Consider the following 113,405-nt stretch of genomic DNA (forward strand, 5'->3'; position numbering starts at 1 on the left):
GAGGATCGGGTGGCTGACCCCGCGGCGTGGTCGACGCGCCGCGGGTTTCGCGTGAGTCGGGGAGCGGTGAGTGGAATTCAAAGACTATTACGAGATCCTGGGTGTGAAGCCCGATGCCAGCGAGGCCGAGATCAAGTCGGCGTATCGCAAGCTCGCGCGCAAGTACCACCCGGACAAGAACAAGGAGGCCGGCGCCGAGGAGAAATTCAAGGCGGTCAACGAGGCCAACGAGGTGCTCAAGGATGCCGAAAAGCGGCGTTCCTACGATCAGTTGCGCGCCGGTGGTTACCGGCAGGGCGAGCAGTTCAGGCCACCGCCCGGCTGGCAGGGCCAACACGGCTTTGGTGGCGGCGACGACAGTGACTTCAGCGACTTCTTCGAGAGCCTGTTCGGGCGCGGCGGTGCCGCAGGTGGTGGCCATCGCGGCCAGCCGCGCCCGCGTCGCGGCCAGGACGTACAGGCCTCGGTGCAGATCGACCTGCAGACGGCGTTCGACGGTGGCCGCACGCGGCTGGCGATGCACGATCCGGCCGGCGGCGAGCGCGTGCTGGAAGTGAAGATCCCGGCGGGCATCCAGCCCGGCCAGGTGATCCGCCTGTCCGGCCAGGGCCAGCCCGGCATGGCCGGTGGACCGAACGGCGACCTGTTGCTGGAGGTGGGCATCCGTGACGACGCCCGTTTCCGTCTGGACGGCCGCAACGTGGTGCATGTGCTGCCGATCACGCCGTGGGAGGCCGCATTGGGCGCTGCCGTGCCGGTGCCGACCCTGGCCGGAACGGTCGACCTGCGCATCCCGGCGGGTTCGCAATCGGGGCGCAAGCTGCGGCTGAAGGGCCGCGGCATGCCCGGCTCCCATCCCGGCGACCAGCTGGTGGAGCTGTCCATCCGCACGCCCCCAGCGGACACCGAGGAGCAGCGTGCCGCCTACGATGCGCTGCAGGCAGCCTTCGGCGACTTCAATCCGCGGTAGCGGCTACCGGGTTGGCAGACAAGGAAACGGCGCCCTGAGGCGCCGTTTCCTGTTGTTGCTTTCGGTGATTGCTCAGCCCGGCAGGAATTCTTCCAGGGCCTTGATCAGCTCTTCCTCGCGGATCGGCTTGGTCACGTAGGCCTTGGCACCCTGGCGCATGCCCCAGACCTTGTCGGTTTCCTGATCCTTTGTGGTGACCAGGATGATCGGAATATGGGCCGTGTCGGCGTTCTTGCTGATCGTGCGGGTCGCCTGGAAACCGTTGAGGTTGGGCATGACCACGTCCATCAGGATCAGGTCGGGCTTCTCGGCCTTGGCCACTTCCACGCCGGCGGCACCGTCTTCGGCGGAAAGGGTTTCATGCCCGAGTTTTTCGACGATGCGCTTGATGCCAAGCAGCTGTGAAGGGGAGTCGTCGACGATCAGGATGCGTGCCATAGAAAAATAATCCCCTGCGAGTTTCGTTGATTCTAAGCCGTGGTGATGGTACTTCCAAGCGCAGTTTCTTCAAACCGTGCTGTCGATGCGCACCAGGGTACGTCCGAAGGATTCGCCTGCGAGCATACGCGCAAACACGCCCGGCAGCTCATCCAATCCTGCTTCGAGGGTGACGATGCGTTCCAGGTGCCGCGGTTTCCAGTCGCTGGCCAGATGCTGCCAGACGCTGTCGCGCAGGTCGCGGGCGGTACCCGCCGAGGCGATTCCGAGCAGGCTGGCGCCGCGGATGATGAACGGCATGACGGTGCTGTCGAAGGCGATGCCGCCGGCATTGCCGCAGATCGCCACGTTGCCGTACGGGCTGATCAGGGGCAGCAGGCCGCCCAGCATCGCGCCGCCGACGTTGTCCAGTGCGCCGCCGAAGCGGGCGGAGTCCATCGGCTTGCCGCTGAAGGCGAGCTGGTGGCGATCGACGCATTCGCGGGCACCGAGCGCGCGCAGCGCATCGAAGTGTTCCGCCTTGCCGCTGATCGCGTGCACTTCATAGCCGGCACGGCTGAAGATATCGATCGCCAGCTGGCCCACGCCGCCGCTGGCGCCGGTCACCGCGATCGGGCCCAGAGCCGGCGTCTGCCGGTTGTCCTGCATGCGCAACAGCGCGAGCGCCGCGGTGAAGCCGGCGGTGCCGATGATCATGCTTTCGCGCAGGCTCAGCGCGGCAGGCAGCGGAATCGTCCAGCGCGCGTCGAGCCGGGCATATTCGCCGTAACCGCCGTCGCGTGTCTCGGACAGGCCGCTGCCGGTGCACAACACGGCGTCGCCCTCCCTGAACGCCGGGTCGGTGGAGGCTACCACCCGACCGGCCACGTCGATCCCGCCGTTCAGCGGATAACTGCGCAGGATGCGTCCCTTGCCGGTGCCGGCCAGGGCGTCCTTGTAGTTCACCGACGAGTAGGCGACCTTGATCAGGACTTCACCCGGCGACAGCGCGTCGGGTGTCATGTTCTCGATGCCGGCGCGATGGCCGGCGTCGTCGTGGTGGATGCGGAAAGCGCGGAAGCTGTTCATGGCGGGGTCCCCGGTCAGGCGTCGACGCTGCGCGTATCGATCCATTTCGGCACGTAGCTGCCCTGGTAAGCGGCCATCCAGTCGAACAGCTCCGCCATGCTGTCGCCGAACCAGATGCCGTCACGCTGTTCGGCCCGCACGAAGTTTTCCTCGACCATGTGCTGCATCATCTGGCGCAGGTCGCGATAGTAGCCGCGCACGTCGAGGAAGGCGCACGGGTAGCGGTGCAGGCCGAGCTGGGCCCAGGTCAGCATCTCGAACATCTCGTCCATGGTGCCGAAGCCGCCGGGCAGGGCGACGAAGGCATCGGACAACTCGTACATGCGCGTCTTGCGCTGGTGCATGGTCTCGACGACCACCAGCTCGCTCAGGCCCGGGTGCGCCACTTCCAGCTCCACCAGCTGGCGCGGAATCACCCCGATCACCTTGCCGCCGCCGGCGAGCACGGCGTCGGCCACCACGCCCATCAGGCCGACGTTGCCGCCACCGTAGACCAGGGCGATGCCGCGCCGCGCCATTTCGGTGCCGAAGGCATGGGCCTGTTCGGCGTATTCGGGATGTCTGCCGGAGCTGGAGCCGCAGTAGACGCAGAGGGCGGTGGGTTGGGACATGTAGAGGGACTCGTCTTCTTTCTCGTCATTCCGGCGCTGAAGGTTCCGGAAGTTCAAAAGACGCGGCCCGCCCATGTCGCCACGAGCGGGCCGCGTTATCGTCGTGCCGGGCGATCAATTGCCCTTGTGGATGGCGCGCTTGTCGACCGACAGGGCGGCCTCGTGCACGGCTTCGGACAGGGTCGGATGCGCGTGGACGATGCGCGCCAGGTCCTCGGAGGAGCCCTTGAACTCCATCGCCACCACGCACTCGGCGATCAGCTCGGAGACGCCCGGGCCGACCATGTGCACGCCCAGGATGCGGTCGGTCTCGGCGTGGGCAATCATCTTCACCTGGCCCACCGCCTCGTTCATCGCGACGGCGCGGCCGATGGCGGCGAACGGGAAACTGCCGACCTTGTACGGCACGCCCTCGTCCTTCAGCTGCTTCTCGGTCTTGCCGGCCCAGGCGATTTCCGGCTCGGTGTAGATCACCCACGGGATCGTGTCGTAACTGACGTGCCCGGCCTTGCCGGCGATCCACTCGGCGACCGCCATGCCTTCCTCGAAACCCTTGTGCGCGAGCATCGGGCCGCGTACCGCGTCACCCACGGCCCACACGCCGTCGACGCCGGTGTGGCAATGCTCGTCGACAATGATGCGGCCGCGCTCGTCCAGCTTCACGCCGGTGTCGTCGGCCAGCAGCCCGGCGGTATAGGCGCGGCGGCCCACGGCGACCAGCAGCTTGTCGACGACGAGCTGCTGCTCACCGTCCTTGTCGGTGTAGACCAGGTGCACGCCGTCCTTCTTCACCTCGGCCTTGCCGAGCTTGGCGTTGAGCCTGATGTCCAGGCCCTGCTTGGCGAATTCTTTCGCCGCGACCTTGGCGACGTCCGCGTCGGCGACGGAGAGGAACTCCGGCAGCGCCTCGATCACGGTGACTTCGGCACCGAGCCGGCGCCATACGCTGCCCAGCTCCAGGCCGATCACGCCGGCGCCGATCACGCCAAGGCGCTTCGGCACGGCGTCGAGCTCCAGCGCACCGGCGTTGTCGATGATGTTCTTGCCGTCGAATTTCGCGAACGGCAACTCGATCGGCACCGAACCGGAAGCCAGGATCACGTTGGTGGCGGCGATGGTCTGCTTGCTGCCGTCGTTGCCGGTGATCTCGACCTGGTTGCCCTTCAGCAGCTTGCCGGTGCCGAAGTAGCTGGTGATCTTGTTGGCCTTGAACAACTGGGCCACGCCGCCGGTGAACTGCTTGACGATCTTTTCCTTGCGTCCGATGAAGGTCTTGAGGTCGACCTTGGCATTCTCGACGGTGATGCCGTGCACGGGAAGATTGTGCGCGAGGTTGTAGAACTGCTTGGAGGAATCGAGCAGTGCCTTCGACGGGATGCAGCCCACGTTGAGGCAGGTGCCGCCCAGCGCCTGCTTGCCATCCTTGCCGACAAAGGCATCGATGCAGGCCGTCTTCAGGCCCAGCTGCGCGGCGCGGATTGCGGCGTGGTAACCGGCCGGGCCGGCGCCGATGACGATGACATCGAATTTTTCGCTCATTTTATTCACTCAGGGGAATAGGGAATCGGGAATCGGGAATCGTTGGAGCAGGGCGGGCTTCGCTTTGACGATTCCCGATTCTCCATTCCCGGCCTTTGATCGCATCGCGATCAAAGGCCCAGCAACATCCTTTGCGGATTCTCCAGCTGGTTCTTGATGTCGACCAGGAACAGCACCGCGTCCTTGCCGTCGATGATGCGGTGGTCGTAGCTGAGCGCGATGTACATCATCGGGGCGGCAATGATCTGGCCGTTCTCGACGATGGCGCGTTCCTTGATCGTGTGCATGCCGAGGATCGCGCTCTGCGGCGGATTGACGATCGGGGTGGACAGCAGCGAGCCGAAGGTGCCGCCATTGGTGATGGTGAACGTGCCGCCCTGCAGGTCGTCCAGCGACAGCTTGTTGGCGCGCGCCTTGACTGCGTAGTCGGCGATGCCCTTTTCGACGTCGGCGAAGCTCATGTCCTGCACGTCGCGCAGCACCGGCGTCACCAGGCCCTTGTCGGTGGACACGGCGATCGAGATGTCCTGGTAGCCGTGGTAGATCACGTCGTTGCCGTCGACCGAGGCGTTGACGAACGGGTAGCGCTTCAGCGCTTCGGCGGCCGCCTTGACGAAGAAGCTCATGAAGCCGAGCTTGATGCCGTGTTCCTTCTGGAACGCCTCGCCCAGCGTCTTGCGCATCTTCGACACTTCGCTCAGGTTCACCTCGTTGAACGAGGTCAGCATGGCGATCGAGTTCTTCGACTGCATCAGGCGCTCGGCGATGCGTGCGCGCATGCGGGTCATCGGCACGCGCTCTTCCGGACGCGAGCCCGGGGTCGGCTTCGCCGCCGGCACGGCGGGAGCCGCGGCAGGACGCGAGCCGGCGTTGACCACGTCTTCCTTGATGATGCGGCCGTCGCGGCCGGTGCCCGGAATGGCGGAGGTGTCGACCTTGTTCTCGGTGGCGACGCGCTGCGCGGCGGGCGAAAGCTCGGCGGCGGCCTTCGACGCGGCGGGGGCAGGCGCCGCGGCAGCGGGCGCCGGAGCAGCAGCAGGAGTCGCGGCAGCCGGGGCCGGCGCGGCGGCTGCGGCGCCTTCCTCGATGATCGCAATGACCTGCTCGCTGTTCACCGTGTCGCCGACGTCGTGACGGATTTCCTTCAGCACGCCGTCAACCGGCGAGGGCACTTCCAGCACCACCTTGTCGGTTTCGAGGTCGACCAGGTTCTCGTCGCGCTTCACCGCGTCGCCGGCCTTCTTGTGCCAGGTGGCAATGGTGGCGTCGGAGACGGACTCGGGCAGGACGGGGACTTTGAGTTCGATGGACATGTGAATCCTTGAGTTGGTGCGCTCGTCCAAGATCGCGAAGATCAAGAAGCGGCCATCCTGGCCGCACTGTTCGGGAAGACTGCTTATTCCGCGGAGTGGTCGGTGCCGACCGGCGCGACCAGCGCCTGTTCGACCAGGGCGGACTGTTCGGCGACGTGGGTGTTGTGGTGGCCAGCCGCCGGTGCCGGCGAACGGGCGCGACCGGCGTACGACAGGCTGTGCTTGACGCCGGTGCAGGCCTGCAGGTGATGGCGGATCTGGAACCACGCGCCCTGGTTCATCGGCTCTTCCTGGCACCAGATCACTTCCTTGGCGGAAGGATACTTGTCCAGTTCGGCGGTGACCTCGACACGCGGGAACGGATACAGCTGCTCGACGCGCACGATCGCCACGTCCTTCAGTTCGCGCTTCTCGGCTTCTTCCAGCAGGTCGTAGTAGACCTTGCCCGAGCACAGCACCACGCGCTTGACCTTCTTCGCGGCCAGCTCGCGATGCTCGCCGATCACCAGCTGGAAGCTGCCGTTGGCCAGCTCGTCCAAGGTGGACACCGCCAGCTTGTGGCGCAGCAGCGATTTCGGGGTCATCACGATCAGCGGCTTGCGCACCGGGCGCAGCATCTGCCGGCGGATCATGTGGAAATCCTGCGCCGGCGTGGTCGGCACGCAGACCTGCATGTTGTCGAACGCGCAAAGCTGCAGGAAGCGCTCCAGACGCGCGGAGGAGTGTTCCGGGCCCTGGCCCTCATAGCCGTGCGGCAGGAACAGTGCCAGGCCGCACAGGCGGTTCCACTTCGCTTCGCCGGAGCTGATGAACTGGTCGATCACCACCTGGGCGCCGTTGGCGAAATCGCCGAACTGGCCTTCCCAGATGTTCAGCGTGTCCGGGTCGGTGGTGGAGTGGCCGTACTCGAACGCCATCACCGCTTCTTCGCTGAGCAGCGAGTCGATCACCTCGACGTCGGCGCTGGCGCGCACGTTGGCCAGCGGCATGTAGGTATGGCCGTCCTTCTGGTCATGCAGCACCGCATGGCGGTGGAAGAACGTGCCGCGGCCGGAATCCTGGCCGACCAGGCGCATGTCGTAGCCGGCATCGACCAGGGTGGCGTAGGCGAGATTTTCGGCGAAGCCCCAGTCGGCCGGCTGCTCGCCGGCGGCCATCTTGCGGCGGTCGTCGTAGATCTTCGCCACGCGCGCCTGCAGGGTGAGGTCGGCGGGCAGGGTGAGGATCTTGCTGGAGAGTTCCTGCAGCTTCTGCCGGGGCACGCCGGTGTCGACCGGGGTCGACAGCTTGCCACCGATGAACTTCGCCCAGTCGACGTGGCCGTCGCGGACGGGCGACGGGTCGAGGTCGGTCATCGGCGCGCCCGCTTCCAGTCGTGCGCGATAGGCTTCGAACTGCTTCTGCGCCTCGCCGTCGGCCAGCACGCCCTGCTTGACCAGCTGCTGCTGGTAGAGGTCGCGCGTGGTCGGGCGCTTGCGGATGATCTGGTACATCACCGGCTGCGTCGCGGCCGGTTCGTCGGCCTCGTTGTGGCCGTGGCGACGGTAGCAGACCAGGTCGATCACCACGTCGCGGCGGAACTGCTTGCGGAAATCGTAGGCGAGGCGGGTCACCAGGATCACCGCTTCCGGGTCGTCGCCGTTCACGTGCAGCACCGGTGCGTTGACCATCTTGGCCAGGTCGGTGCAGTACATGGTGGAGCGCGCGTCCTGCGGATTGGAGGTGGTGAAGCCGACCTGGTTGTTGATCACGATGTGCAGGCTGCCGCCGATGCGGAAACCACGGGCCTGCGACATGTTCAGCAGTTCCATGTTCACGCCCTGGCCGGCGAACGCGGCGTCGCCGTGGATCAGCACGGCCATCGACTGGGTGTGCGCGGTGTCGCGACGACGGGTCTGGCGCGCGTGCACCGAACCGGTCACCACCGGGTTGACGATCTCCAGGTGCGACGGGTTGAACGCCAGCGCCACGTGCACGCCGCCCTTGGGCGTCTTGACGTCGGCGGAGAAGCCCATGTGGTACTTCACGTCGCCCGAGTGGGCCGGGTCGTCGGGGTGGTCGAACTTGCCCTCGAACTCGTCGAACAGGGTCTTTGGCGGCTTGCCGAGGATGTTGACCAGCACGTTGAGGCGGCCGCGATGGGCCATGCCGATGACCAGTTCCTTGATGCCGTTGTCGCCGGCTTCGCGTACCACGTCGTCGAGCATCGGGATCAGGCTGTCGCCGCCTTCCAGCGAGAAGCGTTTCTGACCCACGTATTTCGTGTGGAGGTAACGCTCCAGGCCCTCGGCGGCGGTGAGGCCGTCCAGCACGCGCTGCTGGCCGGCCTTGTCCAGGCCGCTCTGGCCGGCAGCCTGCTCCAGCCGGCTGTAGATCCAGTTGCGCTGCTCGTGGTTGCTGATGTGCATGAACTCGGCGCCGATCGTGCTGGCGTAGGTCTTCTGCAGGCGGGCCAGCAGGTCGCGCAGCTTCAGGCGCAGGCCGCCGCCGGCGTAGTTGCCGGTGTCGAATTCGGTGTCGAGGTCGGCATCGGACAGCCCGTGGAAGGCCAGGCCCAGGTCGGGGGCCGTCATCTTCTCGGTCAGGCCGAGCGGATCGAGGTCGGCGGCAAGATGGCCGCGTGAACGGTAGGCGGTGAGCAGGCGCAGCACGCCGGCCTGCTTGCGCGCGTGTTCATCGCTGACCGGCGCGGCCGTGGCGCCGTTGTGGTGCTGCTTCTGCGCCGCTTCGATGCGGGCGATGGCCGCCGTGTGGGAGACGTCGCCGGACTCGCGACCCTTGAACGAGGAGAAATACGTGGCCCATTCGGCGGGGACCGACGAGGCGTCGGCCAGCCAGGCGTCATACAGCGATTCGACGTAATCGGCGTTGCCGCCTGCGAGTTGGGAAGATTCGAAGAACTCGCTGATCAGGTTTGTAGTCACGTCACCACCGGCAGGAAGGGATGCTTGAGCTCATCCGTGTCACGTTGAAGTCGCGGTTACCGGTCGGTTTTCAAGCCCGACAGGCCGCTGATACGGATGACTGGGGAGAATCCCCATGATTATAGCCTTTGGGTGCTGCGACGCGGCAAGCTGCAGGCGGCCTCGAACGGCCCGCGCAGGCGCCTGTCCGACCAAGGTCGTAGCCCGGTCTCGGCGTGGTCAGCTGTTTCATGCGGTTTGCACCGCATTTCGGCTGGTGGCCCAGGGCGCCTCCCCGGCCAGCTGCGGTTCAGTCCGCCCGCGTCAGTTCGCTCAGATATTCAGCGACTGCAGCTCGCTGGCCCGTACCGAGCGCTCCCACACCTCGTCGAAGTGCTGCTGCAGCGGCGCCTGGCTGGCGCGGTCGTGGCGGGCCGCGCGGCCCTGGGGGCGCGCGGCCTCGGGCAGGAACAGGTAGCCGCCGGCATCGTTGAGCAGATAGGCCGCGAGATAGGCCAGGTCGACGTCATCGACCGGCTTGCGGATCTGGATCGCGCTGGGCAGGCGTTGCGCCAGGGCGATCAATCGATGGTCACCGCGCAGCGCGGCGGCCGGGTCGTGCAGCAGGATGCGGATCTGCGCGCCACGGCCGGAGATCGCGATGCGTCGCAACTCGGCCAGTTCGTCCGGGCTGGCGTAGGCATCGCTGTCCAGCAGTGGCAGATGGATGTCCAGCCGATGGCGGGCATCGGCCAGCAACTGCAGGCGCGTCGCCGCCGTGTCGCCCCGCGTGCCGGCTGCGAGCGCGCCGCTGTCAGCCAGTGGCGTGGACACCTGTTCCGCCGCGGGCAGGGCCAGCTGCATCGCCTGATGGGGCAGGCCGGCGTCATCGAACGTCTGGCCGAAAGCAACGAAGCCTTCGCGCTCGTAGAAACCCCGGGCGCTGACCTGGGCGTCGAGCTTCACTTCCGGCCAGCCCTGGCTGCGCGCCCGGGAAATCATCTCGCGCAGCAGCGCCTGGCCGACGCCGCGCCCGCGCCAGTCACGCAGCACGGCCATGCGACCGATCTTGTGCTGCGGGGTGAGTCGGCCGCAGCCGATCGGCTGGCCATGCTCGTCGCGCGCCAGCAGGTGCCAGCAATCCCCATCGAGTCCGTCGCGCTCGCGCTGCTCGGGCACGCCCTGTTCGTGGATGAACACGGTTTCGCGCAGGTCGAGCAGGGCGGCTTGCTGTTCGGGGTTCGACCAGTCGGCGATCTCGATGTGGAAGTCCTGCAGTTTCATCGGTGCGTGCTCAGCGGCGTTGGCGGGATTTGCGCAGGATCAGGTGACCATCGTTGACCAGCGCCAGCAACAGCTGGCGTTCGGCGGCGCCGATCTTCCTGGCGGGGGTGTAGCTGCGCTGCTCGCACAATGCCAGCGCCAGCGCCAGCGTGGCCGGATAGGCGGCGCCGCTGACATACAGCGTGCAGCTCGACTTGTCGCGATGCCAGGCCAGCCGCGACCACGGGTGACGCAGTAGTTGCGCACCGCCGTCGAGCTGTTTGCGGAAGGCCTCGACGCTCAACGGCTTGTCCAATGGCGCCGGCACCTGCGCGTTGCGGTAGCGCGTGATGAAACGGCCGAACCAGTCGTGCAGCAGGTCGTCGCGCAGGGCCGCGGCGAACGGCAGCGTGCTCTTCAGGCGCTCCAGCGCGGCGCGGTCGATCTCGCCGGTGGCCCTGGCCGGTTTCAGGTCCGGGTCGGCATAGCGCAGCTCGTCCGGCAACTGTTCGGCGATGTAGTCGGCCAAGTCGCCGGTCAGCTCCGCCTGCGACGGCGCGCGCATGCCCACCGAGAAAGTCATGCATGGACCGCCGAACGCCACGCCGTCGTGCGGCACGCCCGGCGGCAGATACAGGATGTCGCCGGCATCGAGCAGCCATTCGTGGGTCGGTTCGAACTGCGCCAGCTGTTTCAGTTCCACGTCCGGACGAAAGGCCTTCGGTGCCAGCGGATCATCGCTGATCGCCCAGTGGCGTTGGCCCAGCCCCTGGATCAGGAACACGTCGTACTGGTCGACATGCGCGCCGACGCCGCCGCCCGGCTCGGCGTAGGACACCATCACGTCGTCCATCCGCCAACTGGGCAGGAAGCTGAAGTGCTGCAGCAGGCCGGCCACGTCGGCGTCCCACTTGTCGACATCCTGCACCAGCAACGTCCAGTTGCTGTCGGGAGTGTTCGCGAAATCCGCTTCGCCGAGCGGGCCGGGATGGACGTGCCATTGATCGCGCTTTTCGTCATGCACGATCAACCGGGCCAGGGCGGCAGGCTCGCAGGCCAGGCCGGCCAGATCGTCCGGCTGCAGCGGCGGCTGGAAATCGGGGAACGCCTGGCGGATCAGCAGCGGGCGCTTCTGCCAGTAATCGCGCAGGAAGCGGGCGGGGGACATGCCCAGTGGCTGCCGGGCCGAGCCGCGGACTTCGATGGGGAAAGCATGGAGTTTGGTCATGCCGCCATTGTAGCCGCGGCCGGGGGCGGATCAGCGCAGGGCCTGAGCCACCCCATGCAGTCCCAGTCCCAGCACGGCGGTGGCCGCCAGCAGGGTCGCCGCCCGCGGCGGCAGTCGCCGGGTGAGGGCGGCGCCCAGCGGCGCGGCGACGACGCCGCCCACGATCAGCCCGAGCACGGCGACGCCATGGCTGGCGCCGACATGCAGCAGGAAGCTGACGCTGGCGGCGGCGCTGACCGCGCACTTGGCCAGGTGCACGGTGCCGATCACCATGCGCGGGGTGGCGCCCCGGGCAACCAGCGCGGTCACCGTGATCGCGCTCCAGCCGCCGCCGGCGACGGCGTCGGCAAAGCCCGCGACCAGGCCGAGCGGTCGCGTCGCCGACGGAACGCGGTCATCGTGCTCGCCGGGTGCTCGCCTGCCGCGCAGCAGCAGGCACAGGCCCATGCCGAGCAGGTACGGCGTCAGCGCCATCCGCATCCATGCCGCGGGCACGTGGCTCAGCACCAGCGCGCCGATCACCGCGCCAGCCACGCCCGGCATCGCCAGGGCCCAGAACAGCCTTCGCCGCACGTTGCCAGCGACCAGATGACTGAGGCCGGAGGCGCCGCAGGTGAAGGTCTCCGCGTAATGCACGCTGGCGCTGGCCGCCACGGGTGGCAGGCCGAGGCCCAGCAGCATGCTTGCCGCCGTGATGCCGTAGGCCATGCCCAGGGCGCCGTCGATCAGCTGGGCCAGCGCGCCCACCGCGGCAAAGGTGATGAATTCGGAGAATGCTGGCATGTGTCCGTGGCGCCTGGCGGGTCGGCGAAGTATTGGCGGCGGCCGTCAGACGCGGAAATAAGGCGTCGGCATATGCACATGGCAAGGCATCCTTTCACGGCCATGCGTTGAGTCGATACTTTGGATGTCCAGACGTATGGACGTCCAAACAGGATTGTCGTGAACTCAGTCGCCGCGAGAAATATTGCCAACGCCGAGCCGCCTGCGGACAGGCTTGCCCTGCTGGCCAGGGGCCTGGATGGACTGGGCGCGGCCCAGCTGTACTGGGTGGCCGCCTGGGCCGCTGCGCAGGCAGGGCAGCTCCAGCGCCATGGCGCGGCGGCGCCCGTCCCGGCGGCGCAGGCGGGCGAGCGGCTGACCATCCTCTACGGCAGCCAGACCGGCAACGCCCGCCGCATCGCCACCGCGCTGGCCAGTCGCAGCGAGGCGCTGGGCCTGCCGGTGCGGCTGCTGCGCGCCGACGCCTACCCGCAACGCGAACTGGCGCAGGAGCGTCATTTGCTGGTGGTGGTCAGCACCCAGGGCGACGGCGAGCCGCCGGATGATACGCGTGGCCTGTTCGAGTTCATCACCGGCAAGCGGGCGCCGAAATTGCCGGCGCTGCAGTTCGCGGTGCTGGGGCTGGGCGACTCCAGCTATCCGCAGTTCTGCACGATCGGGCGCCAGCTGGACGAGCGGCTGGCAGCGCTGGGCGCCAGTCGTCTGCATCCCTTCGGCGAAGCCGACCTGGAGTTCGAGCTGGTCGCCGAACCCTGGTCGGAGCTGGTGGTGGAGCGCGCCCGGGACCTGCTCAGGCAGGTCGCCGCGCCCGGGCGGGTGACGCCGCTGCATGTGGTGGCGCCAGCCGGCGCGCATTCCCGCGAACAACCGTTCAGCGCGGTGGTGCTGGCCAACCAGCGCATCGTCAGCCGGGACAGCACCCGCGACATCCGCCACCTGGAGTTGTCGCTGGAAGGTTCCGGCCTGCGCTACCAGCCCGGTGATGCACTGGGCGTGTGGCCGCGCAATCCGCCGGCGCTGGTCGCGCAATGGCTCGACCTCCTGCAGCTCGATGGCGCAGGCGAAGTGAGCTGGAAGCATCGCCGTCAGCCGTTGCGGCAATGGCTGGAGCGCGATTGCGAACTCACCCGCCTGCATCGCGGCTTCATTGCGGCACTGGCCGCTGCCGGCGGGCACGCCGAACTGGCCGGGCTGCTGCAGCCGGAAAACGCGGCCCGGTTGGCCGCGGTGCTGGCCGACCACCAGCCGATCGACCTGCTGCGTCGCCATCCCGCGACCTGGCAACCCGAAGCCCTGCTGGCGGCATTGCGTCCGCTGGCGCCGCGGCTGTACTCGATCGCCTCCAGCCCGGCGGCCGTGGGCGAGGAGGTGCACCTGACCGTGGCGGTGGTGGAATACGAAGCCGATGGTCATGCCCACTGGGGCGCAGCCTCCAGCCTGCTGGCCGCCAGCGGGGAGGATGCCCGGCTGGAGGTCTTCGTCGAACCGAACGAGCGCTTCCGGCTGCCGGCCGACGACGCGCGCGACATCATCATGATCGGCCCCGGTACCGGCGTGGCCCCGTTCCGCGCCTTCTTGCAGGAACGCCGCGAGCGTGCCGGCAGTGGCCGCAACTGGCTGTTCTTCGGCAACCGCCATTTTGCCAGCGATTTCCTCTACCAGGTGGAGTGGCAGCAGGCGCTGAAGGACGGCTCGCTGCACCGGCTCGACCTGGCGTTCTCGCGGGATGGCGCCCTTTCTGAAAGTCCGCACGGGGATGCGCGGGGCGTTGCGAGGAACTCGCGGCAGACAAAAACCTATGTGCAGGATCGTCTGCGCCAACGCGGCGCCGACCTGTACGCCTGGCTCGATGGCGGTGCACACCTCTACGTCTGCGGCGACGCGAAACACATGGCGCGCGACGTGCACGCCGCCCTGATCGACGTGGCCGTGGCCCACGGCGGTCATTCCACCGATTCCGCCGAGGCCTGGCTCGGCGAACTGCTGCAGCAGGGTCGCTACGCCCGCGACGTCTACTAGTTGATGCGCCCGTCCCTGGAAGCTTGAGTCAGGACACGGCCGGCCATGGCCGCACTTCAGATAAAGAACGCTCCGATGCTCTCCCATCTCGAAAAAATCAAGGCTGACAGCCGCCTCTTGCGCGGCGGCATCGCCGAGGGTCTGGCCGATCCGGTCACCGGCGCGATCAGCGATGACGACACCAAGCTGCTGAAATTCCACGGCAGCTACCAGCAGGATGACCGCGATCTGCGCGAGGAGCGTCGGCGGCAGAAGCTGGAGCCGGCCTACGCCTTCATGTTGCGCGCGCGCCTTCCCGGCGGCGTGGTGACGCCGGCGCAGTGGCTGGTGTTCGATCGCATCGCCCGTGACTACGCCAGTGGCTCACTGCGCATCACCACGCGGCAGACCTTCCAGTGGCACGGCATCATCAAGCGCCAGCTGAAGCCGACCATCGCCGCGATTCATGACACGCTGGCCAGCACCATCGCCGCCTGCGGCGACGTGGTGCGCAACGTGGTCAGCACGGCCAACCCGGTCGAGTCCGCCGCACACGCCGAGGCGTACGCCTGGGCTACGCGGCTGTCTGCCGAGCTGGCCCCGAAGACGCGGGCGTATCACGAGATCTGGCTGGACGGCGAGCAGCTGGCCGGCGCGGCGGAGGTCGAGCCGCTGTACGGCGCGACCTATCTGCCGCGCAAGTTCAAGATCGGCCTGGCGATCCCGCCGCTCAACGACATCGACGTGTTTGCCCAGGACCTGGGCCTGATCGCGATCATCGAGCACGGCGTGTTGCGCGGCTTCAACATCGCCATCGGCGGCGGCATGGGCGCCACCCACGGCGACGCCAGCACCTATCCGCGGCTGGCCAGCGTGATCGGCTTCGTCGCGCCGGAGCAGTTGTTCGAGGTGGCCGAGGCGGTGATCGGCGTGCAGCGTGACTGGGGCGACCGCGCCGAGCGCAAGCATGCACGACTGAAATACACGCTGGACCGGCGAGGCCTGGACACGTTCACGGCGGAACTGGCATCGCGGCTGGGTTATGCGCTGGCTCCGCCACGCGAGCATCGCTTCGAGCACAACGGCGACCGCTACGGCTGGGTCGAGGGGCACGATGGCCGCTGGCATCTCACCTTGCACATCGAGTCCGGCCGCCTCGCCGATACCGGCGATCGGCGCTGGCTCAGCGGCCTGCGCGAACTGGCGAAGGTACACGCGGGCGATTTCCGCCTGACCTGCAACCAGAACGTGATCGTCGCCAGCGTGCCGGCCGCCGAGCGCGCGCGCATCGATGCGATCGTGCACGCGCACGGCCTCGGCGAGTACCGTGCGCAGAGCGGCATCCGCCGCCACGCGATCGCCTGCGTGGCCTTGCCCACCTGCGGCCTGGCGATGGCCGAGAGCGAACGCTACCTGCCGGCGCTGCTGCCGAAGCTGGAGTCGCTGCTGGCCCGCCACGGCCTTGCTGACGCGCCGATCCTGCTGCGTCTGTCCGGCTGCCCCAACGGTTGTTCGCGCCCTTACCTGGGCGAGATCGCCCTGGTCGGGCGCGGGCCGGGTCGCTACGACCTGCGGCTGGGTGCCGACTTCAGCGGACAGCGCCTGAACCAGGTGTATCGGGAGAACATCGACGAGGCGACGATCCTCGATGCGCTCGATCCGCTGTTTGCGCGCTACGCGGATGAACGCGGCGAGGGCGAGGGTTTCGGCGATTTCCTGCTGCGCGTCGGTATCGTGGCTACGGCAAAGCCACGGCATATTCCGCTGGCGGTGCTGGCATGAGTGCGGTGCTCGCCGCAGTCGTCTCGCCCGAGCCGCAGGCATTGGCAGAACTGAATGCGCGGTTCGCCACGCTCGACGCCGAGCAGCGCGTGGCCTGGGTGTTCGAAAACATTCCGGGCGAACACGTGCTGTCGTCCAGCTTCGGCGCACAGGCAGCGGTGTCGCTGCATCTGCTGACCCGCCAGCGCGCCCGCCTGCCGGTGGTGCTGATCGATACCGGCTACCTGTTTCCCGAGACCTACCGCTTCGTCGACGAGTTGACCGAACGGCTCGCGCTGAACCTCAAGGTCTATCGCGCGCCGCTCAGTCCGGCCTGGATGGAGGCGCGCCACGGGCGGCTGTGGGAGCAGGGCGTGCCCGGACTGGACCAGTACAACCGCTTGCGCAAGGTCGAGCCGATGCAGCGGGCGCTGGCCGAACTGGGCGCGACCGGCTGGTTTGCCGGCCTGCGCCGGGGGCAGTCGCGCAGCCGCCAGGCGATCGACTTCGTCGAGCATCGCCAGGGCCGCTGGAAGTTCCACCCTTTGGCGGACTGGAGCGACCGCGACATCGGCCAGTACCTGGCGCGCCACCAGCTGCCCTACCACCCGCTGTGGCAACGCGGCTACGTCTCCATCGGCGATACCCACACCAGCCAGCGCTGGGAGCCCGGCATGGACGCCGAGGACACCCGCTTCTTCGGACTCAAGCGCGAGTGCGGACTGCACGGCCTCGGCTAAGCCAGCCGACGTCGCCTTGCACCGGTCCGTCCGGCGCGGGCCGGTCGACCCTCGCCGAGGCGCATGGCGACTTCATCGAGATGCAACTCGCCACCGCGCTGGAGGTTGCTATCCTGCGCGGCGGGCGCTGCCCGCCGGCCAGGCTCAGGCGGCGAGCGCGGCCTGCCGGCGCTCCCGCCAGTGCGGCACCCCGGTCCATTCGCAGGCGGCGGCGTCGCCGGCCAGCACCCGCGCCACGTCGCGGCGGTCGAGATGCGGCGCGAACTGCGTGACGAACTCCAGCACGTACTCGCGCAGCACGCTCTCGCGACGCAGCACGATCCAGGTCGTGCATTGCGGAAACAGGTGATCGGCCGGCAGCACGGCCAGGTCGGTGTCGGCCGGCAGCATCGCCATCTCGGCCAGCACGCCGATGCCTAGCCCGGTGCGCACGTAGGTCTTGATCAGGTCGGCATCGCCGGCGGTCATCGCGACATGCGGCTGCAGTTGGTGCGCCTCGAAGGCTCGGCGCAGCGAGGAGTCGGCCTTGACGGAAGAGTCGTAGCTGACCAGCGGGAGTTTCGCCAGGGCGTCCAGCGAAGGCGGCTGGCCGCTGGTGGCCAGCGGATGCTCCCGCGGTGCAAGGATCACCCGATGCCAGCGATAGGCCGGCAGCGCGATGCCGCTGCCGGGTGGCGCACCGGCCGTACTGATCACCGCCAGATCGACCCGGCCGGCTTCCAGTTGCGCCAGTACCTCGCTGTCGCGGCCCGGCTGCAGGTGCACGCTGACCCGCGGATAGCTCTGGCTGAGCGTGCCGATCGCGGCGGGCAGGGCGAAGCGGGCCTGGGTGTGGGTGGTGGCGATGCGCAGCTCGCCGTGCGACTCGTTGCGCAGGTTGGCGGCGATCGAGCGGATGTTGGCCGCTTCGGCCAGGATCGTGCGCGCCCGCTCCAGCACCTGCCGGCCGGCATGGGTCACCGTGTCCAGGCTCTTGCCCTTGCGCACGAACAGCTGGAAACCCAGCTCGTCCTCAAGCTGCCGCAGCTGCTTGCTCAGGCCGGGCTGGGTGGCGTGCACGCGTTCCGCGGCCAGGGTGATGTTGAGGCCGGAGTCGGCGATGGCTACCAGGTAGCGCAGTTGGGTCAGGGTCATGGCGAAGTTCTCGTGTACGGTCGGGATCGTGGAGGCGAGGCGCGAACGAAACACGGATACATCGCGTGACAGCCGGCTTGGTCAGGGTGGGCACGAGGCCGCGGGCCGCCACCGGGGACGGGGCTACAGTGGATGCGTGGCCGTGACGTGATTTCATGATCAGACGTCTATACGTCCATTTGGTGGATTGGTCAAGTTTTCGGCAACATGCCGTGGCGGCATATGCGCGGTGGCGCAAATCATTTGTGGTCGCCGCGGGCGCCCGGATAGCGTGGTCGCATCGTCATACCTGCACCGGGCGCATCGCATGAAGTTGTATCCCCTGTTCGCCGATCTGTCCCGCCGCGCCGTGCTGGTGGTCGGTGGTGGCCCGGTGGCCGAACGCAAGGTGGCCGCCCTGCTCGGTGCGCAGGCGCAGGTCACGGTGAACGCGCCCACGCTGACGCCGCAGCTGCGGCGGTGGGTGGCCGATGGCCGCGTGGCCCATCGCCATGAATCGTTCCGCGAGAGCTGGCTGGATCGGGTCTGGCTGGTGGTGGCGGCGACCCCGGATGTCGAGCTGAACCGCCTGATCGCGACCTTTGCCGAGCTGCGTCGGATCTTCGTCAACGTGGTGGACGACGCAGCCCTGTCGAGTTTTCACGTGCCGGCCGTGGTCGACCGGTCGCCGCTGACCATCGCCATCTCCAGCGGCGGCGAGGCACCGATGCTGGCCCGACTGGTGCGCGAGCGGCTGGAGGGCTTGCTGGATCACTCGCTGGGCGCGCTGGCCACGCTGGCGGCCGGCTTGCGCAAGCGCATCCGGGCACGGCACCCGGACATGGCTGCGCGCCGACGCTTCTACGAGAACCTGTTCACCGGTCCGGTGGCGGGCCTGCTGCGGCAGGGCCGGCCGGAAGCCGCCCGCCAGGCGGTGGAAGTCACGCTGCTGGCGCCGCCCGAGGCCCCGACCGGTTCGGTGGTGCTGGTGGGCGCCGGTCCCGGTGATCCGGGCCTGTTGACCTTGCGGGCGCTGCGGGCGCTGAACGAGGCGGACGTGATCCTGCACGACCGGCTGGTCAGCGCCGAGGTGCTGGAACTGGCCCGGCGCGACGCCGAGCGGATCGAGGTCGGCAAGCAGGCAGGCCATCATCACACCAGCCAGGACGCCATCCACGACCTGCTGCTGCAGCATGCGCGGGCGGGGCGGCGGGTGGTGCGGCTGAAGGGCGGCGACCCCTTCGTGTTCGGTCGCGGCGGCGAGGAGCTGGAGTTCCTGCGCGCTCACGCCGTTCCCTATGAAGTCGTGCCCGGCATCACCGCCGCCGTGGCCTGCGCGGCCTACGCGGGCGTGCCGCTGACCCACCGCCATCACGCGCAGTCGGTGTGCCTGGTCACCGCGCATGGCCAGTCGCCGGACCAGTCCCCGGACTGGGCGCTGCTGGCCCAGGAACGACAGACCCTGGCGGTGTACATGGGCGTGGCCGAACTGGGCGCGCTGCAGGCGGGCCTGCTCGCCCACGGCCGGGCGTCTGCCACGCCTTTCGCGCTGATCGAGAATGGCTCGCGCCCGGAGCAGCGCGTGGTCACCGGCACCCTGGGCAACCTGGTCGAGCGCGCCGCGTTCCATGCGGTACGTTCGCCGGCCTTGCTGCTCTTGGGCGAGGTGGCGGCGCTGGCGCCTTCGCTGGCCTGGTTCGGCCAGCCGCCGCTGGGAGCCACGGTGCATGCCTTCCGCGCACAGGAGCGCCCGCCGCCGACGCCCGACGTGCTGGCCGCGCTGCATCGCGCCGGATGAACATTTTTGTCGCGACGGGCGCATGATGCCGGTCGACTTTCGTGTCTTCAGGAGTCTTCCCATGATCCACAACAGCATTCTCGACACCATCGGCAATACGCCAATCGTCCGTCTCCATCGGCTGGCGCCAAAACACGTCGAACTCCATGTGAAGGTGGAGGCCTTCAATCCGGCCGGGTCGGTCAAGGATCGACTGGCGCTGGCGATCATCCTGGACGCCGAACAGCGCGGCGTGCTGAAGCCGGGGCAGACGGTGGTCGAGGCCACTTCGGGCAATACCGGCGTGGCGCTAGCCGCGATCTGCGCGGCCCGTGGCTATCCGTTCGTGGCGGTGATGGCCGAGACGTTCTCGATCGAGCGGCGCAAGCTGATCCGCGCCTACGGCGGCAAGGTGGTGCTGACGCCCGCGGCTGCACGGGGCACCGGCATGGTCGAAAAGGCGCTGGAGCTGGCGCAGAAGCACGGCTGGTTCTTCACCAACCAGTTCGAGAACCCCGCCAATCCGGCCTACCACCGGCAGACCACGGCTCCGGAAATCCTGCGTGACTTCGCCGGGCGCCGGCTGGACTACTTCGTCAGCGGCTGGGGAACCGGCGGCACGCTGACCGGTGTGGGCGAAGTGCTGAAGGTGGCGCGCCCGGACGTGCAGGTGGTCGCCACCGAGCCGACCGTGGCTGCCCTGCTGTCGGGCAAGGAATGGCAGCCGCACAAGATCCAGGGCTGGACCCCGGACTTCGTGCCGGGGGTGCTGAATCCGCAGGTGGTGGATCGCATCGTGCTGATCGACGACGTGCTGGCACGCGACACCTCCCGCGAACTGGCCCGGCGCGAAGGCATCTTTGCCGGCATTTCCTCGGGCGCCACGCTGGCCGCTGCGCTGGAAGTGGCGAAGGATGCGCCGGAAGGTTCGGTGCTGCTGGCGATGCTGCCCGATACCGGCGAGCGCTACCTGTCGACCTTCCTGTTCGAGGGTGTCAACGAGGGTTCGGACGAGGTCGAGTGATCGCCCGCCCGGTCATACGGGATCGCAGGTTCCTTGGTGCGGTGCTGCCGCGTGCGGGACAGGCCGGTGGTGACGTCGTATCCAGCAGTGATCATGGCGACTAACATGAAGGTCCGTCGCGCGGTCGCTCCCCGGGCTGCGCGACGCCCTCGTGTCCCCCATGGAGAAACCGGATGAAGCTGTATTACATGCCTGGCGCCTGCTCGCTCTCGCCGCACATCGTGGCACTGGAAGCCGGCCTGCCACTGCAACTGGTCAGGGTCGACGGCAAGACCAAGCGCACCGAGAGCGGCGACGACTTCCTGCAGGTCAACCCGAAAGGCTATGTGCCGACGCTGCAGCTGGACGACGGCGAAGTGCTGACCGAAGGTCCGGCGATCGTGCAGTATCTGGCCGACCGGAACCCGGCCAGCGGACTGGCGCCGGCCAACGGTACGCTGCCCCGCTACCACCTGCAGGAGATGCTCGGTTACATCAACTCCGAGCTGCACAAGACCTACAGCCCGCTGTTCAGCCCGGCCACGCCCGAGCCAGTACGGCAGGAACGCAAGGAGTACCTGCGCAAGCGTTACGCAACGCTCGATGCCGTGCTGGCGAAGCAGGAGTGGCTGCTTGGCGGGCAATTCACCGCCGCCGACGCCTATCTGTTCACCGTGACCAACTGGGCCAGGCATGTGGATCTGGATCTGTCGGAGTTCGAGTCGCTGACCGCGTTCCAGCAACGGGTAGCGGCGCGGCCGATGGTACAGGCGGCGATGGAGGCCGAGGGTCTGCTCAGGAAGTCGGCGTAACCGGGCAACGTCCGCAAGGGCCGGCACCGCGAGGTGCCGGCCTTTTGCATGCGGCATCGTCCGGCCGGACTCCCGCAGCACGCATGCAGGGGCAGCGGTCCATGCGCGGCGAATCCGGCGATCATCGGGCGCTTGCCGACGGGTGGCGCCAATTGCCGGCGATGGCTTGTGCTACCGCACGACGCAACCGTAAAATGGTCCGCTTTCGTATAAGGTAATCATCGACTTAGGCGATCACGCCGGTTGATCTGGGGGCGACGGCGGGCCGCGAAGGCGGCTCGCATTGGCTTTGCATATCAGTTGGTTAGGGTCGTTTGACAAGGGTGGCAAGGCGAGAGTGGCGGAATTGGTAGACGCACCAGATTTAGGTTCTGGCGGTTAACCCCGTGGGGGTTCGAGTCCCCCCTTTCGCACCATGCCCCGTTGATTTCCCTTGATTTCCGGGCGACACAGCCGCCATGGCGCCGGTGCGGGCCCACAACATTCAGGTAGTACCAGGAGACGTCATGCAGGTTTCGGTTGAGAACATCGGCTCGCTCGAGCGCAAGCTCACGGTGAAATTTCCGGCGGAGCGGTTTGAGACGCAGGTCAGCGCACGCATCGCGGAAATGGGTCGCACGGTTCGCCTGAAGGGCTTCCGTCCGGGCAAGGTGCCCACCACGGTGATCAAGCAGCGCTTCGGCGACCAGGTTCGTGGCGAGGTTCTGTCCGACCTGATCGGCAGCACGCTGCGTGAAGCCGTGCAGCAGGAAAAGCTGCAGCCGATCGCGAACCCGTCGATCGACACCACGGGCAAGCCGGAAAACGGCGAGATCGCCTACACCGCCACCTTCGAGATCATGCCGGAGTTCCCCCAGGTCGACGTGGCCGCGCTCGAGATCAAGCGCCCCGTGGCCGAGGTCAGCGACGCGGACATCGACAAGATGCTGGAGACCCTGCGCCAGCAGCGTCGCAGCTTCGATGAAGTCGATCGCGCCTCGGCCGATGGCGACTTCGTGATGTTCGAGTATTCCGCCAGCGTGGACGACTACCGTTTCCCCGCCGAAGGCCAGGAACGCGCCGGCAGCGTGCTCGGCTCGGGCACCCTGTTCAAGGCGCTGGACGAAGCGCTGACCGGCCGCAAGAGCGGTGAAAGCTTCGAGACCGACGTGCTGTTCCCGGAAGACTTCCGCAACGAGCAGCTGGCCGGGAAGAATGCCAAGGTCAGCTTCAGCATCATCAAGGTGCAGGAACCGAAGCTGCCCGAGATCGACGCCGAATTCGCCAAGCTGTTCGGCATTGCCGACGGCGATCTGGAGACCTTCCGCAAGGAAGTGCGGGCGAACCTGGAGCGCGAACTGAAGGCCGCGCTGATGGGCCGTCTGAAGTCGGAAGTGGCCGAGAAGCTGGCGGTGACCCACGCCGATCTGGACGTGCCGAAGCTGATGGTGCAGTCCGAGGCGCGCAACATGGCCGCCGGCAGCGTGCCACAGGGCCAGCAGCCGCCGCCGCAGCTGATCGAGGCCGCCATGCCGGTGGCTCGCCAGCGGGTGATTGCCGGTCTGCTGATGGGCGAAATCGCCCGCAAGCAGGAGATCAGGATCGATCGCAAGCGCGTGGCCGAGCAGCTGGCTGCGATTGCCTCGACCTATGAAGAACCGGAAAAGGTCATTGAACTGTACAACGGCGACCCCCAGTTGATGTCCGGGCTGCAGAATCGCGTGATGGAAGACCAGGTGGCGGAGTGGGTGGCGGAACACGCCACGACCACCCAGCTGGATCTCACGTTCGACGAGGTGATGCGTCCAGTCAGCGCCTGAGCAACCAGGCTGGAAAACCGGCCCGGGCAACCCCCGGGCTCATCAACGGAGAGCTGCAGACATGGCCATGGATACAATCCAGAACCTCAATTTGGTCCCGATGGTCGTCGAGCAGACCGCTCGTGGCGAGCGCTCCTACGACATCTATTCGCGCCTGCTGAAAGAGCGCGTGATCTTCCTGGTGGGCGAGGTCAACGACCAGGTCGCGAACCTGATCGTGGCGCAGATGCTGTTCCTGGAATCGGAAAATCCGGACAAGGACATCAACTTCTACATCAACAGCCCGGGCGGTGCCGTCACCGCCGGTCTGGCGATCTACGACACGATGCAGTTCATCAAGCCGAACGTCAGCACTATGTGCATCGGCCAGGCCTGCAGCATGGGCTCGTTCCTGCTGATGGCCGGCGCCAAGGGCAAGCGTTTCGCGCTGCCGAATTCGCGCATCATGATCCACCAGCCTTCCGGCGGCGCGCAGGGTCAGGCCACCGACATCGAGATCCAGGCCCGCGAGATCCTTTACATCCGCGAGCGTCTGAACAAGCTGTACGTCGAACACACCGGCCAGCCGCTCGAGAAGATCGAGCTGGACATGGAGCGCGACCGCTTCATGAACGCGGTGGATGCGAAGGCGTATGGCCTGATCGACGAGGTGCTCGACAAGCGCGCTGGCGAAACGGTGAAATCGGCCTGAGTTCCGGTTTCCACACCACGGTCACGAGAGGGGCTCCGCGTCTGCAGGCAGACGCGGAGCCCTGTGTTATTCTCGCGGCGCATCCAGATTTACCAGCGGGACCGAGAGTATGAGTGACGACCGTCAGGGGCGATCCAGCGACAGCGGCAAGATTCTCTATTGCTCTTTCTGTGGCAAGAGCCAGCATGAAGTGCGCAAGCTGATCGCGGGCCCGTCCGTGTTCATCTGCGACGAATGCGTCGAGCTCTGCAACGACATCATCCGCGAGGAACTGGAAGAGAAGGCCGCTTCGGGCCGGACCCAGTTGCCGAAGCCGCGCGAGATCCGCGAATCGCTGGATCAGTACGTGGTCGGCCAGAGCCGCGCCAAGAAGGCGCTGGCCGTTGCGGTGTACAACCATTACAAGCGGATCGAATCGCGCCAGAAGAGCGACGACATCGAGCTGGGCAAGTCCAACATCCTGCTGATCGGTCCGACCGGCTCGGGCAAGACGCTGCTTGCCGAAACGCTGGCGCGCCTGCTCAACGTGCCGTTCACGATCGCCGACGCCACCACGCTGACCGAAGCCGGCTACGTGGGCGAGGATGTCGAGAACATCATCCAGAAGCTGCTGCAGAAGTGCGACTACGACGTCGAGAAGGCGCAGTCGGGCATTGTCTACATCGACGAGATCGACAAGATTTCGCGCAAGAGCGAGAACCCGTCGATCACTCGTGACGTGTCGGGCGAAGGCGTGCAGCAGGCGTTGCTGAAGCTGATCGAGGGCACTCTCGCCTCGGTGCCGCCGCAGGGTGGCCGCAAGCATCCGCAGCAGGAATTCCTGCAGGTCGACACCAAGAACATCCTGTTCATCTGCGGTGGCGCGTTCTCCGGCCTGGACAAGGTCATCCAGCAGCGCTCCGAGACCACCGGCATCGGTTTTTCCGCCGAAGTGCGCTCCAAGGAGCGCACCGAGAACCTCGGCAAGGTGCTGGCCGAAGTCGAACCGGCCGATCTGGTGCGCTTCGGCCTGATCCCGGAGTTCGTCGGACGCCTGCCCGTGGTGGCCACGCTGGACGAGCTGGACGAGGCGGCGCTGGTGAAGATCCTCACCGAGCCGAAGAACGCGGTGACCAAGCAGTTCAGGAAGCTGTTCGAGATGGAAGAGGTGGAGCTCGAGTTCCGCCCCGAGGCACTGCAGGCGATTGCCCGCAAGGCGCTCAAGCGCAAGACCGGCGCCCGCGGCTTGCGCACCATCCTGGAACAGGTGTTGCTGGACACGATGTACGAGCTGCCCTCGCTGGAGCACGTCAGCAAGGTGGTGGTGGACGACGCCGTGATCGAGGGGCAGGCCGAGCCCTACCTGATCTACCGCGGCAACCTGCAGCAACGCGTGGCGGGCGAGGGTGGCGACGCCGCCTGACTTTTCGCGCCACTGCATCGACGACGGCTCCGGTGGATCTTCCCGGGGCCGTTTCTTTTTCGGCTGACCGCGAACCTTGACTAGGTTGGCCGTCGCCTCCACTTGACGAGTTGGGATGCCCGGCGCAGTGTCGGGTTGAACGCACAATCGACCGAGGGACCCCTCTTTCATGGCCAAGAACGCCCCCCTTCCTGCTGCGCTGGACGCTCTGCCGGTATTGCCGTTGCGTGATGTCGTGGTTTACCCGCACATGGTGATTCCGCTGTTTGTCGGTCGCGACAAATCCATGCGTGCGCTGGAGCGCGCCATGGAGGGCGAGCGGCAGATCCTGCTGGTTGCGCAAAAGAGTCCGGATATCGACGATCCGGAGATTTCCGACCTGCACCAGATCGGCACGCTGGCCGGGGTGCTGCAACTGTTGAAGCTGCCCGATGGCACGGTGAAGGTGCTGGTCGAGGGCCAGTCGCGCGTGTCAGTCGAGGACTTCAGGGAACGGGACGGCATGCTGACCGCGCGTTCGCGCGTGATCGAGCCGGTCTACAACGCCAAGGAGCGCGAGCTCGACGTGGTTTCGCGCACGCTGATCTCGCTGTTCGAGCAACTGGTCAAGCAAAGCCGCAAGCTGCCGCCGGAAGTGCTGGCCAGCCTGTCCGGTGTCGAAGATCCGTCGCGGGTCGCCGATTCGATCGCCGCGCACCTGTCCGTGCGCATGGCGGACAAGCAGAAGGTGCTGGAGACTGCTGACGTCGGCCAGCGGCTGGAACTGCTGATCGGCCTGGTCGACGGCGAGATGGACCTGCAGCAGGTGGAAAAGCGCATCCGCGGCCGCGTGAAGTCGCAGATGGAGAAGAGCCAGCGTGAGTATTACCTCAACGAGCAGATGAAGGCGATCCAGAAGGAGCTGGGCGACAGCGAGGACGGCCCCAACGAAGTCGAGGAGCTGCAGAAGAAGATCGAGGGCTCGGGCATGCCCAAGCCGGTGCTGGCCAAGGCGCGGCAGGAGTTCAGCAAGCTCAAGCAGATGTCGCCGATGTCGGCCGAGGCCACCGTGGTGCGCAACTACCTCGACTGGCTGGTCGGCGTGCCGTGGAAGAAGCGCAGCAAGGTGCGCAAGGACCTGCAGCTGGCCCAGGAGGTGCTGGATGCCGATCACTTCGGCCTGGAGAAGGTCAAGGAGCGGATCCTCGAATATCTCGCCGTGCAGCAGCGCGTGTCGGTCATGAAGGGGCCGATCCTGTGCCTGGTCGGACCGCCGGGCGTGGGCAAGACGTCGCTGGGCCAGTCGATCGCCAAGGCCACCAACCGGAAGTTCGTCCGCATGAGCCTGGGCGGCGTGCGTGACGAGGCCGAGATCCGCGGGCACCGGCGCACCTATATCGGCTCGATGCCCGGCCGCATCGTGCAAAACATCAACAAGGTCGGCGCGAAGAACCCGCTGTTCGTGCTGGACGAGATCGACAAGATGTCGATGGATTTCCGTGGCGATCCGTCCTCGGCGCTGCTCGAGGTGCTCGACCCGGAACAGAACCACGCGTTCAACGACCACTATCTCGAAGTGGACCTGGACCTGTCCGAGGTGATGTGGATCGCCACCGCCAATTCGCTGAACATTCCCGGCCCATTGCTCGATCGCATGGAGGTCATTCGCATCCCCGGCTATACCGAGGACGAGAAGCTCGGCATCGCGCAGAAGTACCTGCTGGCCAAGCAGTTGAAGGCCAACGGCCTGAAGCCCGAGGAACTCAGCGTCACCGAGGAAGCGCTGCGTGACATCGTGCGCTACTACACCCGCGAGTCGGGTGTGCGCAACCTGGAGCGCGAGGTTTCCAAGATCTGCCGCAAGGTGGTCAAGGAACTGACCCTGGGGCAGGTCAGGAAAGCCAAGGGCAAGCCTGCGGCCAAGACCGCCAAGGGCAAGGCGAAGGCTGCTCCGGACAAGGTCAAAGTGACGTCGGCCAACCTCGACCACTACCTCGGCGTGCGGCGGTTCGATTTCGGTCGCAAGGAACTGCAGAACGAGGTGGGGCTGGTCACCGGCCTGGCCTGGACCCAGGTTGGCGGCGAGTTGCTCAGCATCGAAGCGTCGGTGGTGGCGGGCAAGGGACGGCTGGTGCATACCGGCCAGCTCGGCGACGTCATGAAGGAATCGATCCAGGCGGCCTTGTCGGTGGTGCGCGCCCGTGCCGACCAGCTCGGCATCGACCCGGAGTTCCACCAGAAACTCGACGTGCACATCCACGTGCCGGAGGGCGCCACGCCGAAGGACGGACCCAGCGCGGGCATCGCGATGTGCACGGCACTGGTGTCGGTATTGACCAGGGTGCCGGTGCGGTCCGAGGTCGCGATGACCGGAGAGATCACCTTGCGTGGTCGGGTGCTGCCGATCGGCGGACTGAAGGAGAAGCTGCTCGCGGCGCACCGTGGGGGCATCACCACGGTGATCATCCCCGAGGACAACAAGAAGGACCTTGCCGACATGCCGGCCAACATCACCTCGTCCATGCAGATCCATCCGGTGCGCTGGATCGACGAAGTGCTGGACATCGCCCTGGAGCGCCCGCTGCAGCCAAGCACGGCGAAGGCCGACACTCCCGCCGCCGTTTCCGGCGATTCGACGGAAGCCCATTCGCTGACCCACTAGGTTCAGCGTCAGCCAGGCCCGAGTACTCCAGGAACGCCACGCTCGCGCGTGGCGTTCTTTTGCGTGTTCGTCACCGTTCGGCGAAGTTCGCCCTAGTCGTTCGGTACTTGTTTTGCAAGCGGATCGACAACGTCCAGATCTTGCGAAAACGTTGCTGTGGCTTGTGTTGCGCCTTCCTGCAACGCACTGGTATAAAGGCGCTACCGCAGTCCCGGCGTTGTTCGTCAGCGCAGCGATGCGGGGTTGCGTCATGGCATCCTGCGAGCCAACCATCCATGCCGGCGCTGTCGGGTTCTCCGGAACGACCGCGCCGACGAAATCCGAACGAGGGAGTTTTCTCAATGAATAAAACCGATCTGATCAATGCCATTGCCGAGAAGGCCGAGTTGACCAAGGCCGACGCTGGCCGCGCTCTGGAAGCCTTTTTCGAGACCGTGCAGAAGTCGTTGAAGAAGGGCGAGGACGTTTCGGTTGTCGGCTTTGGCACGTTCACCGTGCGCAAGCGTGCTGCCCGCACCGGTCGCAACCCGCGCACCAACGAAGCGATCAAGATCAAGGCGTCGAAAGTGCCTGCGTTCAAGGCTGGCAAGACGTTGAAGGATGCCCTAAACTAAGCGGCTGACGCTTGGTTTCGGGTGCTTAGCTCAGCGGTAGAGCGTCGCCCTTACAAGGCGGTGGTCGTAGGTTCGATCCCTACAGCACCCACCAGAAAAAATGCGGAGTGGTAGTTCAGTTGGTTAGAATGCTGGCCTGTCACGCCGGAGGTCGCGGGTTCGAGTCCCGTCCACTCCGCCACAGTTCGCAAGGGCGCCCGTGTGGCGCCCTTGTCATTTGAGCGGTTCGTCCGCGTCCTGCGACACCGGACGGCACGGGCCGGTTTGCCGACTTGAGCCACGCGCGTCATGCGCTTTCACCATCTTGCGGGAAGATTTCGATGCTGCAGGCAATGCGTAACAAGATGCATGGATGGCCGTCCATCATCCTTCTGGGGGTTTGCGTCTTTGCGATGTCGCTGTTCGGCATGGAGAGTTACTTCATGTCGCACGACGAAGCCTACGTGGCCAAGGTCGGCAAGCACGAGATCGACCAGCGTGCGTTCCAGGACCGCGTGAACCAGGTGCGTCAGCAGCAGGTCGCCCAGCAGGGCGAGCAGTTCGATTCAAGCTCCTTCGAGAAGCCCGAGACCAAGTTGCGCATTCTCGACGGCATGGTCGACGAGCAACTGCTGCAGCAGGCCAACGAGGACTGGGGGCTGCGCGTGCCCGACCTGGCGGTGCGCGACTACATCGCTGCCATTCCCGCGTTCCAGGTCAACGGCAAGTTCGACGGCACCAGCTACCAGGCGTGGCTGACCAGCCAGTACAAGACGCCGGAAATGTTCGAGCGGGAAATTCGTTCGTCACTGGCGATCCAGTTGCTGCCCTCGGCGATCAACGCCAGCACCATCGTCAGCGACGCCCGTCTCGACCAGTTCCTGAAGCTGCAGAACCAGCGCCGTGACCTGCGCTACTTCGTGTTGCAGCGCCCGACGCTGGAGAACGGCACGGTGAGCGATGCCGAGATCGAGGCGTACTACAAGTCGCACCAGGCCGACTACATGAAGCCCGAGATGGTCTCGGTGAAGTACATCGAAGTGGTCGGTGCAGACCTGCCTCTGGTCGCGCAGCCCAGCGACGAGGATCTGCGCAAGCGCTATGCCAGCGAGAAGCAGCGTTTCGTGCAGCCGGAGCAGCGCCTCGTTTCCCACATCCTGATCAACGTGCCGACGAACGCCACGCCGGAACAGCAGAAGGAGGCGCTGGCCAAGGCCGACAAGATCGCCGCGGAAGCGACCCCCGCCGATTTTGCCAAGCTGGCCCAGCAGGATTCGCAGGACTTGGGTTCGCGCCGTCTGGGCGGTGATCTCGGCTGGCTCGAGAAGGGCGTCACCAACGAAGCGTTCGATTCGGCGTTGTTCGCGCTGCAGAAGGGACAGATCTCCAAGCCGGTGCTGTCGACCGACGGTTACCACATCATCTGGTTGCGCGATGTTCGCAGCGGCCAGTCGAAGCCGTTCGAGGAAGTGCGCGACCAGCTGGTCAAGGAAGCGACGGCGGCCGATCGCGACCGCAACTACAACGACATCGCGGGCAAGATGTCCGACAACACCTATCAGAACCCCACTTCGCTGGAGCCTGCCTCGGTGGCGCTGAAACTGCCGATCAAGACCACGGCGCTGTTTTCGCGCCAGGGTGGCGAAGGCGTGGCGGCGAATCCGAAGGTGATCGCCGCGGCCTTCAGTGACGACGTGCTGGTGCAGGGAAACAATTCGGCCCTGATCGATCTGGGCAACAACCATTCGCTGGTGTTGCATGTCGACCAGCACGTTCCGGCTGCGGCCATGCCGCTGGCCGAAGTGCGTGCCGATGTGCAGCAGAAGATTCTCGATGAGCGCATGGCTGCCGTCGAAAAGAAGCAGGCTGACGAAGCCCTCGCGCGCCTGCACAAGGGCGAAGCGATGGATGCGGTGGCCAAGTCGCTTGGCGTGGCCGTCACGACGGTGAGCGAGGTGGTTCGGCATGCCCAGGTGCCCGCGCCCCTGCTGACCCGGGCCTTCCTGATGCCGCATCCGGCGGACAACAAGCCGCAGTTTGCCGCGGTGGACATGCTGGATGGCAACTATGCCCTGCTGGCGGTGGACAAGGTGCAGGACGGCGATCTGACCAAGCTGCTGCCGGAGCAGCGCGAGTCGTTGCGCCAGCAGATGGCGCAGGCTTACGGTTACGAGGCAGCCCGCGAACTGATCGACCACCTCAAGGCGAAAACCGAGATCAAGATCAACAAGCAGAGGCTGTAGGCACCGGCGCTTCTGCATCGCTTGAAGGAAAAGGATGACCTCGGTCGTCCTTTTCCTGTTCCGGACAACGCGGCCCCGTGCCCGGGAAGGCCGGTCCGCGATGGCGTCAGTTCGGAGCGCTGATCTGCAGCGTCTGACCGGGCTTCAGCGAGTGGTTGCCGAGATGGTTCCAGCGCTTGAGCTGGTCCACGCTGACCGCGTAGGTGTGCGCGATCTGCCACAGGCTGTCGCCGCGCTTGACGGTGTGCTTCCGAAGCAGGCTTGCGTCGCCCGTGGAGCTGGGCGCCGGAGTATCGGCAGGAGGCGCACGCAGCAGGTCGCCGCCGTTGTTGCTGTCGGCAAGCTCGAGCGGAACGTCATTGAAACGGCGCGCATGTGCCGCGGGCATCATGAGATACGAAGCGGCCGCGGTATCGACCATGTTGCTGCCGAACGCCCCGTTAAGCCGCTTCAGTGCGTCCAGCGTCATGCCGGCGCGATCGGCAGCCTGCGCCATCGACATCGCGTGCGGCACATCGGCCTGGACCAGACGCTGCTCGCCGGGCAAGGTCGGCAAGCTGACGTTGAAGCGGGCCGGCTCGCGCACGACGCAGGCGATCGCCAGCAACTTGGTCAGGTGTTCGCGGGTCACCTTGCGCACCGGCAGCCGGGGAATCGCCGGCTGTTCGGGTGGCGTGCCATGCGTCCTGATGGCCTTGCGGATGGCGAACTCCCCCGCGTTGTAGGCATAGTCGACCACCCGCCAGTCGACAAACTGCTTGTGATATTGCTCCAGCAGTTTCATCACGGCATTGGCCGAGGCCGGTACGTCGAGGCGGCCGTCGTAGTGGCGGTCCACGCGCAGTCCCAGCGACCCGGCGGTGACCGGCATCAGCTGCCACATGCCGGCGGGACGATGCTTGCGCGCGGCAATCGGACGAAAGTGGCTTTCCACCCATGGCAGCAACACGAACTCGCCGGCCACGTCGTAGTCTTCGGCCACTTTCTGCACGTAGACCAGGCGTGGCAACACCGCTTGCAGCTGGCTCTCGAATTGTTTCGGATGGCGCGTGTATTGCCTGGCCCATCCCAGCACGGCCGGGTCGGCATCGCAGCCCGGCATCGCGAAGCTTCCACGCAGTCGTGTCCAGACATCGGCGCCTGCTGGCTGTGCTGCGGGTGATTCGATGTCCGGCACCGGTGGCAGCGGTGCAGGTGCGGAAGAGGGGATTTCGACGGGACCGGCAGCCGGCTGCAACGGTGCGTTGGCACATGCCGCCAACAGTGCGCAGAGGGCCGCCGGCAGGATTCGGATGGCCAGCTTCATGCGCGAAAATCGTCCTTGGCATGGCGCAGGGCGGCGAATCGCGCCACGCGATCTCCGCCGCAGCCTTGCCGCTGCGCCCAGTCAACGACACCGTTGGTGTCGACGCGCAGGAAGGGGTTGCAGGCCAGTTCGTTGCCAAGCCGAACCGGCAGGGTGGGACGGGAGCTTTCGCGCAGGCTGGCCACGTCCAGCATTCGTCTTGCCAGTTCGGCGTTGGCCGGTTCGACGGCCAACGCGAATCGTCCGTTCACCTCGGTGTATTCGTGTCCGGCACAGACCAGCGTGTCGGCGGGCAGTTGCGCCAGGCGATCCAGCGAGCGAAGCATCTGCGCCGGCGTGCCTTCGAACAGGCGGCCGCAGCCCATGCTGAACAGGGTGTCGCCGCAGAACAGCAGGCCGGCTCCCACGAAGGCGATATGGCTGAGGGTGTGCCCCGGAACCGCGATGACGTCGAATTGGATGGATGGCGCGCCCAGCTCGATGCGATCGCCATCGATCGCCGGCTGGAAAGGCTGCCCGATATCCGGGTGAACCGGTGCGTGGACAGGGACCCCGTGACGTGCACGCAGGGCGGACATCCCGCCGACGTGGTCGGGGTGATGATGGGTGAGCAAGATCGCGCGCAGCCGCAGCCCTCGCGCCGTCAGCGCCTGTTCCACAACGGCTGCATCGCCCGGGTCGACCACGACGGCGTTTCCGTCGTCGTCATGCAACAGCCAGATGTAGTTGTCGGCCAGGGCCGGTAACGGAAGGAGGTGCACGAGGGATCCGCTGCGTTGGGAAAGTCCCCAGGGCGTGGGAACTTGTTGTGGAACGACAGACGCGGCCATCCCGGGCGCGCTTTAAGCGGTCGACTATAAATTGACGCTACGGCGGACTCGTTAGGCAGTCGTTAAGTACCCGGTCGACCGTTCAGCTGTGTGCGGCAGTTCCGCTCGACGAGCAACCTGCTGAGTCATGGCCGCAACCGTTACACTGTGTAAAGCAACAGATGCCGGACCGGTTTGCATGCAGCATCGCGATGACGAGGTCTACTCCAGCCCACCCATGCTTCGTTTGCTGGAAGAGCAGAGCCAGGCATTGAAGCCGGGGCTGCAGCGTTGTGTCGGCACGCATGGGCTGCTGCTGGATGCATCCCCCCGGTATCCCCGGCCGGCCTTGCCGTTGCTGGGTTGCTGGACCTCGCTGGCGGTGAGCGACGGCGGCTACGATGGCGACCTGCGTGCCAGGGCAGACGAACCGCTGCCTTTCGTCGACGATGCATTCGAACTTGTGCTGGTGCGGCAGGCGCTGGAACTGGCATCGCATCCCGCCGCGTTGCTCGATGAACTCGTTCGGGTGCTGGCGCCCGGTGGCACGCTGGCGTTGACCGGCGTGCATCCGCTGGGTTGCTGGTCGGCGTGGTTGCGCTGGCACGCCCGCGGCAGGTCGCCGGCGTTGCAGATGCCGTGGCGGCTGCGCCACCGCCTTGAGCGCGACGGCCTGCTGGTCGAGCGGGTGCTGCGGATCGGCAGCATCTGGCCGGGCGCTGCCGCGCCGCGGCGCAGCCCTGCCGGAGTGTTCGGTGGAGGTTACCTGCTGGTGGCGCGGAAGCACCGGCGATCCGTGACGCTGCTGCGCTTGCTCCCGCAACAGGTGCGGGTGCCGGCAAACGGCCAGCTTTCTCCGGCGGCGCGCCGTGGCGCGTCGCTCCAGATTTTTTCAGGAATTGCAAAAGACGATGAGTGAAGTGGAAGCCTTTACCGATGGCGCATGTCTGGGCAACCCCGGACCCGGTGGCTGGGCCGCCCTGCTGCGCGCCAGGGGCAGCGAGCGCATGGTTGCCGGCGGCGAGCCGGCCACCACCAACAACCGGATGGAGTTGATGGCGGCGATTGGTGCGCTGGAGACCCTGACCCGGCCCTGCCGGGTCATCCTGACTACCGATTCCCGTTACGTGATGCAGGGCATCGAACAATGGATGCCGAAGTGGCGTGCCAATGGCTGGCGCACCGCAGACAGGAAGCCGGTGAAGAACCAGGACCTGTGGCAACGCCTGTTCGATGCCGTAGGCGCCCATCAGGTGCGCTGGAAATGGGTGAAGGGCCACAACGGCCACGCCGAGAACGAACGGGTCGACCAGGCCGCGCGCGAGCAGGCCGAATCGATGAAGGGCCGGGCATGAGGCAGATCGTCCTCGACACCGAAACGACCGGCCTAGAAGTCCGCCAGGGACACCGGCTGGTGGAAATCGCCTGTGTGGAAATGGTCGAGCGCCGGCTTACCGGCCGGCACTACCAGACCTACCTCAATCCGGACCGGGCCATCGACGAAGGCGCCCGCCTGGTCACCGGCATCGAGGACGAGTTCCTGCTCGACAAGCCGCGTTTCCCCGAGGTGGTGGAGGAGTTCCTGGCCTTCATCGATGGCGCCGAGCTGATCATCCACAACGCCAGTTTCGACATCGGCTTTCTCGATGCCGAGCTTGCGCGGCTGGGCAACGGCGCCGGCAGGATCGGCGACCGCTGCACGGTGCTGGATACGCTGGCGATGGCCCGCGAGCGCTATCCCGGCCAGCGCAACAGCCTCGATGCGTTGTGCAAGCGCCTGGGCGTCGACAACTCCCGCCGCGACCTCCACGGCGGCCTGATCGATGCCCAGTTGCTGGCCGACGTCTATCTGGCGATGACATCCGGGCAGGTGGCGTTCGACCTGGGTTTCGAAGGCGCCGCCGAGCAGCATGACGTGATGGTTGTGGCGCCGGTGGTGCTGCATGCGCGGCCACGGGTCCTGCACGCATCGCCGGAAGAACTGGTCCTGCACGAGCAGAGGCTGGATGCGCTGGACAAGAGTGCGGGTGGGGTGAGTGTTTGGCGGGGAGCTTGATTGGTTGGCGGGGTAAGGGGTGTAGCGGTTAACCCTGGTCGATTTCCCACTGCCGTGTTACTACCGGAAAAGCAAGGCGCGTGCGAAGGACGATGCGGCGCCGCGCGGGTGGGATTGTTCGGCCCATCCTTGGGCCGAACCCCTTCGCGCTGCGCGCTACGGGGCCAGCCTGCGGCTGTCCAACAAGCTCCTGGCAAATTTGTCGACGACGAAGGCAGGATGCCGTAGTCGAACATCGGCATAGCCGATGGCCCGCAGGGCGAGGCGCAGGATGCGCCGAGTAACCCCGGTGGGCTCTCACCTAGCCGTCACCGCCAGAAAAGCAAAACGCCCCACGAGGGGGCGTTTTGCTTTTCTGGCGGAGAGGGTGGGATTCGAACCCACGGTACGCTTACACGTACGCCTGATTTCGAGTCAGGTACATTCGACCACTCTGCCACCTCTCCGGTGCGTTGCATGGTGGCTCATGCGAGCCGGGAATCATACGCGAGCGAACTTGCCGTGACAACAACCTTGTCTTCCGGCATGCTGCTACGGCTCGCCTCCATTGAATACCCATGATCGAATTCGGACACGGAACGCACGTCGGCCTGCGTCGTACGCGCAATGAAGACACTTATTATGCCGATGCTTCACTGGGCCTGTTCCTGGTGGCCGACGGCATGGGTGGCCACCAGCATGGCGAAGTCGCTTCGGCGCTGGTGCGCGATCAGGTCGTGCAGCAGGTCAGGGAGGGGAGCAGCCTGCTGGAGGCCGTGCGTGGCGCGGCCGGGAGCCTGCTCGAGTGCGCCCGCGACAGCTTCGACATCCTGCCCATGGGGACCACCATTGCCGCACTTCGGGTGGAGGGTGACAGCCACGAAGTGGCCTGGGTCGGCGACAGCCGGATCTACCAGTGGAAGCAGGGCCTGCGGCAGGTCAGCCACGATCATTCCCTGGTTCAGGCGCTGGTCGAGGCGGGACAGCTGGACCCGGCGCAGGCGGCGGAACATCCGCAACGCAATGTGCTCACTCAGGCGCTGGGTGTCACCGCCATCGAGCAACTGCACATCGGCATGGCGCGGGGCAAGCTCGAGCCCGGCATGAGCTTCCTGCTGTGCAGCGACGGGCTGACCGAAGGCGTCAGCGACACCACCATCGCGCAGAAGATGGCCCGCGCCGACCTCTCGGCACAGGAGTGCGTCGACCAGCTGCTGCTGTGTGCGCTGGACAGCGGCGGCGACGACAACGTCACGATCCTGATCGTGCGTTCGCGCTGAAGCGCGGACCGGTGATGGCACAAAAAAACGGGGCCGCTTTCGCGGCCCCTTTTTCCTGTTGGGCAACGTGATCAGAAACGATACGTGCCGGTGAGGCTGACGACGTCACCGTGGTCCTTGAACTTGCCGTCCATGGTGCCGTAGCCCAAGGCAGCCTGGTTGGTCTGCTTGACCCGGGCATCGCTGACGAACTGGTGCTGATAGCCGAAGTCCACCGCGAACTTGTCAGAGGCCTGATAACCGAGGCCGAAGCCCAGCAGGCGACGGGAGCCGTCGGGGATGCGCGGGTCGCGGCTGATGATGTTGGACGGGCTTTCGTCGTAGCCGATGCCGGCGCGCAGCGTCCACTGCGAGTTCAACTTGTAGTCGCCACCGATCGAGTAGACCCAGACGTTCTTGTATGCCTGCGGCAGGCTGACCAGAGTCTGTCCGTTGGACGTCAGTGTCAGCTGCTTGAAGTTGGACCAGTCGGTCCACTTCACGCCAGCGGCAACGCTGAAGTTGTCATTGAATGCATGCAGCCAGTCCAGGCTGGCGAATGCCGGCATGTTGAATTCGGCGCTGGCCTTGTCGCCATCGCCGTTGAGCGCGGGCAGGCCGGCGTTGGGGAAAACCACCGGAGCCAGCGCGATCAGATCCTTGGAGGCCTGGCTGCCGTACATGGCGTAGTTGCCGCTCAGGGTCTGCTTGATCTCGGAGTGATAGCTGAAGCCGATGCTGTCACGCGCGGTCGGCTTGAATTCGAAACCCGCGAAGTAGCCGAAGGCGAACTTCTTCTTCACGTCAACGTTGAGCTGCACGTCGCCGCTCTGCGGGGCACCCAGGATGGGCGCGCCCAGCAGGCCGGCAGCCGAACCGTAGGGATCGAGCATGGTGTTGAGCTGCGCCTTGGTGCGCTGACCGACGATGCCCGCACCGATCGAGAACTGGTCGTTGACCTTGAAGCCGGCCGAGAAGCTCAGCGCGATCGACTGCACACTGGTCTTGGTACCGAAGTAGCGGCCCTGCCAGGTCGGGTTGTACTCGCTGACCAGGCCGTAGGGCACGGTGACGCTGGCACCGAGTGCCAGACGGTCATTGACCTTGGTGGCAAATGCCATGTTCGGGAACGGAATGAACTTGCCGAAACCATCCGGGTTGTTGCCGGTGGTCGGGTTGCCCTGCTGGTCCTGGAACGAACCTTCGAACTTGGCGCTGGGGCGAATGCCGGTGCCGGTCAACTGGACCAGGGTGCCGTCGAAGAACGCCATCGCCGCCGGATTGTTGTAGACCGCCGTCGGATCGTTCGCGAACAGCGAGCCGCCCGCATTGGCGCGCGCCCAGCCAGCGGCGTTGTCGGTGGGCAGCTGGAAGGAACCGGCCTGCGCGCCCAGCGGCATGGCGAGTGCGCCGGCAACGGCCAGGGCGAGGCTGGCCTTGGTGCCGAGACGGGAGAGGTTTTGCAAGGTTTGACGGTCCACGTGGGTTCTCCTGTGACAAAAAGGTCCGGGATGGGACGCATCCGCGGCGATGGTTTCTGGTTTTGTGTGGTGATGATGGGGCAGCACGTATCGGGAAGGTGGCACGGTGTCGCTTGGTCAGGACGCAGGCCTCCCGTCCTGGATCCAGAGGGTGGATGGCGGAATGCCCTGGCGCCGTGAATCCGTATCGGCGGCCGGTGGTGTCGTGCGGGTGGCTTCGGCTGTCACCTGATCCTGTTGCAACACCTGCTCGATCACTTTGATCTGCTCCGTGTTTCCAGACGGGGCGGTGAGGATGGGGGACACCAGCGAGATCAGGCGCGCCAGCAGTTCGGTGTCGTTGATGGCCTCGCCCTTGCTGATGCTGGCGATCAGTTGCTGCATGTCTTCCCCGGCCAGCATGCCGGACAGCGCCTTCAGGGCGAAATGCAGGCGCAGTCCGAGTTCGCCCCGGGGAAGCGTGGGCAGGGCGCGCGCGAACGCCTCGAAAAAGCGCCCGGAAATCGATCGGTAATGCTGCTGCAGAAAATCCTGGATGAACGGCGAGGGGTCGCTGTAGACCCGGCCCAGCAAGCGCATGAAGGCCGGTCCCGAGGCGCTGCCATGGCTGAGCCGGAAAGCCGGCACGAACAGCATGGCCAGCACGGCGCGGGCATCCAGACCTTCCGGTCGCTGGCGCTCGCACGCACTCAGCAATTGCAGCCGCTCGCGGTTGAGGCGATCCAGTCGTTGCGACAACAGCTCCTGGACCAGCGCCTCCTTGCTGCCGAAGTGGTAGTTCACCGCGGCCAGGTTCGCGCCAGCCCTGGCGGTGATGTGGCGCAGCGACATCGCTTCGTAGCCACCCTCGATGAACAGCCACTCGGTGGCGTCGAGCAGCCGCTTGCGGGTGTCACTGGGATTGGTTCGCTGCGTCGGACTCAAGAAGCTTGCCCCGTGATGGCCCAGCCAGGTAGCTGACGCCTGCTTCAAATCAAGGATTGAAACACGTGTATGGAAGCTACCGGTGGGCCGCAGGGCGGGCAAGCTGCAGTGCAAGATGCCGAAGAGATGACTGCGGGAAGGGGGCGTTGAAGCCGGCGATCCTTGCGGGCCGTGCACGGGCTTGATCCGGCGTATCAAGTCGGGAGCGCCAAACAGCAAAAGGGCCGGATGAATCCGGCCCTTTTGCTGCACTGCATGGCAAATCGCGTCAGCGGATGGCCGACATTGTCCTCAGTCGGCCTTCTTCTTGGCCAAGCGCAGCCAGGTATCGACGACCGTGTCCGGATTCAGCGACAACGATTCGATGCCCTGTTCCATCAGCCACTCGGCCAGGTCCGGATGGTCGGACGGGCCCTGACCGCAGATGCCGATGTACTTGCCCTTGGCGCGCGCGGTCTTGATCGCCATCGCCAGCAGCTTCTTCACCGCCGGGTCGCGTTCGTCGAACAGGCTGGCGACGATGGACGAATCGCGGTCCAGACCCAGGGTGAGCTGGGTGAGGTCGTTGGAGCCGATCGAGAAGCCATCGAAGATGTCGAGGAACTCGTCGGCGAGCAGGGCGTTGGACGGCACTTCGCACATCATGATCACTTTCAGATCGTGCTCGCCCTGCTTGAGGCCATTCTTCGCCAGCACATCGATGACCTTGCGGCCTTCGCCGAGCGTGCGCACGAACGGGATCATCACCCACACGTTGGAGAGGCCCATCACTTCGCGCACGCGCTTGACCGCCTTGCACTCCAGTCCGAACGCCTCGGAGAAGCTCGGGTCGACGTAGCGGCTGGCGCCACGGAAGCCGATCATCGGATTCTCTTCGTGCGGCTCGTAACGCGAGCCGCCGAGCAGGCCGGCGTACTCGTTCGACTTGAAGTCCGACAGGCGCACGATCACCGGCTTCGGATAGACCGAGGCGGCGATGGTGGCGATGCCTTCGGCCAGGCGATCGACGTAGAACTCGACCGGACCGGCATAGCCGGCGATGCGCTCGTCGATCTTCGCCTTGGTCTCGGCGTCCTGCCTGGCGTATTCCAGCAGCGCCTTCGGATGCACGCCGATGTGGCTGGCGATGATCATTTCCAGGCGGGCCAGGCCGATGCCGGCATTGGGCAACTGGCCGAAGTCGAACGCGCGCTCGGGGTTGGCCACGTTCATCATGATCTTCAGCGGCGCCTCGGGCATGTCGCCCAGATCGGCGGTGATCCGCTCGAACTTCAGGATGCCCTCGTAGATCGTGCCGGTGTCGCCTTCGGCGCACGACACGGTGACGTCAGCGCCATCGGGGACCAGCTCCAGCGCATTGCCGGTGCCGACCACGGCGGGCACGCCCAGTTCGCGGGCGATGATCGCCGCGTGGCAGGTGCGGCCACCGCGATTGGTGACGATGGCCGAGGCGCGCTTCATCACCGGCTCCCAGTCGGGATCGGTCATGTCGGCGATCAGCACGTCTCCGGCCTGCACCTTGTTCATGTCGGACAGCGAACGGATCACCCGTGCCTTGCCCGCGCCGATCTTCTGGCCGATCGAGCGTCCTTCGGCCAGCACCTTGCCCTTCTCGCTGAGATGGAAGCGCTCGAGCTGGGTGGCGTGCGAACGGGACTTCACCGTCTCCGGGCGTGCCTGCACGATGTAGATCTTGCCGGTGTGGCCGTCCTTCGCCCACTCGATGTCCATCGGCCGGTCGTAATGCTTCTCGATGATCAGCGACTGGCGGGCCAGCTCCTGCACGTCCTCGTCGCTGATGCAGAACTTGTTGCGCAGGTCGGTCGGCGTGTCTTCGGTCTTGACCCGTTCGCCCGGGGCGCTGGAGTAGACCATGCGCAACTGCTTCGCACCGAGGTTGCGGCGCAGCACCGCCGGCTTGCCTTCGCGCAGGGTGGGCTTGAACACGTAGAACTCATCGGGATTGACCGCGCCCTGCACGACCATCTCGCCGAGGCCATACGAACCGGTGACGAATACCACGTCGCGGAAACCCGACTCGGTATCCAGCGTGAACAGCACGCCGGAGGCGCCCACGTCCGAGCGCACCATCAGCTGCACGCCGGCGGACAGGAACACGTCCTCGTGCTTGAAGCCCTGGTGCACGCGATAGGCGATCGCGCGATCGTTGTACAGCGACGCGAAGACTTCCTTGACCTTGTGCAGTACGTCGTCGATGCCGACCACGTTGAGGAAAGTTTCCTGCTGTCCGGCGAACGAGGCGTCGGGCAGGTCTTCGGCGGTGGCCGAGGAGCGCACCGCGACCGCGATGTCGTCGGCGCCGGCGTCCTTGCAAAGCTTGATGTAGGCCGCGCGGATCGCCTGTTCGAGTTCGGCGGGCAGGGCGGTGTCGACGATCCAGCCACGGATTTCCTTGCCGGCAGCGACCAGGGTGTCGACGTCGTCGACATCGAGCGACGCGAGCCGTTCCTGGATGCGTTTGGCCAGGCCGCTCTTTTCCAGGTACTGCTGGAACGCGTCGGCGGTGGTGGCGAAACCACCCGGCACGGAGACACCCAGTTTGGCCAGGTTGCCGATCATCTCGCCCAGCGAGGCGTTCTTGCCGCCAACCTTGCCCAGGTCAGTCATGCGCAGTTGGTCGAGCCAAAGCACCAGATCGTTCAAGGGTGTCTCCTTCTGAGGAAGCGTTGCGAAGAGTGGAATGGACGCGACATGCAGGCCCGGAGCGGGTTGCAAAGAACTGGTATTGTCCGCTGCGGATGGTGCGCAGCACAAGAAGACCATTGCAGGCAGATGCCATTCCAACCCGATACCAGTCAGCTGGCGGTAAATTTCTGGCAGCCGGGTTGGCGGTGGCGATCGAGCCGATGTCGTGCCGGTTCACCGGGTTGTGGACGCGTCAGAATGCATGCCGCAACCTGCTAAGGTGCGGCCAGACGCCATCCGCCATCCGCCATCAGGGCCACGCATGCATCGAACCGTATTCTTCATTTCGGACTCCACCGGGATCACGGCGGAGACCATCGGCAACAGCATCCTGGCGCAGTTCGAAGGCGTGCAGTTCGACAAGCACCGCTTGCCCTTCACCGACAACGCGCACAAGGCGGAGGCTGCCGCGCTGCGCATCAAGACCAACTATGCGCAGACCGGCCAGCGTCCGATCGTGGTCAACACCATGGCCGAACGCGCCCTGTGCGAGATCGTCGCCGCCAGCGGCGCGCTGATGCTGGACGTGTTTGCGCCCTTCATCGGCCCGCTCGAGGAGGAGCTGTCCACCAAGCGCTCGGGTGCGGTCAACCGGTCGCATGGCATGGTCGATTTCGACAAGTACGAGGCGCGCATCAACGCGACCAACTACGCGTTGTCGCATGACGACGGCATCGACGTGAACTATGCCGAGGCGGACCTGATCCTGGTCGGCGTGTCGCGCTCGGGCAAGACGCCGACCTGTCTCTACATGGCCTTGCATTACGGAGTCAGCGCCGCCAACTATCCGCTGACCGACGACGACCTCGAGAAGCTCGAATTGCCGGCGCGTCTGCGTCCGTACAAGGATCGGCTGTATGGCCTCACCATCGATCCGGTGCGCCTGGCGCAGATCCGCGAACAGCGCCGCGCCGGCAGCCGCTACGCCACCTTGCAGCAATGCCGCTGGGAGCTGGAGCAGGCCGATCGCCTGATGCGCCAGGCCGGCATTCCCAGCCTCAACACCACCCATGTGTCGATCGAGGAGATCGCCAGCAAGATCTTCGATCGCTTCGGCATCGAACGAACCATGTTCTGAAAACCCTGGCCCGCCCACTGGAGTTCGTGCATCCCCGATGAGTGCCGTACTGGACAACCGCCGCAGCCTGCTACCGGGACGATTCGAGTTCCTGATGGGGCTGTACGCCGAGAATTACCATCGCCTGACCCGACTGTTTCAGCCACAGCAGCTGGCGCCGGGGCGTTATGTGTCGAACGTGGACGACGGTCTCGACGTCCACCTTTCCGTGCAGGAGCGTCATCCGTACACGCTGGAACTGGAACTCACCTACGATTTCGTCGACATCGATACTGGCAGGCGTGCGCCGTCGGCACAGTTGCGCATGTATACCGACGCGCATGTGGCCGAGGCGCTGCATTGCCACCCCGGGCGGCACCTGTGGCAGGTGCTGGGTCCGTTTCCGCCGGCGCATTCGGTGTTTCAGCACCGCTTGCGGATGAACGGATTCCTGTCGCGCTGGCTGGAATACCTCGTCGAGCAGGGCCATTCCGTCGGCACGCTGGTGCCGCAGCCGCAGCCGCAGCCGCAGTCGAGCGAGGGCGCTCGGAAGTAGTGGCCTCGATCATGGGGCCGCCTTCCTGGTTCCTGCGCACACGCAGCAGCGCGCAAAATCACCACGCAGCAAAAAGCCCGCACTAGGCGGGCTTTTTGCTTGAATAGTGGCGGAGTGGACGGGACTCGAACCCGCGACCTCCGGCGTGACAGGCCAGCATTCTAACCAACTGAACTACCACTCCGCATTGTGTTGCTTCTTCCAGCTGTGCGAGCCAACTTGGCGTCCCCACGGGGATTCGAACCCCGGTGTCCACCGTGAAAGGGTGGTGTCCTAGGCCTCTAGACGATGGGGACAATTCAAGTTGGTGGAGCCAGGCGGGATCGAACCGCCGACCTCCTGCATGCCATGCAGGCGCTCTCCCAGCTGAGCTATGGCCCCGCCGCTGGAAGCCGAGAAGAATAGGTGCGCTCCGGAATTCCGTCAAGCTTTTTTTCACACTTTTCGATCACGGGGCGCCGGCTTGTCGACGATGCCCTCCTGCGCGCAGGCGAGTGCCGCCTTTCCTTCGTTTAAGCTGGAACGATACCTCGGGTTCCAGAGAGTTGATGAATGCACGAAATCGGCTTCATTCGTGATCTTGCCATCGTGATGATCGTGGCGGGCGCCACCACGATCGTGTTCCAGCGGATGCGGCAGCCGGTGCTGCTGGGCTACATCCTGGCGGGCGTGCTGATCGGGCCGCATACGCCGGGCGTGCTGGTGGGCGATGCGCGCGCCATCGACGACATTTCCAATCTCGGCGTGGTCCTGCTGATGTTCACCCTGGGCCTGGAATTCAGCGTGCGCAAGTTGCGCCAAGTCGGCATCGGCGTGCTGGCCGTGGCGGTCGCGGAAGTGGGGCTGATGTTGTGGATCGGCTATGGCATCGGCGGTCTGTTCGGCTGGTCCGGCACGGACGCGCTGTTTCTTGGCGCGATCATTTCGTTGTCCTCGACGATGGTGGCCACGCGCACGCTGGCCGAGTCCGGGCAGCGCCAGCAGAAGTTCGCGCAACTGGTGACGGGCCTGCTGGTGGCCGAGGACATGCTCACCATCGTGATGCTGACCCTGCTCACGGCGGTGGCGATCGGTGGCTCGGTGCAGGCCGACACGGCGCTGGCCCTGGTCGGGCACCTGGGCCTGTTCGTGATCGTGGGAATGATCCTGGGCCTGCTGCTGCTGCCCCGCCTGGTCGATTACGTGGCGAGCTTCGATCGCGACGAGACCTTGCTGGTCAGCGTGCTCGGCATCTGCTTCGGCGCCAGCCTGTTCGCGGTGTGGATGGGTTTCAGTGTCGCGCTGGGTGCCTTTCTGGCCGGCGCGGTGGTGGCCGAATCGCGCAGCGTGGGGCGGGTGCTGCATCTGGTGGAGCCGTTGCGTGACATGTTCGCGGCGCTGTTCTTCGTGGCGATCGGGCTGAAGATCGATCCCGCGATGCTGTTGCAGTACGCCTTGCCGGCCCTGCTCATCGCGACCGTGGTGATCGTCGGCAAGACCCTGGCCTGCAGCCTGGGCATCTTCATCGTGGGCCACGATCCGCGCACGGCGCTGCGCTCGGGCCTGGGCATGGCGCAGATCGGCGAATTCTCGTTCGTCATTGCCACGCTTGGACTTTCGCTGGGCGTGGTCAGTGATTTCATCTACCCGATCGCGGTGGCCGTTTCCGTGCTGTGCATGGCCGCGTCGCCGTACCTGAACCGGTCCGCCGAGAGCCTGGCTAATGGCTTGCGCCGGGTGACGCCGCGCTCGCTGATCCTGCTGGCGAACAGTTACAACGGCTGGCTGGAGAACCTCAAGCCGGTCAACGAGAACGCGGCCATCGCGGCCATCTTCCGCCGCCTGCTCTGGCACATCGGCATCAACGTGTTGCTGGTGGTGGCGCTGTTCATCGTCGGTGCCTACGTCAATGCGCACAACTGGAGCTGGTTCTCGAAGCTCGGCATCGATCGGGAGCTGCGCCACACGCTGATATGGGCCTGCGCGCTGTTCCTGTCGCTGCCCATGCTGATCGCCGTGTACCGCAAGGCCGAGGCGCTGGGCATGGTTCTGGCGGAGCTCGGCATCCGCGAGCGGTTTGCGGGCTCCTACACGCAGGCAATCCGCAACGTGCTGGCGCGGGTCATCCCGCTGGCCACGCTGCTGGCGCTGGCGCTGCTGGTCAGCGGACTCAGTTCGGCGATCCTGCCACCGCGCGGGATCGCCCTGTCGCTGGTGGTGCTGGTGGTGGTGGTGGCGGTGGTGCTGTGGCGGGGCCTGGTCAGGATGCATGCGCGGCTGCAGGCCGCCCTGAAGGAGACCCTCGAAAAACCTGATCCGTGAGATCGCGACGGTCCCCTGCGGGGGGGCGGGGAGGGGGCCGGCACGGGGTGCCGGAATGAACCTTTATCGGGAATGACGGTCTGATCGCCCGATCGTTGCCAAGATCTGACAAGCACCGCACAATGCGAGGCCTGCCTCCATCGGGGGGGCCCGGCCGGCAGTGTCGGCACATCCATACATGAGGGAGTTACGAATGAAGCACTTTCTGCGTCCCACGCTGACGGCGGCCGCGATGGCTGTTGCGCTGGGCATGACGGCCTCCGTTGCCGCCCAGACGACTGGCGCTGCGGGCACCGTCGACAAGGCCAAGGCAAGCTACGTTGTGGGTTGGGAAATTGCTTCCCAGGTTCCGCCGATCATGCGCGACGAACTGGATCCGACCGCCGTGGCCAACGCGGTGAAGGCGGCGCTGTCCGGCCAGAAGCCGACCATGAGCGACACCGAAGCCAAGCAGGTGCACGATGCCTTCATGGCCAAGATCCAGGCCAAGTACCAGGCCGAGATGACCAAGCTGGCGGCCAAGAACAAGGCCGAAGGCGATGCGTTCCTGGCCAAGAACAAGAGCGCGCCGGGCGTGAAGACGACCGCGTCGGGCCTGCAGTACCAGGTGATCAGCCAGGGCACGGGCGCCCGCCCGGGTCCGAACGACACGGTCGAGATCAACTACACCGGTACCTTCATCAACGGCCAGGTGTTCGATGCCTCGGCCAAGCACAACCCGCCGGGCGCCGCGAAGATCCCGCTGGCCGGCGTGATCCCGGGCTTCCGTGAAGGTCTGCAGCTGATGCAGGTCGGTGGTCACTACAAGCTGTTCATTCCGTCCGCGCTGGCTTACGGTGCCGAGCCGCAGCCGCCGATGCCGCCGAACGCCACGCTGATTTTCGACGTGACCCTGGTCAAGACGGGTCCGACGCCGGCTGGCGCCGCTGCGGGCGGCAAGTAAGCATTACGTAGCAGTTGCCGGAGGCGACTCCGGCGCGAGTTCCACGAAGGGGCGCGAAGCGATTCGCGCCCCTTCGTGTTTGCGGAAATCGCGATGGCCGGATCGAAGCGGTCGCGGCGGCGGTTAGAATGGACGTCCAACTTTTGCGGGAATCGTCACGACGATGATGAATGTCACTATCTTCGGTACCGGCTATGTCGGCCTGGTCACCGGTGCCTGCCTGGCGGAAATGGGCAACAAGGTGGTTTGCGTGGATATCGATGCGGGCAAGGTCGAGCGCCTGAAGCGCGGCGAGATCCCGATCTTCGAGCCCGGGCTCGAGGCAATCGTGCAACGCAACCACGCCGGCGGTCGGCTCGATTTCACCACCGACGCGGCGCCGGCGATCGCGCATGCCGAATTGATCTTCATCGCCGTCGGCACGCCACCGGACGAGGATGGCAGCGCCGACCTGCAGTACGTGCAGGCGGTGGCCCGCACCATCGGCCGCCACCTGGATCACTACGCCGTGGTGGTGAACAAGTCGACCGTGCCGGTGGGCACCGCCGATCGGGTGCGCGAGGCGGTGGCTGGCGAATTGAAGGCGCGCAACGCGACGGTGGAATTCGACGTGGTCTCCAATCCGGAGTTCCTCAAGGAAGGCGCCGCGGTGGAAGACTGCCTGCGCCCGGACCGCATCGTGGTCGGTTCCTCCAGCGCGCGCGCGGTGGCGGTGCTGCGCAAGCTGTACGCACCGTTCAACCGCAACCACGATCGCATGGTGGTGATGGACGAGCGTTCGGCCGAGCTGACCAAGTACGCGGCCAACGCGATGCTGGCCACCAAGATCAGTTTCATGAACGAGATCGCGAATATCGCCGAGCGGGTGGGGGCCGACGTGGAACTGGTGCGCCAGGGCATCGGTTCGGACCCGCGCATCGGCTACAGCTTCATCTACCCGGGCGCTGGCTACGGCGGTTCGTGTTTTCCCAAGGACGTGCAGGCGCTGGAACGCACCGCGCACGCGTACGGTTATGACGCCCGTCTGCTGGGCGCGGTCGAGGCGGTCAATCGCCAGCAGAAGGGCAAGCTGTTCGAGCTGGTCTCGCGCCACTTCGACGGCCAGCTGGCGGGCCGCACGATCGCGCTGTGGGGGCTGGCGTTCAAGCCCAACACCGACGACATGCGCGAGGCGTCCAGCCGGCGACTGATGGAGTTGCTGTGGGAAGCCGGCGCCAGCGTGCGTGCGTTCGATCCGGAAGCGCGCGCGGAAACGCAGCGCCTGTACGGCGATCGCGCGGACCTGGTGCTGTGCGGCGACGCCATGGAAGCCGTTCGCGGTGCCGACGTGCTGGCCGTGGTCACCGAGTGGAAGGCGTTCCGCAGCCCGGACTTCGCCGCCATCCGCGGGACGCTGGCCGAACCGGCGATCTTCGACGGACGCAACCTGTACGACCCGGCGGTGGTGGAGGAGGCGGGTCTGGCCTATTACGGCATCGGGCGCGGGCGCAGCCTGCAGTCATCGCCGTGAACGACCAGCGCGCCATGTTCGAGCAGCGGCTGGACGAGATGGAGGTCAAGCTGACCTTCATCGACGAGGCTGTCCAGGCGTTGACCACGGCGGACGCCGACCAGTCGCAGCGAATCGCTGCGCTGGAGCGCGCGTTGCGCGATCTGCGCGGCGAAATGGCATCGATGCGGGTCGCCCAGGGCAGTGACGCACACGACGAACCGCCGCCGCCGCATTACTGAAATTTGTATCCAACGATCACGGAATACCCGCATGGCCGATTCCCTGCGCGATCAGCTGCTCAAGAGCGGCATCGTCAAACAGGTTCAACTCGAGCGCCCCCGCGAGCCGAAGCGGCCGCCGTCGCCCGGCAAGCCGGCGCGTCATGGCGGCAAGCCTGGTGCCAATACCGGTGGCAAGTCTGCTGCCAGGCCTGGCAGCAAGCCGCAACCACCTGTGGCCGGCCGCAGCCAGCAGGACATCGACCTGGCCAGGGCTTATGCGTTGCGCGCGCAGACCGAGACGCGGGAGCGCAAGCAGATCGAGCAGGAAGTGGCCGAACAGGCCCGGCTGCGCCGCGAGCGCAAGCAGAAGATCCAGCAATTGCTTGATGGCAAGGCGCTGAACAAGACCGATGCGGACCAGCCGCGCAATTTCGAGTACGGCGGCAAGATCCGCCGGGTGCATGTGGACGCCCCGCAGCTTGCCGCGCTCAATGCCGGCGAGCTGGGCGTGGTCCAGCACGGTGGTCGCTACCTGCTGGTGGCGCGCGAGATTGCCGAACAGGTCCGTGCCATCGATCCGCACCTGCTGGCCTTGCTGGTCGACCCGACGGCATCGGGCGTCGGTGACGATGGCGTGCCGGACGACCTGATGTGGTGATGGCGACATGAGTCCATGAAAAAGAGCCCGGCGTGCCGGGCTCTCTGGTGGGGGTGACGCGTCATCCAGGGCTCAGTGGCTGGGGGAAGTCGGCAGTTCGAAGCCACCCTGCGCCAGCGTCGGATTGTCCCAGCCATTCTTCGGCTTGAATCGCTCGCCATGGCGTTGCGCCAGTTCCTCGAGCCTTGCCTTGAGCTTGTCGGCGCCTTCGCTGCGCGTGTACTGGATCGGGCCACCCCGGAACGGCGCGAAGCCGGTGCCGAAGATCACGCCGGCATCCAGCAGGTCGGCATCATCCACCACGCCATCGGCAAGGCAGGCGATCGCCTCGTTGACCATCGGCAGGATCATCCGGTCGGCCAGATCCGGTGGCGTCACGTACTCCTGGGGTACTTCGGGTTTCTGCGGCCTGCCGTCCTGCCAGACATACAGGCCCTGGCCATCCTTCTTGCCGCGCTTGCCGGCCTCCAGCTTGTCGTCCAGCCCCGGCGGCAACTCCAGTCCCAAGAAGGGCGCCAGTTCGCGGCCGACCGATGCGCACACGTCCAGGCCGACAGTGTCGGCCAGCTCGATCGGCCCCATCGGCATGCCGAACTTCTTCGCCGCGCGGTCCAGCACCGGGCCGGGCACGCCTTCGCTGTACAGGCGCAGCGCTTCCAGCAGGTAGGGCATCAGGATGCGGTTGACTAGGAACCCCGGCGTGCCCTTGACCGCCACCGGCAACTTGCCGATGGCCTTGCAGAATGCCAGTGCGCGCTTCTCGATCAGCGGATCGAGTCGGTCATGCCGCACCACTTCCACCAGCGGCATCTGCGCCACCGGATTGAAGAAGTGCAGGCCCAGGAAGCGCTGCGGCGCGGCCAGGTTCTTGCGCAGCTCGTCCAGCGGGATGCTGGAGGTGTTGCTGGCCAGGATCTCGTCGGCCTGGAACTGGGGCTCGATGGTGGCGTACAACGCCTCCTTGGCCCCGGCGTTCTCGTAGATCGCCTCGATGGCCAGGTCGGCCGCCGCCACGCCGCTGCCGTCGACATCGGCGCGCAGGCGCTGCATCGCCGCCTCGACCTTGTCGGCGGACTTCAGCTTCTTCTCGTACAGGGTGCGGGCACGATCCAGCGCCGGCTGGATGAACTTCATCTCGCGATCCTGCAGGGTCACGTTGAAACCCTTGAACGCGGCCCAGGCGGCGATGTCGCCGCCCATCACGCCGGCACCGACCACGTGCACGTGGCTGATTTGCGCGTCGACGCCGGCGCCCTGGCCCTTCAGGCGTTCCTGCAGGAAGAAGATCCGGATCAGGTTCTGCGCCGTCGGCGTGGTCGCCAGCTTCGCCACCGAGCGTGCCTCGAGCTTCAGTCGCTGGCTGATGCCGGAACCGCCACGCTTCCACACCTCGATCATCGCGAATGGCGCGGGGTAGTGCTCCTTGCGCACCTTGGCCGCGGTCTGCTTCAGCACGATCGGCGCCAGGATCTGCCGGGCCAGCCAGGTATTGGTGGCCCAGGCCCTGGCGCGGCGGGCGAACGGTCGCGTCGCGGGGCGACGCAGCAACAGGCGCGCCTCGCTCAGCAGCTCGTCCGGGCGTGCCAGCCGGTCGACCACGCCCAGGCCCAGGGCGCGCTTTGCCGACAGGGCCTTGCCGGTCAGCATCACCGGCAGCGCCTCGGTGGCGCCGATCAGGCGCGGCAGGCGCGCGGTGCCGCCCCAGCCGGGATGGATGCCCAGCATCACTTCGGGCAGGGCGATCCGCGTTTTCTCGTCGTCGACGGCGATGCGCTGGCGGCAGGCCAGGATCAGCTCGGTGCCGCCGCCCATGCAGGCGCCGTGCACGGCGGCCACGGTGGGGCAGGGCAGGCGAGCCAACGCCTCGTAGACGCGCTGGCCGTGCTCGATGTTCTCCAGCACCGTGTCGTGTTTCGCGTACTCGACGAATTCCTTGATGTCGGCGCCCACGGCGAAGCCCGAGGCCTTGGCCGAGTGGATCACCACGCCGGCCGGCTTCTCGATGGCCAGGCGCTCGACGATCTGCTCCAGTTCGTCCAGCACCGCGCGGGAAATCGCGTTGACGCTGCTGTTGGCGCGATCCAGGGTCAGCGTGACGATGCCATCCTCGCTTTCGCTGGTCTTCCAGTGGTTGAAGCGCAGTCCTTCGAACATGGGTCGATACGGTGTGGTGGAGGAGGCCTGAACCATACCGTCCCGACGCCATGATTGCGAGATGTGACACATCTGCTTGACCCTGCGCCGGTGCCGGTGTGAAATCGGTCATCATCCGTTGGCACCGAGGTTGCAGCGGGCGCGACGTGCAGGGCACGGGACGACGGGCTGACGGGCAGGAACAGGGATGCTCCGGCGCGCATCGGTCAACGTGGCAACCAGCGGGCTCCTTCCCGTCATTTATCCAGGCAGTCGCGGGCTGGCTGACTCCATGGCTTCATCGCCGCCGCACGGGGACGCAATGAATTCGACAATCGCCTCCGTTCCCGTGCAAGCCGGCAACGAGATCTTCGAACGCATCCTGGCCGCACCCAGCGGACTGGTGGTGCTGGACTGCCAGGACGTGCATGCCCTGATCGATCAGTTTCGCGCGATCGCGCGGCATACCGGCCAGGCCGTCTACCTCTGGCAACCCGATACCGGGCTGGGCAGCCTGCGCGACGCCCACGTGCGCGTGCCGGACTGTCAACGGCTGGGCAACGCGCTGCGCTACATGCAGCAGAGCATGCATTTCGGCGTGTACTTCCTGCTCGGACTCGAGCTGCCGCTGTCGGCGATGGACGGCACCCTGCTGCGCCAGCTGGCGCGCGCGCCCAAGGGACATCTGCGCCGGGTGGTCCTGATCGATGCGCCCGCCGCGCTGACCGAGCACCTGGGCGACCTGGCGACGCACATCGGCAGCCATGACAGCCAGCCCCGGCGCCTGCGCCTGCGCGACGGCCGCTGGCTGGTCTGAGGCGAGGACACGATGAACTCCGGCATCCTGGTGGTCGCAGCGCAGCGCGAACTGCGGCGCAACCTGTTCGACGCACTCGACCAGGCGGGTTACCCGCAGATCTACAGCGCGCGCGACGTCCCGCACGCGGCCATCCTGCTCGAAGGGCGGCCGCCGTTGCCGCCCCTGCAGCTGCTGGTGATCGTGCTGGCCGGCGACGCGCAGCAGGCACGCCACGCCTGCGAGCAATTGCGTCACCTTCCGGGGGCTGCCGAAACGCCGCTGATCGTGGTGCTGGCGGACGAGGCGACCTTCGGGCCGGCGGATCTTCCGCCCGGGATCGCTGACTGGCTTTCCGCCTGGAACATCTCCGACGAGCTCATTCCCCGCTGGCGGCGTTCGCTGGCGCCGGAAGGCACGCGTGCCCGTGTGCTGCCGCCCGTGCCCGAAGCGATGGCCGAGCCCGATGGCTACCGCTTCACCTTCGAGGAAGGCGACGGCGAATGGCTGATTGCCGACGCGCAGAGCGGCCGCCTGCTCGAAGTCAGTCCCACCGTGGGCAGGCACAGCCGCATCCACGTCGACCAGTGGCAGGGCCTGCCGCTGGCGCAGGTGCTGCGCTTCGAAGGCATCGCGATCAGCCAGGTGCTGGCCGAGGCCAACCGCAACTGGTACCCGTGCCAGCGCAAGTCGGCGCAAGGCGCGGACACCGGCCAGGCCAGCGTCCGGCGCATCCGGCATGCCGGGCGTGACGCGCTGGCGCTGATGTTCCGCAGCGATCGCGCCGACCTCCGGGCCGAGGCGGCGCTGTCATTGCTGTCGCGCATCTTTGCCTCGACCAGCGGCGTCGACGCCCAGACCGCCGCTGGCCGCCTGCTGTTCGACGAACTGGGGCTGGACTACCTGGCCGTCTGGTCGGCGCGGCACGAAGGGGCGGAAGCGCCCAACCAGATGCTGCAGTTGTGGAGTGGCGAGGACGTGGCCTGGCCGCCCGCGCAATTGCAGAGTTCGCTGCAACTGGTGCTGGCCGGCAAGTCGATCCTGTACCGCACCGATGCCAAGCGCCTGGCGCCGATCGACCCGTTGCTGCAACAGCTCGAACTGGCCGGCTTCGCCGGTCTGCCGCTGTACGACGAAAGACATACCGTGCTGGGCGCGATGCTCGCCGGCACGCGCCGCGGCTTCGGCGAGATGAGCATCATCGAACCGGTGTTGCGCTGCGCGGTCGCGCGCTTCGCCCAGATGCTGGAGCTGGGCCGCACCCGCGAACAGGGCCGCGCCGAGGGCCTGGTCGACGCCCTGACCGGGCTGCCGAACCGCCTGCTGTTCAACGATCGCCTGGAAACGATCATCCGCGAGGCCACCCGCAACGGCGAATGCTTCGCCGTGCTGTTCGTCGACCTCGACCGCTTCAAGGCGATCAACGACACCTACGGCCACGCGGCCGGCGACCAGGTATTGCGCACGGTCACCCAGCGCCTGTGCGGCAGCATCCGCGCCTCCGACACGGTGGCGCGGTACGCCGGTGACGAGTTCACCATCGTGCTGCGGCACATCGTCAAGAACGACGACGTGATGCGCGTGGCCGAGAAGATCGTCCAGGTGATGGAGACGCCGCTGTACCTGGAGGACGGCACCGAGCTGCAGGTGACCGCCTCGATGGGGCTGAGCTTCTTCCCGGACGACGCCGGCGACGCGGCAACCCTGCTCAAGCATGCGGACGAGGCGATGTACGCGGCCAAGCACCAGGGCCGCAACACCTTCCAGATCTACGAGATCAGCCCGGAATATGCCCAGCAGCATGGCATGGCGCTGAAGACCCGCCTGCGCCACGCCGAGGGCAATGGCGAGCTGCGCGTGGTCTACCAGCCGCAGGTCAACACCGAGACCGAGGACATCGTGGGGATGGAGGCGCTGGTGCGCTGGGAACATCCCGAGCTGGGCATGATCAGCCCGGCGGTGTTCATCCCGCTGGCCGAGGAGACCGGCCTGATCGTCTCGATCGGCGAATGGGTGATGCGCACGGCCTGCCGCCAGGCGAAGGAATGGGAGCAGCGTTACGGCCTGCGCCTGCGCCTGGGGGTGAACCTGTCGGCGGTGCAGCTGATGGAGCCGCAGCTGCTGGACACGGTGGCCGCGGTGCTGCGCGATACCGGGCTGGACCCGACCCTGCTGGAAATGGAGGTCACCGAAAGCATCAGCATCAAGGAAGCGCCCAACCTGGTCGAGAACCTCAACGCACTGCACCGGCTGGGCTGCCACATCGCGATCGACGATTTCGGCACCGGCGCCGCGTCGCTGGATTACCTGCGCCGGCTGCCGGCCGACCGCATCAAGATCGACCAGAGCTTCGTGCGCAACATCGGGGTGGACCCGGATGACGAGGCGATCGTGCGTGCCACCATCGAGATGGCTCACCGGCTGAACCGGGCCGTGGTTGCCGAGGGTGTGGAGATCGAGCAGCACCTGCAGTTCCTGCGCACGAACGGCTGCGACGAGTTGCAGGGCTACCTGTTCTGCCGCCCGCTGCCGCCGGTCAGTTTCGACAAGCTGCTGGCCGAACGGCAGCGCCTGCTGGAGGGGCGGGCGGCCGAGCTGGCTTGAGCGGAACGTCGGCGCCCCCATAACTGGCCGATACCCGTCACGGGTCGGGTGGCAGGTCCGGCATGACAACCAGCCAACGGGCTGTGCGTTAAGGTGGGGCCCGCTACTTCATGTTCCAGGTGAACTAGGGCGCCTGGGCGCGGTCTGAGCGCCGCGTTCAGTTCAAAACAAGCTCCCGCAGCGGATGACGGCATTGACGACGGATACGGCCCGGATGGGCGAAAACGAACTGGATCGCGCGCTGGTCGAGCGTGTCCAGCAGGGAGACAGGCGGGCCTTCGACCTGCTGGTGCGCAAGTACCAGCACAAGGTGATCGGGCTGGTCTCGCGCTATGTGCGCAGCCATGCCGAGTGCGAGGACATCGCCCAGGAGTCCTTCATCCGCGCCTGGCGGGCGATCGGCTCGTTCCGGGGCGACAGCGCCTTCTACACCTGGCTGTACAAGATCGCGGTGAACACCGCCAAGAACCACCTGGTGGCGATGGGGCGGCGCCCGCCCTCGGGCGACATCGACGCCGATGACGCCGAGTTCATGGCCGGCGCCGAGCGCATGCACGACAGCGCCACGCCCGAGCGCGAGCTGATGCGCCAGGAAATTGAACAATCGGTGTTTTCCACTGTCCAAGCGTTGCCCGAAGAACTGCGGACCGCCATCACGCTGCGTGAAGTGGATGGTCTCAGCTACGATGAAATCGCCGAAGCGATGGGCTGCCCGATCGGTACGGTGCGTTCGCGCATCTTTCGGGCACGCGAGGCGATCGACGAAAAACTGCGGCCACTTTTGTCGGACCGCGAGGATCAGACATGAATCAGGCAGGCATGAATCAGGACACCCGGGAAAGTCTTTCCGCGGGCATCGATGGCGAATTGTCGAAGGAGCAGCTGCGGTTCCTGCTGCGCCGTCTCGACCACGATGCCTCCCTGCAGGCCGCCTGGTCTCCCTACCACGTGGCGCGCGACAGCCTGCGCCGGGAATTCCCGGCCGTGGCCAGCGTCGACTTTGCCGACCGCGTGATGCGCGCGATCGAGCAGGAAGCGGCTGCGGTCACCGCGCCTCCCTCAAGGCGCCATCACTGGCTGCGCTGGTCCGCGGGTGGCGCGATCGCCGCCAGCGTGGCCGCCGCCGCGTTGATGGTGGGCCAGCCGCGCTCGGGCAGTGAGCTGGAACAGGTCACCGCCTCGGCCAACACCCCGCAGACCAGCACCGTCCCCAGCCTGGCCACGGCCGCCAAGCCGAGCGCGCCGGCGGCCGTGCCACCGTGGCTCAGCGGCAATTCGGCTGGACTGCTCAGCCAGCAGGCCTCGGCCACGCTGGGTTCGCCGTTCGGGCAGAGCCCGTCGAACTATGCGCGGCGACTGTCGGGCTACCCGTCGATGCCGCGTTACCGCACGCTGGAAAACAACGATGGCAGCTACCTGTTGCTGCTCGATCCGGAGCAGCAGCGGATCTCCGCGCCGGACGACGCGTCGCGCAGGGCATCCGCCGTCGCGCAATAGCCCGGGTCCGCGTGTCGTTCCCGCGGCCCGTTTTCGATGCACGCCACCAACCGGGTACCGCAAGGGCCGGCCGCTGCCGTGCGCGGGATGACCTGCGAAATGCGCGGGCCCCGGCACTGCCGGGAACCCCCACATCGGAACCATCCAGTCCATTTCAGGCCGGTGCGGCTTGAGTCAACCTGAGGAGGAGCCATGAATCATTCCATCCTGCGCAGCCTGGCGTGTTGCGCCTTGCTGGGCGTCGCCAGTGTCGGCGTGGTGCAGGCGCAGGCACCGGGCAGCGCGGCGGCCCTGCCGGATTTCACCGGCATCGTGCAGAAGAACGCACCGGCCGTCGTCCACGTGGAAGCGAAGTACACCGGCGAACAACCCGACAGTTATGGCGGGCGCGGTCCGCAGATGATGCCCGGCCAGGGCGGGCCCGATGATCCGCAGGCCGAGATCCTGCGCCGCTTCTTCGGCATGCCGATGATGCCTTCGCCGCAGCAGCAGAAGCACACCTCGCTGGGTTCGGGCTTCATCATTTCCCATGACGGCTACATCCTCACCAACAACCACGTGGTCGATCACGCGGACAAGGTCACCGTGCGCCTGCAGGACCGGCGCACGCTCACCGCGAAAGTGATCGGTACCGACCCGACCTACGACATCGCCCTGCTCAAGGTCGATGCCGGCGGCAACCTGCCGGCAGTGGATCTGGGCGATTCGCGCAGCCTGAAGCCGGGCCAGTGGGTGCTGGCGATCGGTTCGCCGTTCGGCTTCGACTACACCGTGACCCAGGGCATCGTCAGCGCCGTGGGGCGCAACCTGGGCCAGCGCGACCAGCCGTACACCTCGTTCATCCAGACCGACGTGCCGATCAACCGGGGCAATTCCGGTGGTCCGCTGTTCGACCTGCAGGGCCGCGTGGTGGGCGTCAACTCGCAGATCTACTCCAACACCGGCGACTACCTGGGCGTGTCCTTCTCGATTCCCATCGATGTGGCGATGAGCGCCGTGCAGCAGCTCAAGTCCAAGGGCTACGTTTCGCGCGGCATGCTGGGCGTGACCATGCAGCCGGTCAATGACGACATCATCAAGGCGTTCAAGCTCGACAATGGCGCGGGTGCCGCGGTGGTCGACGTCAGCCCGGACAGCGGTGCGGCCAAGGCCGGCATCCAGCCTGGCGACATCATCCTGAGCTACAACGGCCAGCCACTGCAGCAGGCGTCGGACCTGCCGCCGCTGGTCGGCATGACCAAGCCGGGCAGCAAGGTGCCGGTGGAAATCCTGCGCAACGGCAAGAAGCAGACGCTCGACGTGACCATCAGCGAGGCCAAGCGTGATCGCAACGCGGTCAACAACCTGGCTTCGGCGCCGTCGTCCAGCCAGGCCGGTTCGGCCGCGCTGGGTCTGACCGTGCAGTCGATCGACAGCGACACGCGCAGCCAGCTGGGCCTGAAGGCGGGGCAGGGCGTGGTGATCGACGACATCACCGGCCCCGTGGCGGCGCAGGCCGGCCTGCGTGCCGGCGACGTGATCACCATGGTCAACCAGCAGAAGGTCGGCAGCGTGGCCGAGTTCGAGGCGGCCACGAAGAGCGTGAAGGCGGGCAGCACGGTGCTGTTGCTGGTGCGCCGGGGCGAGCAGAGCAACTTCGTGGGGCTCACGGTGCCGGCGGATCGCTGATGTGCCGCTGGCCGGCCCGCGGCGCACGGGCCGGCCAGCATCGAGCGGCGCCATCCCGTGGCGGGATGGCGCCGCTTGCCCGATCGCCTGATGGCGGCGATCCCATGCGATAATGCCGGGTTAGCGTTGCCTCGCGGCAGCGCCGCCACGCCGTCGCGTGGTGCCCAGCCCCAGCTCGACCACAGGCCGCCAGCGCTCCATGGAATTGATCCGCAACTTCTCCATCATTGCCCATATCGATCACGGCAAGTCCACCCTGGCCGATCGCATCATCCAGATCTGTGGCGGCCTGGCCGACCGCGAGATGGAAGCGCAGGTGCTGGACAACAATCCGATCGAGCGCGAGCGCGGCATCACGATCAAGGCGCAGTCGGTGTCGCTGCCGTACAAGGCGCGCGACGGCAAGACCTATCAGCTGAATTTCATCGACACCCCCGGGCACGTGGACTTCTCCTACGAGGTCAGCCGTTCGCTGGCGGCGTGCGAGGGCGCGCTGCTGGTGGTGGACGCCGCCCAGGGTGTCGAGGCGCAGTCGGTGGCCAACTGCTACACCGCGGTGGAAATGGGCCTGGAAGTGGTGCCGGTGCTGAACAAGATCGACCTGCCGACCGCCGACGTCGAAAAAGTGAAACTCGAAATCGAGGCGGTGATCGGCGTGGACGCCACCGACGCGGTGGCGATCAGCGCCAAGACCGGCCTGAACGTGGTCGAGGTGCTGGAGGCGATCGTCGCCCGCATCCCGCCGCCGCAGCCGCGCGACACCGACAGGCTGCAGGCGCTGATCATCGACTCCTGGTTCGACAACTACCTGGGCGTGGTGTCGCTGGTGCGCGTGATGCAGGGCGAGATCAAGTCCGGCGACAAGCTGCTGGTGATGTCCACCGGGCGCACCCACGAAGTGGGCGACGTCGGCGTGTTCACCCCCAAGCGCAAGAAGCTGGACAAGCTCGGCGCGGGCGAGGTGGGCTGGATCAACGCCTCGATCAAGGACGTGCACGGCGCGCCGGTCGGCGACACGCTGACCCATGCCGGCAAGCCGGCCGACAAGGCGCTGCCCGGTTTCCAGCACATGCAGCCGCGGGTGTTCGCCGGCCTGTTCCCGGTGTCGTCGGACGATTACCCGGCCATGCGCGAGGCGCTGGACAAGCTGCGCCTCAACGACGCCGCGCTGTTCTTCGAGCCGGAATCGTCCGAGGCGATGGGCTTCGGCTTCCGCTGCGGTTTCCTCGGCATGCTGCACATGGAAATCGTGCAGGAGCGGCTGGAGCGCGAATACGACCTGGACCTGATCACCACCGCGCCCACCGTGGTCTACGAGATCCTGAAAAGCGACGGCACCACCATGTTGCTGGACAACCCGGCCAAGCTGCCGACCAACACCAGCCTGGTGGCGGAGATCCGCGAGCCGATCATCGTCGCCAACATCCTCACGCCGCCGGACTACATCGGCAACGTGATCACCCTGTGCGAGGAAAAGCGCGGCGTGCAGCGCTCGATCCAGTACCTGGCCAGCCAGGTGCAGATCAGCTACGAAATGCCGCTGGCCGAGGTGGTGATGGACTTCTTTGATCGCCTGAAATCCGTCTCGCGCGGCTACGCCTCGATGGACTACCACTTCGACCGCTTCGAGGCCGGCCCGTTCGTGCGCACCGACGTGCTGATCAACGGCGACCGCGTCGACGCGCTGAGCCTGATCGTGCATCGCAGCCATGCCGACCGCCGCGGCCGCGACCTGGTCGAGCGGATGAAGGACCTGATCCCGCGCCAGCAGTTCGACGTGGCCATCCAGGCCGCGATCGGCGCGCAGATCATCGCCCGTTCCACCGTCAAGGCGTTGCGCAAGAACGTCCTGGCCAAGTGCTACGGTGGCGACGTCAGCCGCAAGAAGAAGTTGCTGGAGAAGCAGAAGGAAGGCAAGAAGCGCATGAAGCAGGTGGGCCGGGTGGAAATTCCCCAGGAAGCCTTCCTCGCCGTACTCAGAGTGGATAAATGATTTCGGCCGGGAATCGGGAATCGGGAATCGGGAATCGGAGCCTCGGGCTCTTGCGATTCCCGATTCCCGATTCTCCACTCCCGGCTCCATAGGAGCCCCACATGGATTTTGATTTTTCGGCGATTCTGCTTGGCCTGACCGTGCTGTTCGGCGTGGTCTGGGGGCTGGACCGCCTGTTCCTGTACAGGAAGCGCAAGGCGCGGCTGGACGCGGCGGGCGAGGAGTACCACGAGCCGGCGGTGGTGGACTGGTCGCGCTCGCTGTTCCCGGTGGTGCTGGTGGTGCTGGTGCTGCGCTCGTTCGTGGCCGAGCCGTTCCGGATTCCGTCCGGCTCGATGATGCCGACCTTGGACGTGGGCGACTTCATCCTGGTCAACAAGTTCGCCTACGGCCTGCGCATGCCGGCGTTCAACGACAAGTTCGTCAGCCTGGGCGAGCCGAAGCGGGGCGACGTGGTGGTATTCCGCTTTCCGGGCTACCTGTGCCGGGATGACGGCAAGCTGGTGCGCAGCGGTGACATGAGCTGCAACGATCCGCATGCCAAGGTGCCGTCGCAGAACTGGATCAAGCGCGTCATCGGCCTGCCCGGCGACAGCATCGAGGTGCATGGCGACGAGCTGCTGGTGAACGGCCAGCGCGTCACGGCGGACGAGATCGGCCCCTACGTGGGCAATCCCCAGCGCAGCGTCGACGAGACCATGCTGAACATGGGCGCCACGGTATGGACCGAACACCTGGGCAAGCTCAACCACATGATCGCGCGCATGCCCGCCTACAACACGCCCAATTCCATCCCCAACGACCGCGTGCCGTCCAAGGTGCCGGCCGGCTGCTACCTGGTGATGGGCGACAACCGCAACGACAGCCTGGACAGCCGCTGGTGGGGCTGCATGCCGGAGCAGAACCTGGCCGGCAAGGCCTTCCTGATCTGGATGAGCTGGAAGGGCTGGGGCACCGGCGGCGTGGATTTCTCGCGGATCGGCACGGTCATCCATTGATGCGAGCGGCCGGCGCAGTCCGGCCGGCCAAAGCGTGACCGGGTCGAAGCCCTGCGCACGCCATCGCCACCGGCGCGCGAATCTGCAGGCATAATCGGCACGCCGGCGCGGGGCGGCCGGACATCCATTCAGCTCATCACCATCCATTGCAAGGCAAGCCGTTCGACGCGGCGTAGCGAGGGGACTATGAAATCGAAGCAGACCGGCGTCACCCTGATCGGATTCCTGTTCATTCTGGCCGTGTTCGGTTTCCTGGCCTACATGGCGATGAAGCTGGTGCCGTCGTATTCCGAGTACGGCGGCGTGGTCAAGGCGATGGAGCAGGTCGCCAGTGAAGGAACCAACGGCAAGTCGCTGGACGAGATCCGTCGCGACCTGCTGCGCAAGATGGATTTCCAGTACGTCGACGATGCCGTGGTGCGCCCGGAAGACATCACCATCAAGAAGGACGCCGGTGGTGCCAGCCAGCTGCAGGTGGCCTACGACAAGGAAATTCCGTTCATGTACAACATCTCCTTCCTGCTGCACTTCGACAAGAGCATTGCGCTGCAGGGCAATGTGGGCGAGTAACTTTTGGACCTGAACTACCGTTTCCGTGATCCCGCGCTGGCCCGGCTGGCGCTGACCCACCGCAGCATCGGCAAACCGAACAACGAGCGGCTGGAATTTCTCGGCGATGCGCTGCTCGGCGCGATCATTGCCGAGATGCTCTACGAGGCGCACCCCAAGGCCAGCGAAGGCGAGTTGTCGCGTCTGCGCGCGCAACTGGTCAACGGCCAGGCACTGGCCGTGGTGGCCCGCGAGCTGGAACTGGGCGAAGGCCTGCAACTGGGCCCGGGCGAGCTGAAGAGTGGTGGCTTCCGCCGCGAATCGATCCTCGCCGATGCCTTCGAGGCCACCATCGCCGCGGTCTACCTCGACGGCGGTTTCGACGCCTGCCGCGACACCGTGCGCGGCCTGTTCGCCGAGCGCATCGCCGCGCTGCGCCGTTCGTCGAAAGACGCCAAGACGCGGCTGCAGGAATGGCTGCAGGCCAAGGGCCTGCCGCTGCCGCAGTACGAGTTGCTCGCCAGCCACGGCGAAGACCACGCCAAGACCTTCGACGTCAGCTGCGCGATCACCGAGCCGATGGCCTTCGTCGCCGAGGCGCATGGCGGCAATCGCCGCGCCGCCGAACAGGACGCGGCCGAACTCGTGCTGAGCCAGTTGCTGGAGCAGCAGCGCTCCTCCTGAATCCGACGCTTCCGCGGTGCCGGGCGCTGCCAGAGCGACCGCCCCGGCCCGCGCCAGTCGCCAGGTGCCGCTGGCGGCGAAGCACTACACTTGCCATCCGACTTGCCGAGTACCTCAGTCATGAAACTCCCACTGGACCCCACCGACGGCAGCCTGCCGCACGACGACTTCCGCTGCGGCACGGTGGCGCTGGCCGGGCGTCCCAACGTGGGCAAGTCGACCCTGCTCAATGCGCTGATCGGGTTTCGCCTGTCGATCATCAGCCCGCGCCCGCAGACCACCCGCCATCGCATCCTGGGCATCAACACCAGCGAGGCCGGGCAGATCATGTATGTCGACACGCCGGGCCTGCACCGCGGCGCCAAGCGGGCGATGAACCGCAGCCTCAACCGCGCGGCGCGCTCGGCGATCAGCGACGTCGACCTGGTGGTCCAGGTGATCGAGGCCGGCCGCTTCACCGACGAGGACGAGGCACTCTACGCCGCCCTGGTCGAGCAGTCCTCGCCGCGCCTGCTGGTGATCAACAAGGTCGACCTCAACAAGGACAAGACGGTGATGCTGCCGTTCGTGTCCGGGCTGGTGGCCACCCACAGCTATGACGAGATCCACTACATCAGTGCGCTGAAGAAGCAGGGGCTGAAGGAGCTGGAGCAGGCGATCCTCAAGCGCCTGCCGGTGCAGCCACCGGTGTTCGGCGAAGACGAGGTCACCGACCGCAGCGAGCGCTTCCTGGCCGCCGAGATGGTTCGCGAGCAGCTGATGCTGCGGCTGGACCAGGAATTGCCGTACGCCACCACGGTGGAGATCGAGCGGTTCGAGGACCGCCCCGACGGCATCGCCGAGATCCACGCCATCATCTGGGTCGAGCGCGATGGCCAGAAGGCGATCGTGATCGGCAACGGCGGCGTCCAGCTCAAGGCGATCGGCAGCGCGGCCCGCCGTCACATGGAGCGCATGTTCGAGCGCAAGGTCTTCCTCAAGCTGTGGGTGAAGGTGCGCGAGGGCTGGGTCGACGACGAGAACATGCTGAAGAAATTCGGGTATACCGACTGACGTGGGAATGGAGTATGGGGAATAGGGAATCGTTGAAGCAGGTTCCCGCTCTTCCCATTCCCCATTCCCCATTCCCGGCTCATGCGCATCGAACAGCAACCGGCTTACGTCCTGCACGCGCGGCCCTATCGCGAGACGTCGCTGCTGCTGGAGTGCCTGAGTCGCGAGCATGGCCGGCTGGGCGTGGTGGCGCGCGGAGTGCGCGGCGAGCGTGCACGGTTGCGCCGGGCCCAACTGGAACCGTTCCAGGCGCTGCGCATGGATCTGCTGCTGCGAGGCGAGATGGCCACGCTGACGGCGGTCGAGACGGTGGGCACGCCGACCCGGCTGGGTGGCGATGCCGGGCTGGCCGGGCTGTATCTCAACGAACTGGTGGTGCGCCTCACCGGGCGGCAGGACCCTTCGCCGCCGTTGTTCGATGCCTATGCGCTCACCTTGCAGCGACTGGCAGTCGAGCCGTCGCTGGCGTGGACATTGCGCCGGTTCGAGCGCGACCTGCTGGAGGCGACCGGCTACGGCCTGCAGCTGGCGCACGATGCGGATTCCGGTGAATGTCTGGAGCCGCAGGCGAGCTATCGCTACGAAGTCGAGCAGGGCGCCGTGCGGTGCGCGGCCAGCAGTCCGCACGCCATCCTGGGCCGCGACCTGCTGGCGCTGGAACAGGATCGCATGCCCGACGCCGCCGGCCTCAAGGCGCTGCGCGACATGATCCGCCGGGTGATCCGCTTCCACCTGGGTGGCGCCGAATTGCGCGCCTGGCGGGTGCTGGCGATGGCGGTGTCGAAAAACCAGGCGGGTGCCGCGCCGCCACCTGCGGAAAGGCTCGACTAGCCGAGCGCCTGCAGGGTCGCCAGCAAGGTGCGGCGGAAGCGGGTCAGCGCGGGGGCGCCGACTCCGCGGCGCGGCAGTTGCTGCTGCAGCAGCATGGTCTGCCGGGACAAGGCACTGGCGCCGCAGAATCCGCACGATGAGCGCAGACGATGCAGGCGATCGCTGAAGCTGTCGCGGTCGAGGCTCAGCGTGTCCAGTTCCCGCGACAGCAGCACCAGTTCGTCGCGCAGCAGCAGGCGCAAGGCGTGCATGGTGGTGGCGTCGCCGGTGGTGTTCAGCGCTGCCTGGTCGTCCAGCACGCTGGCGCTGCGCTCGTCCATCGGCATCAGCGCCAGCATCTGGCGCAGCTGGCTCAGCCCGCAAGGCTTCAGCAGCACCTCGCTGAAACCGGCGTCCAGCAGCGACTGGCGATCACCGGGCGCCAGCTCGGCGCTGGTCGCCACCGCGATGCTGTCGGCCGAGCGGGCCTGCACGTCGTCGCGCAGCGTCTGCAGGATCTGCAGCGCGCCGGCGCCGGGCATGCGGCAATCCAGCAACAGCAGGTCGTACGATTCGGCCGTGGCACGTGCCAGCGCGGCCTGGCCATCCATGCAGGCCTCCGCATCGGCGCCCATCGAGGCCAGTCCATCGCACAGGAAACGGCAACTGCCAGGATCGTCGTCGGCCACCAGCACGCGCGGGCGGGGCAGCGGGCGGGGCGGATTGACGGGTTCGCAGACGGGGTCGGCAAGGCGGCTGGGCATGACGAATTCCATATCGTTCATCTTGATTTGGCAGAATGGCCCGACATGCGTCCGACTTCAAGCCATTTCCTGATCTGTTGCTGCCTGCTGCTGGGACTCGCCTGGGCCTTGCCCGCGCAGGCCGACGTGCTGCTGAGCGCGAAGTCGATCACCGCCCCGGGCATCCATCTGCAGGCGGTGACGCTGCGCATCGGCGAAGACGTCGCCGGCGGCCTGCATCTGCAGCTGGACGCGGCCCAGGCCGATATTCCCGCGATGGGCTGGCGGCGGCTGGGCCTGAGCGTCGACGGCAACCTGCAACGCGACGTCCGCCTGCGCTGGACGCTGGACGGCAAGCTGCGTCTGGCCGGCGCCCCGGGCGGCGCGCTCGGCGACGCGCAGTTCAACGTGCAGCTCAGCGAGGCGGCCAACACCTTGCTGGTCGATATCCAGCAGGGCAAGGCCAATGCCAGCGCATGGCTGCCGCTGGACCAGCCCACGCATGCCCAGATCAGCGTGGACAACCTGCCCACCGGCTGGCTGCAGGGTCTGCTCGGCACGGTGTGGTCGGGGCGGCCCACCGCCGGTCGCCTGAAAGCGGAACTGGCGCTGGACCTGCGCGACCAGGGCCTGCAGTCGTCCGGCGAGTTCACCCTCACCGACACGGGTTTCGACACGCCCGCCGGCACGCTGGCCGGGCAGGGGCTCGGTGGCAGCGGCCGCTTCAGCCTGGACACCACGAACGGCCCGGCCAGCATCGATCTGGATGCCAGCCTGCGTGGCGGCGAGCTGCTGCTGGGGCCGCTCTACGCAAGGCTGCCGGACCATCCGGTGCAACTGGGCCTGCATGCGGACGCCCAGCACGGCGGGTTCGACATGAGCCGCTTGCGGGTGAACGATGCCGATGCGCTGCAGCTCGACGGCGCTCTGTCCTTCGACGCCAGGGGCGAGTTGAAGAGCTTGCGGCTGGATCGCCTGCACGCGAATTTCCCGGCCGCCTACCAGCGTTATGGCCAGGCTTGGCTCAGCACGCTGGGCCTGCGTGACATGCGCGTCAATGGGCAGCTGAATGCCAGTCTCGATCTGCGGGCGGACGGCCCGCACGCCTTTGCCTTCAGCACCGACGGCATCAGCCTCGCCGATGCGGACAGCCACCTGGCGGTCGACGGCCTGCAGGGCGGGCTGGACTGGGCGCGCGACGGCGAGCGCCCCGCCACCACGCTGGCCTGGCGCAGCCTGCAGTTCTACCAGGTGGTCAACGGTGCCGCCCGTTCGCGCTGGCAGAGCAATGGCGGCACGCTCGCCCTGCAGCAACCGCTGCAGATCCCGGTGTTCCACGGGCAGTGGCAGATCAGCCAGCTGGACTGGCGCCCGGCTGCGGCGCAGGGCCAGCGCCTGGCCGCATCGATGACGGTGACCGGCGTCGACATGGCCGCCTTCAGCCAGGCGATGGGCTGGCCGGCGTTCCCCGGCACGCTGGCCGGCGCGATTCCCTCGCTGCGCTGGGTCGACGACCGTTTCGAACTGGAAGGCGGCCTGTCGGCAAACCTGTTTGGCGGCTTCGTCGACATCACCCGGCTGTCATTGCAGCAGCCGTTCGGCACCACGCCGGTGCTGACTGGCGACATCTCGCTGAAACAGCTGGATCTGGCGGCGATCACCAGCGTGTTCGACTTCGGCAGCATCACCGGCCCGCTGGATGGCGCGATCAACGACCTGCGCCTGGTCAACTGGAGTCCGGTGGCGTTCAACGCCAGCCTGCTGGCCGGCGAAGGCGGGCGGATCAGCCAGCGCGCGGTGAACAACCTCACCTCGGTCGGCGGCGGTGGCATCGCGGCCGGCCTGCAGGGTGCCGTGCTGAAACTGTTCAAGACCTTCGGCTACAAGCGCATCGGCCTCAACTGCACGCTGCAGGGCACGGTCTGCCGGATGAGCGGGCTGGAGGCCAACGACGGCGGCTACACTATCGTCGAAGGCAGCGGCCTGCCGCGGCTGCAGGTGATCGGCCACCAGACCCAGGTCGACTGGCCGACCCTGGTGCAGCGGCTGCACGACGCGATCCACGGGGAAACCCCGCAAATCCGCTGAGCGACATGCCCCGCCGCCTCATCCATCCATCTCACTGCTGGAGTTCCTCATGCGCAAGCGCCTCTACGTCATCCTGACCGCCCTGGCCGTGACGCTGGTCGGCTGCGTCACGATCAACGTCTACTTTCCCGAAGCGGCCGCGCAGAAGGCCGCCGACCAGTTCATCGGCAACGTGCTGGACCAGGCGACCCCCGCCGCGCCCGCGCCGAAGACGCCCAAGCCGGCAGCCGATGGTGCCCAGCCGTCGGCGATGCTGCTGGACCTGCTGATCCCGGCCGCGCAGGCCGCCGACGTGCCCGACATCCGCATCCAGACCAGCGCCACCGAGGCGATCCGCGCCCGCATGCATGCGCGCTTCCAGGGCACCCTGGGTTCGCTGCTCGACAGCGGCGCGGTGGGTTTCACCCGCGACGGCATGGTCGCCATGCGCGATGCCGCCAAGGTGCCGCTGAGCGCCCGCGCCCAAGCCAACGCCACGGTGGCCGACGAGAACCGCGACCGCGCCGCGCTGTACCGCGAAATCGCCCACGCCAACAACCACCCGGAGTGGGAGTCGCAGATCCGCGCCACCTTCGCCAAAAGCTGGATCGAGAAGGCGCGCGCCGGCTGGTATTACCAGGACGCTGGCGGCGCCTGGCAGAAAAAATGAGCCGGGCGGGGTGTCGCGGGGCGTGAGGCGGGCCGATCTGGGATAATCGCCGGTCAGCCATCAGCCATGCGATCCCATGTCCCGATCCAACTCCGTTTCGCCCAAACCCTTTGAAGCCATGATCACCGACCTCGGACATGACGGCCGGGGCGTGGCGCGGATCGACGGCAAGACGGTCTTCGTCAGCGGCGGCCTGCTTGGCGAAACGGTGATCGCGAAGCTGCGCGAGCGTCATCGGCATTTCGACGAAGCCGAAGTGGTCGAGGTGATCACCGCCTCGCCGCACCGGGTCGAGCCGCGCTGCCAGCACTTCGCGCTGTGCAGCGGCTGTTCGCTGCAGCACCTCGATGCGTCCTCGCAGATCGCCGCCAAGCAGCGCGTGCTGGCCGAGAATTTCGAGCGCATCGGCAAGGTCACGCCGCAGTCGTGGTTGCCCCCGCTGACCGCCGAGCCCTGGGGCTACCGGCGCAAGGGCCGGTTGTCGGTGCGCAACGTGGCCAAGAAGGGCAGCGTGCTGGTCGGCTTCCGCGAAGAGCAGAACCCGCGCTTCGTCACCCCGATCCAGCGCTGCGAAGTGATGCACCCGTCGCTGGGCCCCAAGGTGGGTCTGCTGGCCGAACTGCTGGGCACGATGGACGCCGTCGACACCATTGCGCAGATCGAGTTCGCCGCCGGCGACGACCTGATGGCGCTGGTGTTCCGTCACCTGCAGCCGCTCAGCGAGCGCGATCTGGCCGCGCTCACCGCCTTCGGCCAGCACCACGGCTTCGCGATCTACCTGCAGCCCGGCGGTGTCAGCAGCGTGCATCCGCTGTGGCCGGAACAGCCGCGGCTGGCCTTCCGCATCGCCAGCGACGATCCGCGTTTCGCCGACGTGGAACTGGAATTCCAGCCGCTGGATTTCGTGCAGGTCAACGCCGGCATGAACCAGTTGATGATGGCCCGCGCGATGGAGCTGCTCGATCCGCAACCGACCGATCGCGTGCTCGACCTGTTCTGCGGCCTGGGCAATTTCACCCTGCCGATCGCGCGCCGGGTGGCCGAGGTGGTTGGCGTGGAAGGCGAGCACGGCCTGGTCGAACGCGCCGCGCAGAACGCCGCGCGCAACGGCATCGACAACGCGAAGTTCCACGTCGCCAACCTGTTCGAGGACCAGCGCCATGCCGACTGGGCGAAGCAGCCGTGGGACAAGCTGCTGCTCGATCCACCCCGCGCCGGCGCCGACAAGGTGCTGGAGTACCTGCCGCGCAAGCAGACACATCGCATCGTCTACGTCTCCTGTCATCCCGCCTCGCTGGCGCGCGACGCCGGCATCCTGGTCAACCAGCACGGTTTCCGGCTGACCTCGGCCGGCGTGATGGACATGTTCCCGCACACCGCGCATGTGGAATCCATCGCGGTATTTGAGCGGTCTTCCTGATCGCGAAAGTCAAACGGGCGGCCATCCATGGCCGCACTCCTCAATAAAAGCCGTTTCGTTGCAGGCGTTGTCGCTGGTTGAAATCCGGATTCCATGGCTATCGAGATCGAACGCAAATTCATGTTGGCCAACGACAGCTGGCGCGAAGGCATCGAGCGCAGCGAGCCGATGGCCCAGGGCTACCTGGTCGGGGCGCAGGCGCTGCGCGAAGGCCATGCCCGCGCCTCGGTGCGTGCGCGCCTCGCCGGCGACACGGCCTGGCTCAACATCAAGGCGGCCACGCCCGGCATCGCGCGGGCCGAATTCGAGTACCCGATACCGGTGGACGATGCGCGCGCGCTGCTGGCCAGCCTGTGCGACGGCGTGCTGGAGAAGGTTCGCCACCATGTCCGCGTCGATGGCGTACTGTTCGAGATCGATGAATTCCATGGCGACAACGAGGGCCTGGTCGTGGCCGAAGTCGAACTGCCCGCGGTCGATGCACCGTTTCCGCGGCCGTCGTGGCTGGGCCGCGAGGTCAGCGCGCTGACGCGCTACTACAACGTCAACCTGATCGCGCACCCGTACCGGCAATGGTCGCCGGCCGAGCGCGCTGCCGAGGATGCTGCATGTTGATGATCGGCGTGGCCGCGCTGGAACTGGCCGAACACGAAAAACCCTGGTTGCGCGCGCCATGCGTCGCCGGCGTGCTGCTGTTTGCGCGCAACTACCAGTCGCGCGAACAGCTGATCGCCTTGTGCGAATCGATCCGCGACGTCGGTGGTGATCACCTGCTGATCGCGGTCGACCAGGAAGGCGGCCCGGTGCAGCGCTTCCGCGACGGCTTCACCCGCCTGCCGCCGCTGGCGGCGATCGGCGCGGTCTACGAGCAGGATGCCGACGAGGCGATCCGGCTGGCCGAGGAGCACGCCTGGGTGATGGCCAGCGAGCTGCGCGCCAGCGGCGTGGACTTCAGCTTCGCCCCGGTGGTCGACCTGGCCCGCGGCAACGCGGCGATCGGCCTGCGCGCGTTCCACGCCGATCCGGCGATTGCCGCCGAACTGGGCCAGGCCTATGTGCGGGGCATGCACCTGGGCGGCATAGCGGCGGTGCTCAAGCATTTCCCGGGGCACGGTTCGGTCACCGGCGACACCCACAAGGTGGCGGCGATCGATCCGCGCAGCCTGGATCAGATCCGCCACGACGACCTGCGCCCGTTCGCCGAATGCATCGAGGCGCGCGTCGAGGCGGTGATGATGGCCCACGTCACCTACCCGAGAGTGGACAGCCAGCCGGCCGGCTATTCGAAAATCTGGATCGAACAGATCCTGCGTGGCGAACTGGGTTTCGCCGGCGCGGTGATCAGCGACGACATCAGCATGGCCGCCGCCGGTGCGGCCGGCAGCGTGGGCAAGCGGGTGAGGGCGCATCTCGATGCCGGCTGCGACCTGGTGCTGGCCTGCTTCCCCGACGTGGTCGACGAAGCGATCGCCGCGATGCCTGCGCGCACCGACGCCATGCCCGCGACACTGGCCGCCCTGCGCGGCGCCATCGGGCCGACCTGGGCCGGCCTCACCGACAACCCGCAGCGCGACCGCTTCGTGGCGCGCATCACGGCACTCCACGCCGATCAAGGAACCGCATGAACACTCCCACTCCCGCCCTGGCCGACGCGCTGGCCAACGCCGACCTCCTGTTCGCCGGTGAGGCACTGGCGCCGGTGATCACCGACATGGGCCGTCGCATCGACGCCGCGCTGGACGGCGAGCGCGCGGTGTTCCTCACCGTGATGAACGGCGCGCTGATCTTCGCCGGCCAGCTGGCGCTGGCGATCCGCACCGACGTGGAATTCGACTACGTGCACGCCACCCGTTACCGCGGCGCCACCTCGGGCAAGGAACTGCACTGGCTGCGCGAGCCGATGGTGTCGCTGCAGGGCCGCGTGGTGCTGCTGGTCGATGACATCCTCGACGAAGGCCACACGCTGAAGGAAGTGCGCGACGACTGCTACCGGCGCGGCGCGAAGAAGGTCTACATCGCCAGTCTCTGCACCAAGCGCCACGACCGCCTGGTCGAAGGCATCAGCTCCGACTTCAACGGCGTCGAACTGCCCGATCGCTACGTGTTCGGCTACGGCATGGACTACTACGAACAAGGCCGCAACCTGCCGGGCATCTACGCGCTGAAAGAAGAAAGCGCGGAGTAGGCTCTTAGCTCCTCCCCCTGCTTGCAGGGGGAGGTTGGGAGGGGGTGCTCTTGATCTGAAACTTTCAAGAGCGACCCCACCCCAGCCCTCCCCTGCGCGCAGGGGAGGGAGCAGAAGCGGCGACGCATCCTGCCCTCACCCCGTTGCAATGGATCTCCCCCATGACGAATTCCGACCAGCCCCCCATCCACCTCGCCGTCATCGGCGGCAGCGGCCTGTACAACTTTGCCGGCCTGGAAAACGCCACGCGCCACAGCGTGGACACGCCCTACGGCCCGGCCTCCGGCGACGTGGTGATCGGCGACTTTGCCGGCCGGCGCATCGCCTTCCTGGCCCGCCACGGCGAGAGCCACACGCTGCCGCCGCACCGGGTGAATTACCGGGCCAACCTGTGGGCGCTGCACAGCCTCGGCGCACGGCGGGTGATCGGGGTGAACGCGGTCGGCGGCATTCGCGGCGACATGGGGCCGCGGGTGATCGTGGTGCCCGACCAGATCATCGACTACACCCACGGCCGCTCCACCAGCTTCTGCGACGTCGAAGGCGCCGAGGTGAAGCACATCGACTTCAGCGAGCCGTACACCGAATCGCTGCGCCTGCAATTGCTGGCGGCGGCGCGCGCGGCCAACGTCGAGGTGATCGGCGGCGGCTGCTACGGCGCCACCCAGGGCCCGCGGCTGGAAACCCGCGCCGAGATCGCCCGCATGAAGCGCGACGGCTGCGACCTGGTCGGCATGACCGGCATGCCCGAGGCGGCGCTGGCGCGCGAGCTGGAGCTGGAATACGCCTGCCTGGCGCTGGTGGCGAACTTCGCCGCCGGCTGCGGCGACGAGGCGGAAATCAGCATCGAGGAAATCTTCGCCCACCTCGCCGCGGCCACCGCCGAGGTGCCGCGCATCCTGGAAAAAATGCTGCAGGCCTGAATTTGCCGGCGGAGTTTGTGCACCGGCAAGACATATTCGTATTGCAATGGGCCTTCACATCTTGCTATTTTCCTCGCGGTCAGGGCGGCGAACCGGGGGGATGAGTCGCGCGCAACCTGGCGTACTCACTCCATGTATCCAGAGGTTCTCGCAATGAGTTTCGGTACGGTCAAATGGTTCAACGATGCCAAGGGGTTCGGGTTCATCGCACCCGAGGATGGCAGTGCGGATGTGTTCGTCCATTTTTCGGCGATCAACACCAAGGGCTTCCGCAGCCTGCAGGAAGGTCAGCGCGTTCAGTTCGAAGTGACCCAGGGCCCCAAGGGTGCCCAGGCGTCGGCGGTTGAAGCTGCCTGATCTGTCCGGTAAACGTTGCATGGCAAGAATGAAACCCCGCATCCTGTGCGGGGTTTTTGCTTTGGTGAGCCGGAGAAAGTCATGACCGATCGCAGGCGTTTCCTCAAGGGCTCCCTGCTGGGAGTTTCCGCGTCGATGCTGGGATGGGGCGGCAAGCTCGCGGCCGGGCCGATGCGGCGCGGTGCCGCCGACGCCAACCATGCAGCGAAGGCGTCCGCCGCACGCGTCGTCTCGACCTGGGACTTCGGCGTCGCCGCGAACCAGGCTGCGTGGGCCATCCTCGGCAAGGGCGGCCATGCACTGGACGCGGTGGAAGCCGGCGCGCAGGTGCCGGAGTCCGACCTCAGGAACCACAGCGTGGGCAAGGGCGGCTATCCCGATCGCGACGGCCACGTCAGCCTCGACGCCAGCATCATGGATGCCGACGGCAGCTGCGGCGCAGTCGCCGCGCTCGAACACATCGAGCATCCCATCTCCGTGGCGCGACGGGTGATGGAACGCACGCCGCACGTGCTGCTGGTGGGCGAGGGCGCGCTGCAGTTCGCGCTGGAGCAGGGTTTCAGGAAACAGGATCTGCTCACGCCGGAGGCCGAGCAGGCCTGGCACGAATGGCTGAAGACGGCGAAGTACCAGCCCTCGATCAACAGCGAAGTGCACGACTACGGCCGCACCGGCCGGCCCGGCGGCGCCCACAACCACGACACCATCGGCATGCTGGCGATCGATGCGCACGGCCGCATGTCCGGCGCCTGCACCACCAGCGGCATGGCCTGGAAAATGCGCGGCCGCGTCGGCGACAGCCCGATCATCGGCGCCGGCCTGTACGTCGACGGCGAAGTCGGCGGCGCCACCTCCACCGGCGTGGGCGAGGAAGTGATCCGCAACGCCGGCAGCTTCCTCGTCGTCGAACTGATGCGCCAGGGCCGCTCGCCCCACGAGGCCTGCAAGGAAGCGGTGATGCGCATCGTCAAGAAGCGCCGCGAGGCATCGAAGACCCTGCAGGTCGGTTTTCTCGCGATGAACCGCAACGGTGAAGTCGGCGCCTACGCGATCCAGCACGGCTTCACCTACGCCGTGTGCGATGCGCAGAAGCAGGACGCGCTGATTCCGTCGCAAAGCGTCTACACCACGAGCTACTCGTGATGCCGGCGACTCATGATGCTTGAAATCGCCGCCAACTCGGTCGCCTCCGCACTCGCCGCGCAGGACGGCGGAGCAGGGCGGGTCGAACTGTGCAGCGCGCTGGAACTGGGCGGACTGACGCCCTCGCACGCGCAGATCGCGCTGGCCCGCGAGCGCCTGCGCATCCCGCTGTACGTGCTGATCCGCCCGCGCGCCGGCGACTTCCTCTACAGCGACCTCGAATGCGAGACCATGCAGCGCGACATCGAAACCTGCGTGGCGCTCGGTTGCGACGGCGTGGTGCTCGGCATGCTCGACGCCGACGGCCAGGTAGACATGCCCCGCTGCCGCGCCCTGATCAACGCCGCCGGCACGCTGGGCACCACCTTCCACCGCGCCTTCGACCTCAGCCGCGACCCTTCGCGCGCGCTGGAAGACATCATCGCGCTCGGCTGCGAACGCGTGCTGACCTCGGGCGCACAACCCAGCGCCGTCGAAGGCGCCACCCTGATCCGCACCCTGGTCACCCAGGCCAACGGCCGCCTCGCCGTGATGCCCGGCGCCGGCATCACCGCCCGCAACATCGCCGCGCTGGCCGCTGCCACTGGCGCCCACGAATTCCACGCCTCCGCCAAACACCGATTGCCCTCGGGCATGCAGCATCGGCCACCACGGCTGGCCGACATGCAAGGCGGCGAACTGCGCAGCGATGCAGAGCAGGTACGAGCAATGGCACGGGCATTGGCTCCTCCCCCTGCTTCGCAGGGGGAGGCTGGGAGGGGGTGAAGCTCTTGATCTGAAGCCTCAAGAGCAACCCCACCCCAACCCTCTCCTGCACGCAGGGGAGGGAGCACGACCGGCAGCACGAAAGCATCCCCCAACCCGTTCCCCCAGAGCGCAGCATCGAAGTCGAAGGGCCACCGCGAAGCCTCGACTCCGCGCCTTCGACGCACGCCCAGCCCGAACATAATCCCGGTAGCGCGAGTGCCAACCACTCCCTACGGCAGCGCACGGCCGCCCCACTTGGTTAAGATGCCGGTTTATGCATTTGCCAGCAGGAGCCGTCGCGTGATCATCAAGCCCAAAGTCCGTGGATTCATCTGTGTCACCGCCCATCCGGTCGGCTGCGAACGCAACGTGCTCGAGCAGATCGCGATCACCGAAGCCGCCGGCCACAGCAAGGGCCTCGGTCCCAAGCGCGTGCTGGTGATCGGCGCCTCCACCGGCTACGGCCTCGCCTCGCGCATCACCGCCGCGTTCGGCTACGGCGCCGCCACGCTGGGCGTGTTCTTCGAGAAGCCCAGCAGCGAAGACAAGACCGGCACCGCGGGCTGGTACAACTCCGCCGCCTTCGACAAGGCCGCCAAGCAGGCCGGTCTGTACAGCAAGTCGATCAACGGCGACGCCTTCGCCCACGAGACCCGCGCCAAGGCCATCGAGATCATCAAGAACGAGATGGGCGGCCCGATCGACCTGGTCGTCTACTCGCTGGCCTCGCCCGTGCGCAAGATGCCGGACACCGGCGAAGTGGTGCGCTCGGCGCTGAAGACCATCGGCGAGCCGTTCCACAACACCTCGGTCGACACCAACAAGGACATGGTGATCGAAGCCACCGTCGAGCCGGCTACCGAGCAGGAGATCAAGGACACCGTCACCGTGATGGGCGGCGAGGACTGGGCGCTGTGGATCGACGCGCTGAGCGCCGCCGGCGTACTCGCCGAGCACGCCAAGACCATCGCCTACAGCTACATCGGCACCGAGATCACCTGGCCGATGTACTGGCACGGCACCCTGGGCCAGGCCAAGCAGCACCTCGACAACACGACGAAGCAACTGCGCGGCCGCCACCCCGGCCTCGAAGCCTACGTGGGTGTGATGAAGTCCGTCGTCACCCAGGCCAGCGCCGCCATCCCGGTGATCCCGCTGTACGTGTCCATCGCCTTCAAGATCATGAAAGAGCAGGGCATCCACGAAAACCCGATCGAACAAGCCAACCGCCTGTTCCACGACCGCCTCTACCGCGCCGACGGCGCCGCCCCCGCCACCGACGACGAAGGCCGCGTGCGCTTGGACGACTGGGAGCTGCGCGACGACGTGCAGGACGCCTGCAAGACCCTCTGGCCCACCGTCACCACCGAAAACCTGCGCGAGATCACCGATTACGCGGGGTACAAGCATGAGTTCTTGAAGTTGTTCGGGTTTGATCGGGGAGATGTGGATTACGACGCCGAGGTGGAGGCGGATCGGCGGTTTGATTGTTTGGAGGGGTGAGGGCGAAGCGACTCTTTTCCCTTTTTAGCTTATTTCGAATTTAGCCCGCAAATTTCACACATCGTGAAGCTTTAGGGGGACCAATGGACGACGCAGAAATCAATGCAATTCGGGGCCAATATCAGGCGGGCCTTTGGCCTCAGTTTCTTCAGATGGTGCAGATTAGTGGACTTCGAGGGTGGGCTGGTCAGGCGGTGGAGTTCAATTTTCCGGTTGTAGCGCTGGTTGGTGAGAACGGAAGTGGTAAAAGTACCCTGATGAAGGCGGCTGCATGCTGCTACGATAACAAGGACAAGGAAAAGAGGTTCTACCCCTCATCCTTTTTTGTGGATACTCACTGGGATTCAATTCAGGGTGTGAGCATCGACTTTCGTGTGAGGCGCGGACCCAACGTTGATAGTTTTCGGATAACGAAGCCAACCAAGCGTTGGCGTGTTCCAGAAAATGCGCCTAAGAGAGATGTATTTCTTCTTGATATAGCGCGGACGCTTCCCCTCGATGCTTCCGCGGGATACGCGAAGATTGCGCGATCAGCTGCTGCAGAGGTTGAGAGTACGGAGATTAGCGATGTTTTCCGTGAGCGCCTTTCACATGTCCTTGGTCGCAAATACAGCAAAGCACGCTTTGCGACATCGGATGTTGATAAGAAGCGAGCAGTCGGCCTGCTTGAGCGTGAGTGGGGCGAGCTGTCTCAATTTCATCAAGGGGCAGGAGAAGACGCGACGCTGGATCTATTTCGCACTCTTCAAGGACTACCCGATAATTCTTTACTGTTAATCGATGAAGTTGAGGCTTCGTTGCATCCCCGTGCACAGAGGCGCCTCGTGCGTTTTCTTCTCTGGCTTGCGAGACAGCGGCGAATCCAGGTAATTCTCTCGACGCACAGTCCGTTTGTCTTGGAGGAACTACCACAAGAGGCGCGGATACTGTTACTTCCAGGGCCGCAAGGGTTGAGCGTTGTTTATGGTATCTCGGCAGAGTTTGCGATGAGCAGGCTGGATGACGAGGTGCATCACGAGGCTTATATTTTTGTCGAGGACAGGGGGGCAGAAATTTTGTTGCGCGAGATATTAGCTTCGTCGACCGAAGGTGGAGGGCTTTTATCCCGAGTTTCGATTAGCCCTGTCGGTCCAGCTAATGTAGTTTCAATGCTTGGTGGGCTTGGTAAGGCTGGAAAGCTCCCTTACAAGTCGGTTGCTGTACTAGATGGCGACCATTCAGACAAAAATTGCTCCAGCCTTCCCGGTGCCGAGGCTCCGGAGAGAGTGGTCTATTGCGAATTGCAAGCCGCTGGATGGCCTAATCTCCCTCAACGCTTTGGGATAGGAGCGGGCACCCTGCTTACTGTTCTTGAAGACGCAATGCTTGAACCGAATCATCACCAATGGAACACGCTGGTGGGCGATCAGGTGCACAAAAGTTCGGTGAGTGTCTGGGAGGTATTGGCAAATGAGTGGTGTAAGTCCTGTCTGTCCGCCGATGCGCGTAAAGACATTGTAGACTCCATTGCGACTGTTGTTGAGGTAGGTTAGGGATAGTCTGAACAAGTTGGAAAATTGGTTTCAGAAAAAAGGTGTCTGGAAAAAAGGTGTCAGGGACCAAAAACGGTGTCAGGGACAATTTCTGTGGATGTCGTCTCTGCCCACGGTATTGAGTTAGACGACGTTTTCGACCGAACAAGACTGTAACTACTTCGCCAAGGCGTCTGGAAAATTGGTGCCAGGGACAATTTTCGCGAGCGTCGTTTCTGACTATTCGTCCAGGCATATGCGCTGGCAGCGAAACAGGGGTCGGAGTGAACTTTAATCGTGCAACGCAGCAGGAAGTCGAACCTGTCCCCAGATTCGCCAGTTTCGGAGCGTCCTTCGACAAACCCAGTTGCGGCGCGGCACACTGGGTCAGTCATGCACCCGGACCGGGTCGACGTACAGGAGCGATCGATGAAAGTCTTCGGATACAAAGACATGGTGCTCGTGGAACCGGCGAGCCTCGGCAATGGTGAGTTTCGCGCAGGCCTGATGCATCGAGTGCTGTTCGTCATGGAACCGCTTACGCATTTGAACTGGAAGTTCTGGAACGATTATGCCGGGGCGATGAAGGCCTGCGCCCGGCTCGTTCCTCATACGTCCGAGGTCGAGACGGCCATCAAGGGCTTCACGAACGGACTGGAACTGATCGACGCTCCCAGCGCCTGTGTCTACGTGGTGTACTCGACTTTCGACCTGGCGACGGTCGAGACAAACGACGTGCGCAAGATGATAAACATCCAGATGTGCATGACGGTCACAACCAGCGCTGCGCATCGCGACTTCCCCGCCGTGACGCACATGGGCATCTTTCGATCGCCTCTGTTGTCCGTCGCCAATCCGTCGGGGCTACCGCCGCTGATCAGGGCTCAGCTCGAAGGGACGCCGAACTTCTACCACGGCAAGCCGGCCAAGGGCATTTCGCTGGTGCTGCATTGCTTCGCGGCGCGCGCACTGGTGACGTTCCTCGGCGGGCGCCAACCCACACTGATGATCACGGCGCCGCTACCCCACATGGGCAATCTGTTAGGCGAGGTGGGCAAGATCGTCGCCATCGACGTGACCTCGAAGCTTGGCAGGGGCGGTCCGCCGATCAGCGGTGGTTCGACGCCACGCCTGTCGAGCGCGTCCCCGACCGGATTTGCAAGTCTTTCGAGTCGAAGCGTGATGCCGATGACGCGCCCGACCAGCGCCTACGGTCGTGGCGGGGTGTCGACATCGTCGCCGAAGATCGGTGCACCGAGTCTGGTCACCAGGCCGGGCTTGTCGTCACGAGAGGCTTCATCGAGTTCGTCATCACCGGTGCCGACGTCGTCGCCGAAGATTGGCGCACCGAGCCTGGTCGCCAAGCCAAGCTTGTCATCTAAAGAAGTTTTGTCGAGCTCGTCGAGTTCGTCGTCACCAGAGAGTGCGCGGGAAACGTCGCCTACAGACGCGCCACGCCAGGTCGGGGCACTGAAATATGCCGTACTGCGCGGACCGATGAACAGCAGTCTGATGATCCAGTACCAGGAATTGGACGTGACCTGGACGCAGGTCGAGTATCCATGGCTCTTTGCGCTGGCATTCAATCTCTCCCACAAGTACGCAGCGACATTCTCGGATCTGCGCGTGCTGCGCGAGCTGCACCAGGATATCGTGATGGGATCGGGCCCGCATACCGCGCAGTTGGTCAAGCCCAAATAGCGTACGTGAGAACCAAAGGGGATGGAGGCAATTAAACAGACTTAATTGCCTCCGTCCCCAATTCTCGCGATCCGCTCAGCGGCTGGCTGTCCGACCGGATCGGTCGCAAGCCGGTGATGGTGGTGCCGTGGGTGGTGTTGCTGCTGGTGATCTTTCCGGCGTTCTGGTTGCTGGGGCGCGAGCGTTCCGGCGTGGCGCTGTTCGGCATTACCGCGCTGCTGGCGATCGCCTCGACGCTGTCCACCGGCACGGTGCTGGTGGCGGTGACCGAATCGCTGCCGGCGCATGTGCGCTCCGGCCGGCTGGGGATGATCTATGCGGTAGCGATCTCGGTGTTCGGCGGTTCCACCCAGTTCGTGGTGGCATGGCTCACGCAGTTGACCGGCAGTCCGCTGGCGCCAGCCTGGTACATGATCGGCGCGGTGGCGGTGGGACTGCTGGCGAGCACCCAGGTACCGGAGACGGCACCGGTAAAGCGCGTGCCGATCGCGCCATCGGTGGAGGTGGCGGCGGTGCGGGCAGCCTAGATGCAGGCTGACGCTTGCCAGGATCGGCGGGTGTCCGGCGGCCACCCCGGCAACGCTTGCACGGCGTGATGTCTCAGGCGGGCAGCGTATCCACCGGTACGGCCAGCCCGCGCTTGAGCGTGTCCAGCGCCACGCGGGTGCGGAAGCGTTTCACGTTGGCATTGGCGGCCATCAGCCGCTGCATCAGCGCGTCGTAATCGTCGACGTCGCGCGCGCTCACCACTAGCACGTAGTCGCCATCGCCGGTCACGTACCAGGCTTGCTGGATCGCCGGCTCCGCCGCGATCCACTGGCGCAGGCTGGCCAGCGGGAGTTCTGCCGCTCCGGTCAGCGGACATCCGGCGCGCTGCCTTGTGTGGCTGCGATCAGTCGCTGCCGATCGGGCGAATGGCCCGCGCCGGGTTGCCCCCGACGAAAGTATTCGCGGGGACATCCCGGGTGACCACCGAGCCTGCCGCCACCACCGAGTTTTCGCCTACCGTGACCCCGCCGACGATGGTCGCGCCGGTGGCGATCCACACGTTTCTCTCGATCACGATGGGTTTCCCGATGGTGGTGCTGCGACGCTTCGACGGGTCCAGGGGATGGCTGGTCGTGATCAGGCTGACGTTCGGCCCGATCATCACCTCATCCGCAATGTCGAGCCCGCCGAGGTCGTGGAACGTGCAGTTCTGATTGATGAAGACATGGCGCCCGACGCGGATTTCATTCCCGCCGGCGGTGTAGAACGGAGGAATCAGCAGGAAGCTCTCGTCCACCTGCTTTCCGATGAGTTCGCTGAACAAGGCGCGGATCTTGTCCGCGTCCTCGAACGTCAGGCGATTGAGCGTGGCGGTAATCGCCATGGCGCGCTTGACGTTGGCCAGCATGGCCGCCGATTCCGGCGTCCCGCCGTGGATTGTCCTGGTGCCGCGCTCATTCGACATGCTTCATTTCCCCCGGGCCATGCTTGAACTTGCGCTTCGTTGCATCCTCAATAGCTCATGCCGCGGGCCGACACCGGCCAGACCACCTCGACCTTGCCGCGGCGCACGCCGACGTACCAGTCGTGCAGGTTGCAGGTCGGGTCGCAATGGCCGGGAACGAGCCTCAGCTTGTCGTTGATGCGCAGGACGTCGTGCACGTCCGCGATCACGCCGTGTTCGTCCGAGGCGCCGAGGTAGCGCACGTCGTCGCGGCCGTGAATGACGGGCAGGCCGCTGTCCAGCGACATCGACTTGAGCCCGGCATCGCACACGGCCTGGCCGGGCTTGGCGCGGCTCATCACCGAGGTCAGCACGAACAGCGCGTTCTCCCATTCGCCCTGGTCTAGGCGCCGGCCGTCGCTGTCGCGGATGCGTCCGTAGTCCGCGTCCATGAAGGCGTAGCTGCCGCATTGGAGTTCGTTGTAGACGCCCGATCCGGACTCGAACGGATACGACCCGGTGCCGCCGCCGGTGACGAGTTGCGGGGGCAAGCCGGCTGCGTTCAGGCCATCGACGATGATCCTCACCATGGCGATGGCCTCGTCGAGCCTGGCCTTGCGGTCTGCGTAGTTTTCCAGATGCTGCATGGCGCCCTGGTAGGCCTGGATGCCGCCGAAAACCAGCGCCGGCGCTGTGTCGATGGCCCTGGCGATCGCGATCGCCTCGCCAGCGCTCGCCACCCCGCAGCGGCCCGCGCCGCAGTCGATTTCGACCAGGCATTCGAGGGTGCTGCCGTGTGTTTGCGCGGCGGCGGAAAGCTCGGCCACGTTGGCTTCGTCGTCAACGCAGACGATGATGCGCGCGCCGTGATGCGGCAGGCGGGCGAGGCGATCGATCTTGGCCGGGTCGCGCACCTGGTTCGACACCAGGATGTCGCGAATGCCGCCACGGGCGAAGGCCTCGGCTTCGGACACCTTCTGGCAGCACACGCCCACCGCGCCACCCAGGCGCTCCTGCAGCTTCTGCACGTCGACCGACTTGTGCATCTTGCCGTGGCTGCGGTGGTGCATGCCGTGCGCTTTCGCGTAGTCGCCCATCTTCACGATGTTGCGCTCCAGCGCATCGAGATCGAGCACCAGGCAAGGCGTCTGGATGTCCGCCGCGTCCATGCCGGGCAGGGCCGGGATGTCATAACCGACATCGCCGTGGCTGGAACTCGTCTTCTCGTGCACGAAGCTCTCCGCAGTTTTCGGATGGCAGGTGGGGATGTCGGGATGTCTGACGATGATGACACCGCTGTGCCTGGTTCACGATCGGTTGCCGGGGATGGCCCTGTTCACGGTTGCCGTCCGGACTCAGTGCTTCCTGTGGGATAGACCCTTGGGCACCGCTGCAGGGCAATGTGGCCACGTCATTGCGCATTCACCAGAAGCTGGTGCGGTTTCAAGAGGCTGCTGCGGTGTTTTGCGCACACTCATCGTGGGCGTCGGCTGACATCATCCAAGGCGCCACCATGTCACATTCGTTCGAGTCGGGCACGGCATTCACTGACTGATCGGCCGCATGTCTTCGGGCTTCACTGCGAAAGGGAGTGATGGTGATGGTGACGATCCTGTTGAAGCCATTGGCAAACGGGGGCTGGAGCATCTGCCGCCTCCACATTACCTTGTTCAGCGATCTGCAGTTGGGCGCTGCGATCAAGCTTGCACGCGAGATGGCACGAGACGAGTTTCAGCGCCTCGGCAGGGAAACTCGTGTGGAAATGCCCGGACCCAGTTCCACCCTCGTCCTGGCCAGCTACACCCATGGCGCCGTCACGCATGCGCAGGGGACCACCGGTCAAGGCCGGGGCGTGCTGGCCGCCTGAGCCGGTTTACGGAGCCGGATACGCCGACTGCAGGGGGCGCGAAGGGGAGCGTGCGTCCAGGACCGGCTGAGCGCAGGATCGCGCCCATGGTTCATGGGCATGCGGCCACTTGCATTGGCGTACCATGCAGCCTAATTTCAAGCAGCCCAACCAAGGAGGGAGTCAAGTGATCAATGTGGTCCTGGTGGACGATCACGAGCTGGTGCGCACCGGCTTTCGAATGATCCTGCAACAGCAGTCGGACATTCACGTTGCGGGCGAGGCAGGCACCGCCGAGGAGGGGCTGCGGCTGATCCGCACCCTGACTCCGGACATCGCCCTGGTCGACGTGCACATGCCGGGCATGAGCGGGATCGAACTGACCGAGCGGGTGTGCCGGTCGAAACTGTCCACGCATATCGTGATCGTGACCGTCGTGGACGATGCGCGTTTTCCCAAGCGCCTGCTTGACGCGGGGGCGCTGGGCTACCTGACCAAGGGATGCAGTGCGGACGAACTGGTTTCGGCGGTGCGTCAGGTTGCCGGCGGAAGGCGCTATCTTGCCCCCGCCGTTGCCCAGCAGCTGGCACTGGCTACCCTCGATGGCAGCGCTTCGCCCTTCGACACGCTGTCCAGCCGCGAGCTGGAAGTGGCGATGATGCTGGTTCGGGGCAAGCCGCTGACGATGATCGGCGAGCAGCTCAATTTGAGCCCCAAGACCGTTTCCACCTACAAACAGCGCCTGATGGAAAAACTCCACGTGGACCACGTGTTGAGCCTCGCCCATCTGATGACGGTGCATGGCCTGATCGATACGCCGAATCACCACGTAGGCAACTGAAGCTCCGGCAACGAGCCCGGTGCGAGAACAAAAAAAACCGGACTTTCGTCCGGTTTTTTCATGGCTGCATCAGCCTTGCGCATCGTTCCTGTCGTGCAGGACTGGGGCGGGCCCTTCCTTGTCTTCGATGGCCTTGTCCGTCACCGGGGCGGGATGTGGAGGCATGCCCAGCAGGTCACCTTGCTTGGGCATCGGCAGGGAAGCAGGGGCAGCCTCGGCGGCAGCCACCGGTGCCACTTGCTGCACCGCCACCGGTGAGGGGGGCGTGCCGATTGCAGCCGGCGTGATGCCGGTCGAATCGGTGTTCGGGAACCCGGAGGCCAACGGCGCAGCCGGTGCCGACTTCTCGACCGGGGCCGACGTCACCGTCGGAGCAGGGGTTGCCATTGTCGCAGCCGCAATCTCCGGGGCGGCCTCCCCGAGGTGTCGGGTCGGCTGCGCGGCGATGGCGTCACTTGCCGCACCTGCGTGCGTGGATGGCTGGCTGAAGGCTGGCTTCACCGCTGGTGTTTCAGAAGCCTCGACGTCAACGTCTCCAGCCGACATCTTTTCCTGGTCGGGCTTGGCTGCCGGCATGCCGGACGGGGCCATTGCGGACCGTGTTTCGGCCACTTCAACCTTGACGGCGTGCTGTTCGGTACCGTCGTCTGCCGAAGCCGATTCGTCTTGGAGCGGAATCGGTGGCAGAGCAGGCAGGTTGAAGGCAGTTGCGCTGATCACGGCTGCGGACGCTTCCGGCCTCGACAGGCTTTCTGTCGCATTGGGTGCAGGGCTCGCATTGGCCGGGCGCTCGCGCACCGACGCTCTGGCCTGATCCGCGGCACCCGTCTTGACGTTGGCGGCATCCGCGGAGACGCGGTCGGCAACTGGCGGCTTGTTGGCTGCCTGAGCCGTGACAGACGTGGGCGCCAGGGTGCTTTCCTCGCGATCCTCGTCGTCCAGCGCCTCGGCCTGCTCGCTGCTGATATCGGTTCCGTTGGCACCGGCTTCGTCATGACGGCGACGACGACGACCACCGCGGCGACCGCGTCGACGCCGTGACTGGGCACCTTCGGTATCCGTCGCGCCTTCTTCGGATGAGGGCGTGGCGGCCTCGGCAACTGGCGTCACCAGCAGTTCGGCTTCCTTGGCTGCTTCGTCGATCGGGGAGGCAGCAGGACGCTGGTTCTCCACGACGCGTGGCTGGCGCTCACCTTTCGGCTGCTGCTGCGGATTGGGCTTGCGCTCGGTACGGGGCGGAGCGTTCTCGGCGGGCGGCTTCGGCTGGCGTTCCGCCCTGGCCGACTGGGCCTGCGCCTGTGGCGCCGGACGCGACTGGGATTCGTTGTTGCGCTGGCGATTGCTGCGTGCCTGCTGCTGGGCTGCCGACTTCGGCGAGCCTTGCGGCGGTGTCGTTTCGCGACGGGGCTGGCGGGACGACGCGACATTGGCGCCGGTGCCATTGCGGGCGCCGCGTTCGTCGCGACGACCGCGGTTGCCGTTCTCGTTGCCGTTGTCGCTGCTCGCCGGAGCAGGGGAGGTCGCCGCCGGTGCTTCCGGGCCGCGGAACCAGCCCAGCAAGCGGGCAATGACGCCGCCGGCGGGTGCGCTGCGTGCCGCAGCGGGTTCTGCCGCGGCGCGGCGTGGTGCGGCCGGCCGACTGCTTGGGGCCGGAGCGGCCGCGACTTCCTCGCGCACCGGGGCCGGGCTTGCCGGAAGCACGCCGCTGACTGCGGGCTGCTCACCGCTGCCAAGGGCCTGACCCATCTTCGGCAATTCGGCGGTTTCCACCGCGGTCAGCATTTCGTAGCTGGGCTTGCTGTGCTCGCCCATGTCCGCTTCGCGGATGCGCTGGATCTCGATGTGCGGAGTCTGCAGCTTTTCGTCGGCGATGATCATCACGTGCACCTTGTGGCGCAGTTCGATCTCCACCACGCTGGCACGCTTCTCGTTGAGCAGGAAGTTGACCACGCTGGAAGGCGCCTGCACCAGCACCTGGCCGGTGTTGTCCTTCATCGCGTGTTCTTCGATCAGGCGCAGGGTCGACAGCGACAGCGATTCCACGCCGCGGATATGGCCGTGGCCTTCGCAACGCGGGCAGGTGATCTGGGTCGCTTCGCCGAGGCTGGGGCGCAGACGCTGGCGTGACATCTCGAGCAGGCCGAAGCGCGAGATGCGGCCGATCTGCACACGGGCGCGATCGAGCTTCAGCGCTTCCTTCAGGCGGTCTTCCACCTCGCGCTGGTGGCGCGGGCTGTCCATGTCGATGAAGTCGATCACGATCAGGCCGCCGGCATCGCGGATGCGCGCCTGGCGGGCGATTTCCACCGCGGCCTCGCAGTTCGTGTTGAAAGCGGTTTCCTCGATGTCGCTGCCCTTGGTCGCCTTCGACGAGTTGACGTCGATCGCGGTCAGCGCCTCGGTCTGGTCGATCACGATCGAGCCGCCCGACGGCAGGCGGACCTGGCGGTCGAACGCGCTCTCGATCTGGGTTTCGATCTGGTAGCGGGTGAACAGCGGGGTGTCGTCGCGGTAGAGCTTGAGCTTGCGCAGGGCGTTCGGCATTACCTGCTGCATGAAGTCGCGGGCGTCGTTGTAGAGCGACTCGTCGTCGATCAGGATCTCGCCGATGTCGCTGCGCAGGTAATCGCGCAGGGCGCGAATGAACAGCTTCGATTCCTGGTAGATCAGGAACGGCGCCCTCTGCTTGCCGGCCGCCTCGGAGATCGATTTCCACAGCTGCAACAGGTAATCGAGATCCCACTGCAGCTCTTCGGCATCGCGACCCAGGCCAGCGGTGCGCACGATCAGGCCGACGTCGTCCGGCACGGTGACGTGATCCAGGGCTTCCTTCAGGGCCTGCCGGTCTTCACCCTCGATCCGGCGGGAGACGCCGCCAGCCTTCGGGTTGTTCGGCATCAGCACCATGTAGCGGCCGGCCAGACTGATGAAGGTGGTCAGGGCGGCGCCCTTGTTGCCACGCTCTTCCTTCTCCACTTGCACGACGACTTCCTGACCTTCTTTGATCAGTTCGCGGATGTTCGCCTTGTGCGGGTCCAGGCCGGCGGTGAAGTATTCGCGCGAGATTTCCTTGAGCGGCAGGAAGCCGTGGCGTTCGGCGCCATATTCAACGAAGCAGGCCTCAAGTGAAGCCTCGACACGGGTGATTCGACCCTTGTAAATATTGGACTTTTTCTGTTCCCGCGAAGGGATTTCGATGTCCAGGTCGTACAGGTTCTGGCCATCGACAATGGCCACGCGCAACTCTTCACGCTGAGTCGCGTTGATCAACATACGTTTCATGGTGGTAATCCTCGGCTTGGCCGCGCGTCGCGTGCCGCGGTGGCGCCACAGTGGCGGCCTGCCGGGGATCGCGCCGCTGCGGTTAAGCGGCAAAAAAAACGGCACCGTTTCCGGCGTCGGGATGATTCGGTCAGCTGCGCCTGCCGCCCCGATGCCGCATGGCATCGGACAAACGACGGCCCAACCGTTACGATGAAAGGGAGTCGCGACCGGCCGCCAGAAGGCAACCGGGGCAATCCTCGCCGACGTTACGGGCGGGCACTCGACCCGATCCAGACTTCGATGGGCAGAATGTAGCGCCCGCCGAGTATCCTATTTCAGCAGGTTTTTTTCAATGCAGACGGCAACTTCCCATGACGCACCTCACGGTGTACGTCAAGTCGAGATCGGTCCCGAACGGGATGGTCAACGTATCGACAACGCGCTGGTGACCCTGCTCAAGGGCGTCCCCAAGAGCATGATCTATCGGCTTTTGCGTACGGGTCAGGTGCGCGTCAACGGCAAGCGTGCCAAGCCCGATACCCGTCTCGCAGAGGGTGATACGCTGCGCATCCCGCCGGTTCGGGTCGCCGAAAGGCCTGAAGGACATGCCCCCGCCGGGGGGCTGGTTGCCGCGGTCGCCGATGCGGTGATCTTCGAGGACAAGCACTTCCTGGTGATCGACAAGCCCTCGGGCGTGGCCAGTCACGGTGGCAGCGGGGTCAGCCACGGCGCCATCGAACTGCTTCGCGCGGCCAGGCCGCAGGAGCATCTGGAACTGGTTCATCGGCTGGATCGCGATACCAGCGGTGTGCTGGTGTTCGCCCGGACTCGCGCCGGGCTGACCGGTCTGCAGGCGGCGATTCGCGCCGGCGAGGTCACCAAGCAGTACCTGTGCCTGATGCTCGGCCACCCGTCCAAGGCAAAGTTCGACGTGAACGCGCCATTGTTGAAATCGGTGTTGCAGGGTGGCGAACGCATGGTGCGGGTGGCCGACAGCGGCAAGCCTTCGCTGACCTTCTTCCGCGAGATGGAGCAATACCCCAGCGCGCGCCTGATGCAGGCCACCCTGGGCACCGGCCGCACGCACCAGATCCGGGTGCATGCGGCGCATGTCGGCCATCCGCTGGCTGGTGATCCGAAGTACGGCGACCGCGAAATGAACAAGCGCTATCGCGAGATGGGGCTGGAACGGCTGTTCCTGCACGCTTCCCACATGAGCTTCGACCTGGATGGACGGGCCTACAGCTTTTCCGCGCCGCTGCCCGATGACCTGAAAAGCTTTCTCGACGTCCTTGCCGTCAAGGGCAAGCGGCTGGTCTATACCCGCGACAAGTCGCGCACCGACTACTGATCAGCGCGCCAGCAGCGCCTCGACCCGCGCGGCACAGATGAAATCGTTGAGGGACAGCCCGCCCACGTCATGGGTCGACCACAGGATTCGGCAATGGCCGTAGCCTGCTTCCAGGTCCGGGTGGTGATCTTCATGGTTGGCCATGTAGCCGACCGCGTTGATGAAACCCAGCGTGTGATGAAAATCCTTGAACGTGAAGTCCTTCACGATGGCCCGGCCGTCATCGTCCAGGCTCCAGCCGGGCAGTTGTTGCAGCAGCTTGGCGATCTCGGGCGCCTGCAGCGCGTGTTCCTTGCCCTTGCGGGGCTGGCAATGTCTGGTCGAGAGCTCGTTGGCGTTCATGCAGGTCTCCATCGGTGTTCGGAATAGCGGACGCGAAGCGTCGAAGTTGTGCGCGCAAAAGTCAAAGCGCGCATGAAGCCTGAAACAGGACTAAAATGGTGCTGTTTCGTCGGCGCGGTCCGGCCGGCATCGACATGGGTGGTTCTGGAGCAGGCATGATTGATATTTCCGAGCGCGCGCAGCAGCACTTTCTGCGCCTTCTCTCACAACAGGGCATCGAAGGACTGGGCATTCGCCTGCGGGTGACTTCGCCGGGTACGCCCGCGGCAAACTGCGAACTGGAGTTCTGCGAGCCGATCGACCTGGCCGGCGGGGAATGGACGATCGAGTGCGCCGGTTTCGACTTTCATGTGGACGGCGAGAGCGCCAGCTGGCTTGACGGTGCCAGCATCGACTTCGAGCCGAACGCGACCGGTGGCCAGCTCAATATCCGGGCACCGAAGATCAAGGGTGACATCCCTGGCGCAGAAGCGGGGCTGATCGAGCGTGTGCGCTACGTACTGGAGGCCGAGATCAACCCGAAGCTCGCTTCGCATGGCGGCCGGGTCAGCTTGCTGGAGATCGACGCCAATGGTGTGGTGCTGCTCCAGTTCGGCGGTGGCTGCCATGGTTGCGGGATGGTCGACGTAACCCTGAAGCAGGGGGTCGAAAAGACCCTGCGCGAGCGGGTGCCGGAAATCACCGCGGTTCGCGACGCCACCGATCACGCCGGCGGCGAGAAGCCCTACTACAGCAAGGCCGAGGGCAAATCCGCGATTGCCTGAACCGGTCGGTGCGCCATGACGAAAAAAGGCCCGCTCAAGCGGGCCTTTTTCGGACTGCAGGGAAGAATCGGCTTACTTGTCGCCGCCGATGTGACCCTGCAGCGTGTCGAGCTTGCTCGGCAGCCCCGAAAAATACGCGGACACGTCTTCGATGTCTTGGTCGGAGAGCGTGGCGACCATGCCCTTCATGATCGGGTTGTCGCGATCGCCATTCTTGTATTCGTGCAGCACGCGCTGGAGATACAGATTGTATTGTCCTGCCAGGCGAGGGTACTGGGGATCTACCGAATTGCCATCGGTGCCATGGCAGGCGAAGCAGGTTGCAGCTTTCTGCTTTCCGTTCTCGGCATTGCCGTTGGCCAGCAACTGGGTGGACGCGAACGCCAGCACGGCGCCGACGGAAAGCAGGGTAAGCACACGGTTCATGCGTGAAATCCTTGGCGACTACTGGGCGAGACTGGAAAGGTAGGCGGCGATGTTCCGGATGTCCGCATCCGACAGGCTCTGGGCCTGCGCGCCCATCGTGGGATGCTTGCGGTCGCCAGCCTTGTAGCCACTCAGCGCGTTGACGATGTACTGCTCGTTCTGGCCGGCGATCTTCGGCACCGGATACTGCGGATAGGCATTGGTGTAACCGGGCACGCCGTGGCAGCCGGCACAGGTATAAACCAGCTTGCGGCCAGCAGCCTTGTCGCCTTCGGCGTGGGCGCTCGCGGTGGCGAACAGGGCAGAGGCCACAACCAGGCCCAGCAAATGCAATCGAGTCATCGAGGTCTTTCCCACGAGTGCGACGGATACGGGATCTTGCAAGCCACCAAGTATAGACGTTGCGTTAACGACCTAACAACACTCCACTTGACGATGATCAAGGATTGCACGGCTCGCATGCGGTACATCGTCCGGGTATTGGTGTTGCGTGCCGCGTCCCCATATACTTCGAGTGTCAGATCGTTTTCCCCGGGGGTGTCCTGGCTTCGACGGGGGTAGTGAGATGACTTGGTGCATGCCGAGGGGGCAGCTTTCCTCGTTAATCCAGCAGCAAACTCATAGTTGCCAACGACGACAACTACGCTCTCGCCGCTTAAGGCGTAAGCCCCGAACCCACTTGTGCTCATGCTCGTCGGTGTAGGGTCATTATCATGAGATCGCCGAACGCTGCCGCCTGGCGGTTCTAGGCTAAATCAATCAGGCTGGTTCCGCGGTGCGTTTTGCCCACCGTACTTGTCGCGGAACGAGATCGAACGGCGAGCTAAGCATGTAGATCCGGGCATTTAACGCCTTCGGACGCGGGTTCGACTCCCGCCACCTCCACCAACAAGAAAACCCCCGAGCGATCGGGGGTTTTTTCTTTGGTGCCTTGCCGAAGTTTCAGGCTGCGCGGTTGTGCGATCGCATGGTGCGCTGCTTTTCGATCTGCCAGTCGCGCTGCTTCTCGGTGTCGCGCTTGTCGTGTTCCTGCTTGCCGCGGGCCAGGCCGATCTCGACCTTCACCTTGTTGCCTTTCCAGTACATCGCGGTCGGCACCAGGGTGTAGCCCTTGCGTTCGACGGCACCGACCAGCTGATCGATCTCCTTCCGGTGAAGGAGCAGCTTGCGCGTGCGCCGGTCCTCGGCGATCACGTGGGTGGAAGCACTGATCAGCGGAGGGATCGAGGTTCCCACCAGGAATATCTCGTTCTTCAGTACCACCGCATAGCTGTCGCCGAAATTGATGCGACCTGCACGCAGCGCCTTCAATTCCCAGCCCTGCAACGCGACTCCAGCTTCGAAGCGCTGGTCGATGTGGTACTCGAAACGGGCGCGCTTGTTCAGCGCGATGGTCCCGCCTCCCTTGTTGTCCTTTTCCTTGCTCTTGGCCATGTCCGCTAAACTTCGGGCCTCTGGGCGGCCGCATTGCCCGTCGCGCCCATCGGGGCGACGCTTTGTTGAGATTGCGTCCAGGCAGGACGCTCACTTGATCTTTCGCATTCACGGATGAATGCACAAGCCGAAGAGGTTGTCGTGATCGAAATCCGTCGCAGCGCGCTGGTGAAATATTCGCCAGCGCAGATGTTCGACCTGGTCAATGAAGTTGAAGCATACCCAAAGCGCTTCTCCTGGTGTGCCGGTGCGGAAATTCTGGAGCGCTCGGAGCATGTGCTGGTGGCGCGACTCGATCTCAAGTTCGCGGGCTTCCGGCAGAGCTTCACGACGCGAAACACGATCGACCCGCCGAGGCGTCTGCAGATGGATCTGGTAGACGGGCCGTTCCGCAGCCTCGAAGGCGTATGGGATTTCACCGCGCTGGGTGAGGCGGGGTGCAAGGTCGCTTTCGCGCTGGACTTCGACTATGCCGGTCGGCTTGGTGGCAGCGCCCTGAAGCTGGGCTTCCAGGGGCTGGCCGGGCGCATGGTGGATGACTTCTGCCGGGAGGCCGGACGCGTTTATGGATGAGGCCACGATCCGGGTGGAAGTCATTTGCGCTGGATCGGAGCATGTCCTGCGACGCCGGGTCGATATGGTCCAGGGTGCCACGGTGGCCCAAGCCATTGCCGCTTCGGGGATGGCCGGGGCACTCCCCGAGGGAACGATCAGTCCCGAACGTCTGGGCCTGTTTTCACGCAAGGTGGCGCCGGATCACGTACTTCGCGACGGCGACAGGGTCGAGATATATCGCCCCTTGTTGCTCGATCCGATGGAGGCACGTCGGCGACGTGCCCGTTGAGCCAGGTGCAGTCAGGCAGTCGTCCGATCAGTGGCCGTCGTTGCTGCCCTGTCCGAAACCGCCGTTGTCCTTCTTGGCATCCGGCGAGGTGTTCTTGTCGCCTTCGGTTTCGTTGGCCGGATAGCCGGCGTTGTACTTCTTGCTGTCCTTGACCAGTTGCTGGGCATCCTGCGCAAAGAAGTCACCTTCGGTACGCACCAGGATGTCGTTGTTGAAGGTCAGCGTGAACGTGCGCACCTTCATCGGGGCGCCACGATGCGAAAAAGTCGAAACGTAGTCCCAGCGGCTCTGATCGAACGGGCTGTTCACCGAGGGCGTTCCCATCAGCACCAGCACCTGATGCTTGGTCATTCCGGGCTTGAGCTGATCCACCGTTTTCTTGTCCAGCAGATTGCCTTGCTGCACGTCGGGCTTGTAGACGATGTGGCAGCCGGCGACAGAGAGCGCCAGCATGGTGAAAACCAGCAGGGTAATCAGCTTTTGCATGCGTGTTGCGTCCGGATCGTGAAGGTGTCGGATGATACACTACCGGCCCGAAAAGGCCGTGTGCGAGGATGAGGCATGGAACAGGAAACCAGAGAGCTGCGCAGGGTTGGCCTCAAGGTGACGCATCCGCGCATGCGCATCCTGCAGATTTTCGACGAGGAGGGCGTGCAGCATCTCAGCGCCGAGGACGTCTACAAGAAGCTGCTTGCCCACCAGGAAGACATCGGACTGGCCACCGTCTACCGGGTGCTGACCCAGTTCGAGGCGGCCGGCATCATCGTCAAGCACAATTTTGAAGGTGGCCAGGCCGTCTACGAACTTGACCGCGGCAAGCACCACGATCACATGATTGATGTGGACAGCGGAAAGGTCATCGAGTTCGTCAGCGAGGAGATCGAGCGTCTCCAGCATGAAATTGCGGCCAAGCACGGCTATGTGATCGAGGATCACAACCTGGTGCTCTATGTAAGGCCCAAGCAGCGTTCCCGCAAAGGCTGAGCAGACCGCCGCGACGTCCATCTCTGCCGTCATTTCTCCGAAAGGGCAAACGACAGGCATAAAAAAGCCGCGAGGAGGACTCCTGTCCGCCCGCGGCTGCTCCTCTACCTGTCGATCGGCAAGCGAATGGCTCGCTGTTGCCTCATGACTCTCGCCAGGTAGCGGCGAAACGGCATCCTGCCGTTTTTTCAGGGCCGCCGTCCCCACGGCTACCCTGATCCGTCATCTTGCGATGACGGCTCCCCCACATCGATGAATTGATCGTAACGAGAGCTTCACGTTTGCGGTATCAGAAAAATTCCTAGGACACTCGCTGATCTTCCACCGCACATGTGCTGCTTCGCAGCAAGATGCGCAGATGGACACCGGTAGCGGCGGGACGCAGCCGGAACTGCCCACCCAGTGACGTGACGCGGTCACGCATGCCTTGCAGCCCACGACCGCCACGCGGCAGCCGGCTGGGCAGGCCTGCACCATCGTCGCGGACGTCCAGCAGGGCCACGGCGATGCCCTGGCGTTCGCCAATGCGCAGGCGCAGCCGGAACTCGCTAGCCCGGGCATGCTTGACGGCGTTGGTGGCACTCTCCTGCACCAGCCGATAAATGGCGGTGCGGGTGTCGTCGTCCAGCAGGCGCGGATCGCCATGCAACTGGGTGTGATACGTCATCCCGGCCGCATTCAGCAGGTCGCGAATCGGCCCCTCATCGAGCGCGCGCAGCAGCCCGAACTCGTCCAGCACGGCCGGGCGCAGGTCGTCGAGCAGTCGATGCAGGGCCCGCCGCATGTGCGCGAGGATGGTGTTGATCGAGGTACTGATGTCCTCCATCCCGGCCTGGTGCAGGCGTGCCTGGGCCAGCTTCACGTGGGTCTGGATCGCGGTGATGTTCTGGCCGAGCTCGTCATGCAGTTCGGCGGCCAGATGGCGGCGCTGGTTTTCGTCGGCCTGCAGGTTGCCGCGCGCGGCGTCCCGCAATTGATGGGCCAGCTGGTCGAGGCGGCGGTTGACGGCGCCGAGGTAGACATTCTGCTCGGCCACCCGCGCGCTGCTGCGGCGCAGGGCGTCCGTGGCCGAGCCGAGCATCAGCGCGCCGGTGCCTGCCACGGCCAGGAACAGGTAGGCCGCGGCCGTCGTGGGGGCGTGGCCGAGGTGCTGATCCACCAGGGTCATGCCCAGGCTGGTGGTCAACATGGCCAGGCTGGCTCCTCGCCAGCCGTGGCGGAAAGCGAAGAACAATACCGGGGCCAGCGAGAGTACCCGGGCGAACTGCGGTTGCGGCGCGGCCTGTTCCGACAGCACCAGCAGGATGGTCATCGACGGCAGCATGACCAGCAGGCCGTCCATGACCAGACTGGCCAGCGCGCGCTGCTCGATTCGCGTGCGCAGGACCATGATCATCAACGGCACGATCAGGAGGATGCCCAGATACTGGCTGAGCAACTCCTCGCCAAGCATGCGAGCCAGCAATTCGGGGGAGCTCGGGGTGCTGACCATCGCCAGCAGGGCGGCGTCGACGGCGGTCGTCGCGGAGACCACCAGAACCACCGACAGCATCAGCCGGGTCACTTCCTGCGGGCTTTGCAGGCTGGCATGCAGGTTGAACCGGCGCAGCAGCCACAGGCCACCGGCCATTACCAGCGGCTCCGGCACCTCGCCAATGGCGAAGCTCAGCCAGCCCAGTGGCATGCCATGGGCGAGCGCGATGCCGGTGGTCGCGGCCAGCTCGGCGCCCAGCAGCCAGCCCCAATAACGCACCGGTGTCAGCAGCAGGGTGCCGAAACGCAGGCCGTAAGGCAGCATCCAGTAGGGCTGGACGGTCGACCACAGCAGCAGCCAGAGCAGCAGATAGCCCGCGGCAATGATGGGCCCGGAGTCAGGCAGGTGCAGGAGTTTCGATCGCATGGATGAATGTTACATGCGCGCCCCGTGCGGGTGTTCAGGGGCGCGAGCGGCCGGAATGTACAGAAGGGCTCCCGCTCTGTGTAAAGTAGGCGGATGTACAGCATTGTTCTGGTTGATGACCATGCCATCGTTCGCGAGGGCTTCAAGCGGCTGATCGAGATGGAGTCCGATCTCGATGTGGTGGCCGAATGCCGCAGCGCCGACGACGCCGTCGAAGCCGTGGGGCACTGGCGCCCCGATCTGGTGGCCCTGGACCTGTCCCTGCCGGATGGCAGCGGCCTGCCGCTGATCGAGCATCTTCGCAGCGTGCATCCGCAGGCCCGCATTGTGGTGCTGAGCATGCATGACGGCGAGCCGTACGTATCCGAAGCGCTTCGTCGCGGCGCCAGTGGTTACGTCACCAAGGGTGTCGCTCCCGAAGAACTGGTGGCGGGCCTGCGCGCGGTGATGCAGGGCGAGTGCTTCCTGAGCTCGGACCTGCGCCAGCGTCGCGCGGAGCGGCCGAATGAGGCGCTGGACCCGGTCAACCGGCTCACCACGCGGGAGCGCGAAGTGTTCCTGCTGCTGGCTGGCGGCCTCACCCCGAAGCAGGTGGCGGCGGAGCTGGGCATCGGCCAGAAGACCGTCTACATCCACCGGGCCAGCCTGATGGGCAAGCTGGGAGCGGGGTCGGAACTGGACCTCTACCGCATGGCCAGCGAACGAGGGTTGCTGTCACCGGCGGGCTGACGGGTCACTCGCGTCGGCATCAGCTCAGTCCGTCTGTGCGCGGTCCAGCATCTGCCTGGCGTGGGCCCTGGTTTCCCGGGTGATCTCCAGACCACCCAGCATGCGCGCCAGCTCGTCGCGGCGGCCGGCGGCATCGAGTTTCTCGATACGGGTGCGGGTGGAGTCGTCATCGCTGTGCTTGCTGACCCGCAGATGGGCGTGCCCCTGCGCGGCAACCTGCGGCAGATGGGTGACACACAGAACCTGTCGCTGCGCGCCCAACGCCCGGAGTTTCTGCCCGACCACCTCGGCGATCGCCCCACCGATGCCGGTATCGACCTCGTCGAAGATCATGCTGCCGACCGTGTCCTTGCCCAGCGTGGCGACTTCGATGGCCAGGCTGATGCGGGCCAGCTCGCCACCGGAGGCGACCTTGCGCAGTGCGCGCGGTGGTTGACCGGGATTGGCACTGACCAGGAACTCGCAGCGTTCGCGGCCCTGCGGGTCGGGCTCGCTGGCGGCAGCGGGTTCCAGTTCGACCTGCAATTGGCCGCCGGCCATGCCCAGTTCGTTCATCAGGGCGCTGACTTCCTCACCGAGCCGACTGGCAGCGAGCGAGCGGGCCTCGCTCAGCCTGGCGGCGGCGTCGGCATGGGCCAGCTCCAGCCGCCGGCTTTGCGTGGCCAGCGCTTCAAGCGCATCGCCGGCGCCTTCCAGTTCGTCGTGTTCGGCACGCAGGGCGGCCAGCTTGTCATGCAATTCCGCAGCCGGCAGCCGGTGCCGCCGTGACAGTTCGTGCAGCCGGGCCAGGTGGTTGTCCACTTCGCTGAAGCGTTCCGGATCGAGATCGACGTCCTGCGCGTATCGTCCCAGACCATCGGCCGCCTCGGCCAACTGGATGCCGGCGTTGTCCAGCAAGTCGAGCAGGGGGGCGAGCTTGTCGTCGAGTGCGGCAAGCTTGGACAGCTCCGCGTGGGTGCGGCCCAGCGCGCGGCGCAGCGCGAATTCGCTGTCGCCATCGAGCAGCTCCAGCACGCTGGTGCTGCCTTCAGCCAGTCGACCGGCATTGGCCAGCCGCTTGTGACTTGATTCCAGCTCGGCGAGTTCGGTCGCCGGCAGGGACCATTTTTCGAGCGATTCGATTTCGTGGCGAAGCAGTTCGAGGCGCTGGTCCCGGTCGTCGCCGCCGCTGAGCTTGCGCATGCGCGCCGCCAGCTCGCGCCACTGCATGGCGCTTTCGCGCACCTGCACCAGCAGGTCGTCATGGCCGGCATAGGCGTCGAGCAGGGCCAGCTGATGGGGACGGGAGAGCAGTGCCTGATGCTCGTGCTGGCCATGGATCTCGACCAGCAGGGCGGCCAGTTCGCCGAGTTGGCGGGCGTTGGCCGGACGGCCGTTGATCCAGGCCCTGGAACTGCCCTCGGCACGGATCACCCGGCGCAACTGGCAGCCACCATCCTCGTCCAGTTCCTCGCGGGCCAGCCACGCCCGCGCCTCGGCCAGATCGGTCAGGTCGAACTCGGCCGCCAGTTCGGCACGGTCGCTGCCGGCGCGGACCATGCCGCTGTCGGCGCGGGCCCCGGCCAGCAGCATCAGGGCGTCGACCAGCAGCGACTTGCCGGCACCGGTTTCGCCGCTGACCACGGTCAGGCCGGGGCCGAAGGATACTTCGGCGGCTTCCACAACGGCAAAATGGCGGACGTAGAGCGAAGTAAGCATGGCTGGCTTGATCGGGGAGTGACGGGATTGTAGCGGGAGCCGTTGGGCTGCTGGGATACGTTTCACTTGCAAGGCGCGGGCGCAGACCTTATTTCTGTGTGGTCTCACGGACTGCAACACTCAGCATGACGAATCGGCACGGCCATGACCTCGATGCACGCGCGCGCAACCTGTTGCGCACGCTGATTGCGCAATACCTGATCGACGGCGAACCGGTCGGCTCGCGCACGCTGTCGCGTTCCTCCGGCCTGGATGTCAGTGCCGCCACCATCCGCAACATCATGGCGGATCTGGAAGAAGCGGGCCTGGTTGCTTCGCCGCACACCTCGGCAGGGCGGGTCCCGACGCCCCGCGGGCTGCGCCTGTTCGTCGACAGCCTGATCGAACTGCAGCCGCTGCCCCAGGCCGAGATGGCCCGCCTGCAGCGCGAATTGCCGCCGGGACCAACCACCACGCGCGACCTGCTGGGCAATGTTTCCACCTTGCTGTCCGCGATGACCCGGTTCGCCGGCGTGGTCACCGTGCCGCGCCAGGCCGATTTCCCGCTGCGACATATTGATTTCGTGTCGTTGCCGGATGCGCGGGTGCTGGTGATCCTGGTCTTCAGCGACAACCAGGTGCAGAACCGCATCGTGCAACTGGCCAAGCCGCTGGATGCCGGCGAGCTCGAGCGCGCCGCCAACTATCTCAACAACCACTTTGCCGGTTTCCGCATCCACGATATCCGCGCCCACCTGCTGGCCGAGGTGCGCAAGGCCGGCAGCGAATTGAACCGGCTGCTGGCCAGTACGGTCGAGCTGGCCACCGCCTCGTTCGGGCCCGACGGTCCGAGCGGGCCGGACATGCTGGTCAGCGGCCAGACCAATCTCATGGGCTATGCCGAGCTGGCCGACATGCAGCGCATGCGCGAGCTGTTCGAGGCATTCCAGCAAAAGAACGAACTGCTGCAGTTGATGGAAGTCTGCGCCCGGGCCCCCGGCATGCGCCTGTTCATCGGCGAGGAGTCGGGCTTTACCGCGCTCGATGGTTGCAGCGTGGTGACCGCCAGCTACGGCGCGCAGGGGCGGGTGCTGGGTGCGGTGGGCGTCATCGGCCCGACCCGGATGGCCTACGAGCGGGTGATCCCGGTAGTGCAGGCCACTGCCGGATTGCTCAGCGACGCCTTGAATCGGGCGGCCACGACCCTATAACCGCTGCGGGAGACGGGGTTTCTCGCAAGAATCATGGGCGGTCGGCACTCGTGCCGGCCATGACAACCGTTTGGAGTGAACATGCAGAACAACGATCCGCATTCGTCGGGCGACGCGCCAGCCGAGGACTATTCCGCTGACGCAGCCAATCCCGAGCTGGAGGCCCTGCAGGCGCGTGTGGCCGAGCTGGAGGCCAGCAATGCCGAGCTGCGCGAGACCGTCTTGCGCGAGCACGCCGAGCTCGACAACCAGCGTCGCCGCCTGCACCGCGACCTGGAGCAGGCCCGCCGTTTCGCCAACGAGAAACTGCTCGGCGAGTTGCTGCCGGTGTACGACGGACTCGAGAGCGGCCTGGCGGTCGAGGCGGCCGACGTCGCTTCGATGCGCGAAGGTCTTGGCCTGACCCTGAAGGCGCTGCTGAAGGTCGCCGAGAACCATGGCATGTCGCAGGTTGATCCGCTGGGTCAGCCGCTCGACCCGGAACGCCACCACGCCGTGAGCATGGTCGACGCTGCGGGCCAGGCGCCGGGCACGGTGGTCAGCGTGCTGCAGAAGGGTTACGTGCTGAATGACCGCCTGCTGCGTCCCGCCCTGGTGGCGGTAGCCAGGGACTGATCGGTCACCACGCTGGCGCCCGCCTGAATGGCGCGCCGGCGAAACACTGGGAACACGTCTTCGGGGCATGGCCGGCATTGAATCGCCAGAGCAGACCCCCATCTGAAAATCATCGCGGCCGCGGGGGCCGCAAAAAAATCTGGAGAGATTGAACATGGGCAAGATCATCGGCATCGACCTGGGCACCACCAACTCCTGCGTGTCCGTGATGGACGGCACGACCACCAAGGTCATCGAGAACTCGGAGGGCGACCGCACCACGCCGTCCATCGTCGCCTTCAACAAGGACGGCGAAGTGCTGGTGGGCGCCTCGGCCAAGCGCCAGGGCGTGACCAACCCGAAGAACACCTTCTACGCGGTGAAGCGCCTGATCGGCCGCAAGTTCACCGACGCCGAAGTGCAAAAGGATCTCCACATCGTGCCCTACGGCATCGTGGCGCACGACAATGGTGACGCCTGGGTGCAGACCTCCGACGGCAAGAAGATGGCGCCGCAGGAGATCGCCGCCAAGGTGTTGATGAAGATGAAGAAGACCGCCGAGGACTATCTCGGCGAGACGATCACCGAGGCGGTGATCACCGTCCCGGCGTACTTCAACGACAGCCAGCGCCAGGCCACCAAGGATGCCGGCAAGATCGCCGGTCTCGACGTCAAGCGCATCATCAACGAGCCGACGGCAGCTGCGCTGGCTTATGGCCTCGACAAGAAGGGTGGCGATCGCAAGATCGCGGTGTACGACCTGGGCGGCGGCACCTTCGACGTGTCGATCATCGAGATTGCCGAGGTCGACGGCGAGAAGCAGTTCGAGGTGCTGGCCACCAACGGCGACACCTTCCTGGGTGGCGAAGACTTCGACATGCGCGTCATCGACTATCTGGTCGAGGAATTCCAGAAGGAGCAGGGCATCGATCTGCGCAAGGACCCGCTGGCGCTGCAGCGCCTGAAGGACGCCGCCGAGCGCGCCAAGATCGAGCTGTCCTCGAACCACCAGACCGACGTGAACCTGCCGTACGTGACGGCCGACGCCTCGGGTCCGAAGCACCTCAACATCAAGCTGACCCGGGCCAAGCTCGAGGCGCTGGTCGAGGATCTGGTCAAGCGCACCATCGATCCGTGCCGCACCGCGTTGAATGACGCCGGCCTGCGCGTGTCCGACATCGACGACGTGATCCTGGTCGGCGGTCAGACCCGCATGCCCAAGGTGCAGGAAGCGGTGAAGGACTTCTTCGGCAAGGAACCGCGCAAGGACGTCAACCCGGACGAGGCCGTCGCCGTGGGCGCGGCGATCCAGGGCGGCGTGCTGGGTGGTTCGGTCAAGGACGTGCTGCTGCTCGACGTCACCCCGCTGTCGCTGGGCATCGAGACGATGGGCGGTGTGATGACCAAGCTGATCGAGAAGAACACCACGGTGCCGACCAAGGCCTCGCAGACCTTCTCCACGGCCGACGACAACCAGACCGCGGTGACCGTGCACGTGCTGCAGGGCGAGCGCGAGCGCGCCAGCGCGAACAAGTCGCTGGGCAAGTTCGACCTGCAGGGCATCGAGCCGGCACCGCGTGGCATGCCGCAGATCGAGGTCACCTTCGACATCGACGCGAACGGCATCCTGCACGTGTCGGCCAAGGACAAGAAGACCGGCAAGGAGCAGAAGATCGAGATCAAGGCCGGCTCTGGCCTGTCCGAGGAAGAGATCGCCCGGATGGTCGCGGACGCTGAGGCGAACAAGGAAGAGGACAAGAAGTTCCACGAGCTGGTGGCTACCCGCAACAAGGCCGACCAGCTTGTCCACGCCACCCGCAGCGCGCTGAAGGAACACGGCGACAAGGTGCCGGCTGACCAGTTGAGCAGCATCGAGGGTGCCTTGTCCGACCTGGAGAAGGTCAAGGACGGCGACGACAAGGCGGCGATCGAATCCAAGGTCGAGAAGCTGGAACAGGTGGCACAGGCGCTGTATGCAGCGGCGCAGGGTGGCGCCCAGGCTGACGCCGGTGCACAGTCCGCACCGGGCGGCGGTTCGGCCCAGCCCGATGACGTGGTGGATGCCGAGTTCACCGAAGTGAAAGACGGCAAGTAATTCGGCATCGTCATCGGCGTTGCCGATGGGCCAGCCCGCGCCGGGAATCTCCCGGCGTGGGCTGTTTGCTGAATGCAGGACAGGGGCGCGACAGGCAGTGTGGATGCATCAATGAGCAAACGTGATTACTACGAAGTGCTGGGCGTGGAGCGCAGCGTCAGCGAAGTCGAGCTGAAGAAATCCTTTCGCCGGCTGGCGATGAAATACCACCCGGATCGCTGCCCGGACGATCCCTCGGCGCAGGACAAGTTCAAGGAGGCCAAGGAGGCCTACGAGGTGCTGTCCGACACCCAGAAACGCGCCATGTACGACCAGCACGGTCATGCCGCGTTCGAGCACGGCATGGGCGGTCGAGGCGGCGCGGGTTTCGGTGACGTGGGCGACATCTTCGGCGACATCTTCGGCGACATCTTCGGTCGTGCCGGCGGCGGACGCGGGCGCCCACGTCGCGGTGCCGACCTGCGCTACATCATGGAACTGGACCTGGAAGAGGCCGTGTTCGGCGTCAGCCGGCAGATCGAGATACCCAGCCAGGTCAACTGCCACCACTGCAACGGCAGCGGCTCGGAGGATGGCAAGGTCAACAAGTGCAAGACCTGCCACGGCCACGGCCAGGTGCGCATGCAGAACGGCATCTTCTCGATCCAGCAGGCCTGCCCGCATTGTGGCGGCAGTGGTCAGACCATCGAGAATCCCTGCAGGAAATGCCACGGCGAAGGCCGCATCGAGGAGACCCGCACGCTGTCCGTGCAGATTCCCGAAGGCGTCGACAATGGTGATCGCATCCGCCTGACCGGGCAGGGCGAGGCGGGTCCTTCCGGGGCCCCGTCCGGTGACCTGTACGTGGAAGTGCAGGTGCGCGAGCACGCGATTTTCCAGCGCGAGGGCAACGATCTCTATTGCGAGCTGCCGATCCGCTTCTCGCAGGCGGCGCTGGGCGCCGAACTACCCGTGCCGACCCTGGATGGCGAGGTGCCGATCAGCATCCCGTCGGAAACCCAGACCGGCACCCAGTTCCGCCTTCGCGGCCGCGGAGTCAAGTCGGTGCGCAGCGGTCGTCATGGCGACCTGATCTGCCGGGTCGTGGTGGAGACGCCGGTGCGCCTGACCAAGCAGCAGCGCGAATTGCTGGAATCACTGGAGGCTACGTTCGACGGCAGCGAGGCCAGCAAGCACACGCCGCGCGCCAACGGCTGGGTCGATGGCGTGAAGAAGTTCTGGTCGAAAGTCACCGCGTGATTTCTGCTGGCCGCAGGCCAGCATCCAATGATCGAGCCACTGGAGTGCGTCGCTGATGACCCGACCCGTCCGTCTTGCCATCAACGGCGCCTCCGGCCGCATGGGTCGTGCCTTGCTGGATCTTGTCGGCAAGGATCCCCGCTTCGCGCTGGTGCATGCGGTGGTGGCCCCCGGTTCGCCGCACGATGGCCAACTGGTGGCGCCACTCACCGACAGCGTCCTGCGCCATGCGCATGACTGGGCGCAGGCGCCGCTGATCGACGTGGTCATCGACTTCAGCAGCCCGGCAGCCCTCTCATCGGCGCTCGATCATTGCCTGGCGCGCGGCATCGGCCTGGTCAGTGGCACCACCGGCCTCGACGCCGCGCTGGAGGCGCGCCTCGCCGACGCCGGCAAGCATGTCGCCCTTCTGCGCGCGGCCAATTTCAGCCTGGGCGTGGCGGTGCTGGCGCGACTGCTGCGCGAAGCCGCTGCCGCGTTGCCGGCGTGGGACCTGGAGATCGTCGAAGCACATCATGGCCGCAAGCAGGATGCTCCCTCGGGCACTGCCCTGGCACTCGGCCATGCCGCCGCCGGCGCGCGGCAAACCACGCTGGAAGCTGCGGCGGTCTGCAGCCGCGAAGGCCGGACCGGCGAGCGCAGCGAGGGCAGCATCGGTTTCGCGGTGGTGCGTGGCGGCGATATCGTCGGTGAGCATTCCGCGATGCTGATCGGGCAGGGCGAACGGCTGGAGCTGATTCATCGTGCCACCGATCGTTCGATCTTTGCGCGGGGTGCCTTGCAGGCGGCGTACTGGCTGGTCGGCCGCGGTGCCGGGCACTGGCAGCTCGAGGATGTCATCGCGACGCAGCGGTGACTTGCGTCGGTGGCTCGATCGGCTGGTGACAGCTCAGTGATAGGAGCTGATCAGGCCGAAGCAGGCGGCGACCAGCAGGAACGCGACGGCAATGATCGACAGCAGGCCGAGCAGCATGCCCTTGCCGGTGCGTGGCTTGTTGCCGTTGAGCAGGACGACGCCCCATACGACGATTGCCAGCGGCGGAAGCAGGAAGCCGCCCAGGACGGCGCCAAGGCTGTTCGTCGTCAGTATCAGCGTCGTCACCAGCACTTCGCCAACGATCATGACCAGCCAGGCCAGGCCGACCCCGGCCGCCAGCGAGCCATCGGAAGCCTCCGGTTCGCGCGGCATGGGCGGCGGAGGTGATGGCGCGGAGGTCGGCGGTTCCAGACGCATCTCACTCATGCGATGTCTCCTCGATGGCACGGCCCTGTTCGATCTCGCGGCGCAGCTTCGTCAACGTGGCAGCCTTGTCGTCGCGGTAGAACAGGTTGAAGGTATCGAACGGAATGATCCGTCCGTCGGGCTGGGCGATGTGCACGCAGGATTTCTTCACCGCACGCAGGTCGAAGCCGTGGGCGTCGATGAACTGCATGATCAGCACGCGGAACACGTTGCGGTAGCCCAGGTCGGACGGCGCCTGCACCTGCGGCAGGCAGCACAGCAGGTCGGCCAGCGAGCAGGCCTGCGATTCGGGAGAGTGGTTGGTGGCGAACAGCTCGAAGACGTGGGCGCGCAGCTCCTCGTCGCGCTCCACCACGATGGTGTTGCGGCCCTTGCTGACCAGGGTTTCCGGTGAGACGAAGCGGGTCAGCGGCACGACCTGGTCGCCCATCTTCAGCGCGTAGGCCATCGCCAGGCAGTCCGGGTTGCATGGCACCGGAATCAGGTCGTCGGGCTGGAACAGCGGACTTTGTTCGAGGATGCGCCGGCGCACCTCGCTCAAGGTCAGCCGGTTGTGTTCCGCATCGTAGCCTTCCAGACGGCCGGCCGCCTGGATCGGCTGAAAGGTTACCCCGCGCACGCACGGCTGGGTCAGCGCGAAGTCGATGATTTCGCCCAGCTCGCCGTCGTTGAGGCCCTTCTTCACGGTGACGACCAGCGTGGTGGAGATGTCGTGCCGGTTGAGATGTTCCAGCGCCTTCAGCCGCACGTCGCGCAGCTTCGCGCCGCGCAAGTCCTTGTGCACCTCGTCGTGCAGGGAATCGAACTGCAGGTACAGCTCGAAGCCGGGCTGGTATCCGGCCAGTCGCGCGGCGAACTCCGGCTCCTTGGCGATGCGCAGGCCGTTGGTGTTGACCATCAGGTGCCGGATCGGACGCGCCTTCGCGGCATCGAGGATCGCGAAGAAATCCGGGTGCAAGGTCGGTTCGCCGCCGGAGATCTGCACCACGTCAGGCTCGCCCTCGTTGGCCACCACCGCGTCGAGCATGCGCTCGACCGTGGGCAGATCGCGAAAGCCGGGACGGTGCGGCCCGCTGTCGGCGTAGCAGATCGGACAGCGCAGGTTGCACTGGTCGGTGATCTCGACCAGGGTCAGGCAGGAGTGCTGCATGTGTTCCGGGCACAGGCCGCAGTCGTACGGACAACCGTAGTGTTGCGGCGTGTTGAAGCGCTGCGGCAGCTCCGGCGGCTTGATGTACAGCTCGCGGCACTGGCGGTAGTACGCGGCGTCGTCGGCGATCAGCACGCGCTCGCGGCCGTGGTGCGGACACCATTTTTCCAGGTAGACGCGTTCATCCTTGATCAGGATCTTCGCCTCGACCCGGCGCAGGCAGGTCGTGCAGATCGACACCGCGCTGTCGTAGAACAGATATGGCCTTACCTTGGCTCCCATGCACCGCTTCCCCTGGCGAACAACGCCCGCAGGATACGTGGAATGTCGCGGGCGTAGTACACCAGCCCGGCCACGCATAGCCATTGCAGCCCGGACAGCCCACCGGGATAGGTGTAGAACACCGGCTTGATGAACTCGACCATCAGGCGGAACAGCAGGTAGCCGATCATGAACGCGCGGAAGCGGTCGCCCGGCCGGGTCAGCGCCTCACGACGCCGGTGCAGCAGCACGTACTGGGCCAGCAGGAAGCCGATCTCGTAGAGCTGGGTGGGATGGCGCGGCAGGCCATCGCCGAAGTCCACGCCCCATGGCAACGTCGTCGGCACGCCGTAGGTATGGTCGCCCAGACCCGCCAGGAAGCAGCCGATCCGTCCGATGCACATGCCCAGGGTCAACGGCAGCACGAAGGCATCGCCGGTGGAGTTGTCGACTCCAGCGACCTTCTTGGCCAGCTCCACGCCGGCAAGGCCGCCGAGCAGGGCGCCGATGATCGATTTGCCTTCCAGCAGGTGGTGCAGGTCGGGGAACTCGGCGAACGCGGTCAGCGGGTCGTCCAGCCAGAACGACAGCTTGGCGCCCAGCGCGGCGCCGACGATCGCACCCACCGCCACCCAGACCAGGTGGTCCTCATGCCGGAATGCCGCCGGCGCCAGTCGACGCCGTGTCCACAGGAAGGTGCGAAAGCCGATCGCGTAGGCCAGTGCCTCGAACGCCGTGTGCAGCGCGACGGGCGACATGGGCAGGGCGAGTTCAGTCGCGATGCGAGGCGTTGCGATCACGGCCCGCCCCGACCTTGCGGTCCAGGCTGCCGAAGATCTTCTTGAAGGCGCGCGAGAACTTGCCGCGCCTGGTCTTGCGCAGTTTCTCCTCTTCGCTGGTCAGCCATGCGACCTGGATCACCCGTCGTTCGCCTTCATAGGGCAAATGCCCGTGGAAGGAGTTGTCACAGCGCTTGAACACGGCGAACTCGCCATAGAGCGGCGTCAGCTCCGGAACGATCACGCTGTCGATGTCATCGATGCGGTGCAGGAAGCGCAGGCAGCCCTCGCTGGTGTCGGGCCACTGGGGGTTGAGGTAGATCAGCGCGGTGGCGATCTTGGACCGGCTGTCGGTATGGATGGTGCCGTGGCGCTTGTTGAGCAGCCGGCACAAGGTGACCAGCGTGGGGTAGCGCCCGAGGTCGTCAATGCCCAGGCGCCGGCCGATGGCGCTGGCGAAGTCCGGTGCGGTCATGTCCCGGATCAGGGCGTTGACGCTCGGTCCGCAGTCGGCCGGGTCGTAAGGGAAGAAGCCGGCGCTGGCGTATGTGGGGAAATCCCGGTCCAGGTCGCTGCGCACTTCGTCAGGCAACTGGCCGTGCGCCACCATGAACGGGAAGGGGGCGTGCTGCACCGTGGTATCCGGGCGATCGAGACGAGCGGGATCGAGCAGGACGGCAGCACTCATGGGGCATCGTTCTCCGGCAAAATGTGGCCTAGTGTAGCGCCGGCCGACTGACTGCAAAGCTCCGGGCATGACTCCAGTTCATGTCCTGCGAGGTGGACAGAAACGGCGTCGCCACTTATCATTTCCAGCCGCCCAGATCCTTTCCCTCACAAGCTCCACAAGCCAGCAATCGTGCGGCTTGCGGACTTTGCTGCATCAAAAAGGCGGTTACCGTATGCCTATTCCTGCCCTGCTGGCCCTCGAAGACGGCAGCGTGTTCCATGGCCACGCTGTCGGAGCCACCGGCGAAACGGTTGGCGAAGTGGTTTTCAACACCGCCATGACCGGTTACCAGGAGATCCTCACCGATCCCTCGTACTCCCGCCAGGTCGTCACGCTGACCTATCCCCACATCGGCAATACCGGCATCAATGCCGAAGACGTGGAATCCACCGCGGTGCACGCCGCCGGCCTGATCGTGCGCGACGTGCCGCGCCGGGCCAGCAGCTGGCGCAGCACCGAGAGCCTGCCCGATTACCTGAAGCGCCATGGCACGGTCGCCATCGCCGGCATCGACACCCGCCGGCTGACCCGCATCCTGCGCGACAAGGGCGCGCTGGCCGGCTGCATCATGGCGGGCGAACAGGTCGACGCCGAAGCGGCGCTGGCCAAGGCGCGCGCATTCCCCGGCCTGAACGGCATGGATCTGGCCAAGGTGGTCAGCACCGCCAAGGCGTATGTCTGGAATCAGGGCGTGTACGACCTCGATCGCGCTGCATTCAACCAGCCCGCGCTGCGCTTCAAGGTGGTGGCCTACGACTTTGGCAGCAAGCTCAACATCCTGCGCCTGCTGGCCGAGCAGGGCTGCGAGGTCACCGTGGTGCCGGCGCAGACGCCTGCCGCCGAGGTGCTGGCGATGCAGCCCGATGGCGTGTTCCTGTCCAACGGCCCCGGCGATCCGGCGGCCTGCGATTACGCCATCGCGGCAACCCGTACTCTCCTCGATGCGAAGATCCCGCTGTTCGGCATCTGCCTCGGCCATCAGCTGATGGGGCTGGCGCTGGGCGGCCGGACGGTCAAGATGAAGTTCGGGCACCACGGTGCCAACCACCCGGTCAAGGATCACGACGACGGCCGCGTGCTGATCACCTCGCAGAACCACGGTTTCGCGGTCGATCCGGCCACGCTGCCGGCCAATGTGCGGGTGACCCACACCTCGCTGTTCGACGGTTCGCTGCAGGGTTTCGCGCTGACCGACCGTCCCGCGTTCTGCTTCCAGGGTCATCCCGAAGCGAGTCCCGGGCCGCTCGATGTCGGCTACCTGTTCCAACGTTTCGCCACCCTGATGCAGGAGGCCCGCACGCATGCCTAAGCGCACCGATATCAAGAGCGTCCTCATCATCGGTGCCGGTCCGATCGTGATCGGCCAGGCCTGCGAGTTCGACTATTCCGGCGCGCAGGCATGCAAGGCGCTGAAGGAAGAGGGCTACCGGGTGATCCTGGTGAACTCCAATCCCGCCACCATCATGACCGACCCGGATACCGCCGATGCGGTCTATATCGAGCCGATCAACTGGCAGACGGTGGAGCGCATCATCGCCAAGGAGCGCCCGGACGCGGTGCTGCCCACGATGGGCGGCCAGACCGGCCTGAACTGCGCGCTCGACCTCGCCGACAACGGCGTGCTGGAGAAGTACAACGTCGAACTGATCGGTGCAAAGCGCGAAGCGATCCGCATGGCCGAGGACCGCGAGCTGTTCCGCGTGGCGATGGCCGAGATCGGGCTGGAATGCCCCAAGGCCGAAATCGCGCGCACCTTCGAGCAGGCGCTGGAAACGCAGGCCAAGGTCGGCTTCCCCACCGTGATCCGGCCCAGCTTCACCCTGGGTGGCTCCGGCGGCGGCATCGCCTACAACCGCGAGGAGTTCGAGGAGATCGTCAAGCGCGGTCTGGAGCTTTCGCCGACCAGCGAAGTGCTGGTCGAGGAGTCCGTGCTGGGCTGGAAGGAATTCGAGATGGAAGTTGTCCGCGACACCGCGGACAACTGCATCATCGTCTGCTCGATCGAGAACCTGGACCCGATGGGCGTGCACACCGGCGACTCGATCACGGTGGCACCGGCGCAGACGCTCACCGACAAGGAATACCAGCGCCTGCGCGACGCCTCGATCGCGGTGCTGCGCAAGATCGGCGTGGACACCGGCGGTTCCAACGTGCAGTTCGGCATCAATGCCGAGGACGGCCGCGTGGTGGTCATCGAGATGAACCCGCGGGTGTCGCGATCGTCCGCGCTGGCATCGAAAGCCACCGGCTTTCCGATCGCCAAGGTCGCCGCGAAACTCGCCGTCGGCTACACCCTGGACGAATTGAAGAACGACATCACCGGCGGCCTGACCCCGGCTTCGTTCGAGCCGTCGATCGACTACGTCGTCACCAAGATTCCGCGTTTTGCGTTCGAGAAGTTCCCGGCTGCGGACGCCCGCCTGACCACGCAGATGAAGTCGGTGGGCGAGGTGATGGCGATCGGCCGCAGCTTCCACGAATCGCTGCAGAAGGCCTTGCGTGGCCTGGAGATCGGCAAGACCGGCCTCAACCCCACCGGCCTGGACCTCGGCACCGAGGACGGCCTGGCCGTGCTCAAGCGCGAATTGCGCGAGCCGCGCCCCGACCGCGTATTCCACCTGGCCGACGCGTTCCGTGCCGGCCTGTCGCTGGAGGAAGTGTTCAACCTCAGCCGCGTCGACCCGTGGTTCCTCGCCGCGTTCGAGGACATCGTGCTGACCGAAGCCGAAGTCATTGCACAGGGCATCACCGCGCTGGACGAACCACGCCTGCGTGAGCTGAAGCGGCAGGGCTTTGCCGACGCACGGATCGCCGAACTGCTGAACACCGACGAAGCCGCCGTGCGCCATCTGCGCCACACGCTGGGCGTGCGACCGGTCTACAAGCGGGTGGATTCCTGCGCGGCCGAGTTCGCCACCAGCACCGCGTACATGTATTCGACCTACGAGGAAGAATGCGAAGCCGAGCCGACCAGCCGCGACAAGATCATCGTGCTCGGTGGTGGCCCGAACCGGATCGGGCAGGGCATCGAGTTCGACTACTGCTGCGTGCATGCCTCGCTGGCGCTGCGCGAGGATGGCTATGAAACCATCATGGTCAACTGCAACCCGGAAACCGTCTCGACCGACTACGACACCTCCGACCGGTTGTACTTCGAGCCGCTGACGCTGGAAGACGTGCTGGAAATCGTCCATGTCGAGAAGCCGAAGGGCGTGATCGTGCAGTACGGCGGGCAGACGCCGCTGAAGCTGGCGCGGGCGCTGGAAGCCGCTGGCGTGCCGATCATCGGCACCAGCCCGGATTCGATCGACCTGGCCGAGGATCGCGAGCGCTTCCAACAGATGATCGAGAAGATCGGCCTGAAGCAGCCGCCGAACCGCACCGCCCGCAACGCCGACGAAGCGCTGGCGCTGGCGCGCGAGATCGGCTATCCGCTGGTGGTGCGCCCCAGCTACGTGCTCGGCGGCCGCGCGATGGAAGTGGTGCACGACGACGCCGACCTGTCGCGCTACATCCGCGATGCGGTGAAGGTTTCGAACGATTCGCCGGTGCTGCTGGACCGCTTCCTCGACCACGCGGTGGAAGTCGACGTGGACGTGATCGCCGACGCCGAGGGCACCGTGCTGATCGGCGGCATCATGGAGCACATCGAGGAGGCCGGCGTCCATTCGGGCGACTCGTCGTGCTCGCTGCCGCCGTACTCGCTGAGTACCGAGATCCAGGACGAGATGCGCCGCCAGGTCAGCGCGATGGCGAAGGAGCTCAAGGTCATCGGCCTGATGAACACCCAGTTCGCGATCCAGGGCGACACGGTCTACATCCTGGAAGTGAACCCGCGTGCCTCGCGCACCGTGCCCTTCGTGTCCAAGGCCACCGGCGTGCCGCTGGCCAAGGTCGCCGCGCGGGTGATGGCGGGTCGTTCGCTGGTGAGCCTCGGCGCCACGCGCGAGGTGATTCCGTCGTACTACTCGGTGAAGGAGGCGATCTTCCCGTTTCTGAAATTCCAGAACGTTGATCCGATCCTGGGTCCGGAGATGCGCTCCACCGGCGAGGTCATGGGCGTGGGGCGCAGCTTCGGTGCCGCGTTCGCCCGTGGCCATGAGGCGGCGGGAATCCGGACGCTTACCGTGGGCAAGGCGTTTCTTTCCGTGCGCGACAGCGACAAGGATCGCCTGCTGACGGTGGCGAAGGAAATCATCGGACGAGGCTTCACCCTGGTGGCGACCTCGGGCACGGCCGGCTACCTGGCCGACCATGGCGTCGCCTGCGAACGGGTCAACAAGGTGCTGGAAGGCCGGCCGCATATCGTCGACCTGATCAAGAACGGCGAGATCGCGTACATCGTCAACACCACCGAGGGCAAGCAGGCGATCGCCGACTCGTTCTCGATCCGGCGCGAGGCTCTGCAGCATCGCGTCACTTATTCCACGACCGTGGCAGGCGCCCGTGCGCTGGTCCATTCGCTCGATTTCCACAGCGATGGCGAAGTGCACAGCCTGCAGGAACTGCACAAGGAGCTCGGCGCATGAGTCGTCCCCCCATCACCAAGAGCGGTTCGGAACGTCTGCGTGGCGAACTCGAGCGGCTGAAGTCGGTCGATCGCCCGCGCATCATCGCGGCGATTGCCGAGGCCCGCGCGCATGGCGATCTGAAGGAAAACGCCGAGTATCACGCGGCGCGCGAGCTGCAGAGCTTCACCGAGGGGCGCATCGCCCAGCTGGAAGCCCTGTTGTCGAACGCCGAAGTGATCGACGTGGCGAAGTTGAACCCCGGCAAGCGGGTCGTCTTCGGCGCGATCGTGGATCTGGAGGACGAAGACAGCGGCGTGGCGGTGACCTACCAGATCGTGGGTGACCTGGAAGCCGACATCAAGCAGAGCCTGATAGCCGTGTCATCGCCGATCGCGCGGGCGCTGATCGGCAAGCATGAAGGTGACAGCTTCGAATTCACCGCGCCGAACGGCGTCAAGCATTACGAAATCACCGGCGTGCGTTACGAATAGCCGGCCTGGCGGCTTCGGTGGATACGATCCGCCGAAGCCACCAGGTGGTTTGCAGACACGAAAAAGGCCGCTTGCGCGGCCTTCTTCGTGTCGCCTTGCGCGATGACTCAGCGCTGACGAGCCTTGAAACGGGGGTTGCTCTTGCAGATCACGAACACCTTGCCGCGACGGCGAACAACCTTGCAGTCGCGATGCCGCGCCTTGGCGGACTTCAAAGAGTTAAGCACCTTCACGGCCAGCTCCTGACACAAAAGAATAAAGTAAGCTGACAATTGTAACCAGTTGAAAGCCTTGTCACAAGCCCGGGGCAATCACCGTTTCCGTGACCGTGGCCAGGAACTGCTGCAGCACGGGGGAGCTGTCGTCGACGCGGGAGGCCAGGGCCAGCAACAGGTAGGCATCGGCGTCTTCCAGCGGCACATAACTGACGCCTGCCAGCCGCACGGCCCGCATGCTGGCCGGGACCAGGGCCAACCCCAGGCCGCCGGCAACTAGGGCCAGCAAGCCGTTGACCTGCTGAGCGTGCTGGATGATCGTGGGCTGAAAACCGGCCCTGGTGGCCAACTTCACCAGGCGATCGTAGAGCGTGGCGACCAGTTGGCGCGGCTGCGACACGAACGCATCGCCGGCGACTTCGGCCAGGTGCAGGCTGCTGCGCCCGGCCAGCGGATGACCGGTGGGGAGAGCCAGCAGCAGCGGTTCACGGTCGATCACGTTCAGCCGCAGGCTGCGCGCCGTCTGGGGGTTGGCCGGTTCATCCCGCACGAAGCCGACGTCGATCTGGCCGGCAAGCAGGGCGGCAAATTGCGGTTCGGTATACATCTCGCTCAACTGCAGCGCGACCCTGGGCGCGATCTGGCCGTAACGGAGCAGGGTCTGGGGTAGGGCGGGATGGAACGAGACAGACACGCTATAGGCCAGCCGCAGCTGGCCGCTGTAGCCGGCAGCAGCGGCGGTGACCTGGCTGCGCGCCTCATCGGCCTTGGCGAGAATCTGTCGAGCCTGTTCGAGGAACACGCGGCCCGGTTCGGTCAGGGCCACGTGGCGCTTGTTGCGCTCGAGCAGCCGTACATCGAGGTCCTCCTCGAGGGCGCGGATCTGCTGGGACAGCGGCGGTTGGGACAGGTGCAGGCGCAATGCCGCCCGGGTGAAGCTCAGCTCCTCGGCGACGGCGACGAAATAGCGCAACTGGCGAAGGTCAAACATATAGCGATATCGAATTAATAATGGGCAAAATATATATTAGATACTTTATTGAGGCGATCATAAAATGACGCCGTCCCGCCACCTCCCCTCCCCCCAGTGGCGGTGACCCTCGCCCCGCAGCGACGCTAAATACGACGTCTGGTTCAACTCCCCCCCTGAACCCACGTCGATGCGTCTCACCTGCGGGGCGCTTTCTTTTTCAGGATCGAACGACACCGCTGTCATCCGGCAGCGGTGTCGTCGCCATGGGCGGCCGCACGACTCCGGTCTCCGAGCGCCCGGGAATGCGCACGCCCTGCGGGCGGTGGCTGGCCCGATTCAGCGCCCCGAAAAAGCGCCGCGCGGTCGGGCAAGACTGGAGGAAGGGCGAGACTAGATCCTGCTGGCGAGTCGAGTGCCCTGGTCGATGGCCCGTTTCGCATCGAGTTCCGCCGCCACGTCGGCGCCGCCGATCACGTGCACCGTGATGCCGGCAGCGATGAGTTCGTCGGCAAGTCGACGGTTGGGTTCCTGGCCGGCGCATATCACCACGTTGTCGACGGGCAGGATCTGCGCCTTGCCATCGACGGTGACGTGCAGGCCCTGGTCATCGAAGCGTTCATAACCGACCTTGCCGAGCATGCTGACCTGCTTGGCCTTCAGCGTCGCACGATGCACCCAGCCGGTGGTCTTGTTGAGTCGAGCGCCAAGGCGGCCCTCGCTGCGCTGGAGCAGCCACACTTGCCGCGCCGGCGGCTCCGGCTGCGGCGCCTGCAGGCCGCTGCGCTGCCGGAGTTCCATGTCCACACCCCATTCCCGGGTCCAGCGAGCCACGTCCGTGGTGGGCGAGGGCAGGTGTTCGACCAGGAATTCGGCCACGTCGAAACCGATGCCGCCGGCGCCGATGACGGCCACCCGTGCACCGACCGGCTGGTGCCGGGCCAGCACGTCGAGATAGCCAAGCACGCGCGGATCATCACTGCCGGGAAAGCTCACCTTGCGTGGCGTGATGCCGGTGGCGATGACCACCTCGTCATAGCCGCCTTCGCGCACCGTCGTGGCATCCGCCAACTGGCCGAGTCGTACCTCGACGCCGACGTCCTCAAGCCGGTGGCGGAAGTAGCGCAAGGTCTCGTGGAACTCTTCCTTGCCGGGAATCTGTTTGGCGACGTTGAACTGGCCACCGATTTCATTGGCCTGGTCGATCAGGGTCACCGCGTGACCCCGTTCGCCCAGGGTGCTGGCGCAGGCCATGCCGGCGGGGCCTGCACCGATCACGGCGATGCGCTTGCGGAGGCTCGCCGGCTCGATCTTCAGCTCGGTCTCGTGACAGGCGCGCGGATTGACCAGGCAGCTGGCGCGCCGGTTCTGGAACACGTGGTCGAGGCAGGCCTGGTTGCAGGCGATGCAGGTGTTGATGCGTTCGCTGCGCCCGGCTCTGGCCTTGTTCGCCCAGGCGGGATCGGCCAGCAGTGGCCGCGCCATCGAAACCATGTCGGCTTCGCCGTCGGCCAGGATGCGTTCGGCCACGTCGGGCATGTTGATCCGGTTGGTGGCGACCAGCGGGATCGCGACCTCGCCCTTCAGTTTTTGCGTGACCCAGGCGAAGCCGGCACGTGGCACGCTGGTGACGATGGTGGGAATGCGTGCCTCGTGCCAGCCGATGCCGGTGTTGATGATGCTGGCGCCGGCCGCCTCGATGCCCCTGGCCAGCGTGGCGATTTCATCCCAGTCCTGGCCGCCCTCGACCAGGTCGAGCATCGACAGCCGATAGATGATGATGAAATCCCGCCCCACCGCTTCGCGCGTGCGGCGCACGACCTCGATCGGAAAGCGCATGCGCCGGTCGGCGTCGCCACCCCAGCGGTCGTTGCGCCGATTGGTGCGCGC

At 65.8% G+C, this 113,405-nt stretch carries 101 protein-coding genes, 7 tRNA genes and 1 other RNA gene (2 of these 109 cut by a window edge); 70 read left to right on the plus strand and 39 right to left on the minus strand.

Going from position 1 to position 113,405, the window contains the following annotated elements:
• Positions 1-2: a 2-nt sliver of an Hsp20/alpha crystallin family protein gene (locus tag UU7_RS03060; RefSeq protein ID WP_007805243.1), read on the plus strand. The gene continues 451 nt to the left of window position 1, outside the view; a 2-nt sliver of its 453-nt coding sequence is all that appears in the window; the start codon falls outside the window, past its left edge; only part of the stop codon is in view: it crosses the left edge, with 2 bases visible at positions 1-2.
• Positions 3-70: 68 nt separating this feature from the next.
• Positions 71-970, plus strand: a complete 900-nt coding sequence (locus UU7_RS03065; RefSeq protein ID WP_007805245.1) for a DnaJ C-terminal domain-containing protein — start codon at positions 71-73, stop codon at positions 968-970.
• Between the two features lie 72 nt (positions 971-1,042).
• Here the strand turns inward: UU7_RS03065 and pilH are convergent, their stop codons facing one another.
• The 9 genes from pilH to UU7_RS03110 form a co-directional block, all read right to left on the minus strand.
• Positions 1,043-1,408, minus strand: a complete 366-nt coding sequence (pilH, locus tag UU7_RS03070) for a twitching motility response regulator PilH (protein ID WP_007805246.1) — start codon at positions 1,406-1,408, stop codon at positions 1,043-1,045.
• Positions 1,409-1,477: 69 nt separating this feature from the next.
• On the minus strand, positions 1,478-2,476 hold the full coding sequence (locus tag UU7_RS03075) for an acrylyl-CoA reductase family protein (protein WP_007805248.1): 999 nt from the start codon (positions 2,474-2,476) through the stop codon (positions 1,478-1,480).
• A 14-nt stretch (positions 2,477-2,490) separates the two neighbouring features.
• On the minus strand, positions 2,491-3,087 hold the full coding sequence (locus UU7_RS03080) for an LOG family protein (protein ID WP_007805250.1): 597 nt from the start codon (positions 3,085-3,087) through the stop codon (positions 2,491-2,493).
• A 114-nt stretch (positions 3,088-3,201) separates the two neighbouring features.
• On the minus strand, positions 3,202-4,626 hold the full coding sequence (gene lpdA, locus UU7_RS03085; RefSeq protein WP_007805252.1) for a dihydrolipoyl dehydrogenase: 1,425 nt from the start codon (positions 4,624-4,626) through the stop codon (positions 3,202-3,204).
• Between the two features lie 110 nt (positions 4,627-4,736).
• On the minus strand, positions 4,737-5,939 hold the full coding sequence (gene odhB, locus UU7_RS03090; protein ID WP_007805254.1) for a 2-oxoglutarate dehydrogenase complex dihydrolipoyllysine-residue succinyltransferase: 1,203 nt from the start codon (positions 5,937-5,939) through the stop codon (positions 4,737-4,739).
• Positions 5,940-6,022: 83 nt separating this feature from the next.
• Entirely contained in the window at positions 6,023-8,863 is a 2,841-nt protein-coding gene (locus UU7_RS03095) for a 2-oxoglutarate dehydrogenase E1 component (protein WP_007805255.1), read from the minus strand.
• 312 nt (positions 8,864-9,175) lie between these two features.
• Positions 9,176-10,126 carry a GNAT family N-acetyltransferase gene (locus UU7_RS03100; RefSeq protein WP_007805256.1) on the minus strand — a complete coding sequence of 317 codons (951 nt, stop codon included), beginning with the start codon at positions 10,124-10,126 and terminating at the stop codon, positions 9,176-9,178.
• A 10-nt stretch (positions 10,127-10,136) separates the two neighbouring features.
• Complete coding sequence (locus UU7_RS03105) at positions 10,137-11,333, minus strand: cupin domain-containing protein (protein WP_007805258.1); 1,197 nt, start codon at positions 11,331-11,333, stop codon at positions 10,137-10,139.
• Between the two features lie 30 nt (positions 11,334-11,363).
• Positions 11,364-12,116: a sulfite exporter TauE/SafE family protein gene (locus UU7_RS03110; RefSeq protein WP_007805261.1), complete on the minus strand. Its 753-nt coding sequence runs from the start codon at positions 12,114-12,116 to the stop codon at positions 11,364-11,366.
• Between the two features lie 159 nt (positions 12,117-12,275).
• Between UU7_RS03110 and UU7_RS03115 the strand changes: the two genes are divergently transcribed.
• Genes UU7_RS03115 through UU7_RS03125 form a run of 3 tightly spaced genes read left to right on the plus strand, consistent with a single transcriptional unit; the run spans position 12,276 to position 16,615 of the window.
• Positions 12,276-14,135 carry an assimilatory sulfite reductase (NADPH) flavoprotein subunit gene (locus tag UU7_RS03115; RefSeq protein ID WP_007805263.1) on the plus strand — a complete coding sequence of 620 codons (1,860 nt, stop codon included), beginning with the start codon at positions 12,276-12,278 and terminating at the stop codon, positions 14,133-14,135.
• Between the two features lie 45 nt (positions 14,136-14,180).
• Positions 14,181-15,896, plus strand: a complete 1,716-nt coding sequence (gene cysI / locus UU7_RS03120; protein ID WP_083845911.1) for an assimilatory sulfite reductase (NADPH) hemoprotein subunit — start codon at positions 14,181-14,183, stop codon at positions 15,894-15,896.
• On the plus strand, positions 15,893-16,615 hold the full coding sequence (locus UU7_RS03125) for a phosphoadenylyl-sulfate reductase (RefSeq protein ID WP_007805267.1): 723 nt from the start codon (positions 15,893-15,895) through the stop codon (positions 16,613-16,615). The genes cysI and UU7_RS03125 overlap by 4 nt, the downstream gene beginning before the upstream one ends.
• A 144-nt stretch (positions 16,616-16,759) precedes the next feature.
• On the opposite strand, the gene UU7_RS03130 is transcribed toward UU7_RS03125, so the two are convergent.
• On the minus strand, positions 16,760-17,749 hold the full coding sequence (locus UU7_RS03130; protein WP_007805269.1) for a LysR substrate-binding domain-containing protein: 990 nt from the start codon (positions 17,747-17,749) through the stop codon (positions 16,760-16,762).
• A gap of 307 nt (positions 17,750-18,056) precedes the next feature.
• Between UU7_RS03130 and cysG the strand changes: the two genes are divergently transcribed.
• From cysG to UU7_RS03190, 12 genes are all read left to right on the plus strand, one after another.
• Positions 18,057-19,526 (plus strand): siroheme synthase CysG, encoded by a 1,470-nt coding sequence (cysG, locus tag UU7_RS03135; RefSeq protein ID WP_007805271.1) that lies wholly within the window; start codon positions 18,057-18,059, stop codon positions 19,524-19,526.
• A gap of 61 nt (positions 19,527-19,587) precedes the next feature.
• A complete protein-coding gene (gene cysK, locus UU7_RS03140) occupies positions 19,588-20,529 on the plus strand; it encodes a cysteine synthase A (RefSeq protein ID WP_007805273.1) in 942 nt (313 codons plus the stop codon).
• 173 nt (positions 20,530-20,702) lie between these two features.
• Entirely contained in the window at positions 20,703-21,320 is a 618-nt protein-coding gene (gene gstA, locus UU7_RS03145; RefSeq protein WP_007805274.1) for a glutathione transferase GstA, read from the plus strand.
• A gap of 331 nt (positions 21,321-21,651) precedes the next feature.
• Positions 21,652-21,736, plus strand: a tRNA-Leu gene (locus UU7_RS03150).
• 90 nt (positions 21,737-21,826) lie between these two features.
• Positions 21,827-23,119, plus strand: coding sequence for a trigger factor (tig, locus tag UU7_RS03155; protein WP_007805276.1), 1,293 nt, complete (start codon positions 21,827-21,829; stop codon positions 23,117-23,119).
• Positions 23,120-23,180: 61 nt separating this feature from the next.
• Positions 23,181-23,810 (plus strand): ATP-dependent Clp endopeptidase proteolytic subunit ClpP, encoded by a 630-nt coding sequence (gene clpP / locus UU7_RS03160; RefSeq protein WP_007805278.1) that lies wholly within the window; start codon positions 23,181-23,183, stop codon positions 23,808-23,810.
• A gap of 109 nt (positions 23,811-23,919) precedes the next feature.
• Positions 23,920-25,212 (plus strand): ATP-dependent Clp protease ATP-binding subunit ClpX, encoded by a 1,293-nt coding sequence (gene clpX, locus UU7_RS03165; RefSeq protein ID WP_007805279.1) that lies wholly within the window; start codon positions 23,920-23,922, stop codon positions 25,210-25,212.
• 169 nt (positions 25,213-25,381) lie between these two features.
• Positions 25,382-27,853: an endopeptidase La gene (lon, locus tag UU7_RS03170; protein WP_007805281.1), complete on the plus strand. Its 2,472-nt coding sequence runs from the start codon at positions 25,382-25,384 to the stop codon at positions 27,851-27,853.
• A 341-nt stretch (positions 27,854-28,194) separates the two neighbouring features.
• Entirely contained in the window at positions 28,195-28,467 is a 273-nt protein-coding gene (locus UU7_RS03175) for an HU family DNA-binding protein (RefSeq protein ID WP_007511239.1), read from the plus strand.
• Between the two features lie 19 nt (positions 28,468-28,486).
• A tRNA-Val gene (locus UU7_RS03180) sits at positions 28,487-28,561 on the plus strand.
• A 10-nt stretch (positions 28,562-28,571) separates the two neighbouring features.
• Positions 28,572-28,648 (plus strand) — tRNA-Asp (locus UU7_RS03185).
• 139 nt (positions 28,649-28,787) lie between these two features.
• Positions 28,788-30,689 carry a SurA N-terminal domain-containing protein gene (locus UU7_RS03190; RefSeq protein ID WP_007805283.1) on the plus strand — a complete coding sequence of 634 codons (1,902 nt, stop codon included), beginning with the start codon at positions 28,788-28,790 and terminating at the stop codon, positions 30,687-30,689.
• Positions 30,690-30,795: 106 nt separating this feature from the next.
• Here UU7_RS03190 and UU7_RS03195 read toward each other — a convergent pair whose 3' ends face one another.
• Positions 30,796-31,791 (minus strand): transglycosylase SLT domain-containing protein, encoded by a 996-nt coding sequence (locus UU7_RS03195; RefSeq protein ID WP_007805285.1) that lies wholly within the window; start codon positions 31,789-31,791, stop codon positions 30,796-30,798.
• A gap of 200 nt (positions 31,792-31,991) precedes the next feature.
• Positions 31,992-32,756, minus strand: coding sequence for a hydroxyacylglutathione hydrolase (gene gloB / locus UU7_RS03200; RefSeq protein ID WP_007805287.1), 765 nt, complete (start codon positions 32,754-32,756; stop codon positions 31,992-31,994).
• 247 nt (positions 32,757-33,003) lie between these two features.
• Between gloB and UU7_RS03205 the strand changes: the two genes are divergently transcribed.
• Genes UU7_RS03205 through dnaQ form a run of 3 tightly spaced genes read left to right on the plus strand, consistent with a single transcriptional unit; the run spans position 33,004 to position 34,860 of the window.
• Entirely contained in the window at positions 33,004-33,723 is a 720-nt protein-coding gene (locus UU7_RS03205) for a class I SAM-dependent methyltransferase (protein ID WP_007805289.1), read from the plus strand.
• A complete protein-coding gene (gene rnhA, locus UU7_RS03210; protein WP_007805291.1) occupies positions 33,716-34,159 on the plus strand; it encodes a ribonuclease HI in 444 nt (147 codons plus the stop codon). The genes UU7_RS03205 and rnhA overlap by 8 nt, the downstream gene beginning before the upstream one ends.
• Positions 34,156-34,860 (plus strand): DNA polymerase III subunit epsilon, encoded by a 705-nt coding sequence (gene dnaQ / locus UU7_RS03215; RefSeq protein ID WP_007805293.1) that lies wholly within the window; start codon positions 34,156-34,158, stop codon positions 34,858-34,860. Before rnhA ends, dnaQ begins: the two co-directional genes overlap by 4 nt.
• A 356-nt stretch (positions 34,861-35,216) precedes the next feature.
• Here the strand turns inward: dnaQ and UU7_RS03220 are convergent.
• Positions 35,217-35,306: transfer RNA gene (locus tag UU7_RS03220), tRNA-Ser, on the minus strand.
• A gap of 111 nt (positions 35,307-35,417) precedes the next feature.
• Here UU7_RS03220 and UU7_RS03225 point away from each other — a divergent pair.
• A complete protein-coding gene (locus UU7_RS03225; RefSeq protein WP_007805295.1) occupies positions 35,418-36,119 on the plus strand; it encodes a PP2C family protein-serine/threonine phosphatase in 702 nt (233 codons plus the stop codon).
• 71 nt (positions 36,120-36,190) lie between these two features.
• Here the strand turns inward: UU7_RS03225 and UU7_RS03230 are convergent, their stop codons facing one another.
• From UU7_RS03230 to ppsA, 3 genes are all read right to left on the minus strand, one after another.
• Positions 36,191-37,579 (minus strand): outer membrane protein transport protein, encoded by a 1,389-nt coding sequence (locus UU7_RS03230; RefSeq protein WP_007805297.1) that lies wholly within the window; start codon positions 37,577-37,579, stop codon positions 36,191-36,193.
• 117 nt (positions 37,580-37,696) lie between these two features.
• Positions 37,697-38,755 carry a TetR/AcrR family transcriptional regulator gene (locus UU7_RS03235; protein WP_238530870.1) on the minus strand — a complete coding sequence of 353 codons (1,059 nt, stop codon included), beginning with the start codon at positions 38,753-38,755 and terminating at the stop codon, positions 37,697-37,699.
• A 39-nt stretch (positions 38,756-38,794) separates the two neighbouring features.
• Entirely contained in the window at positions 38,795-41,167 is a 2,373-nt protein-coding gene (gene ppsA / locus UU7_RS03240) for a phosphoenolpyruvate synthase (RefSeq protein ID WP_007805300.1), read from the minus strand.
• A gap of 304 nt (positions 41,168-41,471) precedes the next feature.
• On the opposite strand from ppsA, the gene ppsR reads away from it, so the two are divergent.
• Together ppsR and UU7_RS03250 are read left to right on the plus strand one after the other, a co-directional pair.
• The gene (gene ppsR, locus UU7_RS03245; protein WP_007805301.1) at positions 41,472-42,287 is read left to right on the plus strand and encodes a posphoenolpyruvate synthetase regulatory kinase/phosphorylase PpsR; all 816 of its coding nucleotides are present in this window, start codon (positions 41,472-41,474) and stop codon (positions 42,285-42,287) included.
• Positions 42,288-42,324: 37 nt separating this feature from the next.
• Positions 42,325-42,822 carry a DUF1249 domain-containing protein gene (locus tag UU7_RS03250; RefSeq protein WP_007805303.1) on the plus strand — a complete coding sequence of 166 codons (498 nt, stop codon included), beginning with the start codon at positions 42,325-42,327 and terminating at the stop codon, positions 42,820-42,822.
• 107 nt (positions 42,823-42,929) lie between these two features.
• Here the strand turns inward: UU7_RS03250 and UU7_RS03255 are convergent.
• The 3 genes from UU7_RS03255 to UU7_RS03265 all read right to left on the minus strand — a co-directional run bounded on the left by UU7_RS03255 (position 42,930) and on the right by UU7_RS03265 (position 43,203).
• Positions 42,930-43,006: transfer RNA gene (locus UU7_RS03255), tRNA-Asp, on the minus strand.
• Between the two features lie 36 nt (positions 43,007-43,042).
• A tRNA-Glu gene (locus UU7_RS03260) sits at positions 43,043-43,118 on the minus strand.
• 9 nt (positions 43,119-43,127) lie between these two features.
• Positions 43,128-43,203: transfer RNA gene (locus UU7_RS03265), tRNA-Ala, on the minus strand.
• Between the two features lie 171 nt (positions 43,204-43,374).
• Between UU7_RS03265 and UU7_RS03270 the strand changes: the two genes are divergently transcribed.
• The 5 genes from UU7_RS03270 to UU7_RS03290 all read left to right on the plus strand — a co-directional run bounded on the left by UU7_RS03270 (position 43,375) and on the right by UU7_RS03290 (position 48,437).
• The gene (locus UU7_RS03270; RefSeq protein WP_007805305.1) at positions 43,375-45,123 is read left to right on the plus strand and encodes a cation:proton antiporter; all 1,749 of its coding nucleotides are present in this window, start codon (positions 43,375-43,377) and stop codon (positions 45,121-45,123) included.
• 193 nt (positions 45,124-45,316) lie between these two features.
• Positions 45,317-46,066 carry an FKBP-type peptidyl-prolyl cis-trans isomerase gene (locus UU7_RS03275; RefSeq protein ID WP_007805307.1) on the plus strand — a complete coding sequence of 250 codons (750 nt, stop codon included), beginning with the start codon at positions 45,317-45,319 and terminating at the stop codon, positions 46,064-46,066.
• 166 nt (positions 46,067-46,232) lie between these two features.
• Positions 46,233-47,576 carry a UDP-glucose dehydrogenase family protein gene (locus UU7_RS03280; protein ID WP_007805309.1) on the plus strand — a complete coding sequence of 448 codons (1,344 nt, stop codon included), beginning with the start codon at positions 46,233-46,235 and terminating at the stop codon, positions 47,574-47,576.
• Between the two features lie 14 nt (positions 47,577-47,590).
• Positions 47,591-47,797 (plus strand): SlyX family protein, encoded by a 207-nt coding sequence (locus UU7_RS03285; RefSeq protein ID WP_157581839.1) that lies wholly within the window; start codon positions 47,591-47,593, stop codon positions 47,795-47,797.
• A 31-nt stretch (positions 47,798-47,828) separates the two neighbouring features.
• On the plus strand, positions 47,829-48,437 hold the full coding sequence (locus tag UU7_RS03290) for a DUF2058 domain-containing protein (RefSeq protein WP_007805314.1): 609 nt from the start codon (positions 47,829-47,831) through the stop codon (positions 48,435-48,437).
• Between the two features lie 72 nt (positions 48,438-48,509).
• Here UU7_RS03290 and UU7_RS03295 read toward each other — a convergent pair whose 3' ends face one another.
• Entirely contained in the window at positions 48,510-50,591 is a 2,082-nt protein-coding gene (locus UU7_RS03295) for a 3-hydroxyacyl-CoA dehydrogenase NAD-binding domain-containing protein (protein ID WP_007805316.1), read from the minus strand.
• A gap of 301 nt (positions 50,592-50,892) precedes the next feature.
• Here UU7_RS03295 and UU7_RS03300 point away from each other — a divergent pair, with 301 nt between their 5' ends.
• The 11 genes from UU7_RS03300 (at position 50,893) to recO (ending at position 63,243) form a co-directional block, all read left to right on the plus strand.
• Positions 50,893-51,387 (plus strand): hypothetical protein, encoded by a 495-nt coding sequence (locus UU7_RS03300; RefSeq protein WP_040672691.1) that lies wholly within the window; start codon positions 50,893-50,895, stop codon positions 51,385-51,387.
• Positions 51,388-51,399: 12 nt separating this feature from the next.
• Positions 51,400-53,970, plus strand: coding sequence for a putative bifunctional diguanylate cyclase/phosphodiesterase (locus UU7_RS03305; protein ID WP_007805320.1), 2,571 nt, complete (start codon positions 51,400-51,402; stop codon positions 53,968-53,970).
• Between the two features lie 214 nt (positions 53,971-54,184).
• Positions 54,185-54,778, plus strand: a complete 594-nt coding sequence (rpoE, locus tag UU7_RS03310) for an RNA polymerase sigma factor RpoE (protein WP_007805322.1) — start codon at positions 54,185-54,187, stop codon at positions 54,776-54,778.
• Positions 54,775-55,467: a sigma-E factor negative regulatory protein gene (locus tag UU7_RS03315; protein WP_040672692.1), complete on the plus strand. Its 693-nt coding sequence runs from the start codon at positions 54,775-54,777 to the stop codon at positions 55,465-55,467. Before rpoE ends, UU7_RS03315 begins: the two co-directional genes overlap by 4 nt.
• Before the next feature lie 192 nt (positions 55,468-55,659).
• Positions 55,660-57,135 (plus strand): Do family serine endopeptidase, encoded by a 1,476-nt coding sequence (locus UU7_RS03320; protein ID WP_007805326.1) that lies wholly within the window; start codon positions 55,660-55,662, stop codon positions 57,133-57,135.
• Positions 57,136-57,334: 199 nt separating this feature from the next.
• Positions 57,335-59,128: a translation elongation factor 4 gene (gene lepA, locus UU7_RS03325; RefSeq protein WP_007805328.1), complete on the plus strand. Its 1,794-nt coding sequence runs from the start codon at positions 57,335-57,337 to the stop codon at positions 59,126-59,128.
• Between the two features lie 101 nt (positions 59,129-59,229).
• On the plus strand, positions 59,230-60,126 hold the full coding sequence (gene lepB, locus UU7_RS03330) for a signal peptidase I (protein ID WP_007805329.1): 897 nt from the start codon (positions 59,230-59,232) through the stop codon (positions 60,124-60,126).
• Positions 60,127-60,312: 186 nt separating this feature from the next.
• On the plus strand, positions 60,313-60,696 hold the full coding sequence (locus UU7_RS03335; RefSeq protein WP_007805331.1) for a DUF4845 domain-containing protein: 384 nt from the start codon (positions 60,313-60,315) through the stop codon (positions 60,694-60,696).
• A 3-nt stretch (positions 60,697-60,699) separates the two neighbouring features.
• On the plus strand, positions 60,700-61,359 hold the full coding sequence (gene rnc, locus UU7_RS03340) for a ribonuclease III (protein WP_007805332.1): 660 nt from the start codon (positions 60,700-60,702) through the stop codon (positions 61,357-61,359).
• Between the two features lie 120 nt (positions 61,360-61,479).
• On the plus strand, positions 61,480-62,412 hold the full coding sequence (era, locus tag UU7_RS03345; RefSeq protein WP_007805334.1) for a GTPase Era: 933 nt from the start codon (positions 61,480-61,482) through the stop codon (positions 62,410-62,412).
• An 81-nt stretch (positions 62,413-62,493) separates the two neighbouring features.
• Positions 62,494-63,243, plus strand: coding sequence for a DNA repair protein RecO (recO, locus tag UU7_RS03350; protein WP_007805337.1), 750 nt, complete (start codon positions 62,494-62,496; stop codon positions 63,241-63,243).
• On the opposite strand, the gene UU7_RS03355 is transcribed toward recO, so the two are convergent.
• A complete protein-coding gene (locus UU7_RS03355) occupies positions 63,240-63,986 on the minus strand; it encodes a response regulator (protein WP_238530871.1) in 747 nt (248 codons plus the stop codon). The genes recO and UU7_RS03355 overlap by 4 nt on opposite strands.
• A 45-nt stretch (positions 63,987-64,031) precedes the next feature.
• Here UU7_RS03355 and UU7_RS03360 point away from each other — a divergent pair, with 45 nt between their 5' ends.
• The 14 genes from UU7_RS03360 (at position 64,032) to UU7_RS03420 (ending at position 78,719) form a co-directional block, all read left to right on the plus strand.
• The gene (locus UU7_RS03360) at positions 64,032-66,053 is read left to right on the plus strand and encodes a translocation/assembly module TamB domain-containing protein (protein WP_007805340.1); all 2,022 of its coding nucleotides are present in this window, start codon (positions 64,032-64,034) and stop codon (positions 66,051-66,053) included.
• A 49-nt stretch (positions 66,054-66,102) separates the two neighbouring features.
• Positions 66,103-66,702 (plus strand): YdbL family probable chaperone protein, encoded by a 600-nt coding sequence (locus UU7_RS03365; RefSeq protein WP_007805342.1) that lies wholly within the window; start codon positions 66,103-66,105, stop codon positions 66,700-66,702.
• Between the two features lie 76 nt (positions 66,703-66,778).
• Complete coding sequence (rlmD, locus tag UU7_RS03370) at positions 66,779-68,122, plus strand: 23S rRNA (uracil(1939)-C(5))-methyltransferase RlmD (protein ID WP_040672693.1); 1,344 nt, start codon at positions 66,779-66,781, stop codon at positions 68,120-68,122.
• Positions 68,123-68,215: 93 nt separating this feature from the next.
• A complete protein-coding gene (locus UU7_RS03375) occupies positions 68,216-68,737 on the plus strand; it encodes a CYTH domain-containing protein (RefSeq protein WP_007805346.1) in 522 nt (173 codons plus the stop codon).
• The gene (gene nagZ / locus UU7_RS03380) at positions 68,731-69,747 is read left to right on the plus strand and encodes a beta-N-acetylhexosaminidase (protein WP_040672694.1); all 1,017 of its coding nucleotides are present in this window, start codon (positions 68,731-68,733) and stop codon (positions 69,745-69,747) included. Before UU7_RS03375 ends, nagZ begins: the two co-directional genes overlap by 7 nt.
• Complete coding sequence (locus tag UU7_RS03385) at positions 69,744-70,307, plus strand: hypoxanthine-guanine phosphoribosyltransferase (protein WP_007805349.1); 564 nt, start codon at positions 69,744-69,746, stop codon at positions 70,305-70,307. The genes nagZ and UU7_RS03385 overlap by 4 nt, the downstream gene beginning before the upstream one ends.
• A 161-nt stretch (positions 70,308-70,468) precedes the next feature.
• Positions 70,469-71,230, plus strand: coding sequence for an S-methyl-5'-thioinosine phosphorylase (locus UU7_RS03390; RefSeq protein WP_007805351.1), 762 nt, complete (start codon positions 70,469-70,471; stop codon positions 71,228-71,230).
• Between the two features lie 153 nt (positions 71,231-71,383).
• Entirely contained in the window at positions 71,384-71,587 is a 204-nt protein-coding gene (locus tag UU7_RS03395) for a cold-shock protein (protein WP_007805352.1), read from the plus strand.
• Between the two features lie 81 nt (positions 71,588-71,668).
• Complete coding sequence (locus UU7_RS03400; RefSeq protein WP_007805355.1) at positions 71,669-72,730, plus strand: glycosylasparaginase; 1,062 nt, start codon at positions 71,669-71,671, stop codon at positions 72,728-72,730.
• A gap of 12 nt (positions 72,731-72,742) precedes the next feature.
• Positions 72,743-73,495: a copper homeostasis protein CutC gene (locus UU7_RS03405; protein ID WP_007805357.1), complete on the plus strand. Its 753-nt coding sequence runs from the start codon at positions 72,743-72,745 to the stop codon at positions 73,493-73,495.
• A 282-nt stretch (positions 73,496-73,777) separates the two neighbouring features.
• A complete protein-coding gene (gene fabV / locus UU7_RS03410; RefSeq protein ID WP_007805359.1) occupies positions 73,778-74,980 on the plus strand; it encodes an enoyl-ACP reductase FabV in 1,203 nt (400 codons plus the stop codon).
• Positions 74,981-75,063: 83 nt separating this feature from the next.
• Complete coding sequence (locus tag UU7_RS17555) at positions 75,064-76,512, plus strand: ATP-dependent nuclease (RefSeq protein ID WP_007805360.1); 1,449 nt, start codon at positions 75,064-75,066, stop codon at positions 76,510-76,512.
• Between the two features lie 408 nt (positions 76,513-76,920).
• Positions 76,921-78,192 carry a hypothetical protein gene (locus UU7_RS03415; RefSeq protein WP_007805362.1) on the plus strand — a complete coding sequence of 424 codons (1,272 nt, stop codon included), beginning with the start codon at positions 76,921-76,923 and terminating at the stop codon, positions 78,190-78,192.
• 116 nt (positions 78,193-78,308) lie between these two features.
• Positions 78,309-78,719 carry an MFS transporter gene (locus tag UU7_RS03420; protein WP_007805364.1) on the plus strand — a complete coding sequence of 137 codons (411 nt, stop codon included), beginning with the start codon at positions 78,309-78,311 and terminating at the stop codon, positions 78,717-78,719.
• A gap of 73 nt (positions 78,720-78,792) precedes the next feature.
• Here the strand turns inward: UU7_RS03420 and UU7_RS17560 are convergent, their stop codons facing one another.
• The 3 genes from UU7_RS17560 to bhcC are packed head-to-tail and all read right to left on the minus strand — an operon-like array spanning position 78,793 to position 80,856.
• Complete coding sequence (locus UU7_RS17560; protein ID WP_083845912.1) at positions 78,793-79,152, minus strand: Lrp/AsnC ligand binding domain-containing protein; 360 nt, start codon at positions 79,150-79,152, stop codon at positions 78,793-78,795.
• Positions 79,085-79,645, minus strand: a complete 561-nt coding sequence (locus UU7_RS03430; RefSeq protein ID WP_007805368.1) for a sugar O-acetyltransferase — start codon at positions 79,643-79,645, stop codon at positions 79,085-79,087. The genes UU7_RS17560 and UU7_RS03430 overlap by 68 nt, the downstream gene beginning before the upstream one ends.
• 47 nt (positions 79,646-79,692) lie before the next feature.
• Positions 79,693-80,856, minus strand: coding sequence for a 3-hydroxy-D-aspartate aldolase BhcC (gene bhcC / locus UU7_RS03435; RefSeq protein WP_007805371.1), 1,164 nt, complete (start codon positions 80,854-80,856; stop codon positions 79,693-79,695).
• Positions 80,857-81,224: 368 nt separating this feature from the next.
• On the opposite strand from bhcC, the gene UU7_RS03440 reads away from it, so the two are divergent.
• On the plus strand, positions 81,225-81,491 hold the full coding sequence (locus tag UU7_RS03440; RefSeq protein ID WP_238530872.1) for a hypothetical protein: 267 nt from the start codon (positions 81,225-81,227) through the stop codon (positions 81,489-81,491).
• A 166-nt stretch (positions 81,492-81,657) separates the two neighbouring features.
• Complete coding sequence (locus UU7_RS03445; RefSeq protein ID WP_007805375.1) at positions 81,658-82,311, plus strand: response regulator; 654 nt, start codon at positions 81,658-81,660, stop codon at positions 82,309-82,311.
• Between the two features lie 69 nt (positions 82,312-82,380).
• On the opposite strand, the gene UU7_RS03450 is transcribed toward UU7_RS03445, so the two are convergent.
• A complete protein-coding gene (locus UU7_RS03450) occupies positions 82,381-85,593 on the minus strand; it encodes an Rne/Rng family ribonuclease (RefSeq protein WP_083845913.1) in 3,213 nt (1,070 codons plus the stop codon).
• A gap of 334 nt (positions 85,594-85,927) precedes the next feature.
• Here UU7_RS03450 and UU7_RS03455 point away from each other — a divergent pair, with 334 nt between their 5' ends.
• Positions 85,928-86,926, plus strand: coding sequence for an RluA family pseudouridine synthase (locus tag UU7_RS03455; protein ID WP_274378290.1), 999 nt, complete (start codon positions 85,928-85,930; stop codon positions 86,924-86,926).
• Here the strand turns inward: UU7_RS03455 and UU7_RS03460 are convergent, their stop codons facing one another.
• Positions 86,927-87,268 (minus strand): 4a-hydroxytetrahydrobiopterin dehydratase, encoded by a 342-nt coding sequence (locus UU7_RS03460; protein WP_007805382.1) that lies wholly within the window; start codon positions 87,266-87,268, stop codon positions 86,927-86,929.
• 155 nt (positions 87,269-87,423) lie between these two features.
• On the opposite strand from UU7_RS03460, the gene UU7_RS03465 reads away from it, so the two are divergent.
• Complete coding sequence (locus UU7_RS03465; protein ID WP_040672788.1) at positions 87,424-88,032, plus strand: NfuA family Fe-S biogenesis protein; 609 nt, start codon at positions 87,424-87,426, stop codon at positions 88,030-88,032.
• A 72-nt stretch (positions 88,033-88,104) separates the two neighbouring features.
• On the opposite strand, the gene UU7_RS03470 is transcribed toward UU7_RS03465, so the two are convergent.
• Positions 88,105-88,458, minus strand: coding sequence for a c-type cytochrome (locus UU7_RS03470; protein ID WP_007805385.1), 354 nt, complete (start codon positions 88,456-88,458; stop codon positions 88,105-88,107).
• An 18-nt stretch (positions 88,459-88,476) separates the two neighbouring features.
• Entirely contained in the window at positions 88,477-88,800 is a 324-nt protein-coding gene (locus UU7_RS03475) for a c-type cytochrome (RefSeq protein WP_040672697.1), read from the minus strand.
• Between the two features lie 191 nt (positions 88,801-88,991).
• Between UU7_RS03475 and ssrA the strand changes: the two genes are divergently transcribed.
• Positions 88,992-89,346, plus strand: a transfer-messenger RNA (tmRNA) gene (gene ssrA / locus UU7_RS17565).
• Positions 89,347-89,400: 54 nt separating this feature from the next.
• Here ssrA and smpB read toward each other — a convergent pair.
• Positions 89,401-89,892 carry an SsrA-binding protein SmpB gene (gene smpB, locus UU7_RS03480; RefSeq protein ID WP_007805388.1) on the minus strand — a complete coding sequence of 164 codons (492 nt, stop codon included), beginning with the start codon at positions 89,890-89,892 and terminating at the stop codon, positions 89,401-89,403.
• 141 nt (positions 89,893-90,033) lie between these two features.
• Here smpB and UU7_RS03485 point away from each other — a divergent pair, with 141 nt between their 5' ends.
• Both UU7_RS03485 and UU7_RS03490 read left to right on the plus strand, forming a co-directional pair.
• Positions 90,034-90,465: a type II toxin-antitoxin system RatA family toxin gene (locus tag UU7_RS03485; RefSeq protein WP_040672790.1), complete on the plus strand. Its 432-nt coding sequence runs from the start codon at positions 90,034-90,036 to the stop codon at positions 90,463-90,465.
• Positions 90,458-90,736, plus strand: coding sequence for an RnfH family protein (locus UU7_RS03490; protein ID WP_007805391.1), 279 nt, complete (start codon positions 90,458-90,460; stop codon positions 90,734-90,736). Before UU7_RS03485 ends, UU7_RS03490 begins: the two co-directional genes overlap by 8 nt.
• A gap of 27 nt (positions 90,737-90,763) precedes the next feature.
• On the opposite strand, the gene UU7_RS03495 is transcribed toward UU7_RS03490, so the two are convergent.
• Positions 90,764-91,222, minus strand: coding sequence for an outer membrane protein assembly factor BamE (locus UU7_RS03495; RefSeq protein WP_007805393.1), 459 nt, complete (start codon positions 91,220-91,222; stop codon positions 90,764-90,766).
• A gap of 75 nt (positions 91,223-91,297) precedes the next feature.
• On the opposite strand from UU7_RS03495, the gene fur reads away from it, so the two are divergent.
• Positions 91,298-91,720 carry a ferric iron uptake transcriptional regulator gene (gene fur, locus UU7_RS03500; protein WP_007805394.1) on the plus strand — a complete coding sequence of 141 codons (423 nt, stop codon included), beginning with the start codon at positions 91,298-91,300 and terminating at the stop codon, positions 91,718-91,720.
• A 301-nt stretch (positions 91,721-92,021) separates the two neighbouring features.
• Here the strand turns inward: fur and UU7_RS03505 are convergent, their stop codons facing one another.
• On the minus strand, positions 92,022-93,620 hold the full coding sequence (locus tag UU7_RS03505; RefSeq protein WP_007805396.1) for an MASE1 domain-containing sensor histidine kinase: 1,599 nt from the start codon (positions 93,618-93,620) through the stop codon (positions 92,022-92,024).
• A 93-nt stretch (positions 93,621-93,713) separates the two neighbouring features.
• On the opposite strand from UU7_RS03505, the gene UU7_RS03510 reads away from it, so the two are divergent.
• Entirely contained in the window at positions 93,714-94,349 is a 636-nt protein-coding gene (locus UU7_RS03510; RefSeq protein WP_007805399.1) for a response regulator transcription factor, read from the plus strand.
• Positions 94,350-94,373: 24 nt separating this feature from the next.
• Here UU7_RS03510 and recN read toward each other — a convergent pair whose 3' ends face one another.
• Positions 94,374-96,047 carry a DNA repair protein RecN gene (gene recN / locus UU7_RS03515; RefSeq protein WP_007805401.1) on the minus strand — a complete coding sequence of 558 codons (1,674 nt, stop codon included), beginning with the start codon at positions 96,045-96,047 and terminating at the stop codon, positions 94,374-94,376.
• Positions 96,048-96,172: 125 nt separating this feature from the next.
• On the opposite strand from recN, the gene hrcA reads away from it, so the two are divergent.
• The 5 genes from hrcA to dapB all read left to right on the plus strand — a co-directional run bounded on the left by hrcA (position 96,173) and on the right by dapB (position 102,021).
• On the plus strand, positions 96,173-97,237 hold the full coding sequence (gene hrcA, locus UU7_RS03520; protein WP_007805402.1) for a heat-inducible transcriptional repressor HrcA: 1,065 nt from the start codon (positions 96,173-96,175) through the stop codon (positions 97,235-97,237).
• 81 nt (positions 97,238-97,318) lie between these two features.
• The gene (grpE, locus tag UU7_RS03525; RefSeq protein ID WP_007805404.1) at positions 97,319-97,852 is read left to right on the plus strand and encodes a nucleotide exchange factor GrpE; all 534 of its coding nucleotides are present in this window, start codon (positions 97,319-97,321) and stop codon (positions 97,850-97,852) included.
• Positions 97,853-98,006: 154 nt separating this feature from the next.
• Positions 98,007-99,926 (plus strand): molecular chaperone DnaK, encoded by a 1,920-nt coding sequence (dnaK, locus tag UU7_RS03530; RefSeq protein WP_007805408.1) that lies wholly within the window; start codon positions 98,007-98,009, stop codon positions 99,924-99,926.
• A gap of 111 nt (positions 99,927-100,037) precedes the next feature.
• Positions 100,038-101,165, plus strand: coding sequence for a molecular chaperone DnaJ (gene dnaJ / locus UU7_RS03535; protein WP_007805409.1), 1,128 nt, complete (start codon positions 100,038-100,040; stop codon positions 101,163-101,165).
• Between the two features lie 55 nt (positions 101,166-101,220).
• A complete protein-coding gene (dapB, locus tag UU7_RS03540; protein WP_007805411.1) occupies positions 101,221-102,021 on the plus strand; it encodes a 4-hydroxy-tetrahydrodipicolinate reductase in 801 nt (266 codons plus the stop codon).
• 33 nt (positions 102,022-102,054) lie between these two features.
• Here dapB and UU7_RS03545 read toward each other — a convergent pair whose 3' ends face one another.
• Genes UU7_RS03545 through UU7_RS03560 form a run of 4 tightly spaced genes read right to left on the minus strand, consistent with a single transcriptional unit; the run spans position 102,055 to position 105,286 of the window.
• Positions 102,055-102,408, minus strand: coding sequence for a hypothetical protein (locus UU7_RS03545; protein WP_007805414.1), 354 nt, complete (start codon positions 102,406-102,408; stop codon positions 102,055-102,057).
• Positions 102,401-103,840 carry a radical SAM protein gene (locus UU7_RS03550; protein ID WP_007805416.1) on the minus strand — a complete coding sequence of 480 codons (1,440 nt, stop codon included), beginning with the start codon at positions 103,838-103,840 and terminating at the stop codon, positions 102,401-102,403. The genes UU7_RS03545 and UU7_RS03550 overlap by 8 nt, the downstream gene beginning before the upstream one ends.
• Positions 103,825-104,577, minus strand: coding sequence for a prolipoprotein diacylglyceryl transferase (locus UU7_RS03555; RefSeq protein WP_007805418.1), 753 nt, complete (start codon positions 104,575-104,577; stop codon positions 103,825-103,827). Before UU7_RS03555 ends, UU7_RS03550 begins: the two co-directional genes overlap by 16 nt.
• 13 nt (positions 104,578-104,590) lie before the next feature.
• On the minus strand, positions 104,591-105,286 hold the full coding sequence (locus tag UU7_RS03560; protein WP_007805420.1) for a 2OG-Fe(II) oxygenase family protein: 696 nt from the start codon (positions 105,284-105,286) through the stop codon (positions 104,591-104,593).
• 214 nt (positions 105,287-105,500) lie between these two features.
• Between UU7_RS03560 and carA the strand changes: the two genes are divergently transcribed.
• From carA to greA, 3 genes are read left to right on the plus strand one after another with little or no spacing between them, the layout of a single operon-like run.
• Positions 105,501-106,637 (plus strand): glutamine-hydrolyzing carbamoyl-phosphate synthase small subunit, encoded by a 1,137-nt coding sequence (gene carA, locus UU7_RS03565; RefSeq protein WP_007805421.1) that lies wholly within the window; start codon positions 105,501-105,503, stop codon positions 106,635-106,637.
• Positions 106,630-109,857 carry a carbamoyl-phosphate synthase large subunit gene (gene carB, locus UU7_RS03570; protein ID WP_007805423.1) on the plus strand — a complete coding sequence of 1,076 codons (3,228 nt, stop codon included), beginning with the start codon at positions 106,630-106,632 and terminating at the stop codon, positions 109,855-109,857. Before carA ends, carB begins: the two co-directional genes overlap by 8 nt.
• Positions 109,854-110,330, plus strand: coding sequence for a transcription elongation factor GreA (gene greA, locus UU7_RS03575; protein ID WP_007805425.1), 477 nt, complete (start codon positions 109,854-109,856; stop codon positions 110,328-110,330). Before carB ends, greA begins: the two co-directional genes overlap by 4 nt.
• Before the next feature lie 107 nt (positions 110,331-110,437).
• On the opposite strand, the gene ykgO is transcribed toward greA, so the two are convergent.
• The 3 genes from ykgO to UU7_RS03585 form a co-directional block, all read right to left on the minus strand.
• Positions 110,438-110,563 (minus strand): type B 50S ribosomal protein L36, encoded by a 126-nt coding sequence (ykgO, locus tag UU7_RS17570; RefSeq protein ID WP_007508267.1) that lies wholly within the window; start codon positions 110,561-110,563, stop codon positions 110,438-110,440.
• A 61-nt stretch (positions 110,564-110,624) separates the two neighbouring features.
• On the minus strand, positions 110,625-111,536 hold the full coding sequence (locus UU7_RS03580; RefSeq protein WP_007805427.1) for a LysR substrate-binding domain-containing protein: 912 nt from the start codon (positions 111,534-111,536) through the stop codon (positions 110,625-110,627).
• 372 nt (positions 111,537-111,908) lie between these two features.
• Positions 111,909-113,405: the 3' portion of an NADPH-dependent 2,4-dienoyl-CoA reductase gene (locus tag UU7_RS03585; protein ID WP_007805429.1), read on the minus strand. 522 nt of this gene lie beyond the right edge of the window; only the last 1,497 of its 2,019 coding nucleotides appear in the window; its start codon lies off the right edge, out of view; its stop codon occupies positions 111,909-111,911.

The organism is Rhodanobacter spathiphylli B39 (assembly GCF_000264295.1).
Lineage (GTDB): Bacteria > Pseudomonadota > Gammaproteobacteria > Xanthomonadales > Rhodanobacteraceae > Rhodanobacter > Rhodanobacter spathiphylli.

What these genes read in the sequence shown, in the direction of transcription:
- pilH (WP_007805246.1), bottom strand. Translation starts at nt 1,408, where the DNA reads ATGGCACGCATCCTGATCGTCGACGACTCCCCTTCACAGCTGCTTGGC.
- UU7_RS03075 (WP_007805248.1), bottom strand. Translation starts at nt 2,476, where the DNA reads ATGAACAGCTTCCGCGCTTTCCGCATCCACCACGACGACGCCGGCCAT.
- UU7_RS03080 (WP_007805250.1), bottom strand. Translation starts at nt 3,087, where the DNA reads ATGTCCCAACCCACCGCCCTCTGCGTCTACTGCGGCTCCAGCTCCGGC.
- lpdA (WP_007805252.1), bottom strand. Translation starts at nt 4,626, where the DNA reads ATGAGCGAAAAATTCGATGTCATCGTCATCGGCGCCGGCCCGGCCGGT.
- odhB (WP_007805254.1), bottom strand. Translation starts at nt 5,939, where the DNA reads ATGTCCATCGAACTCAAAGTCCCCGTCCTGCCCGAGTCCGTCTCCGAC.
- UU7_RS03100 (WP_007805256.1), bottom strand. Translation starts at nt 10,126, where the DNA reads ATGAAACTGCAGGACTTCCACATCGAGATCGCCGACTGGTCGAACCCC.
- UU7_RS03105 (WP_007805258.1), bottom strand. Translation starts at nt 11,333, where the DNA reads ATGACCAAACTCCATGCTTTCCCCATCGAAGTCCGCGGCTCGGCCCGG.
- UU7_RS03110 (WP_007805261.1), bottom strand. Translation starts at nt 12,116, where the DNA reads ATGCCAGCATTCTCCGAATTCATCACCTTTGCCGCGGTGGGCGCGCTG.
- cysI (WP_083845911.1), top strand. Translation starts at nt 14,181, where the DNA reads ATGGCCGCACTTCAGATAAAGAACGCTCCGATGCTCTCCCATCTCGAA.
- UU7_RS03125 (WP_007805267.1), top strand. Translation starts at nt 15,893, where the DNA reads ATGAGTGCGGTGCTCGCCGCAGTCGTCTCGCCCGAGCCGCAGGCATTG.
- UU7_RS03130 (WP_007805269.1), bottom strand. Translation starts at nt 17,749, where the DNA reads ATGACCCTGACCCAACTGCGCTACCTGGTAGCCATCGCCGACTCCGGC.
- cysG (WP_007805271.1), top strand. Translation starts at nt 18,057, where the DNA reads ATGAAGTTGTATCCCCTGTTCGCCGATCTGTCCCGCCGCGCCGTGCTG.
- cysK (WP_007805273.1), top strand. Translation starts at nt 19,588, where the DNA reads ATGATCCACAACAGCATTCTCGACACCATCGGCAATACGCCAATCGTC.
- gstA (WP_007805274.1), top strand. Translation starts at nt 20,703, where the DNA reads ATGAAGCTGTATTACATGCCTGGCGCCTGCTCGCTCTCGCCGCACATC.
- tig (WP_007805276.1), top strand. Translation starts at nt 21,827, where the DNA reads ATGCAGGTTTCGGTTGAGAACATCGGCTCGCTCGAGCGCAAGCTCACG.
- clpP (WP_007805278.1), top strand. Translation starts at nt 23,181, where the DNA reads ATGGCCATGGATACAATCCAGAACCTCAATTTGGTCCCGATGGTCGTC.
- clpX (WP_007805279.1), top strand. Translation starts at nt 23,920, where the DNA reads ATGAGTGACGACCGTCAGGGGCGATCCAGCGACAGCGGCAAGATTCTC.
- lon (WP_007805281.1), top strand. Translation starts at nt 25,382, where the DNA reads ATGGCCAAGAACGCCCCCCTTCCTGCTGCGCTGGACGCTCTGCCGGTA.
- UU7_RS03175 (WP_007511239.1), top strand. Translation starts at nt 28,195, where the DNA reads ATGAATAAAACCGATCTGATCAATGCCATTGCCGAGAAGGCCGAGTTG.
- UU7_RS03190 (WP_007805283.1), top strand. Translation starts at nt 28,788, where the DNA reads ATGCTGCAGGCAATGCGTAACAAGATGCATGGATGGCCGTCCATCATC.
- UU7_RS03195 (WP_007805285.1), bottom strand. Translation starts at nt 31,791, where the DNA reads ATGCCGGGCTGCGATGCCGACCCGGCCGTGCTGGGATGGGCCAGGCAA.
- UU7_RS03205 (WP_007805289.1), top strand. Translation starts at nt 33,004, where the DNA reads ATGCAGCATCGCGATGACGAGGTCTACTCCAGCCCACCCATGCTTCGT.
- rnhA (WP_007805291.1), top strand. Translation starts at nt 33,716, where the DNA reads ATGAGTGAAGTGGAAGCCTTTACCGATGGCGCATGTCTGGGCAACCCC.
- dnaQ (WP_007805293.1), top strand. Translation starts at nt 34,156, where the DNA reads ATGAGGCAGATCGTCCTCGACACCGAAACGACCGGCCTAGAAGTCCGC.
- UU7_RS03225 (WP_007805295.1), top strand. Translation starts at nt 35,418, where the DNA reads ATGATCGAATTCGGACACGGAACGCACGTCGGCCTGCGTCGTACGCGC.
- ppsR (WP_007805301.1), top strand. Translation starts at nt 41,472, where the DNA reads ATGCATCGAACCGTATTCTTCATTTCGGACTCCACCGGGATCACGGCG.
- UU7_RS03250 (WP_007805303.1), top strand. Translation starts at nt 42,325, where the DNA reads ATGAGTGCCGTACTGGACAACCGCCGCAGCCTGCTACCGGGACGATTC.
- UU7_RS03270 (WP_007805305.1), top strand. Translation starts at nt 43,375, where the DNA reads ATGCACGAAATCGGCTTCATTCGTGATCTTGCCATCGTGATGATCGTG.
- UU7_RS03275 (WP_007805307.1), top strand. Translation starts at nt 45,317, where the DNA reads ATGAAGCACTTTCTGCGTCCCACGCTGACGGCGGCCGCGATGGCTGTT.
- UU7_RS03280 (WP_007805309.1), top strand. Translation starts at nt 46,233, where the DNA reads ATGAATGTCACTATCTTCGGTACCGGCTATGTCGGCCTGGTCACCGGT.
- UU7_RS03285 (WP_157581839.1), top strand. Translation starts at nt 47,591, where the DNA reads ATGTTCGAGCAGCGGCTGGACGAGATGGAGGTCAAGCTGACCTTCATC.
- UU7_RS03290 (WP_007805314.1), top strand. Translation starts at nt 47,829, where the DNA reads ATGGCCGATTCCCTGCGCGATCAGCTGCTCAAGAGCGGCATCGTCAAA.
- UU7_RS03295 (WP_007805316.1), bottom strand. Translation starts at nt 50,591, where the DNA reads ATGTTCGAAGGACTGCGCTTCAACCACTGGAAGACCAGCGAAAGCGAG.
- UU7_RS03300 (WP_040672691.1), top strand. Translation starts at nt 50,893, where the DNA reads ATGAATTCGACAATCGCCTCCGTTCCCGTGCAAGCCGGCAACGAGATC.
- UU7_RS03305 (WP_007805320.1), top strand. Translation starts at nt 51,400, where the DNA reads ATGAACTCCGGCATCCTGGTGGTCGCAGCGCAGCGCGAACTGCGGCGC.
- rpoE (WP_007805322.1), top strand. Translation starts at nt 54,185, where the DNA reads ATGGGCGAAAACGAACTGGATCGCGCGCTGGTCGAGCGTGTCCAGCAG.
- UU7_RS03315 (WP_040672692.1), top strand. Translation starts at nt 54,775, where the DNA reads ATGAATCAGGCAGGCATGAATCAGGACACCCGGGAAAGTCTTTCCGCG.
- UU7_RS03320 (WP_007805326.1), top strand. Translation starts at nt 55,660, where the DNA reads ATGAATCATTCCATCCTGCGCAGCCTGGCGTGTTGCGCCTTGCTGGGC.
- lepA (WP_007805328.1), top strand. Translation starts at nt 57,335, where the DNA reads ATGGAATTGATCCGCAACTTCTCCATCATTGCCCATATCGATCACGGC.
- lepB (WP_007805329.1), top strand. Translation starts at nt 59,230, where the DNA reads ATGGATTTTGATTTTTCGGCGATTCTGCTTGGCCTGACCGTGCTGTTC.
- UU7_RS03335 (WP_007805331.1), top strand. Translation starts at nt 60,313, where the DNA reads ATGAAATCGAAGCAGACCGGCGTCACCCTGATCGGATTCCTGTTCATT.
- era (WP_007805334.1), top strand. Translation starts at nt 61,480, where the DNA reads ATGAAACTCCCACTGGACCCCACCGACGGCAGCCTGCCGCACGACGAC.
- recO (WP_007805337.1), top strand. Translation starts at nt 62,494, where the DNA reads ATGCGCATCGAACAGCAACCGGCTTACGTCCTGCACGCGCGGCCCTAT.
- UU7_RS03355 (WP_238530871.1), bottom strand. Translation starts at nt 63,986, where the DNA reads ATGCCCAGCCGCCTTGCCGACCCCGTCTGCGAACCCGTCAATCCGCCC.
- UU7_RS03360 (WP_007805340.1), top strand. Translation starts at nt 64,032, where the DNA reads ATGCGTCCGACTTCAAGCCATTTCCTGATCTGTTGCTGCCTGCTGCTG.
- UU7_RS03365 (WP_007805342.1), top strand. Translation starts at nt 66,103, where the DNA reads ATGCGCAAGCGCCTCTACGTCATCCTGACCGCCCTGGCCGTGACGCTG.
- rlmD (WP_040672693.1), top strand. Translation starts at nt 66,779, where the DNA reads ATGTCCCGATCCAACTCCGTTTCGCCCAAACCCTTTGAAGCCATGATC.
- UU7_RS03375 (WP_007805346.1), top strand. Translation starts at nt 68,216, where the DNA reads ATGGCTATCGAGATCGAACGCAAATTCATGTTGGCCAACGACAGCTGG.
- nagZ (WP_040672694.1), top strand. Translation starts at nt 68,731, where the DNA reads ATGTTGATGATCGGCGTGGCCGCGCTGGAACTGGCCGAACACGAAAAA.
- UU7_RS03385 (WP_007805349.1), top strand. Translation starts at nt 69,744, where the DNA reads ATGAACACTCCCACTCCCGCCCTGGCCGACGCGCTGGCCAACGCCGAC.
- UU7_RS03390 (WP_007805351.1), top strand. Translation starts at nt 70,469, where the DNA reads ATGACGAATTCCGACCAGCCCCCCATCCACCTCGCCGTCATCGGCGGC.
- UU7_RS03395 (WP_007805352.1), top strand. Translation starts at nt 71,384, where the DNA reads ATGAGTTTCGGTACGGTCAAATGGTTCAACGATGCCAAGGGGTTCGGG.
- UU7_RS03400 (WP_007805355.1), top strand. Translation starts at nt 71,669, where the DNA reads ATGACCGATCGCAGGCGTTTCCTCAAGGGCTCCCTGCTGGGAGTTTCC.
- UU7_RS03405 (WP_007805357.1), top strand. Translation starts at nt 72,743, where the DNA reads ATGATGCTTGAAATCGCCGCCAACTCGGTCGCCTCCGCACTCGCCGCG.
- UU7_RS17555 (WP_007805360.1), top strand. Translation starts at nt 75,064, where the DNA reads ATGGACGACGCAGAAATCAATGCAATTCGGGGCCAATATCAGGCGGGC.
- UU7_RS03415 (WP_007805362.1), top strand. Translation starts at nt 76,921, where the DNA reads ATGAAAGTCTTCGGATACAAAGACATGGTGCTCGTGGAACCGGCGAGC.
- UU7_RS03420 (WP_007805364.1), top strand. Translation starts at nt 78,309, where the DNA reads ATGGTGGTGCCGTGGGTGGTGTTGCTGCTGGTGATCTTTCCGGCGTTC.
- UU7_RS17560 (WP_083845912.1), bottom strand. Translation starts at nt 79,152, where the DNA reads ATGTCCCCGCGAATACTTTCGTCGGGGGCAACCCGGCGCGGGCCATTC.
- UU7_RS03430 (WP_007805368.1), bottom strand. Translation starts at nt 79,645, where the DNA reads ATGTCGAATGAGCGCGGCACCAGGACAATCCACGGCGGGACGCCGGAA.
- UU7_RS03440 (WP_238530872.1), top strand. Translation starts at nt 81,225, where the DNA reads ATGGTGACGATCCTGTTGAAGCCATTGGCAAACGGGGGCTGGAGCATC.
- UU7_RS03450 (WP_083845913.1), bottom strand. Translation starts at nt 85,593, where the DNA reads ATGAAACGTATGTTGATCAACGCGACTCAGCGTGAAGAGTTGCGCGTG.
- UU7_RS03455 (WP_274378290.1), top strand. Translation starts at nt 85,928, where the DNA reads ATGCAGACGGCAACTTCCCATGACGCACCTCACGGTGTACGTCAAGTC.
- UU7_RS03460 (WP_007805382.1), bottom strand. Translation starts at nt 87,268, where the DNA reads ATGAACGCCAACGAGCTCTCGACCAGACATTGCCAGCCCCGCAAGGGC.
- UU7_RS03465 (WP_040672788.1), top strand. Translation starts at nt 87,424, where the DNA reads ATGATTGATATTTCCGAGCGCGCGCAGCAGCACTTTCTGCGCCTTCTC.
- UU7_RS03470 (WP_007805385.1), bottom strand. Translation starts at nt 88,458, where the DNA reads ATGAACCGTGTGCTTACCCTGCTTTCCGTCGGCGCCGTGCTGGCGTTC.
- UU7_RS03475 (WP_040672697.1), bottom strand. Translation starts at nt 88,800, where the DNA reads ATGACTCGATTGCATTTGCTGGGCCTGGTTGTGGCCTCTGCCCTGTTC.
- smpB (WP_007805388.1), bottom strand. Translation starts at nt 89,892, where the DNA reads ATGGCCAAGAGCAAGGAAAAGGACAACAAGGGAGGCGGGACCATCGCG.
- UU7_RS03490 (WP_007805391.1), top strand. Translation starts at nt 90,458, where the DNA reads ATGGATGAGGCCACGATCCGGGTGGAAGTCATTTGCGCTGGATCGGAG.
- UU7_RS03495 (WP_007805393.1), bottom strand. Translation starts at nt 91,222, where the DNA reads ATGCAAAAGCTGATTACCCTGCTGGTTTTCACCATGCTGGCGCTCTCT.
- fur (WP_007805394.1), top strand. Translation starts at nt 91,298, where the DNA reads ATGGAACAGGAAACCAGAGAGCTGCGCAGGGTTGGCCTCAAGGTGACG.
- UU7_RS03505 (WP_007805396.1), bottom strand. Translation starts at nt 93,620, where the DNA reads ATGCGATCGAAACTCCTGCACCTGCCTGACTCCGGGCCCATCATTGCC.
- UU7_RS03510 (WP_007805399.1), top strand. Translation starts at nt 93,714, where the DNA reads ATGTACAGCATTGTTCTGGTTGATGACCATGCCATCGTTCGCGAGGGC.
- recN (WP_007805401.1), bottom strand. Translation starts at nt 96,047, where the DNA reads ATGCTTACTTCGCTCTACGTCCGCCATTTTGCCGTTGTGGAAGCCGCC.
- hrcA (WP_007805402.1), top strand. Translation starts at nt 96,173, where the DNA reads ATGACGAATCGGCACGGCCATGACCTCGATGCACGCGCGCGCAACCTG.
- grpE (WP_007805404.1), top strand. Translation starts at nt 97,319, where the DNA reads ATGCAGAACAACGATCCGCATTCGTCGGGCGACGCGCCAGCCGAGGAC.
- dnaK (WP_007805408.1), top strand. Translation starts at nt 98,007, where the DNA reads ATGGGCAAGATCATCGGCATCGACCTGGGCACCACCAACTCCTGCGTG.
- dnaJ (WP_007805409.1), top strand. Translation starts at nt 100,038, where the DNA reads ATGAGCAAACGTGATTACTACGAAGTGCTGGGCGTGGAGCGCAGCGTC.
- dapB (WP_007805411.1), top strand. Translation starts at nt 101,221, where the DNA reads ATGACCCGACCCGTCCGTCTTGCCATCAACGGCGCCTCCGGCCGCATG.
- UU7_RS03545 (WP_007805414.1), bottom strand. Translation starts at nt 102,408, where the DNA reads ATGAGTGAGATGCGTCTGGAACCGCCGACCTCCGCGCCATCACCTCCG.
- UU7_RS03550 (WP_007805416.1), bottom strand. Translation starts at nt 103,840, where the DNA reads ATGGGAGCCAAGGTAAGGCCATATCTGTTCTACGACAGCGCGGTGTCG.
- UU7_RS03555 (WP_007805418.1), bottom strand. Translation starts at nt 104,577, where the DNA reads ATGTCGCCCGTCGCGCTGCACACGGCGTTCGAGGCACTGGCCTACGCG.
- UU7_RS03560 (WP_007805420.1), bottom strand. Translation starts at nt 105,286, where the DNA reads ATGAGTGCTGCCGTCCTGCTCGATCCCGCTCGTCTCGATCGCCCGGAT.
- carA (WP_007805421.1), top strand. Translation starts at nt 105,501, where the DNA reads ATGCCTATTCCTGCCCTGCTGGCCCTCGAAGACGGCAGCGTGTTCCAT.
- carB (WP_007805423.1), top strand. Translation starts at nt 106,630, where the DNA reads ATGCCTAAGCGCACCGATATCAAGAGCGTCCTCATCATCGGTGCCGGT.
- greA (WP_007805425.1), top strand. Translation starts at nt 109,854, where the DNA reads ATGAGTCGTCCCCCCATCACCAAGAGCGGTTCGGAACGTCTGCGTGGC.
- UU7_RS03580 (WP_007805427.1), bottom strand. Translation starts at nt 111,536, where the DNA reads ATGTTTGACCTTCGCCAGTTGCGCTATTTCGTCGCCGTCGCCGAGGAG.